The sequence below is a fragment of the Cupriavidus sp. SHE genome (assembly GCF_000812445.1).
GTDB lineage: Bacteria > Pseudomonadota > Gammaproteobacteria > Burkholderiales > Burkholderiaceae > Cupriavidus > Cupriavidus metallidurans.
In genome coordinates, this window is sequence record NZ_JWMB01000025.1 from 1 (window position 1) to 115,343 (window position 115,343).

Below are 115,343 nucleotides of genomic sequence, written 5' to 3' on the forward strand. Positions count from 1 at the left end.
GGCGAATGCTCAGGGCTGACGCGGCAGCCGGCGCTGAATTGTCGGCCGTGGCGGGGTGGTGTGCGACAAATCGACGAGCCGGTACATGCGGAAGCGCTCGTCACGGTCGGCGGGTCGGCGACCTTCCCAGATCAGGCGCCATTCGAAATGGGAGATGCTGCTCGGGGCGCCGTAGTCCACGGCATCATGCCGCAGCAGTATGTCGCAGCCGTCATCGGGGCCGCCGAAACGGATATGACCGAAATAGGCAAACGAGGCAAGCTGCGCATCGCCCATGCGGATGGGCTGCACGCAGGTATAGGTGGACGGCAGCGCCAGTTGGGCGGCCTGTGCCACGTCTCGATAGGTCTTGCCGTAGTTGATCGACGGCAGCCACAGCGTCATCGCCATGACCCACATCAGTGTCGTGCCGGCGGCGGAAATGACCACGGGTCGCCAGATCTGTTTCGGTGCGCGTGACAGGCGCCAGCGCACGATCAGCACCCATGCCACCGTCACCGCCAGCGCGATGATGACGGCGCTGATCGTGAACGTATGCTGGAATCCGGGCAACTGACGGAATACGTTGCTGGCGATGCGTGGCGGCCAACCCGTGGTCTTCGCGACCCAGAGGAACCAGATCGTGCCGCCCAGGATCGTGAAGAACAGCAGCGAGAACCAGTCGATCGCGTTGATCGCCGCGCGCGGCAGCGTCGGAAGCGCGAAGGCAGCCAGAACGGCCATCGGCGGCAGCAACAGGATGAACTGCACGTCCCCCGGGCTGCGCAGCAGCACCAGCAGCACGAACAGCACGGTCAGGAACGACAGCGGCAGCGTCACATGGGGTGCCCGGCGCATGCCGCGCCACGACAGCCATGCAAAGGCGGCAATCGGCCAGACCGGCCACGAGAACAGGAAGAAGTTGCGTGCGATGAAGCCGGCGGCTGCCAGCGAAGGCGGGCCGTAGGTGTGGCGGTCGTAGCGAGCCCACTCGCGAATATAGGTCACGGCATCGTCCGTGACGGTGGCGCCGAAATATACCGTGGCCATCCATACGGCAATGATGAGAACGCCAAGCGGCGCCCCGATCGTCAGTAGCCGCATCAGCGGCAGCGGTCGGCAGATCAGTCCGGCAATGAGTGTCGCGGCAAGCAATACCAGCGGCAGGATTGGCCCGCTGGCCAGGCACAGGGCACCAAGCCCGACGCCGAACCAGAGGCTGCCCTGTACCGGCTTGTCAAGGCTGCGCACGAGGCCGTACAAGGTGAAGGCGATGAAGCAGACCTGGCCGACCTGCGCGGTGGTTTCGTGGCCGCGCAACGCCAGGCCAACGCAGGCCAGGAAGATCAGCAGGGCCCCATCGGCGAGCGCGCGCCCGTAGGACCGCGCGTCAGGCTGACCGCCGAAGGCAAAGGCGAAGGGCTGCACCTCGTCGCGGCGGCCCAGCAGGTAGGTCGAGTACCAGATCAGCGCGCAGGTGGCGAAGTAGAACAGCGCGGTGGCGAGCCTTGCCGCATCCGGCGCGCCGAGCCAGCCGCCAAGCAGGCGGATCATGCCGCCGCCGATCCAGAATACGAGTGGGCCGTCGTCGCTGTAGGGGCGGCCGACGATGTTCGGCATGAGCCAGTCCTGCAGGCTGCCGCTGCCGAGTTGCCACATCACGCCGAATCCGGCGGCATCCTCGTTTTTCCAGGGGTCGCGGCCGAACAGGCCAGCCAGTCCATAGATGATGCAGATCGCCAGCAGCAGTGCACGCGGGAGGGCACCGGTAGCAGCGGCAGTCAGATGGACGGGAGAAGTCTTGGCTTGGCTCATCGGCAGATGGTAAGGCATGTGACCCCGGCGCATGAAAATCGTCTTGTGGGGGCACAAATGCAAAGAGGCAGCCGATGCTGCCTCTTTGTCAGGTCGCGCGCCGCGGGAGCATCTGTCCTCTGGGCGCGGCGCTTGCTCGCATAAAGCGGGGCAATTACTTCTTGGCGGCGCCCAGCTTGCTGCCGAACTTCTGGCGGAACTTTTCGACGCGGCCGGCCGTGTCCATGATCTTTTGCGTGCCGGTGTAGAACGGATGCGATTCCGACGACACTTCGATCTTGGCCAGCGGGTAGGTCTTGCCTTCGTGTTCGATCGTGTCCCTGGTCTGGATCGTCGAGCGGGTCACGAACTTGAAGTCGTTCGACACGTCGTGGAACAGGACTTCACGGTAATTCGGGTGAATGCCTTCTTTCATGGTGCTTCCTTTCAGGTTGGGTAGCCAGTCCGCTCGTCGTGCCGCAGGTCAGAAAGCTTGCGGCGAGCGAACCACTTGCCGATAACGGGCAAACCGGGATTATGGCAGAAAATCAAGTGCAGGTGCAACAAACGAAATGGCGTCGTAGCTGGGCAACTGGCGATGTCTTAAGTGTCGCTTGCTGCATTTACGGCTGGATTCTGCCGATAAAACTGGGCCAAGGCGTCATAAAGAGTAGGCCACTGCCGTCGCAAACCAACAGGTTCTACAAAAAATGCTTCGGACGCCACTGCAAAGAACTCGCTCGGCGCCTCACAGCCATACGGATCGATCACCTGCAGGCGGGGAGGGAGTCGATTGGGGTCGTCCCAGATATGGTCGGGCAAGGCGTCACAGGCCTCCGCGAACGTATCGTATTCGCTCAGGAAGGTCTCCGCCCACTGCTCGGCGTCGACGCCCGGGTGCAGAACGCGCGAGAACGGCGGCACACCGTCGGCCTCGCCATTGAGCATGTCGAGCTTGTGGGCGAACTCGTGGATGACGACGTTGTACGTGTCTACCGGTAGTTCGTGTTCGCCATGGTGGGCGTCCAGCCCGGCGCCGGGCGAGGCCACATCCGGCCATGACAGGATTACCGGGCCGTGTTCCCATGCCTCGCCGCTGGCCTCTTCCTCGACGCCATGTACGAGACCGATGTCCTCGAAGCCGACGTCCTCCTGGATGGTCTTGCGAATCACGAACTCGCCCGGGTAGAGCACGATGCCGTGCCAGCCGCGATACCACTCGATGCCGAGCTTGAGGATGGGTACGCAAGCCTGCGCCGCCACGCTGACCACCATTTCATCGGTCAGCTCCATGTCGTGCGCGGTCGAGTATTCCTTGTTGGCGATGAACAGTGTGGCCAGCTCGCGTAATGCGGTCAGGTCAGCTTCGCCGTAGCGCTGCACGAAGGGCAGGGCAGCCACGGTTTGCCCCCAGAGATCGTCGGGAATCGCGTAATGGGCGAGCTTGCGCGCCTTCGAGCGGGCGCGCAGGAAACTGGTCAGCTTTCCGAACATGGTTCTCGCGAGGGGGCGAAAGTAAAAAAGGCGCACCCAAGGGTACGCCTTTTTAACAGGATGGACTACCAGCGTGGCATCAGCCGCCGCGGCGCATCAGGTCGAAGAATTCCGCGTTGTTCTTCGTCGGCTTCATCTTGTCCAGGATGAATTCCATCGCCTGCACTTCGTCCATGTCGGAGATGAACTTGCGCAGGATCCAGATCTTCTGGAGGATGTCCGGCTTGATCAGCAGTTCCTCGCGGCGCGTGCCCGACTTGTTCAGGTTGATGGCTGGGTAGACGCGCTTCTCGGCCAGGCGGCGCTCGAGGTGCACTTCCATGTTGCCGGTGCCCTTGAACTCTTCGTAGATCACGTCGTCCATGCGGCTGCCGGTTTCGATCAGCGCCGTGGCGATGATGGTCAGCGAACCGCCTTCTTCCAGGTTACGCGCGGCGCCGAAGAAACGCTTCGGACGCTGCAGCGCGTTGGCATCCACGCCACCGGTCAGCACCTTGCCCGATGCCGGCACCACGGTGTTGTAGGCGCGGGCCAGACGCGTGATCGAGTCCAGCAGGATCACCACGTCGCGCTTCAGTTCCACCAGACGCTTGGCTTTCTCGATGACCATTTCGGCCACCTGCACGTGACGGATCGCAGGTTCGTCGAACGTCGACGCCACCACTTCGCCGCGCACCGAGCGCTGCATTTCGGTCACTTCTTCCGGGCGCTCATCGATCAGCAGCACGAACAAGTCGGCTTCCGGATGGTTGTTCGCAATCGCGTGGGCGATGTGCTGCAGCATCACGGTCTTGCCGGACTTCGGCGATGCCACCAGCAGCGCGCGCTGGCCACGGCCAATCGGCGCGATGATGTCAACGATGCGGCCGGTGATGTTTTCCTCGGCGCGGATATCGCGTTCAAGCGTGAGCGGCCGGTTCGGATGCAGCGGCGTCAGGTTCTCGAACATGATGCGGTTCTTCACCGCTTCGGGAGGCTGCCCGTTGACCTTGTCCACCTTCACCAGCGCGAAATAGCGCTCGCCGTCCTTCGGCGTACGCACTTCGCCTTCGATCGAATCACCGGTGTGCAGGTTGAAACGGCGGATCTGCGAGGGGCTGATGTAGATGTCGTCCGTGCTGGCCAGGTACGAAGTTTCCGGCGAGCGCAGGAAACCGAAACCATCGGGAAGAACTTCCAGCGTGCCGTCTCCGTAGATGGTTTCGCCCATCTTGGCGCGCTTCTTGAGGATCGCAAACATCAGTTCCTGTTTGCGCATCCGCTGTGCATTGTCGATCTCGAGCGTTGCCGCCATTTCGAGAAGCGCAGACACGTGAAGCGATTTGAGTTCTGTCAGGTGCATAGACGAGGGGTACAGAAGTGCCCGGACGGGCAAGAACAAGGAGAAGGGGGAAAAGAATGAGCGAACGCTCGGGGAAGTTGTTGGGTGGCATCATAGCACAATCCGGCCGGTGCGCCAGAGCTGACGCACGCATGACCGGGTAGTGCATTCCCGGAGCCGTTCGGCTCCGGGCGGGTACAGATTACAGCTGGCTGTCCAGGAACGCGGTCAGTTGCGACTTCGACAGTGCGCCAACCTTCTGCGCGGCCACTTGGCCGTTCTTGAACAGGATCAGCGTCGGGATGCCGCGAATGCCGAACTTGGCCGGCACTTGCTGGTTTTCATCCACGTTGATCTTGGCGACCTGCACCTTGTCGCCGTAGTCCTTCGCGACTTCGTCCAGGATCGGGGCGATCATCTTGCAAGGACCGCACCATTCGGCCCAGAAGTCGAGCAGCACGGGCTTGTCGGACTTGAGCACGTCGGCATCGAACGAAGCGTCGCTCACATATTTGATTTGTTCGCTCATGGCGGGGAACCTCAGGTATCGCTCAGTTTATGTTGAAGGCGGACAACGGCTGTCGGCGCGATCCGCTACCTTACACGACATTGCGCGGACTCGCAGCGCGACGGCGCGCGGCAGCAGGCGCCGCTGACGCCGATATGTTACCAGCTTGGCGAAAATCAAGTCCTCGCCAGAATCGGGATTTAGCCGGGGGCGGCAACAGTGGATATTGTGCCGTGTTGTGAATCGTTTTGCCGATGATAGTGTCAATCGCCGCAAGAGTTTCCCGCTATTGGCATCCCTTATTTGAGTTAATCTGCCGCGCCTTCGCGGAGGCGCCAAGCGATGCCTGCTCGTTGGCATGATCTAGAATGCACTTCGCGTATCCGAGTAATCCACGCGTAATCCATTCAGACAGACGTGACGCGCGAGTAGAATGGAATCGTGCGCATGTGACGCACAAACCGATTCACAACGCTATTGATCATGACGCCAGACTCCCGCAAGCCCACTCCGTCCGATGAAAGCCAGGCGGACCACCTGAGCGATGCGCTGCAGCATCTCAGCAGCGCCGTCGAGTCCGAGAGCATCGCCACCGGCGCCGCCAAAGGGCTGGTCTACAGTGTGATGGAAACGCTCGGCACGCTGATCGGCGACCCCGACTTGCCCGAGCACGCCCGCTCGGGCTATGAAGGCCTGCTGGAGACGGCGCGCGAACTGCGCGCCCGTCTGGAGGGCGGCAGCGCAGGCGACGACAACTAATCAAGATGTCCGTTCCGGGGGTCACGGGTTGCCCTCGGCCACGACTCCGTCCCCGTTATCCATGACCCGACTCTCGTTTCCTCCCGGGCCGTCCTTTCTCGATCAGGCTGCCACGGCGACTTGGTATTTCCTGGATCACTGCGGCCCGGTAGCCGCTGGCGCGCATATCGTCGTGCCGACGGCTGCGCAGATTCCTGGCGTGCGCCAGGCGCTGGATGCCGCTGCGCGCGCCGCCGGGCAGCCCCGTTTGCTACCGCGCGTGCTGACGCTCGGGCACTGGCTGCTGGACCTTCCCCCCGATCTTGCCGCCGATCCGACCCCCACGCGTGGCCATGCCGCGCGCCTGTTGGCGGTGCAACAGGCGATTCGCTCGCAGGATTGGCTGCGGACCGCCTTTGGCGCCCAGACAGAGGGGGCGGCATGGGGACTGGCGCAGACGCTGCTATCGATCAGTGACGAACTGAGCGCGCGCTGGCTGGAGGACGCTGCGATCCGCGGAGACGATGATCTCAGGGGCGACGGTAGCGACGATAGCGATGAACGGGCGGCGCTCCTGCAAGGCGCGCTGCAACGTACTTATGCGCACCTGTCCGAACGCTTTCTCGGGCAGGAGGCGCAGATCGTGCTGGCCTTCTGGCAAATGCTGTCGGGGCCGGACGATCCCCTTCCGGCGCGGCGCCGGGCGCTGCAGCGCCTGGCGCAGCAGGTTGCGGGGCCAGTGGTCTGGATTGGCCCGACACCGCCGGAACCGGTTGAAGCCAGATTCCTCGAGCAGGCCGGCGAACTCGTGCCGACGCTCGAGGTCGGCTACGACTGGACCGGCGCATCGGAAGCGGGGGGCGAGCCCGACTGGTATCGGACGCTGCTTGCGCTGTGGCCCGAGGCCCGGCGCGACGGGGGCAGTAGTGCCGACAGCGAACCGTCCGCGGCACCGCTGGCCTTGCCCGTTGCGTTGCCGGCCGAATTGCCGGCCGAACGTCCGCGTGTCCGCGTTATCGGCAGCGCGCGCTTCGAGGATGAAGCCGCCGCCGCAGCGGACCAGCTCGTGCAATGGCTCAACGAAGGCCGCAGGCATGTGGCGCTCGTGGCCCACGACCGCGTGGTGGCCCGCCGCGCCCGCGCGTTGCTGGCGCGTGCCGGAGCGCCTGTCCGCGATGAAACCGGCTGGAAGTTGTCGACCACGCGTGCTGCCGCCGCGCTGATGCGCTGGTTTGACGTGCTGGCGCGCGATGGCGATAGCGCGGCACTGCTCGACCTGCTCAAGAGCCCGTTTTGCCTGCCTGCATTCGAGCATCGCGGCGCGGCGATCGCGCTGATGGAGCGCCGCATCCGTCGCGCTGTCGTTACCGGAGGCTGGACCAGACTGGCGCATCTGTTTGCAGAGCGCGAGCGAGCGGCAGGCGCGCTGGTCGACGCGGAGACGATGGAGGCCAGCGATGCCGAACTGCAGATTCGCGCTGCGGCTCGCACGCTGATCGCCACGCTGGCCGACGAGGCCGCGCAGTGGCCACGGGGCCTCGCGCAACAGCCGCTCCATGTCTGGCTGGGCCGCCTCGACGCCATGCTTGACACGCTCGATATGCGTGCCGCGCTGGCTGCCGACGATGCCGGGCGGCAACTGCTGGATGCGCTGGCGAAGCTGGGCGACTTGCCCGACGACGAGACCGGCAGCCACGCCACGCTGAACCAACAGGAGTTTCGCGCGATGCTTTCGGCATTGCTCGAATCGGTGGCTTACAAGGAGCCCTCGGCGCAGAGCCAGTCGCGCATCACGATCCTGCCGCTCAACGGCGCCCGGATGCGACGGTTCGACGGCGTGGTGGTAGTCGGATGCGATGACGCGCAGTTGCCGTCCAGCGCGGCCGAGCTGATGTTTTTCTCGAACCAGATGCGACGCGAGCTTGGGCTCGAAGACCGCGAGGCCCGCTTTGCCCAGCAGGCCCGGGACCTGGCCGAAGTGCTGCTCAACAACAGCGACGTCGTGCTGACGTGGCAACGCTTCGGCGGCCGGGGCGAGCCGCATCATGTCTCCGGCTGGATCGAGCGGTTGTCCGCATGCTGCGCGCGCGCGGGCATGCCGATCGAAGCCAGCGCCACGCCCGCTCTGCACGATACCTTCGCGCAGCCCGCCGGAATGCCTGCGCCGGTGGCGCCCGAGCGCGTGCCAGAGCGCTGGAGCGCGCAGGCGTACAACACGTTGCGCCGTTGCCCCTATCAGTTCTTCGCCAGCCGGATGCTGGGCCTTTCCGGGCTCGACACGCTCAGCGACGACCTCGAGAAGCGCGATATCGGCAACCTGCTGCATCGCGTGCTGCTGCAATACCACGAGGAGATTCACGCCTCTGGCGAGCGTGACAGCGACCGGCGTCTGGCGCGTCTGCGGGAAATCTCGGATACCTCGTTCGGCAAGCAGATTGCCGAGGACGGCAATGCCATCAGCTATTACCGCCGATGGATGGAAGTCCTGCCGTCGTACGTGGCATGGCAGGCTGAGCGTGAGGAAGCGGGCTGGCACTGGCGCGGTGGCGAATTCGATGCCGGCGTGGATGTGGCGATGCCCGATGGCGTGCCGCTGCGGCTGGCCGGCCGGATCGACCGGCTCGACAAGGGACCGGATGGCGCTCATGCGGTGCTCGATTACAAGACCCAGCCAGCCAGCCGCCTGCGGCGCAAGGCTGGTGATGCCGAGGAAGACTGCCAGTTGGCGTTCTACGGTCTGCTTCGGGCCGATGCCGTGGCGGGAAGCTGGGTGGCGCTGGAAGGTGTGAAGCAGGGCGGCCGCGACAGTTCGCCCGGTGCCCAGCGGGAAGTCGATCTGCCGGAATTTCAGGCGGCGGTGACCTGGCTCGAGCGCCAGTTGCGGCACGACGTCGTGCGTTTGCGGCAAGGCGCGAAGCTGCCCGCGATCGGCGATGCCGCCGCCTGTACTTATTGCGATGCCCGCGGCCTGTGCCGCAAGGGCTTCTGGGAGTCCACCGCGTTGCCGGATCTGCAGTCATGACCGAAGTTCACGCCTATTTGCGCGATGGCCAATCCGTGGGCGAGGCCGATTTCACGCGCGCCGCCTGCGACCCCGGCCGCTCCGTGGTGGTGGAGGCCTGCGCGGGCAGCGGCAAGACGTGGCTGCTGGTGGCGCGTCTGGTCCGTCTGCTGCTGGCCGGCGCCGCGCCGCATGAGATCCTGGCTATCACCTTCACGCGCAAGGCCGCCGAGGAAATGCGCGAGCGCCTGCTCGAAGTGCTGTCGCAGCTTGCCGGCGGAACCGATGAGGCGGTGTTGACGCAGCTGGAAATGCGCGGACTGTCTCCAGACGCCGCGCGCGCGGCATTGCCCCGCGCGCGGACGCTACATGCGCAAGTGCTGGCGTCTCCGGGCCGCATGGCGATCGACACGTTCCACGGCTGGTTCGGCACGTTGTTGCGGGGGGCGCCGCTGTCGTCGGGCATCGTGCCCGGCGCGTCGCTGCGCGAGGACGCCTTGCGCATGAAGCGCGAGGCCTGGGCGCCGTTCTGGCGCGCGCTGGCGCAGCCGCAATACGCTGATCTGCGCGAAGCCTATGAAGCGCTGGTCGATGCGATCGGCGACTTCCAGGCACGGGGTCTGCTTGATCGGATGTTCCACGCACGCAACGAGTGGTTTGCGTTCAAGGAGTCGGGCGATCCCGCCACGAAGCTGGCGCAGGATCTTGGTGACGACGCCACCTCCGACATTTTGGTCGACGCGCTCTGCGACGACGATTGGCTCGAGGAATGCGCGCAGATGGCACTGCTGCTCGGTCGTGGCGGGAAGACCGAGCAGGGGCACGCGTCGAAGGTCATCGACGGACTGCGTGCGATCCGTGCATGGCGCGACGCGGGCGCCGCGCCGGGCGAGGCCGCCGCCAACGCATTCCAGTTGCTGCGTGCCGCGTTTTTCACCGATGGGGGCAAGCCGCGCTCGCTGCGTCGTACCACGGCATTGGCCAAGGTGTGCGGTAGCGAAGGTGCCGTTGACGAATTGCTGGATCAGCACGCAGAGCACTGCGCACGGCTGGACGAGATCGCGGCGCGCCGCTGCGAGGCCATGGTGCTCGCGATCAACCTGGCGCTGTACCGTCTGGGCGATGCACTGCTTGAACGTTATCAGCGCTACAAGGGCGACCAGCGTGCGATGGACTTCGCGGACCTCGAATGGCTGGCGGCGAAGCTGATGGCCGACGAGGAGACCGCCACGTACCTGCAGGTGCGTCTCGACGCGCGATATCGTCACCTGCTGCTTGACGAGTTCCAGGACACGAACCCGCTCCAATGGCGCATCCTGCAGGGCTGGCTGGCCGGTTATCAGGGGCTGGGAGAGAAGCCCACCGTGTTTCTGGTTGGCGATCCCAAACAGTCGATTTACCGTTTCCGTCGCGCGGACGCGCGCCTGTTCGATGCCGCGCGGGTCATGCTTCAGGACGGATTCGGCGCCACCGTGCTGCGTACCAACCGCACGCGCCGCAATCGCCCCGAGGTGCTCGACTGGGTCAACGCTGTTTTCGATCACGCACGCGCGGAGGGGCGCTATCCACTCTACGAAACGCAAACCACGGCGCTCGGCGGTCCGGCCGGACCGGTCTGGCTGCTGCCGCTCGTCGAGCCAGAGGAAGCAGAGGATGACGAAGCATCCGAGGGCGATGGCCATCGCGATACGCTGACCCAGCCACGCACGCAGAAAGGCGACTCCCTGCGCTACGAGGAAGGTCGCCGCGTGGCAGCCTGGCTGCACTATCTGCGCGACCAGGTGCCCGTGAGGGAAGGCGATAGCACTCGCCCGGCGGGCTGGCGCGACATGCATCTGCTGGTGCGACGCAAGACCTTTCTGGCCGATTACGAACGAGCGATGCGCGAGGCCGGCATCCCGTGTCTGAGCCCGCGCCGTGGCGGCTTGCTGACGACGCTGGAAGCGCTCGATCTCTCGGCGCTCCTGGCGTTCCTGATGACGCCGGAATCGGATCTCGACCTCGCGCATGTTCTCAAGAGCCCGCTCGTGGGCGCGACTGACGACGATCTGGTGCTGCTGGCCATGATGGAGGGCGAGGGTGGATGGTGGGCGCGCATCGAGGCGCTGGGGCTGCCCGAGCGCGTTTCCGATTCGCTGCGAACGGGTGTCGCGCGCTTGCGCGGCTGGCTGGCGCTCGCGCCACACAAGCCCGTGCATGATCTGGTCGACCAGATCTATCACCAGGGAGAGGTGCGTCGCCGTTATGCCGAGGCCGCGCCCGCGGCCATTCGCGAGCAGGTGCTGGCCAATCTCGATGCCTTCCTGAAGCTGTCCCTCGACCTTGATGGCGGACGCTATCCGAGCCTGCCCAAGTTCATCGATGAGCTGCAGGAAATTCGGCGTGGTGACGAGGATGAAAGCCCTGACGAGGGCGGCATGGGCGAAGGTGTCGAGGATACCGAGGCGGAGCCAGACGACGCCGCAGACAATCAGCTCGATGCCGTTCATATTCTGACGGTGCACGCGGCAAAGGGCCTCGAGGCGCCGTTCGTGATTCTGCTCGATGCGAATCACAGCGATCCGGCGGCGGATCGTGGTGGCATTCTGGTTGACTGGCCGCCGACATCGGCGGTGCCACGGCATTTTTCCGCCTACGGCAAGCGCGATGAGCGCGGCATGGCTCGCACGCCGCTGTTCGAGGCCGAAGCGGCGCTGGCCGATCGCGAAAACTGGAATCTGCTCTACGTGGCGATGACGCGCGCGCAGCAAGGCCTGCTGGTCAGCGGCGTCAAGGGGCGCGCGAGCAAAGCGGAGAAGGAAGACGCGCCAGGGGCGGAGATCGCCGGAAGCTGGTACGTGCGTCTGGCTGCGGCGGGTGTCGGTGACGAGATCACGGCTTATCCCGAGACCGACGTCGCGGCAGTCGATACCCTGACCGCGGCCAGCGAGCGCATCCGCTATACCGATTTCCGGCTGCGCTATCGCGATGCGGCTGACGACCGCTTGCCGATCGACGATGCGGACGACGAGGCCGAGGGCATCGTGTTCGATGCCGATGCCGCTGCACATGGCGAACTGGTGCACGCGCTGCTCGAACGTGTCTCGCGCTATCCCGATGCGCATGGCAGCCTGCCCGACGTGGAAACGGTCTTGCGCTGGTTCCCGCTGACTGGCGCGGGTGCGCCGAACGCGCGCGAGCGCTGGCGGCAGCAGGCCGAGGCGGCCGTCGCGGACCTGCGCGCAATGCTTGAGGCCCCGGCACTGCGCGAACTGATGTTCCCGGTGGATGCCGTGTCGGCACGCAATGAGGTGGAGCTTTATGACGGCCGCGGCCGGTTGCTGCGAATCGACCGGCTGGTGGAATTCGACGAGCGGGTCGTCATCATCGACTACAAGCTCAGGCTGTTGCCGCAGGAACATGCGGGCTATCGCGCGCAGCTCTTGCGCTACGCAGCGGCGGTGGCGCCGATGTTTCCGGGCAAGCGGATCGAGGCTGGCGTGGCGACGGCGGCCGGAGAGTGGATCGATGTGGAGCTTCTGCGCGCCTCGGTGTCACAGGCGGTGCCTATCGCCACGACGCAGCAGGGGTCATTGTTCTGAGCGCACCCGGCCTGTGCCCGATTCGCGAAACAGGCGCACAATAAGACGTTTCTGGCGCGCGAAAACGGGCGGGCGCCAGAGATTAATCAGGGAAATGCCGGGAGATAAAAGCAGAAAGGGGAATTAAGGGGACGAGCCTGACCCTCGGCACTGGTGGAAAACGGCTGTGGCTGCTTCGTTCCCGACCTGACCAGGTTGACCGCGCCGCCATGCGAGGAGGCCCGTCCGACCGGCATTGTAACGCAACCTTGAGAGGGTTTCCAATTTTGTATTCTTGCCAGGGGCTTTGGCGGGTTGTTTGATCTGAAGCGGGGTTGGCGTCCTGCCGTGCTGGCAGCATGGCGGACGGCAAATTCGGGCCGGAAAGCTCTCATCTGACAGGCTGGGGACATGAACGCAAACGACCAGATCCTCCGCGGCGCGCTTGCGCCGCAAGACATCTCCATCGAAGTACTCCAGGAAAAATACGCCAAGGGCGAGGAGCAGACCATTGACGATGTGCGCCGCCGTGTGGCGCGCGCGCTCGCGGAGGTGGAACCCGCCGACAAACGCGAGGCTTGGGCCTCGCGCTTTCTTTGGGCGCTGGAAGGCGGCTTCGTGCCGGCCGGGCGTATCAACTCGGCGGCTGGCACAGGCATTCAAGCTACGCTGATCAACTGTTTCGTCCAGCCCGTGGGCGACTCGGTTTCCCAGGTGCGTGGCGGCAAGCCGAGCATCTATACCGCCGTGGCCCAGGCCGCCGAGACGATGCGGCGCGGCGGCGGTGTCGGCTATGACTTCTCCTCGATCCGGCCGGGTGGCGCGCTGGTGCGTGCCACGCACTCGCGCGCATCGGGGCCGGTGTCGTTCATGAAGGTGTTCGATGCATCGTGTGCCACCGTGGAGTCGGCCGGCGCACGGCGCGGCGCGCAGATGGGCGTGCTGCGCTGCGACCACCCCGATATCGAGAGCTTTATCCACGCCAAGGACCGTGGCGACCTGACCAACTTCAATATCTCGATTGGCGTCACCGACGAGTTCATGCAGGCGGTGGCGGCTGATGGGGAAATCGAACTGATCCACGAGGCCGAGCCTGGCGCGGACGATATCGCGGCGGGTGCCTATCGCCGCGATGACGGCCAGTGGGTGTATCGGCGTGTGCCGGCCCGTCGGCTGTGGGACCAGGTCATGCAGGCCACCTATGACCACGCGGAGCCTGGCATCCTGTTCCTGTCGCGCATCAACGCCGACAACAATCTCTATTACTGCGAGACGATCGAGGCCACCAACCCGTGCGCCGAGCAGCCGTTGCCGTCGTATGGCTGCTGCTGCCTGGGTTCGATCAACCTGACGCGCTTCGTGCGCCGCCCGTTTACCGATCAGGCCAGCTTCGATTTCGAGGCGTTTGCCGAGGTCGTGCGCGTTTCGACGCGGATGCTCGACAACGTGCTCGACATCACCTACTGGCCATTGCCGGAACAGCAGGCCGAGGCGCAGGCCAAGCGTCGTATCGGCCTGGGGTTCCTGGGGCTTGGCAGCGCACTGGTGATGCTGGGTCATCGCTATGACACCGATGCGGCGCGCGCGCTCGCGGGTCGGATCTCCGAGACCATGCGCGATCACGCCTATCTGGCATCGGTCGAGCTTGCCGAGGAGAAGGGCCGCTTCCCGTTATTCGATGCCGACGCCTATCTGAGTGGCGGCTTCGTGAGCCGCCTGCCCGAGCCCATCCGCGATGCCATCCGCGAACACGGCCTGCGCAACTCGCACCTGCTTTCGATCGCGCCAACCGGCACGATCACGCTGGCCTTTGCCGATAACGCGTCGAATGGCATCGAGCCGGCCTTCTCGTGGACCTACAACCGGCGCAAGCGGATGCCCGACGACAGCTATCGCACGTTCGAGGTGGCCGACCATGCATGGCGGCTCTATCGCCATATGGGCGGCGACGTCGAGCAGTTGCCGGAGAGCTTCGTCACGGCGCTCCAGATGTCTGCCATTGACCATATGCGGATGCTGGAGGCGGTCCAGCCCTATATCGACACGAGCATCAGCAAGACCGTGAACGTGCCGGAGGACTATCCGTACGAAGCCTTCCGCAATCTCTACCTCGAAGCGTGGAAGGCCGGGCTCAAGGGGCTCGCCACGTATCGGCCGAACCAGGTGCTTGGCGCGGTGCTGTCGGTCACCCCGGCCGCCACGGCCACCACGGCGCCAGCGCCCGCCACGCTGAGCGAGGACGATCCGTTGACGCGGCCGTTCGGTAGCCGGCCACTCGGCGATCTGGAAGGCGTGACGTCGAAGGTCGAGTATTTGACCTATGAGGGTCACAAGACGGTCTACCTGACCGTCAACTTCATGCAGGTGTCAGGCACGGTCGGCGGTCAGCCGGTGACGATCGAGCGGCCAATCGAGTTTTTCATGCCAGCGGGGCAGCGCTCCGAGGGCCAGCAGTGGATCACGTCGACGATGCGGCTATTGTCGATGGTGGCCCGCTCGGGCGGCCCGATCGCCAAGGCGCTGGCCGATATGCGGAACGTGGTCTGGGACAAGGGCACGGTCCGCTACGGCTCCCTGATTCGCCAGGACGGCACCGAGGTGCCGCGCTTCCATGATTCGGAGGTGGCGGCGCTGAGTTACGCGATTCAACGCATCCTGATCAAGCGTGGTTTCCTGGACGAGGAGGGTAGCCAGGTACCGGTGGTGGCGCTGGCTGCCCGTCTGGCCCGGCGCGAAGGCGGCGAGGCGGCTGTGGCGCTGGCTTCGCCGGCCGAAGCGGCGCCCGCCGCCAAGCTGGCTGCCGGGATTGGCACCGGCAAGCCGTGCCCCGAGTGTGGCGCTCACGCCCTGCACAAGGTGGACGGCTGCGCCAAGTGCGCCAATTGCGGTTACGTGGGCGAGTGTGGCTAGCCGGCGACCCTTCACGGATGGCGGCGGCGTGCGATAGCATCTGGCAACTCCAAATCCAGGTCTGACCCAGGTCCGCCTTTTGCTACAATCGCCGCCATGAGTTATCAAGTTCTAGCGCGCAAATGGCGCCCCAGGGATTTCACCACGCTGGTCGGCCAGGAGCACGTGGTCCGCGCGCTCACGCACGCGCTGGAACAGCAGCGGCTGCATCACGCCTACCTGTTCACCGGCACGCGCGGCGTCGGCAAGACCACGCTGTCCCGGATTCTGGCCAAGGCCCTCAATTGCACCGGCCCTGACGGCAACGGCGGCATCACCGCCCAGCCTTGCGGCCAGTGCAAGGCCTGCACGGAAATCGACAGCGGGCGCTTCGTCGACTACATCGAGATGGACGCGGCGTCGAACCGCGGCGTCGACGAGATGGCGCAGCTGCTCGACAAGGCGATCTACGCCCCGACGGCCGGCCGCTTCAAGGTCTACATGATCGACGAAGTGCACATGCTGACCAACCACGCCTTCAACGCCATGCTGAAGACGCTGGAGGAGCCGCCCGAGCACGTCAAGTTCATCCTGGCCACGACCGATCCGCAGAAGATTCCGGTCACGGTGCTGTCACGCTGCCTGCAGTTCAATCTGAAGCAGATGCCGCCGGGTCACATCGTCTCGCACCTCGACCACATCCTGGCCCAGGAAGGGATCGGCCACGACGGTAGCGCGCTGCGCCTGCTGGCGCAGGCCGCCCACGGGTCGATGCGCGATGCGCTGTCGCTGACCGATCAGGCCATTGCCTACAGTGCCGGCCAGGTGTCGGAAGAGGCAGTGCGCGGCATGTTGGGGGCGATCGACCAGAGCTACCTCGTGCAACTGCTCGACGCGCTGGCTGCCGAAGACGGCGCCACGATGCTCGGCATCGCCGATTCCATGGCCGACCGCAGCCTGTCGTTTGCCGGGGCGCTGCAGGATCTTGGCTCGCTGCTGCACAAGGTCGCGCTGGCGCAGGCCGTGCCGGCTTCCGTGCAGGACGAATGGCCCGAAGCCGAGGACGTGCGCCGCCTGGCCGGGCAGTTCGACGCGCAGGAAACCCAGCTTTTCTACCAGATTGCCAACCTTGGCCGCAGCGAACTGGCGCTGGCGCCGGACGAATACGCCGGCTTCACGATGACGTTGCTGCGAATGCTGGCGTTCCGGCCGTCCACTGCTCCCGCTTCGCCGGTGGGCGGACAGGGCGGTGGCGGACAGCAGATGGCACGCCCGCGCCCGGCTGGCACGACGAGTGCCGCACCGTCGCCCCGGGCCATGGCATCGGCTGTTGCCGAACCTGTGGCGGCCGAGCCGGTCAAGGCTGCGCCAGTGGTCGCGCCGGCAGCGCCGACAGCGCCGATTACGGCCGCTGCTCCGGCCGCATCTGCAACACCCTCCATGCCCGCTGCGCCAGCGAAGTCAGCCGAACCCGCGCCGCCCCAGGCTGACGTGGATACGTCGATGTCGCCAGCCCGTGCGGCGTTGGCCGCCGCGCGTCAAGCTTCCGCCGGTCGTGCTGGCCGTCCGATGTCGGCTGCGCCAAACGCAGGTGCTGCCGCTGCGGCCAGTTCGCGTCCGGCTGCGCAGCCGCTGCGTCCGCCTTCCGCCTCACGGCCGGCTACCACTGCCGCGTTGGCTCCGGCTCCGGCAGTTTCGCCTGCCGTTGCACCAGTAGTGACGCCGACAGTGACGCCGGCTGTCGCTCCGAGCAAGGCTGCTGCCGCCCCTGTCGCGGCCGCGCGCCCGGCACCGGTCGCCAAGCCTGCGCCGCAACCCGAAGCCAAGTCCGTCCCGCCGTGGGAAGCCGCGGGTGCAAGTGACGTGCCGCCGTGGGAAGAGATGCCGCCCGATCTGCCTGTGATCGGTCCGTACGACAGCGATCCGGGCTATGACCCGAGCTTCGGTGGTTTCGACAACGGCTTTGAACCCGACAGTGCCGATCGCGCGCCGCGCGCTGCTCGCAAGCCCGCACCGACGCAGTCGGCAGCCAAGCCAGTCAGCAAGCCGGTCAACAAGCCGGAACCGGAACCGGCAGTGCAACTGGCACCTGCCGTCCCGCAAGTGGCGCCAAGCGCCGGCGAGGATGGCACGCCGCCGGTTTTCACTGGCGACTGGCCCGAGTTCGCCGCCACCCTGCCGCTCAAGGGGCTGGCCCAGCAGCTTGCACTTCAAAGCGAACTGCATCGCGTGGTCGGCCGTACGCTGCATCTGCGCGTGCCGGTTGCGGCGATTGCCGAGGCTAACGTCGCGGAGCGGCTTCAGGCCGCGCTGATCGAGCATTTCCGCGTCGACGTGCGCGTGCAATGCGTCGTTGGCGGCGTGACGCATACCGCGGCGGCTGTCGATGCCGCGGCGCGTGCGGAACGCCAGCGCGAAGCCGAAGCCGAGATCGACCGCGACCCGTTTGTGCAAGGTCTGTTGCGGGAGTTCGGCGGCCAGATCGTGCCAGGGTCGATCCAGCCGCGCGCAGCCTGAATTTCAAGTTTCAAGTGGCGGCCGCCTGACTAACGGTCGCGCCGCCCGCCCCCATCCACACGTATTCAAGGAGTGATCCCATGATGAAAGGTCAACTGGCCGGGCTGATGAAGCAAGCCCAGCAGATGCAGGAAAACATGAAGAAGATGCAGGAGCAGCTTGCCCAGATCGAGGTCGAGGGCCAGTCCGGCGCCGGCCTTGTGAAGGTGGTGATGACCTGCAAGAACGACGTCAAGCGCGTCACGATCGATCCGAGCCTGCTGGCCGATGACAAGGACCTGCTGGAAGACCTGGTAGCCGCCGCGTTCAACGACGCCGTGCGCAAGGCCGAGGCCACCACGCAAGAAAAGATGGGTTCGATGACGTCGGGTCTGCCGCTGCCTCCGGGCTTCAAGCTGCCATTCTGATGACACGTTCCGACCAGGCGGCTCTGTCATGAGAGCGGCGCCGCCCACCTCGCTGCAGGCGCTGATCGAGGCGCTCAAGGTGCTGCCCGGCGTTGGACCGAAGTCGGCCCAACGCATGGCGTATCACCTGCTGCAGCACGACCGCGAAGGCGCGCGCAAGCTTGGCGACGCGCTGCGCGGGGCCGTCGATGGCATCCGCCATTGCACGCGCTGCAATACATTCACCGAACTCGAAATCTGCGGAACCTGCAGCGATCCAGAGCGCGACGCGACGCTGCTCTGCGTGGTCGAAACGCCGGCCGATCAGGTCATGATCGAGCAGACGCTGACCTATCGCGGCCAGTATTTCGTGCTGATGGGGCGGCTCTCGCCGCTTGACGGCATCGGTCCGAAGGAGATTCATCTCGACCGCCTGCTGGCACGTGCTACTGACCCCGAACTCGGCGGCCCGGCCAGCGAGGTGATCGTCGCCACCAACTTCACCAGCGAGGGCGAGGCCACCGCGCACTACATCGGCGAAATGCTGAAGGCGCGCGGGCTCAAGGTCTCGCGTCTGGCGCGAGGGGTGCCGGTGGGTGGCGAACTGGAATACGTGGATGCGGGCACCATCGCCCGCGCCGTGATGGACCGTCGCACCCTGTAACGGACCATGAATCTGGCGCGCTTCGATCTCGTCACGCTGGGGCTGTTTGTGGCTGTGGCACGGCAGGGCAGTATCTCGGCCGGCGCGCGGCAATCGCATCTGGCCGTGGCGGCTGCCAGTAAGCGGATCTCCGACCTGGAGACCGCGGTCGGGGCGCCGCTGTTTTTCCGCCATGCCGCTGGCGTGCAGCTTACCGAGGCGGGGCAGGCCTGCTTCCACCACGCGCTGACCATCCTGCAGGACGTGGAGCGCATGGCCGGGGTGATGTCCGACTACGCCTCGGGTGTGCGCGGGCAGGTGCGCGTCTGTGCCAATACCTCGGCCATCACGCAGTTTCTTCCCGATGATCTGGCGCAGTTCATGCGCCAGCATCCCACCATCCGCATCGAACTCGAAGAACACAACAGCAGCGACATCGTTGCCGCTGTCATGGAAAATCGGGCCGATGTGGGCATCTTCGCCGACCGCACGCCGTGCGCGGGACTGGTGACGGTCGAGTATCGGCAGGACGAACTCGTCATCATCACGCCTCCGGGGCATCCGCTGGCGCAAAACGGCCCGGTCCACTATGCCGATGCGCTCGAATACGACTTCGTCAGCTTGCCGCAGGTGACTTCGCTGGCGGCACGGCTGCTGGAAGAAAGTAGTCGGCTCGAGCGGCAGTTTCGGCTGCGCATCCAGGTGCGGAGCTTCGACGCGATGTGTCGCATGGTCATGGCCGGTCTGGGCGTGGGGGTGCTGCCGCGGATCGCCGCGGAGCCGCACGTCAAGTCGATGGGGCTCTCGCTGGTCGGTCTGCAGGACGCCTGGGCGCGCCGCTCGCTGCTGATCGGCATGCGGGACCCGGCCGGGCTCACTGTCTCGGCGCGGCTGCTGATCAGCCATCTCTGCGGCGACCGCGCACCATTCTGAGTTCCCGAGCCCGCTTCTGAACCCTCTAGGGTTCTCCCTGATCTTTCGCATTCCGAGAAAGCCCGCTTTCCGGAATGCCGATTCCGCATCACCCCGCCACTGGGGCACACTCCGTCGAAACTACGCCAATCCACCCCAATCGGGGTCAGTTTCTCGGAGACACTCATGGCGCGACAGATTCTCGACGGCATCCGCGTTCTCGAACTGGGCCAGCTGATTGCAGGCCCCTTTGCCGCCAAGACACTTGCCGATTTCGGCGCACACGTGGTCAAGGTAGAGCCGCCCGGGCAGGGCGATCCACTGCGAAAGTGGCGCATGTTGCACGAAGATACCTCGGTCTGGTGGGAAGCCCAGTCGCGCAACAAGCAGTCGATTGCCATCGACCTGCGCCAGCCGGAGGGCCAGGCTCTGGTGCGCAAGCTGGCCAGCGAGGCCGACGTCCTGATCGAGAACTTCCGCCCGGGAACGATGGAGAAATGGGGGCTCGGCTGGGATGTGCTTCATGCCGACAATCCGAAGCTGATCATGGTGCGGGTCTCGGGCTACGGCCAGAGCGGCCCGAAGCGGGATGAGCCCGGCTTTGCGGCGGTGGCCGAGGCGATGAGCGGGCTACGCTACCTGACCGGCGAGCCCGGACGCCCGCCCGTGCGCGCAGGCTTGTCGCTGGGTGACACGATCGCCGGCCTGCATGGCGCGCTTGGCGTGCTGCTGGCGCTGTACGAACGCGATGCGCGCGGTGGCGAAGGCCAGGTCATCGACGTGGCGCTGTACGAGTCGCTGTTCAATCTGAGCGAAAGCCTGTTGCCCGAGTACTCCGCGTTCGGCGCTGTGCGCCAGCCGGCCGGGGGTGCCTTGCCGGGAATCGCGCCGTCGAATGCCTACCTGTGCGGCTGCGGCGAGTATGTGCTGATCGCCGCCAACGGCGACGCGATCTTCCGACGCCTGATGGCCGCGATGGGTCGCAACGACCTGGGCGAAGACCCGGCGCTGGCACGCAATGATGGCCGCGTGAAGCGTGTTGACGAGATCGACGCCGCGATTACCGCCTGGACGAAGACACAAACCGTGGCCTCCGCGCTGGAAGTGCTGCGCACCGCCGACGTGCCGTCTGGCCGCATCTACACCGTCAAGGACATTGCCGAAGACCCGCACTACCGGGCGCGCGGCGTAATCGAGACGGTGACATCCGCGAAGGGCCTGCAGGTGGAGGTGCCGGGCATCATGCCGAAGCTGTCGGGCAATCCCGGCGGCATCCACGATCGCGCGCCGACGCTGGGCGAGCATACCGATTCCGTGCTGGCCGATGCCGGCTTCGACGCAGCGGCCATTGCCGACCTGCGTACGCGTGGAGTGATTGCATGAGTGCCAAGATGAGTGCTGCTACGTATCCGCTGTCAGGCCCGGCGAAGGTCGAGATCAACGAAGTCGCCCCGCGCGACGGGCTGCAGATCGAACCGTTCATCGTCCCCACCGAGGGCAAGGTCGCCTTCGTCAATGCGCTGGCCCGCTGTGGTTTCGCGCGTATCGAAGCTACGTCGTTCACGTCGGCCCGCGCCATTCCCGCGCTGGCAGATGCGGAAGCCGTGATGCATCAGGTCGAGCGCGTCCCCGGTGTTGGGCTGACCGTGCTGGTGCCGAATCTGCGCGGGCTGGAGCGCGCGCTGTCGTGCCGCCCCGACGAAGTCAATCTGGTGATGTCGTCCAGCGAGACGCACAACCGCGCCAATCTGCGCATGACGCGCGAGCAGTCGCAGGCCCAGTTGCTGGCGATGATCGCGGAAGCGGGCAAGGCCGGCGTGCCTGTCAACGTGTCGCTGTCGACCGTGTTCGGCTGCCCGTTCGAGGGCGACGTCGGCGAAGCCGAGGTCATGCGCCTGGCGAGGGCGTTTGCCGATGCCGGCGCGGCGGGTATCACCCTGTGCGATACCACGGGCATGGCCTATCCCAACCAGGTGGCCGCGCTCTGCGAGACGTTCCAGCGCGCCTTGCCGAAGACTGGCCTGACGATTCACCTGCACAACACCCGAGGCATGGGTCTGGCGAACGCGATCGCCGCGTGGCAGACCGGCGTGACGCGGTTCGACGCCGCGGCCGGTGGGCTGGGTGGGTGCCCGTACGCGCCCGGCGCGAGCGGCAACGTCAGCACCGAGGAACTTGTGCACATGTTCGCGTCGATGGGCGTGGATACGGGCGTCGATCTGGACGCGCTGCTCGACGTGGTCGCGGGCGTCTCCGGTCTGGTGCAGCGCGACGTGTCCAGCCAACTCCTGCGCGCCGGCCCGCGCCTGCGCACGCATCAGCCGCCTGCGTGGATGGAAGAGTTTTTCGCCAAGGCTTGATGGCAGGCATCAACCGACAGATTTTTTGAGTCCCCCAATAAAACATACGGAGACAACCATGAAACGCACACTGATTGGTGCCGGCACACTGCTGGCTGCCGCCGGTCTGGCCATGTCCGCCACCGCGCACGCCCAGGAAGGCACGTACCCCAATCGCCCGATCATGCTCGTGGTGTCGGCCGCTGCCGGTGGCACGACCGATCTGGCCGCCCGCATGATTTCAGAGCCGCTGTCGAAGGCGCTCGGACAATCGGTGGTGGTGGACAACAAGCCCGGTGGCAATGGCACGATTGCCGCGCAGGCTGTGCAACGGGCCAAGCCGGATGGCTACACGCTGCTGGTGCAGTACTCGGGCTATCACGTGATCACGCCGCTGCTGACCAAGACTTCGTGGGACCCGGTCAAGGACTTCGCGCCGGTGGCCAACCTGCTGTCGGCGCCGCAGGTGTTGGTGGTGCGTTCCAGCCTGCCGGTGAAGTCGCTGAAGGAGCTGGTGGCCTACGCCAAGGCCAATCCGAACAAGCTCAACTACGCATCGTCGGGCAATGGGTCGCTGCAGCACGTCTCGACCGAATTGCTCAACGAGATGGCGGGTATCCAGATCACGCACGTGCCCTATAAGGGCACGGGTCCAGCGATGACCGACCTGCTCGGCGGCAATGTCGACATGACGATCACCACGCCGCCGCCCCTGATGGGCCATATCGCCGCCGGCAAGCTGCGCCCGCTCGTGGTCACGAGCAAGACCCGGCTGCCCAGCCTGAAGGACGTGCCGTCGGCGCCGGAGGCCGGTTATCCCGATCTCGACGTTTCGTCCTGGTTCGCGATGTACGCGCCCGTGGGCACGCCCAAGCCTGTGATCGACCGGCTGACCACCGAGATCGAGAAGATCATGAAGTCGGAGGCGTTCCGCAAGAAGGCCGAGGAGCTTGGCGCAGAGGCGCGCTACATGAATCCGCAACAGCTCGACCAGTACCAGCGCGCCGAGTTGCAGCGCTGGACCAAGGTGATCAAGGCCGCCGATATCCACGCGGAATGACGGGTTGGCAAGCTGCCTGAAAGGGGCGGCGTGTAGCATGGCCGCCGCCGCGTTTGCCGGGATTAGGTGTTGATCCCGATGCGCATGGCGCTTGCGTCCGCTAGCATCGCAGCAAGCCGCCATGCGGCGCGCCCCTCGATCAAACAGAAATAGAAAAGGCAGGAGAGCCATATGTACAACAAGAAGTTCTGGAAACAGGTGCTGATCGCGCTGGCGCTGTTCCTGGCTGGCTGGTTCACATTCGGCAGCGCGCAGGCGCAGGGCAAGCCGGAGAAGAGCAAGGTCACCATCGCCGTGGGGGGCAAGAACCTGTTCTACTACCTGCCGCTGACGATCGCCGAGCGCCTGGGTTACTTCAAGGAAGAAGGGCTCGACGTCGAGATCGTCGACTTTGCCGGTGGCGCCAAGGCGCTGCAGGCCGTGGTCGGCGGCAGTGCCGACGTGGTGTCGGGCGCGTACGAACACACGATCAACCTGCAGGCCAAGGGCCAGCAGTACCAGGAGTTTGTGCTCCAGGGCCGCGCGCCGCAGATCGTGCTGGTGGTGTCGAACAAGACCATGCCGAACTTCAAATCGATCGCCGACCTGAAGGGCAAGAAGATCGGTGTGACCGCGCCGGGTTCGTCGACCAACATGATGGCTAACTTCGTGCTGGCCAAGGCCGGGCTGAAGCCGTCCGACGTGTCGTTCATCGGTGTGGGCGCCAGCGCCGGCGCGGTGGCCGCGATGCGTTCGGGCCAGATCGACGCCATGGCCAACCTTGATCCGGTGATCTCGATGCTGACGCAGAAGAACGAGGTCAAGATCGCGTCGGACACGCGCACGATCAAGGAAACGCAGACCGTGTTCGGCGGCAATATGCCGTCGGGCTGTCTCTACGCGTCGGTGTCGTTCATCCAGCAGAACCCGAACACCACCCAGGCAATGACCAACGCCATGGTGCGCGCGCTGAAGTGGCTGCAAAAGGCCGGCCCGTCGGACATCGTCAAGACCGTGCCGGAAAGCTACCTGCTGGGTGATCGCGCGCTGTACCTGGCCGCGTGGGACAAGGTCAAGGAAGCGATTTCGCCGGACGGCATGATGCCGGCCGATGGCCCGCACACGGCACTGAACACGCTGCAGCAGTTCGATCCGGAGCTCAAGGGCAAGGCGATCAAGCTCGAGAACACGTTCACGAACAACTTCGTGCAGAAGGCCAACGCCAAGTACAAGTAAGACAAGCCAGTATCCGATCCGGCTCCCTCAAGGAGCCGTCTCCCAGTCGCCCGCCGCGCGCCAGCCGTCCGGCGGGCGAAAGCTTCCCAGAGTCATGCCGTCATGAGCACGCCTGCACTTTCCCTCGAAAACGTGACCTGCACCTTCGTCTCGCGCGAAGACCGCGCGCAGCGCTATACCGCTGTGCGCGACGTCACGCTATCCATCCAACCCGGCGAGTTTGTCTCTGTCGTGGGCCCCACCGGCTGTGGCAAATCGACGCTGCTGAACGTATCGGCCGGCCTGCTCGAACCCTCGACCGGGACCGTGCACGTCTTTGGCGAGCCGCTCAAGGGCATCAACGCGCGTGCCGGCTACATGTTCCAGGCCGAGGCGCTGATGCCGTGGCGCAGCGCGCTCGACAACGTGATCGCCGGCCTGGAGTTCCGCGGAGTGCCGCGCGATGAAGCGGTGAAGCAGGGCGAGGAATGGCTGCGGCGCGTGGGGCTGGGCGGGTTTGGCGATCGCTATCCGCACCAGCTATCCGGCGGCATGCGCAAGCGCGTGAGCCTGGCGCAGACGCTGGTGATGGACCCGGACATCATCCTGATGGACGAGCCGTTCTCGGCGCTGGACATCCAGACGCGCCAGCTCATGGAGAACGAGGTGCTCGACCTGTGGGCGGCCAAGCGCAAGGCCGTGCTGTTCATTACGCACGACCTTGACGAGGCCATCGCGATGAGTGACCGCGTGGTGGTGCTGTCCGCTGGGCCGGGCACGCACCCGATCGGCGAGTTCTCCATCGACCTGCCGCGGCCGCGCGATGTGGCCGAGATCCGCAACCATCCGCGCTTCGTGGAGCTGCACGCCGCCATCTGGGACGTGCTGCGCGAAGAAGTGCTCAAGGGCTACGCGCAGCAGCGCAAGGCGGCCTGAGTTTCCCCGATCGGACAACAATCGAACATGGCTTTTCGTCCCGACTCAAAAGGTATGCTGCGCGTCTGGCAGCTTCTGCTTCTTGCGGTGGTACTGATCGTGTGGCACATGGCCACGCGTTCCCAGCAAGTGGCGTTCTTCTTCGGTGAGCCGCTGATGGTGGCGCAGCGCATCTGGAGCTGGTTCATCGTCGAGCGTGATATCTACCTGCACCTGGGCGTCACGCTGCTCGAAACGGTGCTGGCATTCGGCATTGGTACCGTGTCCGGGCTGGGCGTGGGCCTGTGGCTGGCGCTGAGCCCGCTCACTTCGGCGGTGCTCGATCCCTACGTCAAGGCTGCCAACTCGATGCCACGCGTGATCCTGGCGCCGATCTTCGCGGTCTGGTTCGGTCTCGGCATCTGGTCGAAGGTGGCGCTGGCGGTGACGCTGGTGTTCTTCATCGTCTTTTTCAACGTCTATCAGGGCGTCAAGGAAGTAAGCCCGGTGGTGCTGGCCAACGCGCGCATGCTCGGCGCCAACAAGCGGCAACTGCTGCGCCATGTCTATCTGCCGAGTGCCACGAGCTGGGTGTTTTCCTCGCTGCATACCTCGGTGGGCCTGGCGTTTGTCGGGGCGGTAGTGGGCGAATACCTGGGGTCGGCGCGCGGCGTTGGCTACCTGATCCTGCAGGCGGAAGGCACCTTCGACATCAACACGGTGTTCGCGGGTATCGTGGTGCTGACTGCATTCGCGCTGGTGCTCGACTGGATGGTGACGGTGGGGGAGAAGCGCCTGATGCGGTGGCAGCCGAAGTCGGGGGAGACGGAGAAGCTCTGACGCTTGAAGCTGCGGTCTGATTTCGCCCCTCTCCCGCGAGCGGGAGAGGGGCAAACAAAAGTCCGACTCAAGGCGTGATGACGATCTTCCCGGTCACCTTGCGGGCTTCCATGTCCTTGAGTGCCTGCGGCGCCTGCTCCAGCGGATACCGCGCCGAGATATGCGGGCGGATCTTGCCTTCCTTCATCCAGCCGAGCATCTGGGCCATGTTGGCCTGGTTGGCCTTCGGTTCGCGGCGCGCGAACTCACCCCAGAACACGCCCACCAACGATGCGCCCTTGAGCAGCGCCAGGTTCAGCGGCATCTTGGGGATCTCGCCGTTGGCGAAACCCACCACCAGATAGCGGCCGCGCCAGGCGATCGAGCGGAACGCCGGTTCTGCATAGACGCCGCCCACCGGGTCATAGATGACATCCGGGCCCTTGCCGTCGGTCAGCGCCTTGACGCGCTCGCGCAGGTCCTCGGTGCTGTAGTTGATCAGCGCATCCGCGCCGTGTTCCTTGCAGACTGCCAGCTTTTCATCGGTGGAAGCCGCGGCGATCACACGCGCGCCGATGGCCTTGCCGATCTCGATGGCTGCCAGGCCCACGCCACCCGCCGCGCCCAGTACCAGCATCGTTTCACCGGCCTTGAGCTCACCACGGTCCACCACGGCATGGTGGGATGTGCCGTAGGTCAGCGTGAACGCCGCCGCCACGTCGAAGTCGATGCCCGGAGGCATCGGGACCACGGCCTTGGCGGGCGCCTTGGCCTGGCTGGCGAACGCGCCGTTGCCGAGGTAGGCGATGACCTTGTCGCCGGGCTTGACGTGCGTGACCCCCGCGCCAACGGCATTGACCACGCCGGCCAGCTCGGAGCCCGGCGAGAACGGCAGCTCCGGCTTGGCCTGGTACTTGTTCTGAATGATCAGGACATCGGGAAAGTTGACGCCGGCTGCCTTGACGTCGATGACGACCTCGCCGTCACCCGGCACGAGATCGGGCAGCGTTTCCAGGGTCAGGGAGTCGGGCGGGCCCCAGGCTTTGCACAGTACGGCTTTCATTGTGTCTCCAGTTGGAATGGGGCATGCGCGGGGGTACGCATGCGCTGCGGGCAAGTGTAGCGCAGGAAAAGCACGGTCGTTCTGTTCGAAAAATCGCTGCATGACGTCCATTCGGGCGCCGCATGTCCGGGCGCACGATGACGCTCCCGCGCCGCTTTGCTCGGGTACAATCGCGGCCATGCATATCCTCCTCGCCAACGATGACGGCTACCTCGCGCCGGGACTCGCCGTCCTCCACGCCGCGCTCGCCCCCTTGGCGCGCGTGACCGTGATCGCACCCGAACAGAACCATAGCGGGGCATCGAATTCGCTGACGTTGCAGCGGCCGCTGTCTGTCTACGAAGCTCGGGAGGGCGTGCAGAAGGGTTTTCGCTTCATCAATGGCACGCCGACCGATTGCGTGCACGTGGCGCTGACCGGCCTGCTCGATGACATGCCCGATCTGGTGGTCTCCGGGATCAACCAGGGGCAGAACATGGGCGAGGACGTCCTGTACTCGGGCACGGTGGCCGCAGCCATCGAGGGCTATCTGTTCGGGATTCCGTCGATCGCGTTCTCGCAGGTCAATCACGGCTGGGAGCATCTGGACGCCGCGGCGCGCGTGGCGCGCGAGATCGTCGAGCATGTGATCGCCCACCCGCCGACCGAGCCGCTGCTGCTCAACGTCAATATCCCGAACCTGCCGTACGAACATATCCGCGGGCACCGCGCCACGCGTCTCGGCAAGCGGCATCCGTCACAACCGGTGGTGGTGCAGGTGAATCCGCGCGGGGAAACCAATTACTGGATCGGGCCGGCCGGCGACGCGCGCGACGCGAGCGAAGGCACCGATTTTCACGCGACCGCCAATGGCTACGTCTCGCTGACACCGTTGCAGCTGGACCTGACTCATCGCGGCCAGCTCGAAAAAATCGAACAGTGGTTGGGGTGAGCGTGTCATCGCCACGCAGCTTTCAGTCGTTCACACCGAATCCCCGCGCCTGCCTGCGCGTATCCGTCAGATTGCCGTACCAGTTCAAATGAGTTCCACGCCGCGCCGATCCCGCTTTCCACTTCCGCTCGATGCGGTGGTTGAGCGCAAGCCCGCGCCAGCACGAACCGCCGGAATGCCTGCGGTCGGCAAGCGCGCGGCGTCCCCGGCGCCGGCGCCGACGGCTGTCAAGCCGCGCAAGCCGGCGGCTCCGCCGGTTGCACCGCCGCCGCCGGGCAGCGCCGTGGAAGCTCGGGCGTCCGCAGCGGTGGCTGGCGGGGGTGGGATGGCATCGGATCGGGCTCGGGCGGCATTGGCAGCACGCCTGCGCGCCGGCGGCATTCGCGACGAGCGGGTGCTTGGCGCCATTGCCACGGTGCCGCGCCACCTGTTCATGGAGCCGGGCCTGGCTTCCCAGGCGTATGAAGACGCCGCGTTGCCGATCGGACATCAGCAAACCATCTCGAAGCCGTCCGTGGTGGCGCGCATGATCGAGCTGCTGCGCGAAGGGATGTCATCCGATCACGCGCTGGCGCGCGTGCTGGAGATCGGCACCGGCTGCGGTTATCAGGCGGCCGTGCTGAGCCTGGTGGCGCAGGAAGTGTTCTCCATAGAGCGGATTCGTCCGCTGCACGAACAAGCCAAGGCGAACCTGCGGCCGCTACGCGTGCCAAACATCCGGTTGCATTACGGCGACGGGATGCTTGGCCTGCCGCAGGCCGCGCCGTTTTCGTCGATCATCCTGGCCGCCGCTGGCATGGAGGTTCCGCAAGCGTTGCTGGAACAACTGGCCATCGGCGGGCGGCTGATCGCTCCGGTGGTCGCGCCCAGTTCTGGCGCGCCCGGGCAGACCGTGACGCAGCAGTTGCTGCTGATCGAGCGCCTCAACCGGCATCGTTTTCACAGAACTGCGCTTGAAGCGGTTTTCTTTGTGCCCTTAAAATCGGGCACCATCTGAGTCGAACTATGCACAACATCGTGAAATCGGATTCTTTCGCGCGAGTCGGACAACGTTTGAGCGTCGTGGCGATCGCAGCCGTCCTGGCCGCCTGCGCCAACTCCCCCATGCCCGCCCCTGTGGTGGATCGCACCTCCACGGCCGGCGCCCAGCAGGCAGCCTCCACCGAGCCGGCGCCGCCCGGATACTATCGGGTCAAGCGAGGCGATACGCTTTACCGTATCGCGCTCGAAAATGGCCAGTCGTATCGGGATGTGGCGAGCTGGAACAATATGGCCAATGCGAACCAGATAGAGGTTGGCCAACTGTTGCGCGTGGTGCCGCCGGGTGCCGACGTGAATGCCGCGCCTGGCGTGGCAACCGCGCCGGTGGCTTCGGGTGTCGTCCAGTCCCAGCCGATCGATTCGGCCCGTCCGGTAGGCGCGCCTGTCGGCGCGACGACCAGCACGCCAGCCGCTGTAGCGGCGGCGCCTGCATCGGCCGCGGCAGCCCAGGCAGCAACGCCTTCGGCATCGGCTTCCGCGCCGGCGTCCGATATTCGCCTGGCTTGGCCGGCCAGCGGCCAATTGATCGGCAAATTTGACGAGAAGAGCAACAAAGGCATTGATATTGCGGGCAAAAAGGGCGATGCAGTCCTGGCCGCCGATGAGGGGCGAGTGATTCACGTTGGCCCCTTGCGCGGCTACGGGAATCTTGTCATCATCAAACACAATGACACGTACTTGACGGCCTACGGGCACAACGACAAGGTGCTGGTCACAGAGCAATCTACGGTCCGCAAGGGCCAAAAGATTGCCGAAATGGGTAACAGTGATTCTGACAGGGTCAAGCTGCACTTCGAGGTCCGCAAAAACGGGAAACCGGTCGATCCGATGCGGTATCTGCCGCCACAGTGAGGTTTCATGCCACGCCAGAAAACTGTCTCATCCGGAGTTGTCAGCAGGACCCGTCGTCCCAAGCAGCCGGAAGGAAAGGCTGGAGTGGCAAGACCTGACGGCGGGATCGACACGGAAATGTTCGGCGACGATCCGGCCGCCGAACTGGTACCCGTCACCGATGAGCCGATCGCGCCAGTTTCGCGTGTCGGCCTGCGCAACACGGACTTGAATGCGGACGACGCCGATCACGACGACGGCGACGAGGAAGAATCCGAAGAGGATGAGGAAGAAGCCAGCAGTGAGACCACTGCCGAGCCCGATGACTTCCGTACCGTGTTGCACACGGAACTCGCCGCCGACACGGTCCAGCATTATCTCAATCGCATCAGCATCAAGCCGCTGCTGTCCGCGCCGGAGGAACTCCATTTCTCCACGCTGGCCAAGGGCGGCGATTTTTCCGCGCGTCAGGTGATGATCGAGCGCAACCTGCGTCTCGTGGTCAGCATCGCCAAGGGCTATCTGAATCGGGGCGTGCCGCTGCTCGACTTGATCGAGGAAGGCAACCTGGGCCTGATGCACGCGATCGAGAAATTCGATCCTTCGCGCGGATTCCGCTTTTCGACGTATGCGACCTGGTGGATTCGCCAGAGCATCGAGCGCGCGATCATGAACCAGGCACGCACCGTGCGCTTGCCTGTGCACGTGATTCGCGAACTCAACCAGGTTCTGCGCGCCAAGCGCCATCTTGAAAAAGGTGGCACCGATGGCCGCGACGCCAGCCTCGAGGACATCGCTCACCTGCTCGGCAAGACGCCGGACGAGGTGCAGGACGTGCTGGCACTCAATGAACATACCACCTCGCTCGACACGCCGTTCGATCTCGACCCGGGCTCCAGCCTGCTCGATTTCCTTTCCGACGAGCATAACGCCGCACCCGATCAGGAGGTGGCCCACCGCGAGCTGGAAAACCTGATGAAACTCTGGCTGGCGCGCCTGTCGGAGAAGCATCGCTATGTGGTGGAGCGCCGTTTCGGCCTCAATCACATCGAGCCGGCCACGCTCGAGGAGCTGGCCGAGGAAATGGGTCTCACGCGCGAGCGCGTGCGTCAGATCCAGCAGGAAGCGCTGGTCAAGCTCAAACGGCATTTCGCTTCGCAAGGTGTACGCAAGGACGCCGTTCTATGACTCCTGTGCTGGTATTCGACATCGAGACGATTCCCGATGTCGACGGCCTGCGCCGTTTGCATGACCATCCCGCATCGATGAGCGACGCCGAAGTCGCCGAGCATGCGTTTGCCGCCCGCCGGGAGAAGACCGGCTCCGATTTCCTGCCGCACTACCTGCAGCGCGTGGCCGCCATTTCGTGCGTGCTGCGTCGGACGCAACGCGACGGATCGGCGGTGTTTCATGTCGGCTCGCTGGGCACGCTCGAGGATGGCGAGGCAACGCTGATCCAGAAGTTCTACGAATTGATTGCGCGCTATAGCCCGCAACTCGTGTCCTGGAATGGTGGCGGCTTCGATCTGCCCGTGCTGCACTACCGTGGTCTGGTTCACGGCGTCTCTGCGCCGCGCTACTGGGAAATGGGCGAGGGCCGTGACGACGATAGCCGCGACTTCAAGTGGAACAACTACATTAGCCGCTATCACATGCGGCACCTCGACCTGATGGACCTGCTGGCGATGTACCAGCCGCGCGCGAGCGCGCCACTCGACGATCTGGCGAAGCTGTGCGGATTCCCCGGCAAGATGGGGATGGACGGCAGCAAGGTCTGGGAAGCCTATCAGGCGGGAAAGCTGAAAGAGATCCGCGACTACTGCGAGACCGATGTCGTCAACACGTACCTGATGTACTGCCGCTTTCAGCTCATGCGCGGTGGCCTGACGCCGCGCGAGTTCGATATGGAGGTGGCACTGGCCCAGGAGACGCTGGCAGAGCTTCCCGGGGAACAGTGGATGGAATACCTGCGGGCGTTCCGACTCCAGCCGATGAGCCCGGAGAGCGAGGACGACGACTGATCTACAGACCGATCGTCAGGTGGATCGGTTGATGGTCCGATGCATCGGTCTGGCCATTGACCTCGCACCGGCGCACGTTCCCGAGCAGATCGTCCGTCACGAATACGAAGTCACAGGCGAAGGGTGGCTCCGGCCATTGTTCCTTGTCGAACAGTGCGCAGGTGGGCGCGTGCGGTTGCCCAGGATGCATATGGATCCATGCGTCGTGCCAATCCGGCGTGACGCCGCCATAGGTTTCGACCATGCGCAGATAGGCCCCATCTTCCGGCCGGCTGTTGAAGTCGCCGCACAGGATCGCCTCGCTCGGCCGGGGTTCCGGTGTGAACGGGCCCGGCCGGTTTTCCGATCGACCCGGGTGGCGCGCGTGGTCGCAAGCCTGCACATGCCAGTCGCGTAACGCTTCGGTCTGCGCCGCGCGCTGCGATGTCGAGTAATACTCCAGGTGCGTGCAAATGATGCGCAGCAGTCGACTGCCGGCCTGCACCGTGACTTCCAGTGCCACGCGGGGCATCGATGCGACATCGGGATCGGCGGGCCAGGGCAGGGCATGGCGGAAGATCTCGCGCACTGGTAGGCGAGTGGCGATTACGTTACCGAATTGGCGCGGGCTGCCGTCACGGTGGGTCCGGTCGACGCCGGGGGCGAAGATCACTTGGTAGTCCGGCAGCAGGGCGGAGAGTTCGGCCACCTGATCGGGGCCGGGGTGGCCGGCAAGGTCGCTGAAGCCGCGCGTGATTTCCTGCAGGCAGAGCACGTCGACATCGGCCATTCCACGCAGGGTGTCGATAATGCGGGCGAGATCGACCTTGCCGTCGGCCCCGCGACCCCACTGGATATTCCACGAAATCAGTTCCATAGCTTGCCCCCTTCGATGTCGGGCACCGCGACTGGACTACAATCGCGCTTCTGCAAAACAATACGACAGGTCCCACTGGTGTCTCAAGCCGTGTCTTCTCAGTCCAATCCGACAAGCCGCCCGGACGCGGCATCTGCCGCTTCCGCCGCTTCCAATGATCCCGTCGTCAAGATCGACAGCCTCGACATGGAGGCGCGTGGCGTAGGCCGTCTGGAGAACGAGGACGGCACGCCAGGCAAGGTGATTTTCGTCGAGGGCGCGCTGCCCGGCGAGACGGTGGCGTATCGCAGCTATCGCCGCAAGCCTAGCTACGAACAGGCCCATCTCGTCGAGGTGAAGCAGGCTTCCGTCATGCGGGTGGAGCCGGGTTGCCAGCATTTTGGCGTGTGCGGCGGCTGCTCGATGCAGCACCTGGATTCGCGCGCGCAACTGGCAATCAAGCAGCGTGTGCTCGAAGACAATCTCTGGCACCTGTCGAAGGTGAAGCCCGACGTCGTGTTCCGCCCGATCGCGGGCCCGGATTGGGGCTATCGCTACCGCGCCCGTCTGACGGTGCGGCACGTTGTCAAGAAGGGTGGAGTGCTGGTGGGCTTCCATGAGCGCAAGAGCAGCTATGTGGCGGACATGACGCGCTGCGAGATCCTGCCGCCGCATGTGTCGGCAATGCTGGTGCCGCTGCGCGAGTTGGTGGGCGGCCTGTCGATCCATGATCGGATGCCGCAGATCGAACTGGCCGTTGGTGCGGAGGTGACCGCACTTGTGTTGCGCGTCCTGGAGCCGCTCAACGACGCCGACAAGGACTTGCTGCGGGCCTTCGCCGATCAGCATCAGGTGCAGTTCTGGCTCCAGCCGAAGGGGCCGGACACGGTCTATCCGTTTTATCCGGCCGAGCAGGAACTGGCCTATACGCTGCCCGAATTCGGCATCCGGATGCCGTTCAAGCCGACTGACTTCACGCAGGTCAATCACCAGATCAATCGCGTGCTGATTGGTCGCGCGCTACGTCTGCTGGATGCGAAGCCGACTGACCGCCTGCTCGACCTGTTCTGCGGCATCGGCAATTTCACGCTGCCGCTGGCGACGCAGGGTGCGTCCGTCATGGGGATCGAGGGAAGCGAGGCGCTGACCACGCGTGCGCTGGCCAATGCCGAGTACAACGGGCTGGCAGCCAAGACGTCCTTCGCCTGCCGCAATCTGTTCGAGGTGACCGCCGAGGACATCGCGGCGCTGGGCCGCTTCGACCGCTGGCTGGTAGACCCGCCGCGCGAGGGTGCGCTGGCTGTCTGCAAGGCGCTCGCTGAACTGAGTCAGGCCGATAGCGACGTGCTGCCGAAGCGTATCGTCTACGTGTCGTGCAGTCCGGCGACGCTGGCGCGCGACGCGGGCTTGCTGGTGCACGAGGCCGGCTACCGCCTGGCCGGCGCGGGCGTGGTCAATATGTTCCCGCATACGTCGCACGTGGAGTCGATCGCGGTGTTCGAGCGCGACTGAATCTACGTGGCGCACCCATGAAAAAAGCCGCCCGAGGGCGGCTTTTTCGTTGGCAGATGCGGGTCAGTCGCGGCTGCCGCCTGCGATGCCGAGCAAGGCCAGCAGGTTCACAAACACGTTGTACACGTCCAGGTAGATCGCGAGCGTGGCGGTCACGTAGTTGGTTTCACCGCCGTTCACCACGCGCTGCACGTCCACCAGGATGAACGCCGAGAAGATGCCGATGGCGATCACCGACAGCGTGATCATCAGCGCCGGCAGTTGCAGCCAGATGTTGGCCAGGCTGGCCAGGATCAGCAGGATCACGCCGACGAACAGGAACTTGGCCAGGCCGGAGAAATCGCGCTTGCTCACGCTGGCAACGGTGGCCATCACGCCAAAAACGGCTGCGGTACCGCCAAAGGCGTACATGATCAGCGCGGGGCCGTTCGAGAACGACAGCGTGAAGCTGAGGATGCGTGCCAGCATCAGACCCATGAAGAAGGTGAAGGCCAGCAGCAGGACCACGCCCATGCTGCTGTTCTTGGTCTTCTCGATGGCGAACATGAAACCGAAGGCGACCGCGAGGAACAGCACGGCCGACATCATTGGGCTGCCAGCGATCATCGCGGTGAATCCAGTGACTACGCCGATCCAGGCGCCGATCACGGTTGGAATCATCGAAATGGCCAGCAGCCAGTAAGTATTACGAAGGACCCGGTTGCGGACGGCTACATCAGTGACGCTCGCAGCACTATTGCCGAACCCATAGGTATTCAGCTTGTTGTTCATGGTGACTCCTGTCATCAGATATCAGTGAGGCGCCGGGGCAACCCGGCCAGCACAGCGCCAATGTGGCATCGCGCCCGCGGATTTGCAAGGGGGCTTTGTATGGACAATATCCCCGTTCAATAGTTGTTTTCCGAAAACGCAAACATTTGACGGGGTCTACGCGCTTCCGTTCCCGTGATTTCCGGCCAATAAGTTACTCGTAGATATCTTTTTGCTTCGCGGTCTGCAGCGTTGGGCACGCCTGGAAATGCATTGGCAGGCATGTTCGAAACCGCCATGCGGTCGTGCTAGAATTGCACGTTTAATCCATTTGTAACCCCTTCATTTTTCGGAGTTTTTCATGGCGATCGAACGCACCCTGTCGATTATCAAGCCGGATGCCGTGGCCAAGAACGTTATCGGCCAGATCTACGCCCGTTTCGAGGCCGCTGGCCTGAAAGTCGTTGCAGCCAAGATGGTTCACCTGTCGCGCGGTGAAGCCGAGCAGTTCTACGCTGTTCACAAGGCGCGCCCGTTCTTCAAGGACCTGGTGGACTTCATGGTTTCGGGCCCGGTCATGATCCAGGCTCTGGAAGGCGAAAGCGCTATCGCCAAGAACCGCGACCTGATGGGCGCCACCGACCCGAAGAAGGCTGAAAAGGGCACGATCCGCGCCGATTTCGCTGACAGCATCGACGCTAACGCCGTGCACGGTTCGGACGCTCCGGAAACGGCTGCCGTGGAAGTGGCTTTCTTCTTCCCGGGCATGAACGTTTACAGCCGCTGATTGTCTCTGACATCACGACTGAACCTGTAGTCAAGTTGGAACTGCCGTCATGAATAATCTCGTCAACCTGCTCGATCTCGACGCGGACGCGCTCACTGCCTATTGCGGCGAGCTCGGCGAGAAGCCATTCCGTGCGCGGCAGTTGCAGCGCTGGATCCACCAGTTTGGAGCCAGCCACTTCGACGCCATGACGGATCTCGCCAAGTCGCTGCGCGAAAAGCTCGCGACGCGTGCCGAGATCCGCTCGCCGGCTGCCATTTCGGACAATACGTCGTCCGATGGCACGCGCAAATGGCTGCTCGATGTGGGGGCCGGCAACGCGGTGGAGACGGTGTACATCCCCGAGGACACACGCGGCACGCTGTGTGTGTCATCGCAGGCGGGGTGCGCCGTCAATTGCCGGTTCTGTTCGACCGGCAAGCAAGGTTTTTCGCGCAATCTCTCCACCGGTGAGATTATCGGCCAGCTCTGGATGGCCGAGTTCGCGATGCGTGCCCAGCTGGGTCGCGGCCCCAAGGACGAGCGTGTCATCTCCAATGTGGTGATGATGGGCATGGGCGAGCCGCTGCTCAACTATGACGCGGTCGTGCCGGCCATGCGGCTGATGCTCGATGACAATGCGTATGGCCTGTCGCGTCGGCGCGTGACGTTGTCCACGTCCGGCGTAGTGCCGATGATGGACCGTCTGTCGAAGGACTTGCCCGTGGCGCTGGCGGTTTCGCTGCACGCCTCGAACGATGCGCTGCGCGACGTGCTCGTGCCGCTCAACCGCAAGTACCCGCTGGCGGAGCTGATGGCGGCTTGTCGCCGCTACCTGGAATTCGCGCCGCGCGATTTCATTACTTTCGAATACTGCATGCTCGATGGCGTCAACGATGGCGTCGAACATGCGCGGGAACTGCTGAAGCTTGTGGCCGACGTGCCTTGCAAGTTCAACCTGATTCCGTTCAACCCGTTCCCGGAATCGGGGCTGAAGCGCTCGAACAACGAGCAGATTCGCCGCTTCGCCCAGGTATTGATGGATGCGGGGATTGTCACGACGATCCGCAAAACACGTGGCGACGACATCGACGCCGCGTGTGGCCAGCTTGCTGGCGAAGTCATGGATCGTACCCGTCTGGCCGAGCGCGGCAAGTTCGGCAAGATCACGCCACTGGTGCCGGTGGCTGACGCCGGCGCCCCCCGGGAGGCCCGTCCTGCATGACCCGTCTGATCGTTGCTGCCCTGTTCGGGCTGATGCTGTCCGCCTGTTCGTTGCCGCCTGCACCCGCCCAGGACATCAAGACCGCTTCCGATCAGACTCCGGCCGACAAGCGCGCCAGTATCAGGCTGCGCCTGGCCACGCAGTACCTCGAGGCGCGCCAGTATTCGGTGGCGCTTGACGAGGTCAAGCAGGCCATTAATATCGATCCGACGCTGGTCGACGCTTATCACGTTCGCGCGCTGATCTACATGGGCATGAACGAAACAGCCCTGGCCGAAGACAGTTTCCGCACCGCGCTGAGCATGCGTGACAGCGACCCGGATGTGTTGAACAACTACGGCTGGTTCCTGTGCCAGAACAACCGCTACGCAGAGGCGAAGGCGATGCTGCAGCGCGCGGTGCAGGCGCCGTCCATGAATGGCCCCGTCAAGCCGCTGACGAACCTGGGCGCCTGCGAGATGCGCAATGGCGACCTGATTTCGGCGCAGAAGAGTCTCCAGACGGCCTATGGCTACGACCGCAATGATCCGGCGTTGCTGACGAACCTCGCGCAGCTCAGTTTCCAACGCGGGGAGATGCCGCAGGCCAAGGACTACGTTGGTCGCGTCAACAGCAGCCGCTTTGCCAGCGCGCAATCCCTCTGGCTGGGTGCGCGCATCGCCCGCCGACAGGGCGATACCGATACACAGAACGCACTCACGGCACAACTGCGCAGCCGGTTCCCCGACTCGCGTGAGCTGACCGCATACGAGAGAGGAGCTTGGGATGAGTGAACAAGAGCGCGCCGAGAGCCAGGCCGCGACGACGGGTCACGTCGGCGGTGGCGCGACAGACTCCGACCGCGAGGCTGTTGCCCGCGAGATCGGGGCGAAATTGAAAGACGCTCGCGAGGCGCAGCGGCTTTCTCTGGAAGATATCAGTGCACGACTGAAGGTGGCAGCGTCGAAGCTCGTCGCCATTGAGTCGGGCAATGTATCGAGCCTGCCCGATGTGACGTTCGCGAAGGGTGTGATGCGTGCTTACGCGCGGACGCTCCAGGTGAATATCGATGGGTTGCTGGGGCGCTATCACGCGCAGGCTCAGGCCACGCCGGTTGCCGGGATCACGCAGCGTCATGAGGGCGCACTCAATCAGGCTTTCGACGATCGCAAGCGCTTCGGTTCGAAGGGTACTGGCGGTGGTGCCGGCGGGCGCTGGGTCTGGCTGGTTTGCGTGCTGGCCTTGATCGGCGTTGGTGGATATTTCGGCTTTGATCATGCCAAGGCGTGGGTCGAAGCCCGCAGCAAGGCCGCGGCCGAGGCGCCCAAACCGGCTGTTGTCGAGGAGCGGGCCCAGGAGCAGAGCAATAACGATGGCACGGTGAGCGCAGCGTTGCCGCCGGTGATGACCGGCAACGACTCGCCAGCACCGTCCGAGACTGCTTCGGCATCGGCTGCGCAGTCCGTGGCAGTCACGCCGGCTCCGGCTACCACGTCGGCGGGTTTGCCGATGGTCACGGGTGGAGAGGCTTCCGCTGAGGCGGCAAAGACGCCAGCTGCTACGCCGACAGCCACGGTTCCCGCTGTGCAGGGCGACAGTGCGGGTGCTGTGCAGATCCGTTTCTCGGCCGATAGCTGGTATGAAGTACGAGACCGCACCGGCAAGGTCATTCTTGGCGGTACCGCCAAGGCTGGCGATACCGTGTCGGGTGGTGGCGCGGGCGGGCCCTACAAGGTCATTCTCGGGAATGTGAAGGGCGTTGAGTCACTGACGCACAATGGTGCTGCAGTGAACTTCCAGGCGTCCAACCGGAATAATGTGGCCCGCCTGACCCTGCAGTAATGCGCTGCGGGTGGCGCGGCCAGCCATGCAAGAAAAGGTGGTAATGCAATGAACCAGAACGCTTTCCAGCCCGTGATCCCGGGCCCGCTGCCGCGTCGCGTTTCGCGCCAGGCCAGTGTTGTGTGGGGCGACAACATCGTTACGATCGGCGGCGGCGCGCCAGTGCGCGTGCAGTCGATGACCAACACCGATACGGTGGACGCCATCGGCACCGCAATCCAGATCAAGGAACTGGCACGCGCCGGTTCGGAGATCGTCCGTATCACGGTGAACACGCCGGAAGCCGCCGCGGCCGTGCCGGCGATTCGCGAGCAGCTCGACCGCATGGGCGTGGATGTGCCGCTGGTGGGCGACTTCCACTACAACGGCCATACGCTGTTGCATGACTACCCCGAGTGCGCGCAGGCGCTCTCGAAGTACCGGATCAACCCCGGCAATGTGGGCAAGGGTGCCAAGCGCGACAAGCAGTTCGCCGAGATGATCGAGATGGCGTGCCGCTACAACAAGCCGGTGCGTATCGGCGTGAACTGGGGCAGCCTGGATCAGGATCTGCTGGCACGCATCATGGACGAGAATGCCCAGCGCGCCGAGCCGTGGCCCGCGCAAAGCGTGATGGTGGAGGCGCTGATCACGTCGGCGATCGAGTCGGCCCAGAAGGCTGAAGAGATCGGTTTGCCGGCCAATCAAATCATTCTGTCGTGCAAGGTGTCGCAGGTGCAGGAACTGGTCGCGGTGTACCGCGAACTGGCGCGCCGCTGCGACTATGCGCTGCATCTGGGTCTGACTGAAGCCGGCATGGGCAGCAAGGGTATCGTTGCGTCGACGGCTGCGCTGTCGGTGCTGCTGCAGGAAGGTATCGGCGACACGATCCGGATCTCGCTGACGCCGGAACCCGGCGCGCCGCGCGAGAAGGAAGTCTACGTCGGCCAGGAAATCCTGCAGACGATGGGGCTGCGCAACTTCACGCCGATGGTGATCGCGTGCCCGGGATGCGGCCGCACCACCAGCACAACGTTCCAGGAACTGGCGGCAAGCATCCAGTCGTATCTGCGCGAGCAGATGCCGGTCTGGAAGACGGCCTACCCGGGCGTGGAAGAAATGGATGTGGCCGTGATGGGCTGCATCGTCAACGGCCCTGGCGAAAGCAAGCACGCCAATATCGGTATTTCGCTGCCGGGTTCGGGCGAATCGCCTGCGGCGCCGGTGTTCGTGGACGGCGTCAAGGTGAAGACCCTGCGCGGCGAGAACATCGCGCAAGAGTTCCAGGCGATCGTCGACGAGTATGTGCGTTCGCACTACGGTCCGGGCGCGAAACAGGCTTCACAAGAAGCGGTGGCCTGATCGATTCGGCGCCATGGCGCACGGATCGGGCATCACCGTAACAACAAATCAGACATGAGCGAAGACAAGACGAAGGCCGTCAAGGCACTGCAGGGCGTGAAGGGCATGAACGACATGCTGCCCACTGACGCCCCGCTGTGGGATATGTTCGAAAGCGCGGCGCGCAGCATGTTGCGCGCCTATGGCTACCAGCAGATCCGCACGCCGATCGTCGAGCATACCCAGCTGTTCGTGCGCGGTATCGGCGAGGTCACCGACATCGTCGAGAAGGAGATGTACTCCTTCACCGATTCCCTGAACGGCGAGAATCTGACGCTGCGTCCGGAAGGTACTGCGGCGGCCGTGCGTTCGACGATCGAGCATAACCTGTTGTATGACGGCCCCAAGCGTCTCTGGTACATCGGCCCGATGTTCCGTCACGAACGCCCGCAGCGTGGTCGCTATCGTCAGTTCCACCAGCTCGGCGCGGAAGCGCTCGGCTTTGCCGGCCCGGACGTCGACGCGGAAATCATCCTGATGTGCCAGCGTCTGTGGGACGACCTCGGGCTGACCAACGTCCGTCTCGAACTGAACTCGCTGGGCCAGGCGCACGAGCGCGCCGCGCATCGCGAGCAGCTCATCAAGTACCTGGAAGGCTTCCAGGACATCCTCGATGAGGACAGCAAGCGTCGTCTGTACACGAACCCGCTGCGGGTGCTGGACACGAAGAATCCGGCGCTGCAGGAGATGGCCGCTAATGCGCCGAAGCTGATCGACTTCCTCGGGGAGGAGTCGCTCGCTCACTTCGAGGGCGTTCAGCGGATCCTGCTGGCCAACAATATTCCGTTCAAGATCAACCCGCGTCTGGTGCGCGGCCTGGACTACTACAACCTGACCGTGTTTGAGTGGATCACGGACAAGCTGGGTGCCCAGGGCACGATCGCCGGCGGTGGCCGCTATGACCCGCTGATCCAGCAGATGGGCGGCAAGCCTGCGCCGGCCTGCGGCTGGGCAATGGGCATCGAGCGGATCATCGAACTGATCCGCGAAGAGAACCTGGTGCCGGATGTGCAGGGTTGTGACGTCTACATGGTTCACCAGGGTGAACTGGCGAACCAGCAGGCAATGATCGCCGCCGAACGCCTGCGTGACGCCGGGCTGGACGTGGTCCTCCATGCCACGCCGGACGGCAAGAGCGGGAGCTTCAAATCGCAGATGAAGCGTGCCGATGCAAGTGGCGCATCCTTTGCAGTTATCATTGGCGACGACGAAATCGCCGCGGGCACGGTGCAGGTCAAGCAACTGCGCGGCGGCAATGCGGCCGAAGGTGGTCAGCAAACCAGCGTGCCGGCCGAGCAGGTTGTCGAATTCATCATCGACGCGATGGTCGATGAGATCGAAGGCGACGACGAGCAATAATCTGCCGTTCCCTATCGCAGCACCCGGTCGTTGTCCCTGACGGCGGCCGGCTATATTCAACCTAAGCAGATAACTGCCTCGACATGGCTTACGATCTAGAAGAACAGGAACAGCTTGAGAGTCTCAAGGCCTGGTGGAAACAGTATGGCAACGCTGTCACCTGGGCGTTGATTGTCATCTTGCTCGGGTTGGCTGCCTGGAGTGGTTGGGGTTACTGGCAGCGCGTGCAGGCGCGCGATGCGTCGCTGCTGTATGAGCAGGTCACCAAGGCTGCGGAAAGCCGCGACGCCGACCGCGTGAAGCGCGCCGCTACCGACCTCGAAGAGAAGTTTGGTCGTACCGCCTATGGACCGATGAGTGCGTTGGTCGCGGCCAAGGTGCTGTACGAAGCCGGTGATCTGGCTGGCGCCAAGACCCAGCTCCAGTGGGCAATCGACCATGGCGGTGACGACTACGCGCCGCTGGCCCGTGTGCGCATGGCTGGCGTGCTGCTGGACGAGAAGGCCTATGACCAGGGTCTGGCGCTGCTCAAGGACGAGCCAGCCGCGCCTTACGCTGCGCTGTTCGCAGACCGTCGTGGCGATCTGTTGGCCGCCCAGGACAAGCGCGAGGAAGCGCGTACCGCCTATCGCAGCGCGCTCGACAAGATCGGCAGCGGTGAGGCGGCCATGCGCCAGATCATCCAGTTCAAACTCGATGCGCTGGGCGCGGCCTGAGCGGCCCCAGTTCCTCACTAAGGATTGCACCGTATGACGTCATTGCTTCGCGTAGCCGCCACCCGCACGATCGTTGCCGGCACCTGCCTCGGCCTGCTGGCAGGCTGCTCGTTGTTCAGCAAGGAAAACAAGCATCCGCCCACGGAGCTGAAGCCGATTGCCGCGACGCTGTCGGTCAAGCAGGCCTGGAAGGCCGACGTGGGCAAGGGTGGCCCGTACGTGATGTCGCCGGTGGCGTCGGGCAATACGGTTTATGTGTCGTCGAATGGCGGCACCGTGCTGGCGCTCGATGGCGCAACCGGTCAGACGCGCTGGAAGGCGAAGACCGATCTGGACTTGACGTCCGGCCCCGGCACCGACGGTACGGTGACGGCCGTGGCGGGTGAGAAGGGCGCGATCTACGCGTTCGACGCCAGCGGCAAGCAGATCTGGAAGAAACAGGTCAACGGCGAGGTGCTGTCGGCCCCGCTGGTTGGCAACGGTCTGGTGATCGTTCGTACCACCGATACGCGCCTGATCGGCATGGACGCCACGACGGGCGAGCGACGCTGGATCTATCAGCGCACGCAGACCCCGCTGAACCTGCGTGCGGCCATGGGCATGGTGTTTGCCGGCGACGGGATCGTCACCGGCTTCCCGGGCGGCAAGCTCGGCGTGCTCGCCCCGGGCAATGGCGCGCTGCGGTGGGAAAGCACCGTGTCGTACCCGAAGGGCGTCTCGGAGATCGAGCGTCTGAACGATGTGACCGGCGTGCCGGCCGTCAATGGCCGCCAGGTGTGCGCGACGACGTTCCAGGGGCGCGTGTCGTGCCTGGAGCTCGCCAACGGCCAGCCGCAATGGGGCAAGGATTTCTCGTCGCCAAGCGGGCTGGCACAGGACGATACTTCGCTGTATGCGAGTGACGAGACGTCGGCGGTGTACGCGTTCGATCGCCAGAACGGCAATGAACGCTGGAAGAACACTGAACTGCGGTACCGTAGTCTCGGCGCGCCCGTGGCCGTGGGCCGCTCGGTGGTGGTGGGCGACTTCGAGGGCTTCGTCCACTTCCTGTCGCGCGAAGACGGCAAGATCCTGGCCCGTATGAAGACCGACGGCAGCGCGGTTACCGCGGCGCCGGTCATGGCCGGTCAGACCCTGGTGGTCCAGACCCGCGATGGCGATATTTACGGCTTCGTGCCGGACTGATCGCCAGCGCACGTAACGCACCCAACGCCGCCCGTGCCCCTGTCGCACGGGCGGCGCCAATCCGGTAGCATGATCCCTGGTCGTGCCAAAAACTGCGGAATCGGGCTCAAGGCTCCGGTTCCGCCGACAGGAAAAGCGGCCAGACGTGCATAGGCACGATGGTTGTCGGATCAACATGACTCCGGAATAGCTGGGGGACGGCGCGAGCCGCCCCCTGTTTCCGTTTATTGAATGAAACCAGTTATCGCACTCGTCGGCCGTCCCAATGTAGGGAAGTCGACGCTATTCAATCGCATGACCCGCTCGCGCGACGCGCTCGTCGCCGATTTGCCGGGCCTGACACGGGACCGCCATTACGGCGAGGGCCGTATCGGCGATCGCCCCTTCATCGTGATCGATACCGGAGGCTTCGAGCCGGTGGCCAAGGAAGGCATCGTTGCCGAAATGGCCAAGCAGACGCGCCAGGCCGTGGTGGAAGCGGATGTCGTCATCTTCCTCGTCGATGGTCGCCTGGGGCTGGCGCCGCAGGACCGTGTCATCGCGGATTACCTCCGCAAGACAGGTCGCCGCGTGATGCTGGCGATCAACAAGGCCGAGGGCATGAAGTACACCTCGGTGGCTGCGGATTTCTATGAACTGGGCATGGGTGACCCGTACGCGATCTCGTCGACGCATGGCGACGGCGTGCGCGAGCTGGTCGATGAAGCCCTTGACCTGGCCGTTCAGGAGCGTCCGGAACTGGCAGATCAGGAGGATGCCGGCCAGCACGGCGTCAAGATCGCCATTGTTGGTCGCCCGAACGTTGGCAAGTCCACGCTCGTGAACACCCTGATCGGCGAAGAGCGTGTGATTGCCTTCGACATGCCGGGTACCACGCGCGACGCCATCTATGTGGAGTTCGAGCGTGGCGGCAAGCCTTACACGCTGATTGACACGGCTGGCCTGCGCAAGCGCGGCAAGGTGTTCGAAGCGATCGAGAAGTTCTCGGTGGTCAAGACGCTGCAGTCGATCGCGGACGCCAACGTGGTGGTGCTGCTGCTCGATGCCCAGCAGGATATCTCCGAGCAGGACGCGCATATCGCCGGGTTCATCGTGGAGTCGGGCAGGGCGTTGGTGGTAGGCGTGAACAAGTGGGACGGCCTGGACGGCCATCAGCGCGACCGGGTCAAGCACGACCTGGAGCGCAAGTTGCAGTTCCTGAGTTTCGCGAACATCCACTTCGTATCCGCCCGCGAGCGCACCGGCATTGGCGCGCTTTTGCGCTCGGTGGACGACGCGTACGCCGCAGCGATGATCAAGCTTCCGACGCCGCAGATCACGCGGGTGCTCCAGGAAGCGGTGGAGTTCCAGCAGCCGAAGCGCGTGGGCGTGTCCCGCCCGAAACTGCGCTACGCGCACCAGGGTGGTTCGAATCCGCCGATCATTGTTGTGCACGGGAACGCGCTGTCCGGCGTGACCGACGCGTACCGGCGCTACCTCGAGAACCGCTTCCGCACGGCGTTCAAACTCAAGGGAACACCGCTTCGGATCGAATTTCGTACGAACAAAAACCCGTACGCCGAATCGAAGGATTGACCAGGAAAAGTGACAGGTTTTGCCGCCAAGTTTCGTTTGCGTTCGTTTGGAACTGCGGCTAAATTCACGGTAGCGGGGAAACCCTGCTCGTAGATGCCAGCCTGGTACCGTTTTTGATCTTTTTTTGGCGCATCTTGCGCCAACTGGCTTGAACCGGGGATTTTCGTCCCCATGATCCATCACTAAATCTATAAATTTGGAGTGTGCCATGAGCAACAAAGGGCAATTGCTACAAGACCCGTTTCTGAATGCGCTGCGCAAAGAGCACGTGCCAGTTTCCATCTACCTCGTCAATGGCATCAAGCTGCAAGGCAATATCGAGTCGTTCGACCAGTACGTCGTCCTGCTGCGCAACACTGTGACGCAGATGGTTTACAAGCATGCGATTTCCACTGTCGTGCCGGCGCGCGCCGTCAATTTCCGCGTGGATGATTCTTCCGAGAGCTGATTTTTCCTCTCCCATGGGCGGCCGCATCTCAGTGCGGCCGTCGCATCGCGTGCCTCGGCTTATCAGCCGTCTTTTCCGCCCGGAACGGGCGAGCCCTTCCGCCGCTTCCCGCTTGCAACCTGAACCTGTCCCGAGCCTTACGGCGTCCGGGGGCGGCAGGCTGCGCCAACGCGGCCAGATTTTGTCTTAACAACGATCCCTTCGGCGCACTGCCTCCATCCGCTTGCAACCCAGAGCTACCTCCCAGACCGAACCGACCCGCGCCATCCTGGTTGGCGTCGACTTCGGCAAGCATGACTTCCAGGAAAGCCTTTCCGAACTGGCGCTGTTGACGACCACGGCCGGCTCGGTGCCTGTGCACACGCTGACCGGCAAGCGTTCGCGCCCCGATCCGGCGCTCTTCATCGGTTCCGGCAAGGCCGAGGAACTGCGGCAGGCCGCTGACGCGCTGGATGCCGATGTGGTGGTGTTCAACCACGCCTTGAGTCCCGCCCAGCAGCGCAACCTGGAGCGATTCCTGGGGCGCCATGTGATCGACCGAACGGGTCTGATCCTGGATATCTTTGGTCAGCGCGCACAGAGCCACGTCGGCAAGGTGCAGGTGGAACTGGCGCAGGTGCAGTACCAGGCGTCGCGTCTGGTTCGCGCGTGGAGCCACCTGGAGCGGCAGAAGGGTGGTATCGGGATGCGCGGCGGCCCTGGTGAGCGACAGATCGAACTGGACCGGCGGATGCTCGATGATCGCGCCAAACGGCTCAAGTCCGATCTGGCGCGCCTGCAGCGCCAGCACCATACGCAGCGCCGCGCCCGGGCCCGTAATGACACGCTCAGTATCTCGCTGGTCGGATATACGAACGCCGGCAAATCGACGCTGTTCAATGCGCTGACCAAGGCGCGGGCCTATGCGGCCGATCAGCTTTTTGCCACGCTCGATACGACCTCGCGCCGCCTGTTTCTCGACGGATTCGGCAATGTGGTGCTGTCCGACACCGTCGGGTTCATCCGGGATCTGCCGACACAGCTCGTAGCGGCGTTCCGCGCCACGCTCGACGAGACCGTGCATGCCGACCTGCTCCTGCATGTGGTCGATGCATCGAGTCCGGTGCGCCACGAGCAAATCGAACAGGTCAATCGTGTGCTCGCCGAGATCGACGCCTCGGACATTCCGCAGATCGTGGTCATGAACAAGATCGATGCGGCGCCAGAGCTGCTCGAACTCGGCCCCCGTGTCGAGCGAGACGAAGACGGTGTTCCAACGAAAGTGTTTGTCTCCGCCCGGGATGGCCTGGGGCTGGACGGCCTCCGCGAGGCCATCGTCGAGATGGCACAGTGGCTGTCGTCGCGGCCGGAGGCCCCGGCCCCCTATGATCCAAGGCTGGAAGGGCTGCAGCCCGCCCAGGATGGGGAGCCGTGGGACGTCGATGACGAACCAGATACCCGCCAGCAAGGTGCCAATTGATCGTTTTTGAACGAGAATCCCCGCCCGATTGGGGATTCTGGGCAAAAGTGATCAAGATGGCTGCTAGAATCCCTCTGATCCAAACTTCCCGGACCCGTGCTCTTCATGCCCCTGTTCCCTCGGAATCCTGACCCGCACATCGTGCCAGGCAGCCGCGCCCTGCGGTTTGCGCGCTGGCCGCGCCTGCGCGCCATCTTCTCGCTGAACGACCCCCGCTGGGGCCGCAACGGACAGGACGATGAAGACAAGGACAATAGCCGCCAGCAAAATCAGCGCCCGCAGGACGGCCCGCCCGATCTCGACGAGCTCTGGCGCGACTTCAATCGCCGCCTGAACGGCCTGCTGGGCCGCAAGGACAACGGCGGTGGTGGCCAGGGTTTCGGCAGTGGCTCGCGCCCGTCAGGCAAGGGTTCGAATGTCGGTATCGGCGTGATCATCGCCGCCGTGATCGGTATCTGGCTGGCCAGCGGTTTCTTCATGGTGCAGGAAGGGCAGACCGCCGTGATCCTGCAGTTCGGCAAGTTCAAGTACTCCACCGGTCCCGGTATCAACTGGCGTGCGCCATGGCCGATCCAGTCGGCCGAGGTGGTAAACCTGTCGGCTGTGCGTTCGGTGGAGGTCGGTCGTGCCACGTCGATCAAGGACAGCAACCTGAAGGACTCGTCGATGCTGACGCAGGACGAGAACATCATCGACGTCCGGTTCACGGTGCAATACGACATCCAGGACGCCAGCGAATTCCTGTTCTTCAACAAGACCGATCGCGGTGGCGACGAAGAACTCGTGACGCAGGCCGCGGAAACGTCGGTGCGTGAGATCGTCGGCCGCAACAAGATGGATGCGGTGCTCTACGAGAATCGCGAGCAGATTGCGCAATCGCTGGCCAAGTCGATTCAGTCGATCCTCACCGCCTACAAGACTGGTATCCGCGTGATTTCCGTCAACGTTCAGAGCGTGCAGCCGCCCGAGCAGGTGCAGGCCGCATTCGACGACGTCAACAAGGCGAGCCAGGATCGTGAGCGTGCGATCAGCGAAGGCCAGGCCTATGCGAACGACATCATTCCGCGCGCCAAGGGCGCGGCGGCTCGCCTGAAGGAAGAATCGGAGGCCTATCGTTCCCGCGTGGTGGCGCAGGCCGAAGGTGACGCGGCGCGCTTCCGCTCGGTGCAGTCCGAGTATGCCAAGGCACCGCAGGTCACGCGTGACCGTATTTATCTGGAGACCATGCAGCAGATCTACGCCAATTCGAACAAGATTCTTGTCGATGCCAAGTCGGGCAACAACCTGCTGTATCTGCCGCTGGACAAGCTGATGACGCAGGTGCCGGGCTCGTCCGCCGCGCCGTCCTCGGCAGCGGCGGGCACGAATGCGCCGGCGGTACCGGATGCGACCACGCCGGATATCCGGTCACGTGAGTCGATGCGCAATCGCGACCGCGATATTCGCTAAGGAGACCCGTCATGAATCGACTGATTTCCTTTGTCATTGGCCTGTTTGTACTGCTGGCCGTCGCTTCGTCGATGCTGTTCGTGGTCGACCAGCGCCAGTACGCCGTCGTCTTCGCTTTCGGCGAAATCAAGCAGGTCGTGCGTGAGCCCGGTCTGCATTTCAAGCTGCCGCCACCGTTGCAGAACGTAGTGTTCATGGATCGTCGTCTGCAGACGATCGATGTCGCAGCCAGCGAGCGTTTCCTGACCGCCGAGAAGAAGTCGATGGTGGTGGACTGGTTCGTGAAGTGGCGCATCACCGATCCGCGCAAATTCTTCGTGGCGTTTGGTGGCAACCTGCGCGGCGCGCAGGACCGCATGACGCAGCGTATCGACGCCGTGGCGCGTGAAGAGTTCGGCAAGCGCACCGTGGCGGATGTGGTGGCGGGCCAGCGCGAGCAGGTCATGCAGAACATCCGGGGCGGCATGGCGGAGTACGCGCAGTCGGTGGGCGTCGAGATCATCGATGTGCGCCTGAAGCGTGTGGATCTGCTGCCGGCCATCAGCGAGTCGGTCTATCGACGCATGGAGGCCGAGCGCAAGCGCGTGGCCAACGAACTGCGTTCGACTGGCGCCGCGGAAGGTGAGAAAATCCGGGCCGATGCTGATCGCCAGCGTGAGGTGGTGTTGGCCGAGGCTTATCGTGATGCGCAGGTGGTCAAGGGTGAGGGCGATGCCAAGGCTTCGCAGATCTATGCCGATGCATTCGGCAAGGATCCGAGCTTCGCCCAGTTCTGGCGCAGTATGGAGGCCTACCGCAACACGTTCCGCGACAAGGGCAACGTGATGGTGCTGGAGCCCAATTCGGACTTCTTCCGCTATATGCGTTCGCCGGGTGGCAACACCGCACCGGCCCCTTCAGGCGGCAAGAAGTAGCGTGGATGGCGCACCAGGCGCCTGATCGCGTGATTCGACAGAACCCCGGATCTTCCGGGGTTTTGTCCGGCTGGAGGGCATGAACCTTTCCCGCCTGTGTTTTTGATAGAAGAGATTCCCCATGTCCAACCGCTGGCTCCTGCCCGAAAACATTGCCGATGTCCTGCCGTCGGAAGCGCGCAAGATTGAAGAACTGCGTCGCCGAATGCTGGACCTGTTCCGCACCTATGGCTATGAGTTGGTCATGCCACCGATGCTTGAGTACCTGGAGTCGTTGCTGACCGGTACCGGGCACGACTTGGATCTGCGCACGCTGAAGCTGGTGGACCAGCTTTCCGGCCGCACGCTGGGCCTTCGCGCGGATATCACGCCGCAAGTGGCCCGCATCGATGCGCACCTGTTGAACCGCCCGGGCGTGACGCGCCTGTGCTATGCGGGCAATGTGCTTCACGCGCGGCCGGCGGGTTTCAATGCGACGCGCGAGCCGATTCAGATCGGCGCCGAGATCTACGGCCACGCCGGGTTGGAAGCCGACGTCGAGATCCAGGAGTTGATGCTGGCCGCATTGCAGGTGGCTGGTCTGTCGGATATTCGTCTGGACCTGTGCCATGCCGGTATTCTCGAGGCGCTGCTGGCGGCGTTGCCGTCGATTCGCCAGATCGAAGAGGCGATGTTTGCGGCGCTCGAAACCAAGGATGTGCCGGCCCTGCGCGAATTGACCCAAGGCCTGCCCGACACCGAGCGGAACGCGCTGCTGGCGCTGCCGACGCTGTACGGCGGTGTCGAAGTCATTGAGCGCGCCCGCGCCACGCTGCCTGCCAGCCCGGCCATCGGCCGTGCGCTGGACGAACTCGCGGCGCTTGCCGCGCAGGTGAGCAATGCGAGCGTGAACATCGATCTGTCCGATTTGCGCGGTTACCACTATCACAGCGGCGTGATGTTCACGGCCTATGTTTCTGGTTTGCCCAACTATGTGGCGCGTGGCGGCCGCTATGACAAGGTGGGCGAGGCCTTTGGTCGCGCTCGTCCGGCCACGGGCTTTTCGCTGGATCTGCGTGAAGTGGCGGCGTTGTCGCCTGTCGAGGTGCGCGCCCAGGCGATCTTCGCGCCGTGGGATGCCGATCCGGCGCTGCGTTCCGCCATTACCACGCTGCGTGCCAATGGGGAGATCGTGATCCAGTCGTTGCCGGGCCACACGCATGAACTCGACGAGTTCAATTGCGACCGGCAGTTGCAGCGCCAGGGCGCAAACTGGGTGGTGGTGCCTCGCTGAATTTCCTGGCCGGACATGCGAGCCGGCCGTTTTTGCTGCTCTCAGATGACGTTTGATGCCCGTGGTGGACTGTAATCGCCCGCATTGGACAACAATCGTCTGTCATACGCGTGCCCGAAAACCGGGAACCGTAGAACAACGAGAGTAGAATACGTTTTTAACCTTCTGACCAATTCAACATGTCCGCATCCGCAGTAGGCCAGGGACGCAATGTCGTCGTGATCGGAACCCAATGGGGTGACGAAGGCAAAGGGAAAATCGTCGATTGGCTTACCGATCATGCTAAAGGTGTGGTGCGGTTCCAGGGCGGCCACAACGCTGGCCATACGCTCATCATCGGCGGCAAGAAGACCATTCTGCGACTGATCCCGTCGGGGATCATGCGCGAAAGCACCGTCTGCTATATCGGCAACGGTGTGGTGCTGTCGCCTGAGGCGCTGTTCCGCGAAATCGAAGAGCTCGAGTCTGCCGGCCTGCAGGTGCAGAATCGCCTGCGCATTTCCGAAGCCGCTACGCTGATCCTGCCGTACCACGTGGCCATCGACAAGGCACGTGAAGCCCGCCGCGGCGCCGCCAAGATCGGCACGACGGGACGCGGCATCGGCCCGGCATACGAAGACAAGGTGGCTCGCCGCGCGCTGCGCGTGCAGGACCTGTTCGATCCGAAGCACTTCGCTGAGCGTCTGCGCGAGAACGTCGAATTCCATAACTTCATGCTGACCCAGTACCTCGGCGCCGAAGCCGTCGACTATCAGCAGATCCTGGACGAATCGCTGGCATTCGCGCCGCGCCTGAAGCCGATGGTGGCGGATGTGTCGGCCGAGTTGTACGCCGTGAATGCGGCAGGCAACAACCTGATGTTCGAAGGCGCGCAAGGCACGCTGCTCGACGTGGATCACGGCACCTATCCGTTCGTGACCTCGAGCAACTGCGTGGCCGGCGCCGCAGCGGCTGGCGCGGGCGTGGGCCCGGGTCGCCTTAACTACATCCTCGGCATCACCAAGGCGTACTGCACGCGCGTTGGCGCTGGTCCGTTCCCGAGCGAACTGTACGACAACGACAACCCTGCCCGTCAGGATGCCGTGGGCGTGCGCCTGGCCAACGTCGGCAAGGAATTCGGTTCCGTGACCGGTCGTCCGCGCCGTACCGGCTGGCTCGATGCCGCCGCGCTGAAGCGCTCGGTGCAGATCAACGGTGTGTCCGGCCTGTGCATGACCAAGCTGGACGTGCTCGATGGTCTGGAAACGATCAAGCTGTGCGTAGGCTACGAGCTCGACGGCAAGCGCGTCGATATCCTGCCGCGTGGCTCGGATGCCGTGGCCGCTTGCGTGCCAGTGTATGAAGAGTTTCCGGGCTGGAACGAATCGACCTTTGGCGTGAAGACCTGGGATGCGCTGCCCGAAGCGGCGCGCGTTTACCTGAAGCGAATCGAGGAAGTGGTCGGCATTCCGATCGACATGGTGTCGACCGGTCCGGACCGCGACGAGACGATTCTGCTGCGTCATCCGTACCAGGTCGCCTGACCCGCCTGCATTACCCCGTGAGCATGATCGTGGCGCCACGAGCGCCACGGCCTCACAGATAGTCCTCGGCCCGCGATATGCGGGCCGATGCTTTATCCATTGGCCATCGATACAAGAAAAGACGCCATGAACCTGCCAATCAATGATGACGAGAACCTGTGGGTCTCGTGGGACGAATATCATCGCCTGATCGCGCGTCTGGCGCTGAACGTGCACGAGTCGGGCTGGAAGTTCGACCAGATCCTGTGTCTGGCGCGCGGCGGCCTGCGCGTGGGCGATCAGATGTCGCGCATCTTCGATGTGCCGCTGGCGATCCTGGCCACGAGCTCGTACCGCGAGGCGGCGGGCACGCAGCAGGGCGAACTCGATATCGCGCAGTACATCACGATGACGCGTGGAAATCTGTCCGGCAGGATCCTGCTGGTCGACGACCTCGTCGACTCGGGTGTCACGCTGGAACGCGTGGGACGCCACCTGAAGGAGCGCTATCCCGAGGTGACGGATGTGCGTTCGGCCGTGCTCTGGTACAAGGCTTGTTCCAAGGTGACGCCCGATTACCACGTGACGTTCCTGCCTTCGAACCCCTGGATTCACCAGCCGTTCGAAGAGTACGACACGCTGCGTCCGCATAACCTTGCTGCCTGGCTCAAGCGCGGCAAGCGCGCCAGCCTGCAGGAAGACGATTCGGCGGCCTGAAGGCCGCCGTCCCTCCTCCCGCAAGTGCGGGAGGGTAGGGGCTCGGGGAGCGTCGGGGTTCGATTTGGTCGACCCGTGCTCCCATCCTGTCTCTCATGAATGGGAGGCGGGTGATTGTCGCGGGTGAATTCAATACCCAACCGTGAATCGCTCCCGCACATGCTTTGGCTGCTCGATCTCATCGAGCATCGCGATGGCATAGTCCTCCATCGAAATCCAGCTCTTGCCGTCAGCGGCGACAAGCAGATCATCCTTGCCAAGGCGGAACTTGCCCGTGCGCTCGCCGGGCGTGAACAGTGCCGACGGCGACAGGAACGTCCATTCGAGCTGAGATTCGCCGCGCAGGGCGTTCAGGAAATCGCGACCTGCGGATGCCTCCGCCTTGTACAGGTCCGGAAACTCCGGCGTATCGATGAGTTGCACGCCTGGCGCCACGTAGAGGCTTCCCGCGCCGCCCACTACCAGCAGGCGCTTGATGCCGGCCGTCTTGGTCGCATCTGTGATCTGTGCCGCCGTGGCTTGCAGAAACCGGACGGTGCTGATGACGACGTCGTTGCCGCGCACGGCATCAGCCAGTGCCTTGGCGTCGGCGACATCGGCGTCGCGGGTGGTGACGCCGTCACGTGTTGGCAGTTTCGATGCTTGGCGGGCGATTGCGGTGACAGCATGGCCGCGGCGGAGTGCTTCGTCGGTCAGGCGCGTACCTACGTTGCCGGTAGCGCCGATGATGGCGATCTTCATGGTCGTATCCTCTCGGAAGTGGTTGATATGAAACCAATGTGGTTACATATCCGGGCAAAAAAATCAGCGCTTGCGGCGCCGGGCGGCATGTTCGACTTCGCCGAGCATGCTGGCAATCGTGATTTCCGCGAGCGTGGCATCCATGGCGGCTTGCGCCCGATCGGCGACCACCTGCAGGGCGCCAGTGATCTCGCGACCCACCAGGCAAGCAGGATTCGGCGCGCTTTGGTGCAGCGTGATCAGCGCAGTGGTCTCCGTAGCCTGAAACACCTCGAGCAATGTGATCTGGCTGGCGGGTCGCGCAAGCATTGCGCCGCCGGTGCTGCCCATTGTCGTGGTGACGAAGCCCGCCTCCGTGAGCGCGCCGATCATGCGCCGGATGAGTGCGGGGTTGGTTCCCACACTGCCGGCGATCATCGACGACGGCACCGGTCCTTCGGCCTGCGCGAGCAGGGTGAGGATGTGAACGGCGACGGCAAACCGGCTACTAGTGCTCATACGGAAATCTCAATGTGAAACTATGGTAGTTACATATCGCCGGCGCGTCAAGCGACGAGTTGGCGTGGCAATACCGCGTGTTTTTCGTGATGGATGCTACGAGAGTGGCGAGATAATGCCGGAATCGGCACTGAAGCTGATACACTCATCCACGGCTTTGCGCCATAGAGAGAGTGAACAAAAGAGAGGAACGAGATTTGAAGGATTCGGCGACGCAAAAACAAAAAACCCGCAACGTGTGTTGCGGGTTTCTCGCCAAATCTTGGTGCCCAGGAGAGGACTCGAACCTCCACAGTGTTGCCACCGCTAGGACCTGAACCTAGTGCGTCTACCAATTCCGCCACCTGGGCAGGTGTCGAAACAACCGAAGCGGCCATTATAGCGACCGTAAAACGTTTGTCAAACAGTTTCGAGAAAAATTGAATCAGAACAACTATCCGATCCCCAGCCGGGAAGAAATCCTTGGCGTACTGAGAACTTCGGGGTCGCCCCTGTCGGCCGGCGATATCGCCAAGGCCCTGGCTGTCACGCGTAAAGAGCATGACGGCTTTCAGAAACGGCTCGCCGCGATGGAACGCGACGGCCAGATCGAACTCAATCGCAAGGGCCGCTATGAGCTGGCCCATCAACCCAATTTCGTGCTTGGCCGCGTGCAGGGCCATCGCGACGGCTTCGGCTTCCTGATTCGCGACGACGGCGAGGACGATATCTTCCTGCCCGAGCGCGAGCTGCAGAAGGCGATGCACAACGATCGCGCGCAGGTGCGCGTGGTTGGCTATGACCGCCGCGGCCGTCCGGAAGGGCAGATCGTTGAGATCGTGGAGCGTGCAAATCGCTTCGTGATCGGCCGACTGCTATCTGAAAATGGCGTGCTTGTGGTGGCGCCGGAAGACAAGCGCATTGGCCAGGACATCCTGATTCCGCCCAAGGCCCAAGGCAAGGCGCGCGTGGGGCAGGTAGTCAGCGTCGAACTGATGGAATGGCCTGATCGCTACGTGCAGCCGGTGGGCCGCGTGGTCGAGGTGATTGGCGATATCGACGATCCCGGCATGGAGATCGAGATTGCCGTGCGCAAGTACGGCGTGCCGCATCAGTTCTCGCCCGCTGCCGTCAAGGAAGCACAGGGGTTGCCCGATGAGGTGCGTCAGGCCGACCTCGATCATCGCATCGACCTGCGCGACATTCCGCTGGTCACGATCGATGGCGAGGATGCGCGCGACTTCGACGATGCCGTCTATTGCGAGCAGGTCAAGATCGGCCGTGCAAAGGGCTGGCGTCTGATCGTGGCGATCGCCGACGTGTCGCACTACGTGCGGCCGGGTACGCCGCTCGATGCCGATGCGCTGGATCGCGCCACGTCGGTTTACTTCCCGCGCCGCGTGATTCCGATGCTGCCGGAGAAGCTGTCGAACGGGCTCTGCTCGCTGAACCCGAACGTCGACCGTCTGTGCATGGTTTGCGACGCGGTGATCACGGCCAAGGGCGAACTCAAGGGCTACCAGTTCTATCCGGCGGTGATGCACTCCGCGGCACGCCTGACCTACAACGAGGTCTGGTCGGTACTGTCGAACACCAAGGGGCCCGAGGCCCACAAGCGCGCGGAGCTGGTGCCGCACCTGCAGAACCTGTATGAGCTGTTCCAGGTTCTGCTCAAGGCTCGCCGTGCCCGTGGCGCGATCGACTTCGACACCACCGAAACCTATATCGTCTGCAACGCGCAGGGCAAGATCGAGCAGATCTTGCCGCGCACGCGCAACGATGCGCACCGTCTGATCGAAGAATGCATGTTGACGGCCAACGTCTGCGCGGCCGACTTCCTCGAGCGATTCAAGCATCCGGCGCTGTACCGGATTCACGCGGGTCCGAGCGAAGAGAAGCTCAAGAATCTGCGCGAGTTCCTGAAGACCGCCGGGCTGTCGCTTGGCGGTGGCGACAAGCCGCAGGCCTCGGACTATGCCGAGGTCATGGACAAGATCAAGTCGCGTCCCGATGCGCCGATGTTGCAGACGATGCTGCTGCGTTCGATGCAGCAGGCGGTCTACAGCCCGGACAATATCGGCCACTTCGGCTTGGCCTACGAGGCGTACGCGCACTTCACGAGCCCGATCCGCCGCTATCCGGACTTGCTCGTGCATCGTTCGATCAAGGCGATCCTCGCGCATACGAAGTATCGGCCGGCCTTTATCCAGGGGACGGAGCTCAATACGCAGATCTCGCCGAAAGCGCGCCGGATGCAGGCCGCCGATGCCGAGAAGCGTGCCGAGAACGTTGCCGCGCGCGCGAAGCGCGACGAGGGCGTCTGGGACGAACTGGGGTTGCACTGCTCGGCCAACGAGCGTCGTGCCGACGAGGCATCGCGCGACGTGGAGGCCTGGCTCAAGTGCTACTTCATGCGCGACAAGCTGGGCAGCGATTTCGCTGGCACGATCAGCGCGGTGACGTCGTTCGGCATCTTCGTGCAGCTCGACGAGCTGTATGTGGAAGGCCTTGTGCACGTGACGGAACTGGGCAGTGACTATTTCCAGTACGACGAGGCGCGCAATGAACTGCGTGGCGAGCGGACTGGCATCCGCTACCGGCTCACCGATCGCGTGCGCGTGCAGGTGTCGCGCGTCGACCTCGATGCCCGCAAGATCGACTTCCGTCTGGTGCAGGAGCCGTCGGCCAAGACGCTGCGCGCCCGGGCCGGCGTGCCCGAGCAGCCGCGGGTGCCGGCCGCCCATGCGGTTCCCGCGCGCAAGAAGGGACGCCAGCTTGCCGCGTTGCTCGGTGGCACTTCGAAGCCGGAAGAATCGTTCGACGAAACGCTCGACCGCGTGATCGAAGAGCAACCGGTGTTCGAGGCGGTCATCACGCCGCTCAAGCCGCGCGACGCCCATGTCGGGCATACGCCGCATGGCCGTGGGTCGGCGAAGAAGGCGCAGTCAGGCAAGCCCGCAAAGCGAGCGGCCAAGCCAAAGCCGGCGCATCTGAAGACCGAACGGCAGCCGACGACCAAGCGCGCGCCCAAGCCCGCTGGCAAGAGCACGCGGCCGGCCCGCAAGCGCTAATCTGGCGCGTTTGAAGTTGGCCATGGCGGGTACAATGCGCGCCATGGCCAAACACAAACTCCTGATCGGCTTTCACGCCGTCAACGCACGCCTGCGCCAGAACGCGCAGAGCGTGTCCGATATCTACATCGAAGCGAATCGTCGTGACCGGCGCATGCAGGACTTCATCCGCCTGGCGGAGAGTCTTGGCGTGACGCTGCATCCGGTCGATGCCGAGCGCCTGCGCGGCATGGCCGGCACGGATCGCCACCAGGGCGTGGTGGCGCGGGCCGACGATGTTTCGCTTGCGCTCAACCTCGACGAACTCCTGGATGGTATCGAAGGCACGCCGCTGTTGCTCGTGCTCGATGGCGTCACCGATCCGCACAACCTCGGCGCATGCCTGCGCGTGGCCGATGGCGCTGGCGCTCACGCGGTGATCGCGCCGAAGGACCGTAGTGTGGGTCTGAACGCCACGGTGGCGAAGGTTGCCAGCGGCGCGGCCGAAACCGTGCCGTACATCACGGTGACGAACCTTGCGCGCACGCTGCGCGAACTGCAGGAACGTGGCATCTGGGTGATCGGCACGGCTGACGGCACTGAGAAGGCGCTGTACGACGTCGAGCTGAAGGGACCGACCGCCATCGTCATGGGCGCGGAAGGCGAGGGTATGCGCCGCCTGACGCGCGAGACTTGCGATGAGCTGGTGGCAATTCCGATGGCGGGGGGCGTCGAGAGCCTGAACGTGTCGGTGGCCAGCGGCGTGTGCCTGTATGAAGCGGTGCGTCAGCGCCGTCTGCCGCGCTGATCATGGATAGCCTCGCCCTTGAGCAGGCGCGTGGCTGGGTTGCCGAGGCCCGTCAGATCTTTGTGCTGACGGGTGCCGGGATTTCCGCGGAGTCGGGTGTGCCGACGTTCCGCGATGCGCTGACCGGCCTATGGGAGCGCTTCGATCCCGAGGAACTGGCGACGGAAGAAGCGTACCGGCGTCAACCTGCGCTGGTGTGGCAGTGGTATCAGCATCGGCGCGAGCTGGTGGCGGCGGCCCGGCCGAATCCAGCCCACCATGCGCTTGCGGTGCTGGCCCGGCTGAAGCCGATGACGCTAGTGACGCAGAATATCGATGGCCTGCACCAGAAGGCTGGCAGCGAGCAGGTGGTGGAGTTGCACGGCAACCTCTTCGCCAACAAATGGCTCGATGGCTGTGGTCGTTGCGACACCGTGCCGCCGATTCCGGGCGATCCTCCGCGATGCGCGATATGTGGTGCGATGATGCGACCTGGCGTGGTGTGGTTCGGCGAGGACCTGCCGCGAGTGGCCCGTTTCCGCGCCGACCATGCGGCCGAGTCCTGTGACCTCTGCTTGGTTGTCGGCACGTCTGGGCTGGTGTATCCGGCGGCGGCGCTGCCGGGGGTGGCGAAGGAGAACGGCGCGCGCGTGATCGTGGTGAATCCGCAGCCGTCAGCACTGGACGAGACGGCGGATATCGTACTGGCCGCGCCGGCGGGTGAATGCCTGCCGTTGCTCTGGCCGCAGGCAGTCTGAGCGACTGTTCGACTGCGGATCCGCGGCTCCCTCCAAGGTGTTGGATAGCGCCGCGATCCCGACTCAACCGGCCAGTTCGCCGACGAGTTTCTCCAATTTCACCGCATCGGCCGCAAACAGGCGGATACCTTCGGAGAGTTTCTCCGTTGCCATCGCATCTTCGTTGAGTTGCCAGCGGAAGGCGGGTTCATCTGCGGCGATTCGCGCGACGTTGCCGGCCTGTGCCTGTTCCACGGACAGCTTGCGCGCAACGGCACTCTGTCCGCCTGCAAGCTGCTCGAGCAGTTCCGGACTGATCGTCAGCAGGTCGCAGCCTGCCAGCGACAGGATCTGATCGGTGCCGCGGAAGCTGGCGCCCATGACCTCGGTCGCGTAGCCGAACTTCTTGTAATAGTCATAGATCTGGCGCACGGAACGCACGCCAGGATCGTTTTCGCCGCCGTTCGCCACGGGGTCCCATTTCTCGCCAGCCTGCTTCTTGTACCAGTCGAGGATGCGGCCCACGAACGGGGAGATCAGCTGCGCGCCGGCCTCGGCACAAGCCACTGCCTGCGCCAGCGAGAACAGCAGCGTCATGTTGCAGCGGATGTTCTCGCGTTGCAGGACCTCGGCAGCGCGGATGCCTTCCCATGTCGAGGCAATCTTGATCAGCACGCGCTCGCGTGCCACGCCACGTTGCTCGTACAGGCCGATCAGGTGGCGCGCCTTGGCAACGGTGGCCTCGGTATCGAACGACAGACGGGCGTCGACCTCGGTCGACACGCGGCCGGGCACGATGGCCAGGATCTCGCAGCCGAATGCGATCAGGAGCTGATCCATGACGCCATCGAGCCCCGAATTGCCGTGGTGATCGCGCACAGCCTGTTCCAGCAGCGGGCGGTATTCCGGCTTCTGTACTGCCTTGAAAATCAGCGACGGATTGGTGGTCGCGTCCTGTGGCTTGTATTGCTTCATCAACTGGAAGTCGCCGGTGTCGGCCACTACCGTGGTGAACTGCCTCAGTTGTTCAAGCTCGTTCATGATTGGGTTCCGTCGGAGGGAGAGGCCATTGTAACGGCGTGGCGCGTGGCGTAAACGTCGGAGATGGGGAACCAATCCGCTACACTACGCGTTTCCCAACGCTTTTCTGGCTGTAGTCATGACTCAGGATGAACTCAAGGCGCTGGTCGCGCAAGCTGCCGCTGACTATGTGAAGCAGGAAGTGCCCGAAGGCGCCGTTCTTGGCGTGGGCACCGGCTCCACCGCCAATCTCTTCATCGACGCCGTGGCGGCGTTCAAGGAGCGCTTTTCGGGCGCGGTGTCGAGTTCCGAGGCCTCCACACGCCGCTTGCAACAGCACGGTTTCAATGTGCTCGATCTGAACGAGGTCGACAGCATTCCCGTCTATGTCGACGGCGCTGACGAGATCGACAACTCCGGCGCGATGATCAAGGGCGGCGGCGGTGCGCTGACGCGCGAGAAGATCGTTGCCTCGGTGGCGGACCGATTCGTCTGCATTGCCGACGGCAGCAAGCTCGTGCCGACGATGGGCGCGTTTCCGCTGCCGGTCGAGGTGATCCCGATGGCACGCGCGGCGGTGGCCCGTAGCCTGGCGGCACTAGGCGGTCAGCCGCGTCTGCGAATGACCAAGGAAGGCGGCATCTACAAGACCGACAACGGCAACGTCATTCTGGATGTCTCGGGCCTGAAGATCGAGAGCCCGAAGGCGCTGGAGCAGCAAATCAACCAGCTACCTGGCGTGGTGACCGTTGGTCTGTTCGCCCTGCGCGGAGCAAATGTGCTGTTGCTGGGTACCGAACAGGGCGTGCAGCGCTCGGATTACTGAATCGCATGAGCGTCGTATGAGTGGAAGGCCGGGCGGCCATGGTCCCCGGCTTCGACTGCCTCACGCGGTGAGCCCATGCTCCACCGCGTAGACGGCCACTTGCACGCGGCTGGCCAGATTGAGCTTCTTCAGAATGTTCTGCACGTGAATCTTGACCGTGCTCTCCGCCACGCCCAGCTCGCGCGCGATCATCTTGTTGCTTTCGCCGCGTACCAGTCCGCGCACAATGTCCCGCTCACGCGCCGTCAGAGGGGTCGCGTCGCCACGCTCTAGCAGGGCAGGTGCGGCCGCCGGAGCCTTGAATTGCTGCACGAGCTTGGCGGTCATCGTGTCGGAGATCACCGGTTCCCCTGCGGCAGCCCGCCGGATCGCGCTCGTCAGCGCTTCGGTCTCGATGTTCTTGATCAGGTAGCCCCGCGCGCCGCTGCGCAGGGCGCTGGCCAGTTCTTCTCCTTCCTCGGATACCGTCAGCACGATCACCGCGCATTCCGGCAGATCCTCCGTCAGCAGTTGCAGGGCTTCGAGTCCCGACAGGCCCGGCATATTCAGATCGAGCAGAATCACGTCCGGTCGATGCTGCTTGGCCCGCTTGATGCCTTCCACGCCATCGGCGGCTTCGTCGACCACTTCGAAATCGCTCTGCCGCTGCAGCAGCGCACGGACACCCGAGCGGAACAATGTGTGATCGTCGATCAGTAGGATACGGATGGTCATTGGGAAGACTCCTGCGCCGCCAGCAATTCGTCTGGATGCGGCATGGTTTCGCCGCGCGGCAATGATAGTGCGACGCGGACGCCAGCCCCTGGGCGGGCGTCGATCGTCAGGGTCGCGCCAAGCCGCGATGCCCGTTCCTGCATGATGTGCAGACCGACGTGCGCGCTGTCCTGGCCGTCGAATTCGGAAGGATCGAATCCTTCGCCATCGTCCTGGACGACGAGTTGGAAGTCGCGCCCCTGCGTGAGCGAGATCGTGACATGCTCGGCCATCGCATGTTTGCGCACGTTCGACAACGCCTCCTGCAGGATGAACAGCACCTGTAGCTGCTGCTCCGGCTGCAGCGGCGGTCCGCTTCCTTCGATGGTCAACCTCGCGTCCGTACGGCATTGACGGCGGAAGCGCGCGACGGTGTCCTCCACCGCTGGGCGCATGTCGCCCGTCGTCAGCCGGGAGCGGAAGTTGTGCAGCAGTTCGCGCACGTCCTGGTAGCTTTCTTCCACGCCGTGTCGCAGCAGCGGCACGATCTCGCGCGTTTCCGCATTGTCGTTCCGTTCCACCGCATCGCCGAGCAGTTGTACCTGAAGGTTCAGGAAGTTCAGGCCCTGCGCGATGCTGTCGTGCAATCCTTGCGCCACGAGATTGCGCTCTTCGACGACCGCAAGCTGGCGCGCGCTGGCGGCAAGCCGCAGATGCTCCAGCGCCGTGCCAAGGTGGCGGGCGAGGGTTTGGAGCAGTTGACGATCGGAAGGTGGCAGTTCGCGCGGATTGCGGAAATGCAGGGTGAATGTGCCGAGCGTGCCGCGTGGAGAGTCGAGCCGGAACGCCGCCATGCCCCTGAAGCCTTCGCGGCCACAGGGAGATTCCTGTGTTTCGGAGCCCTGACGCACGAACTGGCGCAGGTCCGCCACAGTGATCATGCCCGCTTCAGCTGCGGCCCCGCAGTGGCAGTCATGAATCGCGCTACAGCGGCTGCTCTCCGCAAGTGCGTCCGAAAGTCCCACCGAGGCAAGTCGGTGGAGCTTCCCGTGCGCAGCATCGATTACACGAATGGTCCCGCCATCGGCCTCGAACTGGCGCATCACACGCTCCAGGAATCCGCGTGCCATCGCCTCTGCATCACTGGCCCGATTCAGGAAGGCGGTCATATCGTAGAGGGATTCCAGATCCCGATTCTGCCGCGCCAACTCAGCAGTCTTGCTGTCCACGCGTGCCGCCAGGTCCTGATAGAGCTCCTGCAGCTCGTCGGCCATGCGGTTGAAGCCGGCGTTGAGTGTGCCGAATTCATCACGTGTGGCGATGGGTAAGCGCAGCGAGAACTCGCGGGCAGCCATGCGCTGCAGGCCATCCTGCAGACGCAGCACGGGCAGAATGATCCAGAGATAGAGCAGATAGATCACGGCGACCGTGCCAACGCACGCGATGATCGCAAGGCTTGCCTGAGAGAGTCGCAGTAGATCGGTTTTGCTCGCGTTATCGCGTTCGATCAGTTTTACCAGGCTGTCGGCCTCATTGACGAATACCGGCAGGGCATCGATGTAGGCCGTTGCAGGCGTGGTGCTGACGGTGGCAATCGCAAGCGGCTTCAGGCGCTGCTGCCAGTCCGCGACGACGAGGTCGAGTTTGGCCCGGATCGCGGGTTCGTCGGGCAAGAATAGCGGCCGGGCCGGATTGCCACGGCGCAACTGCGCGAGCGTGGTGTCTAGCGCCGCGACTTGCCCTGCCAGATCGTTGGGACTGCCGCTCTGGGCACGGGTCAGTTCAATGGCGACCCGGTTCGCGCGCATCCGCAGGCTCCCGGCGTCGTTGATGGCTGCACCGGCTCCTTCCAGCTTCCAGGAGAGATACAGCGTGCCTGAGATCATCCCCAGCACCACCATCAGCGACGCGAACGACAACAGAATGATCCGGGTGGACAGCCGGTGGCGCAGTGGTGTCAGCCGGACCGCTTCCGGCACGTGGCCGTTGTCAGGCAGGGGGGCGGTGGTATCTGGAGTCGTAGGGGCTAGCATTGGGAAGGTGCGGCCCGGCGGGTGATATTGCAGGGTGATACTGCAGTATGAGTGGGGACGGGCAGCCCTGCCGCGGATTGTGCCAGCGTGTGATGGTGGCTCTACTGAGCTAGATCAAGGGAGTCTTTGGTTCCAATAGGCTCAACGGGGCACGTGGTATGTCAGCGAGTTTTGGTCCCGATCAAATCCATGCCGTTAACGTGCCCCTAGCATCGTTGCCATATCAAACCATGAGATCGAGAGAACGACATGTCCACGACCATCACCACGCTGGTGCGGCAACACCGTGATTGCGACGAAGCCATCGAGCAGGTTGAAGCCTGCGTGCGCGCGAAAGACTGGGATGCCGCAGCCGGTGCGTTTGCGCGCTTGGAATCCGCCCTGCAGGGCAATTTCAGTACCGAAGAACAGCGCTTGTTTCCGGCGTTCGAACAAGCCGTGGGGTTCAGCAATGGCCCCACCGCGGTGATGCGTCATGAACACGATGAGGTGCGTGGCCTGCTGGACAACGCGCGGGAATGGCTGGAACTGAAGGATGTTGCCGCGCTGGCGGCCGAACTCGATACCCTGGTTGTTCTTCTGCAGCAGCACAACGTCAAGGAAGAAAATGTACTGTTTCCGATGTGTCAGGCCCAGGTGAAGGGGCTGGACACGCTGTTGGCGGATTTCGCGTCGGGACCAGCCGCTCACCCTTGAGACCTCGAATCGCGCCATGGTGAAAGCCGTCAACCTTGACTACGCGAGTGCACCGCGTCCCGGCCTGGTGTTTGGCTGCCTGATGCCTGCGCCCTGGCTTGGCGTGGTAGCTGGCTTGCTGCTGCTACTCGGGCCGGTCGACGCGCTGCCGGACCGCTTTGCGCCATTGGCATTGGCGGCCGTCCACGCACTGGCGCTAGGGATGTTGTTGCCGGTCATGCTCGGCGCCTTGTTCCAGATGATGCCGGTCGTTGCCGGGGTATCCGTTCCGTTCGCGGGCTTGGTGTCACCATTCGTCGCCGCAGCGGGCGCCGGGACCGCCGCCGCGCTCGCGGCCGGATTCCTTGGTAGCGGCGTCACGGCATTTCGCTGGGCCGTCGCGACCGGTGGGACGTTCCTGACGCTCGCAGGCCTCTTGTTGCTGGCGGCGGGCCTCAGGGTCGCCGCAGTCGATGCAACCACGCGAACGTTGGCATGGATCGGCGCTCCGTTGATCGTTACGGCACTGGGCGGTGCGGCGCTGGCTGGCCTGTTCGGCGGCATGTGGGCGGTGGCCCCCGAACAGGTGCTGGCGCTGCATGTCGCCTGGGGGCTCGGCGGCTGGCTGGCGGCGCTGGTGAGCGGCGTAGCCACCACCGTACTACCGATGTTCTGGCAGACGGAGCGTCTGCCGTCCTGGCTCGAACGCTGTTTGCCTTATGGGCATTGGCTACTGCTGCTGGTCTTCAGCATTGTCGTGATTGCACGGCCGGGCGGTGCGGTTGAGCGCTTCGCGCTCGTGCCCTGGCTGCTGTTTGCCATGGTGCTTGGCACCTGCGCATTGAAGGCCGCATGGCGAGCGAGGCGGCGACATGACCCACAGTGGGTGCTTTGGCCAGTGTCCGCCCTGAGCCTGCTGCTGGCTGCGTTGCTAACGACTGCCAGCGCTCTGATGCCGAATCAGATGCCGGCTGCGGCGCAGTGGTGCATCGGCGTGCTGGCGCTGGTTGGCGGTGGGGTGCTGCCCGTGAACGCGATGCTGGGCAAGATCGTGCCATTTCTCGTCTGGTTGCATCTACGCCGGCTGTTGCCGCCACGCGCGCGCGTCCCGGCGATGCAGGTGATCATCTCGCCGGACAGTCAGAAGAGGCAGGGGTGGATGGTGCTGGCGGCATTTCTGGTGCTACTGGCCGTGCCGCTGGCGCCGGGGTTGCTGGCGAAGGTTGGCGGTGTACTGTTCGCCATCACGAACGGATGGCTGGGCGTGCAATTGCTGCGTGCCTTGCGCTGTATGCGTGTCATGCGCAAACAGGGTGGGCTGCCACCACGGGTGGCGGCAGCTGTGGCGGAACATGGTGTTCCGCCGAACTGAGCATCAAGCCATGCTGACGGCGCGGGCGGTATCTTCGGTCAGGTCCGCCGGCTTCTCGCCTGTCAGCAGATAGTGCATCAGGTCCGCAACCGGACGGATCGCCTCGCCGAAGGGTAGCGTGCCCTTGCCACGGAAGAACAGGCCACGCTCCACGTCGCCGCGCACTGCCTGCGCCAGCTTGAGATCGATGCAGAACTGGCCGATACGGGCGATACCATCTCGCAGGCCACAGGCCTGCAGGCAATCGAATCCTTCCAGACAATCGCGCGTTTTCGCACGGCGCTGCAAGCGGCTCTCTGTAGACAGGTACTTTGCCAGCCAGGGCGTCAGCACGGCACGGGCGGGCAGACCGGCTACGCTCGTGAATTCGCGCAACGTTTCTGGGCGCGCAGTGGCCAGTACGTGCTTGAAGGCTGGATGCGCGTCGGATTCCTCTGTGACGGCGAAGGCGGTGCCGACCTGCACCGCAGCGGCGCCTTTGTCGAGCCAATGCCGGATCTTGGTGTGGTTGTTCATGCCGCCGGCAAGAATCAGCGGGATGCTGCCCCACGTCAGGCCCAGCGTCTTGAACAACTCGCGGCACTCGTCCAGCACACGGTCGAACGAAAAGCGGTCGTCGCCAATATCCTCGATGGCTGACGCACCGAGGTGGCCACCCGCATGGGCGGGATGCTCGACCACGATGGCGTCCGGCAGTCGGCCTTTCTTCATCCAGCGGCGGATTACCAGCCCGATGCCACGCGATTCCGAGAGGATCGGAATCAACGCAACTTTCGGGTGGTCGGCGGCGAGATCGGGCAGGTCCAGCGGTAGGCCGGCACCCATGACGATCGCGTCGGCGCCGCTCTCGCAAGCCTGGCGAACCAGTTGCGCGTGCGAGCCGACGGCCTTCATCACGTTCACGGCGATCAGGCCACGTCCTTCCGAGAGTTCGCGCGCGGCGCGGATTTCGCGGTCCAGCGCCACCAGGTTGGCGGCCTCGATGCGTGCCTTGTCACGCGTACCGGCGGTTTGCGCCATCAGGTCGGGATGATGGTGGCGCAAGTCGATACTGGCAATGGTGCCAACGCCGTTCTGACTGGCAACGGTTCCCGCCAGCCTGTGCGCCGAAATGCCGATGCCCATGCCGCCCTGCACGATCGGCAGCAATCGCCGGCCGGCCAGCGTCAGCCAATGCTCTGTCATGTTGAGTTCACCTTGTATGCGTAGTAGTGACGGGCAAGCGTGGCACAGGCTCCGTGTCCCACTCTTGTCGAATATCAAAGTAGATGCTGGCGCGTACGATCGGCGTAGCTCTGGGGAACTACGCGTGGATCAAGCGTTGCTCGGCGATGTCGCTGAACGGTCGTTCGCGTACATTGCCGCACGTTTCATCGAGCCTGGCCGAGCCCCGATGGACGCGGCCGAGCGCATCGATCAGAAGGATGCCAGCGCCCTTGGCCTTGCTGGCGCACGCGATACGCTCGCGAATGGCCGCCAGATGGTGTGGGACGCGTGTTGAGACCCAATGCAGCAGATAGGCGCTGCTGGCCGCGTGCTGGCTGGTGACGAAGTCGCCTGCATTGCCTTTCTGCGCTCGCATCCACACATAATCGAACAGCCACTCGAGCGAAGCACGCGTCATGTCACGAAGTGATGTGTTCTGGGTGAAGTCGTGCGCGCAGTCCGCAGGGCAGGGCTGAGAGAGATGAAACCTGTCGATACGCTCGCTGTCCGCCAGGGCCACCACCGCGGGCAACTCCGCCGCGTTCATCGGGTTCAGTGCCATGCGCATCCCGACTCTCAGATGGGCGTTGCGGGCAGCGCGCAGGCCGCGCAAGGCGCGTTGGTAGGCGTGGCGGGAGCGTTGCACATGGTTGTGCGTGTACTGCAGACCATCGATCTGGATACCGACGTAGTCGAGACCATAGGCGGCCAGCTTGACGGCGTTCATGCCTGTCAGGCGGCTACCGTCGGTGGACAGCAGCACATTGAGGTCCAGCTCGCGGGCCCGGGCGATGATTTTGAAGAAATCGGAGCGTGCCATCGGATCGCTGCCGGAGAGGATCAGCGAGCGGACCCGGGCGAGATGGAGTTGCTCGAGCAACGCCAGGGCCTCGGTGGTATCGAGTTCGGTGCCGGTGCCGGCCGTGGACGGGTCGTGCGCACACGGATGCCAGATGACAACGGGGCTTTCGTCATTCCGGCGATCGCGAGGCAGTGCGGAGGTTGGCGCGCCGTCACACAGCGCTTCCATGAATCGGGACACGCGAAGCATGATCAGACGTTTCCTGTGGCTGGCAGCCGAAGACCGGTTTTCTTGAGGATCCGGGTCGACCAGAGTACGTCGTGGGCCCGGCAGGCACTACCCAACAGCGCGGCGATCCGGGCGACGAGTTCCTGTGCTTCCTCCCGCGTATGCGCGTGGACCATCGCGAACAGGTTGTACGGCCAATCCGGGGTGTGGCGCGTGCGGCGGTAGCAGTGACTCACGAACGGCAGCGCGCCAACGCGTTCGCCGAGCGTGTCGATATATGCGTCGTCAACGTCCCAAACGGTCATGCCGTTGGCCCGCCAACCCAGCAAGTAGTGATTGGGCACCGCGCCGATCCGGCGCAAGGTGCCATGCGTTTGCATGGCTTGCAGCCGCGCAATGACCTCGCTTTCGTCGATGCCGAGCGACGCGCCGATGGCGGCAAAGGGTTCAGGCACGAGTGGCAGCCCTTGTTGCGTGGCGCGAATCAGTGCGAGGTCGAGCGAATCGTGGGTCATGTCGGGAGATGGAGGTGCACGAAGTACTCGCGTTCCTTTGGAAACGGCAGGATCTTCACGCCCGCAGCCACCTCGATGCGTTCCAGGGTGGGGGTGACATCCTCCGCGCGCGCGACGGCCAGCACGAACCAAAGGTTCAGATGATGTGTGCGCTCGTAGTTGTGGGCGACTTCGGGAAAGGCATTGATGGCTTCGATCACGGCTTCCAGGCGATCGGCGGGGGCATGGCATGCGCAGAGCATGAAACGCCCCCCAACGCGCTCTACCTGGTACATCGGCCCGAACCGCGTCAGGATTCCCGCATCCAGCAGCGCCTGCAGCCGGCCAAGCAACGTGCCCTCGTCGATGCCGAGCGACTGCGCCGCATCGGCGTAGGGCCGAGGCGTAATAGGCAGTCCAAGCTGCAAGGCGTCGATGATGCGGCGGTCCAGGTCGTCCAGCGTCATGGTCACATCCCGAAGCGCTGCGCGCGCGAGGTGAAGAAGATGCCGCTCGGATGGTCCGCCGGCAGCGTGGTCAACTGCTCGTAGGTAGTCGTGTCGTAGACCACCACGCGATTGTCGTCGCGGCACGACAGCCAGACTGCCTCGCCCTTGGGCGTGAACTCCATGTGCAGCACGCCACGGCAAGGCTTGAGCGTGCGCACGACCTTCCGGGTGGCTGTGTCGATGACCTGGACGGTTTCGTTGTTCGGGAAGGCGAAGTTCACCCAGACCTGTCGTCCGTCCGGCTGCGCCATCACGAACACCGGCTGGCCCGCAACTTCGACGCGTCCGGCTTCCTGCCAGGCGTTGGCGGTATCGGCGATGAGCACTTCATGTCGCCCGATGGCAGGCAGCCAGGCCTTGCCCTGCGCCATGGCCCAGCCGCGCAGGTGCGGCATCTTGTAGACGGGCAGCGGTGCGGAGCCACGACCGTAGCCGGACAGGACATGCCGCGCGGCTGGCGGGGTTTGCCACAGGTCCACCAGCGCCAGGCCATCCTCCCCGAACAGTCCCGCCAGATACCAGCGGCCGTCGGGCGTCACCAGCCCGTCATAAGGCTGCTTGCCTGCCGGCAGCTTGGTGACCTTGGGGTGGCGAGGGTCGGCCACGTCGATGATCCAGATCTCGCCGGCCTCGAACAGGCTCGCCGCCAGCCGCTTGCCGGGCAGGTCGGCCAGACCGACAACCTTCGAGCGTCGCCCGTCAGGGCCGATGGCGGGGATGTCGGCGAGCGGTTCGAGCGTGGCGGCATCGAACAACCGGATGCCACCGGGCTCGTAATTCTGCGCGGCCACCACGCGGCCATCCTGGGTAATAGCGCCGCCGATGCTGTTGCCTGCCTGGATGGTACGGTGGGTCACCTTGGCATTCAGCAGGTCCACGCGGGTCAGGCCACCGTCACGGCCGAAGACGTAGGCGTATCGGCCGTCTCGCGCGAAGACCACGCTGGCGTGCGACAGGTCACCGAAGCCATCGATGGTGGCCAGTCGGGTCATGCCCGAGGTTTCCACGACCTGGATGCGGCCGGCTGCGCGCTCGACCACGACGCCCAGATCGCCGGTGCCACGTACTGCGGTGGCGCAGCCGGCGAGCAGCGCGCTCAGTGCCAGCACGACGGGAAGTGCGGTGCGGCGCATCATGGTTTCGGTACGGCGGGCACTTGCCCGGATTGGAGTCGATCGATCAACCATCGTGCTTCGTCCTGTGTCATGAATGGTTGCCACGGCGGCATGGCGGTTCCCGGCCTGCCCTGAAGCACCGTGGCGACGAGTCCGTCGCGTGGTTTGTCGGCTAGCGCCGCAGCCGTCAGCGGTGATCCGAGCCCTCCCTGCAGCGTCATGCCATGACAGGCGCCGCAGTCATCGCGTAACAGGCGGAAAAGCTCGGCTTGTCTGGCAGGCGCCGGGGCGGCTGCGGGTGGCTCGGCGGCGATAGCCGTGGCGGTCATACACGAAAGGATGGGAATGCAGATCCAGCGCAGGGTTGGCATGGGGTCGCCAGCAAGTGGGGCAAATGCCGACATCATTATTAAGAACCCAGTATTTCGGCTTGACCGCTGTCAATGCTGGGGCGATTCGGCGGTTGACGATGCGGGCGCGCGTCTAGTGTGAGAGGGCAGACCAGCGGCAGAAAATCGTCTGCCCGTTCCGAGTAGGCCAGCAGCGCGCCCGCCTGGAGGTCGAAGTACCAGCCGTGCAGCGTGAGCGCACCGCGCTCGCAGGCCTCGCGGACGAATGGAAAACTCTCGAGATTGCGCAGCGACACCAGGATCGCTGCTTGTTCGCATGCGCGCTGCCGTTCCGCGTGACTGGCGTTGGGCAGCGTCTGCTCGACCATGCGCCGGGCAGGACCTGCAATGCGGACCCAGGGCCCGATAAAGTCCTGCGGCGCGTTCGTATCGGCGTCTTGCGGATGGGCCAGCAACGCACGGATGCCGCCACATCCAGCGTGGCCCATGACGATGATTCGGGCCACATGCAGCTGCTCCACGGCGAACTGGATCGCCGCCGAGACACCGTGGAGCCGCCCGCTGGCGCCATCCCCGCACGGTGGCACGAGGTTGGCGACATTGCGTACCGTGAACAATTCTCCCGGGTCGCAGCCAAGCAGCAGGCCCGGGTCCACGCGCGAATCGCTACAGCCGATCAGCAGCGTCTGAGGGTTTTGGCCCGTGCGCAGGGCATCGAAGAGTTCCGGTCTGGCCTCGAAGTAGCGCCGCTGGAACCGTTCGAAGCCCTTGAGCAGACGTTCGATCTCGTGCATGGGACATGGCCTTACCGGCCCCGGACGAGTTGCCAGGCGCGTCCCAGGTAGGTCACCGAGGCAAAGCCGCTCCAGACGTGCACCAGTCGCGTGAACGGGAAGATCGCGAACAGCGAGATGCCCATGAACAGGTGCGCCTTGAAGAGCAGCGGGGCCTCGGCCACATAGCTGGCCGCATCCGCGCGCAGCGTGACGATGTGCTGTGCCCAGGTCATCAGTTGCACCATCATGTGGCCGTCCATGTGGCTGGCCGACTCGAAGATCGTCGACAGACCCAGCAGCAGCGTGACCAGCAGCCACAGCAGCAGGACCTTGTCACCGAAGCGCGTGACGGCGGACACGCGTGCGTTGGTCAGACGACGATGCAGCAGGATCAGCAGGCCGGCCAGGCACATCGTGCCCATGACGCCGCCGGCGCTCATAGCGATGGCCTGCTTGAGGCCATGCGACACGCCAAGCGTGTCCCACACCACGACCGGCGTCAGCAGGCCGACGAGATGGCCGAAGAACAGGCCAAGGATGCCCACGTGGAACAGGATGTTGCCCGTGCGCAGGTTACCGCGATAGAGCATCTGCGAACTGTCCGACTTCCAGGTGTACTGCTCGCGCTCGAAGCGCGCCAGGCTGCCGAACAGGAAGATGGCGGCTGCGATGTAGGGATAGATCCCGAAGATAAATTGATGGACCAGGTTCATGGTAGTGGCTCTGGTTGGTTCCTTGTAATGGACGGGCTCACGGGCGAGGGGACGGCGCGGCGCGCTTATGGAACGTGATCACGTCGACGGCTGGTTTCACGCCAAGCAGCGGTTCCACGCCATCGGCGCCGGGGCCGAACGTTTCCATGGCTTCATCCATGTCACGCACCGGAGGATCCTGCTGCGCGACGGGCTGCACATCGGTCAGCGTGCGCAGCACCCTGAAGACGGCGGCATATGGACTTTCCTTGCGGGCCAGGCGGTCGCCGATGGCAGCCAGCACGTGGATCGCGTCACCGAGCAACTGCTCCGCGCGCTCCTCCTTGCCATCGAGCGACAACGCGCCGAGGTACTCCAGGAACAGCGGCACGTAGTCGGGAAGTTCGGTCTCCAGCGGCTCGAAGCCGTCACGACGGTACTCGTCGATCAGGTCGACCATGGCCTGGCCACGGTCGCGGCTTTCGCCATGCACATGCTCGAACAGATGCAGCGAGTGGGACGGGCTGCGATCGAACGTGGCGACGTAGTTTTCCTGCAGCTCGATCAGCGGGCGGCTGCGCAGCTCGTCGAGCAGCGGCGCCAGCATGTCCCGCGCCTGCGGCCATTCGACCAGCGCGAGGTTGGCTTCCTCGAGGCTGTCGAGCCATTCCTGTTCGGGGTAGCAGAGCAGGGTGCTGAGTACCTGATGAATGGGCATGATTCGAACTCCTTCCTTTAACCGGTGATGGCCTTGCGGCGCGAGCGCGGCAAGTCGGCGTACGACACTTCTGGCTTGGGCTTCTTCGTGCCGAACAGCGAGCCGTCCGACGTGCCACCCGAGCAGCCGTTGCCGAAGCTGAAACCGCAGCTTCCCTTCTCGTCGAAGCTGTCTTCCGCCATTTCCTTGTGGGACGACGGCACGACGAAGCGGTCCTCGTAGTTGGCGATGGCCATGATCTGGTACATGTCCTCGACCTGCGCGGGCGTCAGCCCCACCTGTTCGAGCACGGCCAGGTCCTGCAGGCCGTCCACTGATTCAGAGCGCTTGTAGGCGCGCATCGCCAGCATGCGTTCCAGCGCGGACAGCACCGGATTCACATCGCCTGCGGTCAGCAGGTTTGCGAGGTACTTGACCGGAATGCGCAGGCTCTTCACCTCCGGGATCACGCCGTTCATGCCCATGAAGCCCGATTCCGCGGCCGACTGGATCGGCGAGAGCGGCGGGATGTACCAGACCATCGGCAGCGTGCGGTATTCCGGATGCAGCGGGAAGGCCACCTTCCACTCGCAGGCCATCTTGTAGACCGGCGACTTGACCGCGGCGTCCAGCCAGCTCTGCGGGATGCCCTGACGCAGCGCCTCGGCCTGGATCTTCGGATCGTGCGGATCGAGGAAGACGTCGAGTTGCGACTGGTACAGATCGCGCTCGTCGGCCACGGACGCGGCCTGTTCGATGCGGTCGGCGTCATAGAGCATCACGCCGAGATAGCGGATGCGGCCCACGCAGGTTTCCGAACAGACCGTCGGTTGCCCGGCCTCGATACGCGGATAGCAGAACACGCACTTTTCGGCCTTGCCGGTCTGCCAGTTGAAGTAGATCTTCTTGTACGGGCAGCCCGACACGCACATGCGCCAGCCGCGGCACTTGTCCTGGTCGACCAGGACGATGCCGTCTTCCTCGCGCTTGTAGACCGAGCCGGAGGGGCAGGACGCCACGCAGGTCGGGTTCAGGCAGTGCTCGCACAGGCGCGGCAAATACATCATGAAGGTGTTCTCGAACGTCGAGTACATGTCCTTCTGGATGTCTTCAAACAGCTTGTCGCGGCTGCGCTGGTCGAACTCGCCCCCGAGGTCGTCTTCCCAGTTCGGACCCCATTCGATCTTCTCCATCTTCTTGCCGGTGATTGCCGATACGGGACGCGCCGTGGGCGGCGTCTGCATCAGCGGGGCATTCTGGAGATGCTCGTAGTCGAAGGTGAACGGCTCGTAGTAATCGTCGATCTGCGGCAGGTTCGGGTTGGCGAAGATGTTCGCCAGGATCTTCGCCTTGCCGCCCTGACGGGGCGTGAGGCTGCCGTCGGCATTGCGCTTCCAGCCGCCTTGCCACTTGTCCTGGTTCTCCCATTCCTTCGGAAAGCCGACACCGGGCTTGGTCTCGACGTTGTTGAACCATGCGTACTCGACACCTTCACGGCTCGTCCATACGTTCTTGCACGTCACGGAGCAGGTATGGCAGCCGATGCACTTGTCGAGGTTCAGCACCATGGCTACCTGGGCACGAATCTTCATTACCTTGCTCCTTCCATCTTTTCTGCTGCGTTTGCAGGGGTACGTTCTTCTCGTAGCGGCTGGTCGAGCCAGTCCACCTTGTTCATCTTGCGCAGGATCACGAACTCGTCGCGGTTGCTGCCGACGGTGCCGTAGTAGTTGAAGCCGTAGGCCAGTTGCGCGTAGCCGCCGATCATGTGCGTGGGCTTGGTCACCGCGCGGGTGACCGAGTTATGGATGCCGCCGCGCATACCGCTGGTCTCGGCCCCAGGCACGTTCACGATCTTTTCCTGGGCGTGGTACATCAGGCACATCCCTTGCGGAACGCGCTGCGATACGACCACCCGCGCCGTCAGCGTGCCGTTGACGTTGAAGACCTCGACCCAGTCGTTGTCGCGAATGCCGTTGGCCTTGGCTTCCACTTCCGAGATCCACACGTGCGGGCCGCCGCGGGACAGCGTCAGCATCCGCAGGTTGTCGGAGTACGTGGAGTGGATGCCCCACTTCTGGTGCGGGGTGATCCAGTTCAGCACCAGTTCGGGGTTGCCGTTCGGCTTCTTGCCGAGCATCGGGCTGATCGTCTTGGTGTCGATCGCCGGCTTGTACACGCACGCGCCTTCGCCGAAGTCGAGCATCCAGCGGTGATCCTGGTAGAACTGCTGACGGCCCGTCAGCGTGCGCCATGGAATCAGCTCGTGCACGTTGGTATAGCCGGCGTTGTAGCTGACTTCCTCGGACTCGAGTCCTGACCACGTCGGCGCCGAGATGATCTTGCGCGGCTGGGCCTGCACGTCGCGGAAGCGGATCTTGTCGTGCTCGCGGCCGACGGCCAGGTGCGTGTGGTCGCGGCCGGTGATCTTCGACAGCGCGTCCCAGGCCTTGACGGCCACGTGGCCGTTGGTTTCGGGCGCGAACGTCAGGATCATCTCCGCGGCGTCGATCGCGGTTTCCAGGCGCGGACGGCCCTGGCTGACGCCAGGCTCGGTCACCGTCTTGCTCAGGTGGCCGATCTCGTGCACTTCGTGCTCGGTGTTCCAGTTGATGCCCTTGCCGCCGTTGCCAAGCTTGTCGAGCAGCGGGCCGATCGACGTGAACTTCTTGTAGATGTCGTGATAGTTGCGTTCCACCACGGTCATCGACGGCGCGGTCTTGCCCGGGATCAGGTCGCACTCGCCGTGCTTCCAGTCCTTCGGCTCGAACGGCTGGCCCAGCTCACCCGGGGTGTCGTGCAGCAGCGGGGTGCAGACCAGATCCTCGCGTGTGCCAAGGTACGGGCCAGCAATCTCGCTGAACGTCTTCGCGATCGCCTTGTAGATTTCCCAGTCCGTCTTGCTTTCCCAGAGCGGCTGCACGGCTTCGGAGAGCGGGTGGATGAACGGATGCATGTCGGACGTGTTCAGGTCGTCCTTTTCGTACCACGTAGCCGTTGGCAGCACGATGTCGCCGTAGAGGCAGGTGGTGCTCATGCGGAAGTCGAGCACGGTCAGCAGGTCGAGCTTGCCTTCGGCGGCTGGCCGAACCGTGACTTCGCTGGGCTTGATCGCATCGTTCTCATCGCCGAACACAGCGTTCTGTGTGCCGAGCAGGTACTTGAGGAAGTACTCGTGGCCCTTGCCGGAGCTGCCGAGAATGTTCGAGCGCCACACGAACATGTTGCGCGGGAAGTTGGCGGGATTGTCAGGGTCGTCGCAGGCGAACTGCAGCTTGCCGGACTTTAGTTGCTCCACGGTATCCGCGATCGGGTCCTTGCCGGCGGCGCGGGCCTCGGCCACCACATCGAGCGGGTTCCGGCCCAGTTGTGGGGCGGAAGGCAACCAGCCCATCCGTTCGGACTTGGCGTTGAGGTCGAGCAGCGACAGCTTGTCGTAGCGCGCGCGGTCGGCGGTCGGCGCGAGGATTTCGTCGACACCGAGCTTCTCGTGACGCCACTGGCTGGTGTGGTTGTAGAAGAACGACGTGCCATTCATATGGCGCGGCGGACGCGACCAGTCCAGCCCGAACGCCAGGGGCGCCCAGCCGAACTGCGGCCGCAGCTTTTCCTGGCCGACGTAGTGCGCCCAGCCGCCACCGCTCTTGCCGATGCAGCCGCACATCATCAACAGGTTGATGATGCCGCGGTAGATCATGTCGTTGTGGTACCAGTGATTCAGCGCGGCGCCAACGATGACCATGCTCTTGCCCTGCGTGCGGTCGGCGTTGTCGGCGAACTCGCGGGCGACCTGGATGACGAGGTTGCGCGGCACGGACGTGTGCTTTTCCTGCCAGGCAGGGGTGTAGGGCACATCGTCGTCGTACGATGTGGCGACGTTCGGGCCACCAAGGCCCTGGTCGACGCCGTAGTTGGCCATCTGCAGGTCATAGACGGTGGCCACGTGAACCGTGGTGCCGTCGGCCAGCGTCAGGCGGCGCGTGGGCACGCGGCGCTTGAGCAGGGCATCGTGCTCGCCGCCGAAGTACGGGAAGCCGACTTCGACCACTTCATCCTCATGACCGATCAGCGACAGACGCTGATCGATCTCGCGGCCACTGCCGCCATCCTTCATCTCGAGGTTCCAGCGGCCGACCTTCGCGCCGTTGTCGTGGGCGGCTTCGCCCCAGCGGAAGCCGATCGAGCCATTCGGCGCGACGATTTCGCCCGTGGCGTCGTCGATGGCAAGCGTCTTCCATTCGGGATGGTTCGCCTGGTCGAGATTGCCGTCCAGGTGCGAAGCGCGGAGGAAGTGATCGGGCACCAGCGTGCCGTCCTGCTCGCGCAGCAGCACCAGCAGCGGCATGTCGGTGTACTGCTTCACATAGTCGCGGAAGTAGGCCGACTTGCCGGTGGCGTGGAACTCCTTGAGCACCACGTGGCCCATGGCCATCGCCAGGGCGGCATCGGTACCTTGCTTCGGCGCGAGCCAGATGTCACCGAACTTGACCATTTCGCCGAAGTCCGAAGACACGGCCACGGTCTTGGTGCCCTTGTAGCGGACCTCGGTGTAGAAGTGGGCGTCCGGCGTGCGCGTCTGCGGCACGTTCGAGCCCCACACCATCAGGTAGGTGCTGTTGTACCAGTCGGCCGATTCCGGCACGTCGGTCTGCTCGCCCCAGATCTGCGGGCTGGCCGGCGGCAGATCGCAGTACCAGTCGTAGAAGGACAGGCAGGCGCCGCCGATCAGGCTCAGGTAGCGCGCGCCGGCGGCGTACGACACCATCGACATGGCCGGAATCGGCGAGAAGCCGATCACGCGGTCGGGGCCGTACTGCTTGATCGTGTAGGCATTGGCCGCCGCGATGATCTCGGTGGCAGTCTGCCAGTCCGCGCGGACGAAGCCGCCCTGGCCGCGCACGCTCTTGTAGCGGCGGGCTTTCTCCGGGTTCTGGCTGATCGATTCCCAGGCGGAAATCGGATCCATCGTCTTGCGCGCCTCGCGCCACATTTCCATCAGGTGGCCGCGAATCATGGGGTACTTCACCCGCTGCGCGGAGTAGACGTACCAGCTGTAGGACGCGCCACGCGGGCAGCCGCGCGGTTCATGGTTGGGCAGATCGGGGCGCGTGCGCGGATAGTCGGTCTGCTGGGTTTCCCAGGTAATCAGGCCGTTCTTGACGTAGACCTTCCACGAGCAGGAACCGGTGCAGTTGACGCCGTGCGTCGAGCGCACGATCTTGTCGTGCTGCCAGCGGCTGCGGTACGTGTTTTCCCACTTGCGGTCCTCGTTGACCACCGCGCCGTGTCCGTCCGAGTAGGTGGACTTCACGCGCGACAGGAACTTCAGTCGATCGAGAAAGTGACTCATTTTGTAGGGTTCTCCTGTGGGGTTCGTTCTGTCAGCACGGCATTGCGGCGTTGCGGCGGGCGTAGAACCACCACGTCACGAGCACACAGGTCACGTAGAAGACGATGAAGCAGTAGAGCGCGGCAAGGGGCGAACCAGTCAGGTCCAGCGAGGTGCCGAAGCTCTTGGGGATGAAGAAGCCGCCGTAGGCGCCGATCGCACCCGAGAAGCCGAGCACGGCGGCCGATTCCTTGCCGGCGTCCTGCACGGCCTGCCGCTGCGAGGCGGCGTCCTTGCCGGCCGCTCGCTGGCGCTCTGTCAGGAAGATCACGGGGATCATGCGGAACGTCGAACCGTTGCCGATGCCGGTCAGGGCGAATAGCACGATGAACGCGCCGAGGAAGGCGGGGAAGCTGCCCGCGCCGCCATCGGCGGGCAGGGCGGCCAGCACGGCGAAGACCGCGAGGATCATGCCGATGAAGGTCCAGAGCGTGACGCGGGCACCGCCGAGCCTGTCCGAGATCCAGCCACCAACCGGGCGGGTCAGTGCGCCGACGAGCGGTCCGAGGAAGGCGTAGGCCGTCGGGTTGACGCCGGGGAACTGCGACTTGGTCAGCAGCGCCAGGCCGGCCGAGAAGCCGATGAACGAGCCGAACGTGCCGATATAGAGCCAGCACATCAGCCAGTTGTGCTTGCGTGTGAAGATCACGGCCTGCTCGGCGAACGATGCGCGCGCGTCGGCGATGTCGTGCATGCCGAACCATGCTGCCAGCGAGGCGACGATGATGAATGGCACCCAGATGAAGCCGGCATTCTGCAGCCAGAGTTGTTGCGTGGCGTCGGCCGCCTTGTAGGTCTGGGGCTCACCGCCGAGCGCGCCGAACACGGCCACCGAAACCACCAGCGGCGTGACGAACTGCACCACGGAGACGCCCAGGTTGCCGATACCGGCGTTCAGGCCGGTGGCCAGGCCCTTCTTTTCCTTCGGAAAGAAGAAGCTGATGTTGGCCATCGACGAGCTGAAGTTCGCGCCGCCCAGGCCGCACAGTAGCGCCAGGATCAGCAGCGTGGGGTAGCTGGTCGACGGATCGCGTAGCGCGAAGCCCATGCCCACCGCCGGAATCAGCAGCAGCGCCGTGGAGATGGCCGTGAAGCGGCGGCCGCCAAAGATCGGCACCAGGAACGAGTAGAAGATACGCAGCGTGGCGCCGGACAGCGCGGGCAGCGCGGTCAGCCAGAAGAGCTGGTTCTTGGTGAACTGGAAACCGGCGCGGTCGAGGTTGACCGCCACCACGCTCCAGAGCATCCAGATCACGAACGCCAGCATCAGCGCGGGGATCGAAATCCAGAGGTTGCGGTAGGCGATTCGCTCGCCCTGGTCGCGCCAGAACGCCACGTTCTCGGGCTCCCAGCGGGTCAGTATGGAACTTGACATGATATGCAGTGGGTTGGTTTGGGAGGAGACGGAACTCAGGCGGCTTGCAGGGTTTCGGGCGTCGGCCTGGCGTTTGCCGCGCGCTGGCTGTAGTGCATCCACACCAGACTCACGCAGACCGCGCCGTACATCAGCATGAAACAGCTGGTGCGGATGCCGGTCAGGTCAGCCAGTGCGCCGAACAGGATCGGGAGGATGAATCCACCGAGGCCGCCGGCCAGACCGACCACGCCGGAGACCGCGCCGATGTTGTGTGTGAAATCGTTCGAGATGAACTTGAAGACCGAGGCCTTGCCGACCGCGAACGCGATGCCGACCACGAACATCAGGATGGTGAACACCGTTGGCGAGAGCGCGATATGGAAGCTCTCCGGGCCGTTGGCGGTGTGGATCGTGAAGTCGCTCCTCGGGTAGCTGAGCAGGAAGAACGTGACCCAGCTGACCCACATGACCCACCACGTGGTGCGGTGCGCGCCGTAGCGGTCCGAGATCCAGCCGCCGATCGCCCGGAGCACGCCACCTGGCAGCGAGAAGCAGGCAGCGAGGAACGCGGCCGTCTTCATGTCGAAGCCGTACTCACCGATGTAGTACTTGGTCATCCACAGCGAGAGGCCGACGTAGCCGCCGAACACGACCGAGTAGTACTGCGAATAGCGCCAGACACGCGGATCACGCATGACGGCAAGTTGCGCACGCCAGCTGGTGGCCGACGAAACGCGGTGCGCGGGATTGCTGCGCGAGAACAGCCAGAACACGATGGCGGTGATCAGCATCGCCACCGAGTACACCCTCGGCACGATTTCCCAGGTGCCGGCGGCCAGGATCAGAGCGGGCGCGACGAACTTGGTCAAGGCGGCGCCCGAGTTGCCGGCACCGAAGATGCCCATGGCCAGGCCCTGGCGCGAGCGCGGGAACCAGCGGGCCACGTATGGCGTGCCCACCGAGAACGAGCCGCCCGCCAGGCCGACGAACAGGCCGAGCACCAGCAGTTGCCACAGCGTATGCGCGTACGAGATCAGCCAGATGGGGATCACCGTCAGCAGCATCAGCACGAAGAACACGACGCGGCCGCCGTAGCGGTCCGTCCAGATGCCAAGCGGCACGCGGATCAGGGAGCCGCTTAGCACCGGCGTGGCTGCCAGCAGGCCGAACTCGGTGTCATTCAGGCCGAGCTCCTTCTTGAGCGGAATGCCGAGCACGGCAAACAGCATCCAGACGGCGAAACAGATCGTGAAGGCGAAAGTGCTGGACCAGAGCGTCGTCCAAGCACCGGAGGGGACGGGTTCTGGCTTGCTGGAGGGGAGGTTTGGGGTGGCCATGGCCGGGTTCCGAAGTCACTTTGGGGAGTGACGCCAGATTAGGCCTGTGGCGATTTGCCGACTATTCGCCGGGCGTAGAGGTAGGCGGGGGAGGGGCTATGCGGGACGGACTAGTCCGATCGGCATATGGACGGCGGGAAGTGATGGGGGAGTCGGCCAATTCCGGACCGTGCGGTCGGTGAATCGCGGCATGGCGGGATTCGATGTGGCGGCCGTTTCCCCCGGCTCCTCTCCCGCGTGCGGGAAAGGAGCGGGTGGGCAGTAGTGCTTAGGCCGCCGGCGGGGGCACGTAGCCCGCAGCCTGGTCGGCGCCGTCGCCGAAGAAGTACTTCTCGGTCTGCTTGATCAGGTACTGGCGCGCCCGCGGGTCGGCCATGTTCAGGCGGTTCTCGTTGATCAGCATGGTCTGATGCTTGAGCCAGCCGGCCCAGGCTTCCTTGGACACGTTTTGCCAGATCTTCTTGCCGAGATCGCCCGGCAGCGGGGGGAAGTCGAGGCCTTCGGCTTCCTTGTTCAGCTTGATGCAATGGACCATGCGGGCCATGAGGGACTCCTTGTTCGTTTGGCCGCTATTGTAGCCAAGCTGGCCGGCCGGGCGGGAGTATCCGCCCATGCCCCTGCCGACCTTGTTGTTACTGCCGCGTCAGAGCTTCTTCATCAGGACCATCGACTTGCGCTGCCAGTTGTAGAGCTTGCGCTTGTCTTCGGGCAGATCGTCGACCGTGGCGTGGACGAACCCACGCTTGAGGAACCAGTGTTCGGTACGCGTGGTGAGCACGAACAGGCGTTCCAGGCCCAGCGCGCGGGCGCGGCGCTCGATCCGCTTGAGCAGCCGTTCGCCGTCGCCGGTGCCCTGGGCTTCCTGCGATACGGTCAGGCAGGCCATCTCGCCCATGTTCTCGCGTGGAAATTCGTAGAGCGCGGCGCAGCCGAACAGCACCCCGTCGTGCTCGATCACCGAGAACTTGTCGATGTCGCGCTCGATCAGATGGCGGCCACGGGGAACCAGCGTGCCATCGGCCTCGAGCGGGGCGATGAGCTGCAGAATGCCGCCAACGTCGTCGAGCGTGGCTTCACGCAGGCTTTCCAGGTCGCTGTCGGACAGCATGGTGCCCACGCCGTCGTGCAGGAACAGCTCCAGCAGCACCGAACCGTCCAGCGAGAACGGGATCAGGTGCGCGCGCGGCACGCCGCCCTTGAGCGCCTTGACCAGATGCTGGAGGTAGTACGCGACGTCGGGCGGCAGGTGGTTGTTCTGGAGCCGTTCCACGGCGGTGCGCAGCGACATTTCCTTCATCAGCTTGCCTACCTGGTCGGGCACGCCGGGTACCTCGGTGATGAAGATCAGCTTGTCCGCCTTGAGCGCGCTGGCCGTGGCACTGGCCACGTCCTCCATTGACAGGTTGAATGCCTGACCGGTCGGCGAGAAGCCGAGCGGCGACAGCAGCACCACCTTGCCGTGCGATAGCGACATGCGCATCGAGTCGCCGTCGATTTTGCGGACCAGACCGGTGTGCTGATAGTCCACGCCATTGACGATGCCCACCGGGCGCGCGGTGATGAAGTTGCCCGACACCACGGAAAGCTGGGCGCCAGCCATCGGCGTGTTGGGCAGCCCCTGGCTGAACGCGGCCTCGATGTCGAGGCGCAGCTCGCCGGCGGCTTCCTTGGCACATTCCAGCGCGGCATTGTCGGTGATTCGGATGCCTTCCGCGTACTGCGACTGGACATTGCGCAGCGCGAGCTGTTCTTCCACCTGCGGTCGGGACCCGAACACCAGCACGATCTGCATGCCCATCGCGTGCAGCAGCGCCACGTCGTTGACCAGCCCGTCGAGCACCCCGGCCTTGACCAGTTCGCCGCTGAAGGCGATTACGAAGGTCTTGCCCCGGAAGGCATGGATATAGGGCGCGACCGATCGCAGCCAGTCGACAAACTGCTGCTGGTCCGGGCCACCGGGCTCGGCAAGCTCGGTGGTGACGGGCGGATTCTGGGTGTCGGGCGCGGCCTTTACGGGCAGCGGGAGCGGGGCGGAGGCAGGATCGGGGTCCTGCTGCGGGGAGTCGGTTCTGGCGTTCATGCGGCGGATTATAATCCCGGCCAATGTCAGCACAACGCCCCGCCAAACCTGTTCCGTCCCGGCCCGCCGAGGCCACGACTTCCCCGGTTCCTCCGAATCCCGCCAAGCGGCCCGCGGAGGCCGCCGCGCGCGCGCCTCGCCCGCCCGGTGGGCCTCGCCAGCCCCGTGCGCCGCAGCCGGCACGGCTTGCCAATCCGATACCGGAAATCGCGTTTCCGGAGGCCTTGCCCGTCTCGGCACGGCGCGAAGAGATCGCCCGGGCACTGCAGGCCAACCAGGTCATCATCGTTTCCGGCGAAACCGGCTCGGGCAAGACCACCCAGTTGCCAAAGATCGCCTTGTCGATCGGGCGGGGCCCGGCACGCGAGGGCAAGCCCGGCGGCGGGCTGATCGGCCACACCCAGCCCCGCCGGATTGCGGCCACCTCCACGGCCAAGCGGATCGCACAGGAGCTGGGCACGCCGCTGGGCGAGACGGTCGGGTATCAGGTCCGGTTCAACGACACGATGTCGGCCGGGGCGTCGGTCAAGCTGATGACCGACGGCATCCTGCTGGCCGAGACGCAGAATGATCCGCTGCTGCGCGCCTACGACACGATCATCATCGACGAGGCGCACGAGCGCAGCCTCAACATCGACTTCCTGATCGGCTACCTGCGCCAGATCCTGCCGAAGCGGCCGGATCTGAAGGTGATCATCACGTCGGCAACCATCGACGCCAAGCGCTTTGCCGAGCATTTCGCGCGCAACGGCAAGCCGGCGCCCGTGATCGAGGTCAGTGGCCGGCTCTATCCGGTGGAGGTGCGCTACCGGCCGATCCAGGCGGATGCGCCGGCCGACGGCGCCCCGCGTACCGAGAAGGCCCGGGAGCGCGATCTGTACGACGGTATCGTCGACGCCGTGGACGAACTCTGCCGGGTCGGGCCCGGCGACGTGCTGGTGTTCCTGCCGGGCGAGCGGGAGATCCGCGAGGCTGCCGAGGCGCTGCGCAAGCATCATCCGCCGCATACGGAAATCCTGCCGCTGTTCGCGCGGCTGTCCGTGCAGGAGCAGGAGCGGGTGTTCAAACCGTCGAACGCGCGGCGCATCGTGCTGGCCACCAACGTGGCGGAGACGTCGCTGACGGTGCCTGGCATCCGCTACGTGGTGGATACGGGGCTGGCGCGCGTCAAGCGCTATTCGTACCGCAACAAGGTCGAGCAACTCCAGATCGAATCGATCTCGCAGGCGGCGGCCAACCAGCGTGCCGGCCGATGTGGCCGGGTGGCGAACGGTGTCTGCATCCGCCTGTACGAGGAAAGTGATTTCCTGGGCCGCGTGCGCTTCACCGATCCGGAAATCCTGCGCTCGTCGCTGGCAGCGGTCATTTTGCGCATGAAGGCGCTGCGCCTGACCGATATCGAGGCGTTCCCGTTTATCGAGCCGCCGCTGGGCCGTGCCATCGCCGACGGCTATCAGTTGCTGCAGGAGCTGGGCGCGTTCGACGAGGCGAACCAGCTCACCGGCATTGGTCGCCAGTTGTCCAAGCTGCCGCTTGACCCGCGCGTGGCGCGGATGATCCTGGCTGCGCGCGACCAGCAATGTCTGCGCGAGGTGCTGATCATCGCCAGCGCGTTGTCCGTGCAGGACCCGCGAGACCGCCCGCAGGAGGCCCAGGAGGCCGCCGACCAGGCACATCGCAAGTTCATGGACGAGAAGTCCGAGTTTCTGGGCTGGGTCAAGCTGTGGAAGTGGTTCGAAGAAGCGGTCGCGCACAAGAAGACCAACCGGCAGTTGCAGGAGCAGTGCCGCGCCAACTTCCTGTCGCATGTTCGCCTGCGCGAATGGCGCGATGTGCATTCGCAGTTGCTGACCACGGTGACGGAACAGGGCTGGCGCCTGAACGAGAGCGAGCCGACCTTCGAGCAGGTGCACAAGGCGCTGCTGACCGGCCTGCTCGGCAACGTTGGCCTGAAGCTGGACGAGTCCGACGGCAAGGGGCGCGAGTACCTGGGCGCGCGCGGCATCAAGTTCCACCTTTGGCCGGGCTCGCTCATCGCGCGCAAGGTGGGGCGCTGGATCATCGCCGCCGAATTGGTGGAAACCAGCCGCCTGTACGCGCGCACGCTGGCTCGCATCGAGCCGGAATGGGTCGAGCAGGTGGGCAGCCATCTGCTCAAGGTGACCTGGAGCGAGCCGCACTGGGAAAAGAAGGCCGGGCAAGTGCTGGCGCTCGAGCGCGGCACGCTGTACGGCTTGCCCGTGTACCAGCATCGTCGGGTGCACTTTGGGCCGATGAACCCGGCCGAGGCGCGCGAGCTGTTCATCCGCCACGCACTAGTGGAAGGCGAGTTCGACACGCGGCTGCCGTTCTTCGCCCATAACCAGCGTCTGGTACGCGAGATCGAGAACCTCGAGCACAAGTCGCGCCGTCAGGACGTGCTGGTGGACGACGCGCTCATTTTCGCGTTCTATGATCGCGCGGTTCCCGCCGACATCCACAATCAGGTGGCGTTCGAAAAGTGGTATCAGGCGGAGTCCGCGAAGGATCGCAAACTCCTGTACCTGAATCGCGACGAGTTGATGCGGCACGAAGCGGCAGGTATCACGACGGACCTGTTCCCGAAGATCCTGCCGATCGCCGGGATCGACATGGCGCTGACGTACCACTTCGAACCGGGCAGCCATCGCGACGGCGTGACGCTGACAGTGCCGCTGTATGCGCTCAACCAGGTGCGACCCGAGCGCACCGAGTGGCTCGTGCCGGGCATGATCAAGGAGAAGGTGCATCTGCTGCTGAAATCGCTGCCACAGAAGCTGCGCCGCCATTGCGTGCCGCTGCCCGACTACGCGGCCGGGTTTGTCGATCGCCGGCCGTTCGGGGAGGGAGATCTGCTCGACGTGCTGATCGCCGACATCCGCGAGCAGACCGGCACGATGATCAAGCGTGCGGACTTCAAGTTCGAGACGCTGCCTGCCCACCACGCGATGAATTTCAAGGTGATCGACGAGCACGGTCGCCAACTGGACATGGGCCGCAACCTGGCCCAGTTGCGTGCGGAGTTCGGCGGTCAGGCGCAGCAGTCGTTCCAGAACATTGCCGCGCGCGATGTGCCTGCGGCCGAAGCCGGTCAATTCGAGAACCTGACTTCGTGGTCGTTCGGTGAGTTGCCCGAACTGCTTGAGATCCGCAAGGGCAACCAGACGCTGTTTGGCTATCCGGCGCTGGTTGACCACGGCGATCACTGCGATGTGGAAGTCTTCGACGATCCGCAGGAGGCCGCGCGCATCCACCATGCCGGGCTGCGCCGGTTGTTCGCGCTGCAACTGCGCGAGCAGGTCAAGTTCATCGAGAAGAACATCCCGAACCTGCAGCAGATGGCGATGCAGTACATGACGCTGGGCATGCAGGAGGAGTTGCGCAACCAGATCGTCATGATGGCGCTGGAACGTGCCTGCCTGCAGGCGCCCCTGCCGCGCAACGAAGCCGAGTTCAATACCCGCAAGGAGGAAGGGCGGGCGCGGCTGTCGCTGCTGGCCCAGGAAATCGCGCGGCTGGTGGGCACGATCCTCGCCGAGTTTGCGGGGCTGCCGCGCAAGATGCTCCAGGCCAAGCCGTTCGGCTCGGCCTATCAGGACCTGGAAGGCCAGCTGGCACGCCTGATGACGAAGTCTTTCGTGATCGATACGCCATATGTCCAGTTGACGCACTTTCCGCGTTACCTGAAGGGCATGGCGATGCGGGTGGACAAGCTCAAGGGCGATCCGGCCCGTGACAGCCAGCGCATCCAGGAGATGACCCCGCTGGTGCAACAGTGGCAGCGTGCGGAAAAGCAGCTACGGTCGCAGGGCCGGGGCGCCGCCGATGCCCGCCTCGACGAGTTCCGCTGGATGCTTGAGGAACTGCGGGTGGCCTTGTTCGCGCAGGAACTGCGCACGCCACAGCCAATGTCGGTCAAGCGACTTCAGAAAGTCTGGGAATCCATGCAGCGATAGGCCGGTGTCCAAGGGGGGGCTGTCCAGGTTATTTGTATCTAATTGTGATAGACGCTCAAGTTTGATGATTCACGTCATCGTACTGGTCGATTGAAACGTTAGAATGCGCGATTCGTCATGATTTAACGGTCTTATGCTCGCATTGCGTCGTGTTGTGGCTGGCGCTGTTTCGGTCGGCACCCTGGCATTGGCATTGGTGTCCGCACCCGCCCGCGCGGAAGTTGTAGTAATCCTGAATTCAGGTGACGCAAGCGTTACTTTGATCGACAAGGACACGCAGAAGGTGTTGGAGACGTTCCCGATTGGGAAGGAACCCCATCACCTGATCGCCACCCCCGACGACAAATCGCTGATTGTCGCCAACGCGGTTGGCAACGACCTCGTTTTCCTCGATCCGGTGACCGGCAAGGTGCAGCAGCGCGTGCCGAACATCGACGACCCGTACCAGATCGGCTTCTCGCCCGACCAGAAGTGGTTCATCGCCACCGGCAACCGGCTGGATCGCGTCGACGTCTATCGTTGGGATGGACGCCAGCTCAAGATCGCCAAGCAATTCCCGCTGGCCAAGACGCCGAGCCACATCGCGTTCACGGCCGACAGCAAGATTGCATTCATCACGCTGCAGGACTCGAACCAGATCGCCGCAATCGATCTGACCACGCTGACCGTGCTCTGGACCATGGAGGCTGGCTCCGCGCCGGCCGGTATCTGGGTCACGCCTGACCAGAAGTACTTGCTGGTGGGCATGACGGGGGCTGACTACGTCGCCGTGATCGACTGGCGTACCCGGACAGTGGTCAAGCAGATCCAGACTGGCAAGGGCGCGCACAACTTCCGCGCCGTGGGCGACAAGCGGCACCTGTTCCTGAGCAACCGGGTGTCTGGCTCGATAAGCATCATCGACCAGCAGACGCTGTCGAAGGTCGGCGAGATCACGGGGCTGCTGCCGGGCCCGGACGACATGGAACTGACCGCCGATGGCAAGACGCTCTGGGTGACGTTCCGCTGGGCGCGCTCGGTTGGCCTGATCGATGTGGCCAGCCGCAAGATGATCAAGACGATCCGTGTCGGCAAATCGCCGCATGGCATCTACTTCCGCACGCGCGCGCCGCTCTATTAAGAAGGTCAGCGCCATGCGCAACTGGATGATCCGGATCGGGGTGGCTGCGGCGGGGTTGCTGACGAGCGCCTCGCTTGCTCTGGCGGCCGACGCCAGCCCCGGAGCCTGCCGAGCCGGCACGCTCTATCTGACGTTTGACACTGGCAGCATGAGCCAGGCGGAACTGATCGCTCGCACGTTGCGCAAGCACCATATCCGCGCGACGTTCTTCCTGGCCAACGAGCCCACGGTCAACCACGACAATTCGCTGGATCCAACTTGGGCGGCTTACTGGAAGTCGCTGGCTGCCGACGGTCATGCCTTTGGCACCCACACGTTCGACCATGTCTACCTGCGCAGCGCGAAGGGTGGCGAGGGCGGCAAGGTCGTCATGCGGCCGCAGTTCGGGGCGCAGGGTGGCAAGGATGTGGCGATGACCGAGGAATCGTTCTGCTCGGAACTGCGCCGGAGCGCGCAGGCCTTCCAGTCGATGACCGGTCAGCCGATGGTGCCGCTGTGGCGCGCTCCGGGTGGCCATACGTCGCCGAAGACGCTGGCATGGGCCGAGCAATGCGGCTTCAAGCATGTGGGCTGGGCGCCGGCCGGTTTTCTCGGCGACGAACTGTCTTCCGAACGCTACTCTAACCAGGTGTTGCTCGAACGTGCGCTGCGCGATCTGCGCGATGGCGATATCACGATGGCCCACCTGGGTATCTGGTCGCGCAAGGACCCCTGGGCGCCGGGCGTGCTGGAGCCGCTGATCAGCGGGCTCGAGCAGAAGGGCTTCTGCTTCGCCACGCTGCGCGAGCATCCGCAGTACAAGCACTGGATCGCGCAACGTGGTCCGGTGCGAGTGGAGCAGGCGGGGGAACAACCTCAAACATCGTCAGTATCGGGAGCGAAACGGTAATGTGGGACGCGCTCGCCAACTGGCTTAACCTGTGGGTGGGCCAGATCGAAGCCACGGTCTTTCAGAACGTGGTGTTGCCCGTGGTTTATCACCTCGGCTTCGGCGGCTATGCCGAAGATGCGTTCACCGGCACGGAGTGGCTGCTGGTCGGGTTGGTCCAGATCGCCGTGATGGTCCTGATCCTCGGTCCGCTTGAGAGACTGCGGCCGGTTGAGATCGTGACTGACCGCGCGGCCATCCGCACCGATATCCTCTACACGCTGATCCATCGCCTGGGGCTGTTCCGGCTGGCGATGTTCTTCCTGCTGGCACCGTTGATGGATGGCATCGAAGGCCATCTGCGATTGCTGGGCTGGCAGCGCGTCAACGTCGAGGACTGGTGGCCCGGCGTGACGTCGATTCCGCTGATCAGCTTTTTCCTCTATCTGGCGCTGTTCGACCTGCTCGACTACTGGTATCACCGGCTGTCGCATACGTACCGCTGGTGGTGGAGCCTGCACGCCGTGCACCACAGCCAGCGCCAGATGACGCTCTGGAGCGACAACCGCAATCATCTGCTCGACGATATCCTGCGCGATTTCGTTTTCGCGGCTGTTGCGCTGGCGGTAGGGGTCGAGCCGTCGCAGTACGTCCTACTCGTAGCGCTGTCGCAACTGCTGCAGAGTCTGCAGCACGCCAATCTGCGCCTGCACTTTGGCTGGTTGGGCGAGCGCCTGCTGATTTCTCCGCGCTTCCATCGCACGCACCACGCGGTGGGACTTGGTCATGAAAAACGCGCCACGGCGGACAAGCCCGCGCGGCTCGGCGGGTGCAACTATGGCGTGATCTTCCCTTGGTGGGACATGCTTTTCGGCACCGCGGACTTCACCGACGTCTATCATCCAACCGGCATCCGCGACCAGATGCCGCCACCTACCGGGCGTGCGCGTAGCTACGGCGATGGCTTCCTGTCGCAGCAATGGCTTGGCATCAAGCGGTTGCTGCGCCTGGGGTAGGTTCCCTTCTGGTCGGCTTCAGCGCCACTTCGCGCGCATTTCCGAGGGTTTCCGGAAACACGGCCGCCGGGCTGTGCTAGGCTCCGAGGGCTTCTTTCACCTCTTTGCCGCATGAACGATATCTTCCGCTCGTTTGGCCGCGCACTGGTCAGCCAGATGCATCCACGGATGCTGATGCTGACCGTCGTGCCATTCGTTCTCGCAACCGTCCTCTGGGGCGGCCTGATCTGGTGGGGCTGGGAACCGATCATGGGGACGGCCCGCGCCATCCTCGAAGGCTCGGTGTTCACGAGCTGGATCTACTCGATGCTCGACTGGCTTGGCCTGCAGTCGCTGCGCAGCGTGGTGGCGCCGCTCTTCGTGCTGACCCTGGCGATCCCGCTGGTCATTGCGTCGATGCTGATCTTCATTAGCCTGTTCTCGGTGCCGGTGGTGGTCAGGCAGCTCGAACGCAGCTATCCGGACCTGGCCAAGTCTCACGGGGGCAGCATTGTCGGCAGCGTCTTCCAGACGCTCGGCAGCACGCTGGTCTTCCTGGTGCTGATCCTCATCACGCTGCCGTTATGGCTGATTCCGCCGTTCTTCGCGCTGATTCCGCCGGTGCTGTGGGGCTGGCTGACGTACCGCGTGATGACCTACGACGCGCTGGCGGAACATGCCACGGCCGAAGAACGCAAGACGCTCATGAAGCGCCATCGGGTGCCGCTGCTGATGATCGGTGTGGCGGTTGGCTTGCTCGGCTCCGCGCCGACGTTGCTGTGGGTCTGGTCCGCTGTCATCATCTTCCTGTTCCCGCTGGTGCTGGCCGGCACGCTGTGGCTTTACGTGCTGATCTTCATTTTCTCGGCACTGTGGTTCGGCCACTTCTGCCTGCGCGCGCTGGCGGATCTGCGGGCAGAGCGCGCGGCCGCAGCGCCGCCACCGCCCCTGGCTACCGACGTGATCGAGTTGGCGCCCTCTGACGTGCGCCGCATCGAGCCTTCCTGAAAACAATTCTGAGCGAGCGCATCATGGGTTTTGGTTTGATTGTCATCGGCGACGAGATTCTCTCCGGTCGGCGCGAGGACAAGCACATGCGCCGTGCCATCGAGCTGCTTGGCGCGCGCGGGCTGGCGCTGGACTGGGCCGAGTACATCGGGGACGACCGCGAGCGCATTACGGCCACGCTACGCCGCACGCTGGCGGGCCCGGATATCGTCTTCTGCACGGGTGGCATCGGTGCCACGCCTGACGACCACACGCGCCAATGCGTGGCCGCGGCGCTGGGCGTGGATCTGGCATTGCACCCCGAGGCGCGCGAACTGATCGCATTGCGTATTGCGGAAACGGCCAATGGCGATCCGGTCAAGGCGGATCTGAACCAGCCAGAGAACCAGCATCGTTTCAAGATGGGGGAGTTTCCGGTCGGTGCTCGGATCATTCCGAACAGCTACAACCGCATTCCGGGTTTCTCGGTGGCCGATCACCATTTCATGCCGGGCTTCCCGGTCATGGCGTGGCCGATGATGGAGTGGGTGCTGGACAACCGGTACGCGCACCTGTTCCATCAGGATACCGAGGTGTCGCGCGCCTTCTATGTGTTCGAGGCACCCGAATCGACGCTGACGCCGTTGATGGAGCAGGTGGAGGCGTCGTTCGCCGGTATTCGCGTATTCAGCCTGCCATCAGTCGGGGACGCCGCGCGTGGTGACAAATTCGTGCGGCGCCATATCGACCTCGGCGTGAAAGGGCCGGCCGACATGGTCGGGCCGGCTTACGCGATGCTGCTCGACGGGGTCCGGGCGATGGGCTTCGAGATCGTCGAGCAGTAAGCGGCGTATCAATGATTCGTGGCGCTGCTTAGGCGCCGTGCCACGGCAGGCCGCGCACGCACCAGCCCTCCACCGTCTTGCGGTGATGATGATCGTCGCGGTTGCCTTCGAAGCCTTCGAGCACATCCATCGCCAGCAGGTAACCGTTTTCCGTCGCCACGCGCGCCGCGTGTTTCGAGCGGGCGGCGCTGCGGCACAGGAACAGCACCGGCGCGTCGGCCGGTACCCGGGCCTTCAGTTCAGCCACGAAGTTGGCGTTCTGGGCGCCGCCGGGATACGACATCCATTCGATATGGGCGAACTGCTCGTCGGGCAGATCCACGCCGCCCACCCAATCCAGTTCCGCCTGCGTGCGCACGTCGACCAGCACGGCCTTCGGCTCGGCCCGCAGCAGCGCATAGGCCTCTTGCGGGGTGAGGGCGCCGTAATAGGCGAGTTCGCCTTGCTGCTTGCGCGTCTGGGCGGCCTGGAGGAGTTCGTCTCGGGTAGTCATCTTCTGTGACGGAGTCAATAAGAATGGAGGGAAAGCGGGGGCTGGCCCGCGCAAGGGCAACAAGGCCAACGCGGCACTGGGAAGCCGGTTGAATCGGCGTTATTCTAGCGCGGCCATTGTGGCAGGCCCGAAAAATGTCCACGCAAGGCGCGGTGGTGGTGCCATGGAGTTGCACCTATATGGTGCCGAATTTCGAGGTGAGCACATAAACAGTGCAAATCCTTGGATTGCGCACCGTTATGGTGTTTGATTGGGGTGGGCGGCGTGCGCGGGCAGTGCACTTCGCCATGGCATCAAGTTGATTGGCTGGATTGCATGCAATCCGGTGTTTTCGCTCCGGTGCGCGCCAATCCAAGCCAGTGCACGTTTTTCGGGAAGTCGGGAGTCTGGCAGGCGGAAAGGTGGCTTCGGCTGGCACGCTTTCTGCTAACATTCGACGTCCCTTTTGGGGCGGTCCAGGTAGATGACCGCACCAACTTTGGCTTACCCACTTTCCCAGTTACAGCCCGAATTTCCAGGAGATAGGCATGGCGCAGAGCGTTGCAGATGTGATGAAGCTCGTGAACGAAAACGACGTGAAGTTCGTCGATTTCCGTTTCACGGATACCAAGGGCAAAGAACAGCACGTCTCGGTGCCGGTGTCGCACTTCGACGAAGACAAGTTCGAGAGCGGCCACGCCTTTGATGGTTCGTCCATCGCCGGCTGGAAGGGTATCGAGGCCTCCGACATGCTGCTCATGCCGGATTCGGGTACCGCCTACATCGACCCGTTCTACGAAGAGCCGACGCTGGTGCTGAGCTGCGACGTGATCGAGCCGTCGGACGGCAAGGGCTACGACCGCGATCCGCGCTCGATCGCCAAGCGCGCTGAAGCCTACCTGAAGAGCACCGGCCTGGGCGACACCGCCTTCTTCGGTCCGGAACCCGAGTTCTTCATCTTCGACGGCGTGACCTGGAACATCGACATGCAAGGCTGCTCGGTGAAGATCCAGTCGGAAGAAGCACCGTGGTCGTCGGGCAAGGAATTCGAGCACGGCAACAGCGGTCACCGTCCGGGCAAGAAGGGCGGCTATTTCCCGGTTGCCCCGATCGACACGTTCCAGGACATGCGTTCGGAAATGTGCCTGATTCTGGAATCGCTGGGCATCCCCGTTGAAGTGCACCACCACGAAGTGGCTGGCCAGGGCCAGAACGAAATCGGCACGCGCTTCAGCACGCTGGTGCAACGCGCCGACTGGACCCAGCTGCAGAAGTACGTGATCCAGAACGTCGCGCACACCTACGGCAAGACGGCCACGTTCATGCCGAAGCCGATCGTGGGCGATAACGGTTCGGGCATGCACGTTCACCAGTCGATCTGGAAGGACGGTCAGAACCTGTTCGCGGGCAACGGCTACGCCGGCCTGTCGGAATTCGCGCTGTACTACATCGGCGGCATCATCAAGCACGCTCGCGCGCTGAACGCCATCACCAACCCGGGTACGAACTCGTACAAGCGTCTGGTGCCGGGCTTCGAGGCGCCGGTGAAGCTGGCCTACTCGGCTCGCAACCGTTCGGCTTCGATCCGTATTCCGTACGTGTCCAACCCGAAGGGTCGCCGTATCGAAACGCGCTTCCCGGATCCGCTGATGAACCCGTACCTGGGCTTCTCGGCACTGATGATGGCCGGTCTGGATGGCGTGATGAACAAGATCCACCCGGGCGAAGCTGCCGACAAGAACCTTTACGATCTGCCGCCCGAAGAAGACGCGAAGATCCCGACCGTCTGCTCGAGCCTGGATCAGGCCCTGGAGTACCTGGACAACGACCGTGAGTTCCTGACCCGCGGTGGTGTGTTCTCGAACTCGATGCTCGACGCCTACATCGAACTGAAGATGGAAGAAGTCACGCGTTTCCGCATGACGACTCACCCGATCGAGTTCGACATGTACTACTCGCTGTAAGCCGAGTGAGTTGCCGGGTTGTGGCCGGGCAACAGTTGCACCAGGAAGGGGCGGCTTCGGCTGTCCCTTTTTGTTTTGCGGCCACGTTGATCGCTAGAATGGGGCTCTTTTCCTAACCTACATGTCGATGTTCATGGAAGCGATCTCGAGCAGGGTCTTCAGCAATGCCAGCGGCGCGTTGCCGCACCAGATGCGTGTGGGCTTCCCCATTTTGGTGATGGTCGCGGCCATGGCGTTGCCATGGGCCCAGCCTGCCGCCGCGCAGTCGTCCGACGTGTACATGTGCAAGGGCGCCGATGGCGTGCCCGAGTACCGCAATGGCAATCCTGGCAACAGCAAGGACTGCAAGCGGCTGAACCTGCCAGATGTGGTCACCGTACCCGGCTCGCGCGCCGGCGGCGCGTCTTCGGGCGGCAAGTCGGCGGCAGCTACGTCGCCGACCAGCTTCCCGCGCGTGGATAGCGCTACGCAAAAGAGCCGTGACAGCGAGCGCCGCACAGTGCTGGAAACCGAGCTGCAGACCGAGGAGGCCAGGTTGGCCGGCCTGCGCGCCGAGTACAACAACGGCGAGCCGGAGCGCCAGGGCGGCGAGCGCAATTATCAGAAGTATCTGGATCGCGTCGCGCGGCTTCGTGACGACATCACCCGTAGCGAAGCCAATGTGGCATCGTTGCGCCGGGAGCTTTCCGGCTTGAAGGATTGAGTGGAATGCGCCGCCTGATTCGTGAAGTTTCCCGCAAGGTAGCCGGAACGGACCGCAAGCCGGACGCCGGCGAGCCGGCCGATCGTGATGCGGACATCCTGCCGCTGGGCGGCGCGGCCCTGCATCCGGGCCTGGATGTGGTGGCCAACCCGGTGCTGCTGGTGCGCCAGCCGGGCTTGCGGGTGATTTACGCGAATCCGGCGGCGGAGGCCAGCTTTGCCGTGTCGCGCAAGGCCATGGTGGAACTGTCCCTGCCGGACCTGTTCGGGGCGTCGGAAGAACTCGACAGCATGTTCGAGACGGTGATGGCCCGGCAGGTGGACGTGCGCAGGCAGGACCTGGTCCTGCGGCCGCCATTGCAGGAACCGATGCACGCGCACGTGGTAATCGGTGGCGTGGAAGGCTACGCGAACACAGCGGTGGTCGAGGTGCTGCTCAACGAGCAGAAGGTGCGCAGTGACCGCGAAGAGCGCATTCTTGACCTGACCTCGGCGAACAAGGAACTGATCCGCAATCTGGCTCACGAGATCAAGAACCCCCTGGGCGGGATTCGCGGCGCGGCCCAGTTGCTCGAATTCGAGCTGCCCGAGCGTGCACTCCGGGAGTACACGCAGGTCATCATCAAGGAGTCGGACCGCCTGCAAACGCTGGTGGACCGCCTGCTGGAGCCGCATCGTCATCCGCACATCGTCTCGGACCTCAATATCCACGAGGTGCTGGAGCGTGTGCGCTCGGTGGTGCTGGCCGAGTTTCCTAACGGGCTGGAAATCGTGCGCGACTACGATGCCAGCCTGCCCGAATTGCGCGGCGACATGGAGCAACTGATCCAGGCCGTGCTGAACATCGTCCATAACGCCGCCCAGGCGCTGCACGAGCGTGTTGCGCGCGGCGATGCGCAGATCATCCTGCGGACCCGGGTGGCCCGGCAGGTCACGATCGCCAAGCGGCTTTTCAAGCTGGCATTGGATTTGCATGTGATTGACAACGGCCCGGGAATCCCCGAGGACATTCGCGAGCGCATCTTCTATCCGTTGGTTTCGGGCAGGGATGGCGGTAGCGGGCTCGGTCTCACACTCGCTCAAACCTTCGTGCAGCAACACGAGGGCTTGATCGAATGCGAGAGCAAGCCGGGCTGTACCGACTTCCGTATCCTGTTGCCATTGCACTAACCGCCCGATCGGCGAGACGGTGCGAGCGGCGCGGGGCCCTGCCATCAGCAGGGAATACGGGAGACCACATGACACCGAGCAGACAAGCGACGCACATGAAGCCGATCTGGATAGTCGACGACGATCAATCAATCCGCTGGGTCCTGGAAAAGGCCCTTGCCCGTGAAAGCCTGCTCTCCCGCAGTTTTACCAACGTGCGCGACGTGCTCGCGGCGCTGGAAGAGGACGAGCCGCAGGTCCTGATTTCGGATATCCGAATGCCCGGCGGTTCCGGCCTGGATTTGCTGCAGGCCATCAAGGCGCGGCATCCGGGCCTGCCCGTTATCGTGATGACGGCCTACTCGGACCTGGATAGCGCCGTGGCCGCGTTCCAGGGGGGCGCGTTCGAGTATCTGGCCAAGCCGTTCGATGTCGACAAGGCGGTCGAGTTGATTCGCCGGGCGCTCGAGGAAAGCCTGCGCGAGGAGGAAATGGACGATCGCCTGGTCGATGCGCCGGAAATCCTCGGCCAGGCTCCGGCGATGCAGGATGTGTTCCGCGCGATCGGTCGTTTGTCGCAATCGAACGTCACCGTAATGATCACCGGCGAGTCCGGTACCGGCAAGGAACTGGTGGCGCGTGCGTTGCACAAGCACAGCCCGCGCGCAAATGGTCCGTTCATCGCACTGAATACGGCGGCGATTCCCAAGGATCTGCTCGAATCGGAACTATTTGGCCATGAGCGTGGTGCGTTCACCGGCGCGCAGACCATGCGTCGCGGTCGCTTCGAGCAGGCCGAAGGTGGCACGCTGTTCCTCGACGAAATCGGCGATATGCCATTTGATTTGCAGACGCGCCTGCTGCGTGTGCTTTCGGATGGAAACTTCTATCGGGTGGGTGGCCACAATCCGTTGCGCGCCAACGTGCGCGTCATCGCCGCCACGCACCAGAACCTCGAGACGCGCGTCAAGGAAGGGCTGTTCCGCGAGGATTTGTTTCACCGTCTCAACGTGATTCGCCTGCGCCTGCCGCCGCTGCGCGAGCGGCCGGAGGACATCACGCTGCTGGCCCGCCATTTCCTGCAGAAGAGCGCGAAGGAGCTTGGTGTCGAAACCAAGCGCATGTCCGATGACGCACTGGCCTACGTCAGCACGCTGCCGTTCCCCGGCAACGTGCGCCAGCTCGAGAACCTCTGCAACTGGCTGACCGTCATGGCGCCGGCGCAGACCATCGAAGTCAAGGATTTCCCGCGCGAGATGATCGAGGTGGGGTACGGCGAAAGCAGCGTGTCGCCGATGCGTTCGTCGGGCGAGTCGAGGTCGTCGGGGGAGCACGAGGCTGCGGACGTTTCTGATTACGGCACGCATGCCACGGGCGAGGGCGACACGATGGTCGCCACAAGACCACCCATGGCCTCTTCGGCTACGTCGTCGGCGTCGGCATTTGCGGCGAGCGCCGTCTCGGCAAGCTGGGAAACGCTGCTGGCTGGCGAGGCCAAGTCGATGCTCGAATCGGGGCAGCCCGAAGTCATGGATGCGCTGACGCGGCGATTCGAAAAGGCGGTGCTGGAAGCCGCGCTCGGTGTCACGCGCGGACGTCGCGTGGAGGCAGCGACGCGGCTCGGCATCGGTCGGAACACCATTACTCGCAAGCTGCAGGAGCTTGGGTTCGACTGATCGCAGAGTCGTTGGTTTGTGGACCTGGATCGAGAGGCCTCGCGTTCGCGTGGCCTCTTTTTTATTTGATGGTTTTCTCTCAGGGGCTAACCGGCTCTGGCACGCTGTCGACGCGCAGCGACGGTAGCCAGACATCGGGACCCGGCGGCCGCTCGATCTTCCCCCGCGCCGTTACGCGTTTGCCCGTCAGCGCGCGAGCGTCCGCGATGGCAACGCCGCTCAGCTCCCAGAAAGTCATGTCACTGGTTTCGAGCATGACGGTCGGGAAGGGATCGTTCCCCTTGACGTAGATTTCACCCACCAACGTCTGGCGGGCGTCTGCCGGCGAGTTTGTCGCACATGCCGCGATGCTGATTGCGGCAAGCAGCGCGCCGAGGCTTGCTTTCATGCGGTGTCTCCGGAAATGCGGGGCCGCTGCGCAGCCCCTGCATTCACTATTGAACCACGACAGACAGTGTGGAGCCGGCAGGAACCTTCACGGTCTCGCTGTATGTGCCGCTCACGGCGGAACGGACGACCGGCAGGTTGGCGTATGCCTCGAGCGTGGCGGGTATCGATTGCGTCAGTGTCCGGACGGGCAGGAGCACTTGCGGATCGATCAGCGGAAGCGTGAACGGGCCGTCCAGTCGGTCCGGGAATCCAAAGCCGGCAGGGCTAGGGGATTTCATCAGCGCGCCCGAAGTTGCGCCGAACCGACGTAGTTGTTCTCCGAAGCTCGATTCCGGCTGCACCGAGCGAATGGCGGAGTCGAGTACGGCCACGGAGTTACTGCTGGTGTCGGTCAGCAAGTTCTTGTAGAAGTCGAGTCCGAGTTGTCGGTTCAGGAATCCGCCGAGCGAGCCGGAGACCGAGTAGCTGTCGCATGACGCGGCGAACGGTGTCCACGTAGTCAGGGCGCAGTTGTAAGAGCCGGCCTTGTAGCCAATGTAGTCCGGGAAGCGAACGTCGCGGATTGCGTTGTAGTTAGCGTCGATCGAGAGGCTTGCGAAGTCCTCCATCATCATGGCCGAAGCCTCTTCCAGCCACTCGTCGAAGCTGTACTTCGGCCCCTTGACCACCCCGCGACGGTAGAAGTTCTGCGCGTGCACAGCCTCGTGCGCCATGGTCAGCAGCATTGTCCTTATGCCATCTTCGCCGCCCAGATAGAGCGTCTCGGCATCCAGATACAGCGATACGGATTCGTTGCTGAATGGATTGGTCTTCGCCTCCTTCTTGATGGCGTTTCGTCCATAGAAGTAGCCGATCTCACCAAGCGGCTGCTCATTGTGGTCGAAGTTCAGGATGACGATATCGATCGGCTGTCCGGTGGCGGAGATCACGTCGAAGTAGGCGTGTGGCCCCCAAAGCGGGCCGCCCACGGACTTCAGCATGTCGTAGATCTTTCCTTGCGAGGCGAAGCTGTCTGCGAGGCGGGCAACGATCGCCGAACTTACCTTGGATGCATTGTTCTCCGACTCTTCAACCCAGAAGTTGATCGTGGTGCCATCGGAGGCCTTCAGTTGACGCACAAGCATGGCCGACCGCTCGGAATCGTCGGAGTGGTACCAGGTCCTCACATCATCCACCGCTGCGGGAGTCGGCTCGCTCGTAGCGGAATAGTAGGGCGTGCTGCCGCGTTTGCCGGCGAGCGCGACCCAGCCTTCACGGTTGAAGTCGGAAATGCGGCGCTTGGTTTCCTGTGTGTCGTTGTCCCACCGCAGCGCGCTTGCGACGATGCTTGGCATTTTCGAAGTCGTCAGCGAGATGTTCGGCATGGTCCGCGGAATGCCGGTGTGGTTGGTGAAGACTAGCGTCACATCCTGGCCCTTTAATCCCGAAATGCGAATTGGCATATCCACAGTGTCTGCAGTGGCATTGATGCCTTGCCAGATGCCCACCCCGGTCCCCGCGTAGGTGTCTGCATCGACGGCTCCGCAATCACTGCAGGCCGGTGTCATGACGTTGGTTGGCTTTGGCGGAGAGGGTTCTGGAGTCGAGGGCGCGCCGGACGTGGTCACGGGCTGCGAGGATTGATCTCCGTCGCCGCCGCCGCAGGCGCTCAGGGCGGTTGCCGCGAGCAGCACCATAGCAGCGCAACTCGCGCGCGGCGAGGTGCGAGATTTGTTCGTCATTGATTGTTCTCCTGGAGTATTGGCATTCCCACGCCGTTGCGGCGCAGCAATGTTTATACGGGCGAGAATCTGGAGATAGCTACCCGCTCCAGGAGAACTTCAGCGTTGCTTGACGATCGTCAGGCCAACTACCTCAGCCCTAACAACCTTTCCGCCATTTCGGCGAAACCTTCGCCACCGGATGCGTTGGTGACGTAGGCCGGTTTGTGCGGCAGCAGATGGAGGATGTCACCCACGTTGGCAACGCCGACTGACAGCGGGAAGTGGCCGAACATCGCGACGTCGTTGGCCGAGTCGCCGATGAACAGCCATTCGTCGCGATGGGCGTCGATGTCGTCACCGAGGAGTTCCTCTACACACAGCCGGCTCATCGATAGTTTGTCGTGGTGCCCAAACCATCCATTCACATGGATCGAACTGATCGTTGCTGTCATGCCAGCCTCGCGCATCATCTCGGCGATCCGGTCGACTGCCGGTTGCGGCAGCGGCGGGACGTCCTCGGCATGGTCGATCGCGAGATCGGCGGCATGCCAGGCCTGGTCCGATGCCAGCGCGCAGCCGGGGACCTCGCGCAGGATTTCCTGGCCGAGCGCGTGGATGCGAAACAGGTTGGCATCGCGCGTTTCCGCATCGTCCAGAAAACGGGTAACCAGCTTGCCATCACGCAGATGCGAGTAAAAGGCGCCGTTTTCGCCGATGATTGCGTCAACCGGCCACAGACGAGTCAGAATCTCCGCCCACGCGATGCATCGCCCGGTTACCGGAATCACATGCAGCCCGGCGCGGGTGAGACGATCCAATGCCAGATACGTGGCTGCGGGTAGGCGGCCATCGGTGGTCAGCGTGCCGTCAATGTCGGTCAGGATGCCGCGCACGCGGCGCAGGGCGGCGTCGGGCAGGGCGGAGAAAGGTTGGGGCGAGGTCATGGCGGCGAATTGTATCTGCGTCCTTGTTGCAAGGGCGATGGTTGCGCAGTGTCAATATGCCGCAACAATCTCTTCGGCAAGGCGGGTTTGCCCTGTTTGCCGTGACATAAGAGCGGCGTAACATGCCTGTCACAAAAAATGCATACAGTCGGTCGCTTTTTCAAAAAAATTGGTCGGACCGAACACAGCCTCAGGAGAAATGCCAATGTCTTTTCCACGCACCGCGTTGAAGTTCGCCGCCGTTGCAAGCCTGGCCTTGGCCGGTACGGCCCATGCCGCTGTTGAGATCCAGTGGTGGCACGCCATGCAGGGCGCGCTGAACGACAAGGTCAACGAGATTGCCGACAAGTTCAACGCCAGCCAGTCCGACTACAAGATCGTGCCGGTCAACAAGGGCAATTACGACGAGACCATGGCAGCCGGCATTGCGGCATTCCGCGCGGGCGGCGCGCCGGCCATCCTGCAGGTATTCGAGGTGGGCACCGCGACGATGATGAGCGCCAAGGGCGCCATCAAGCCAGTGTCGCAGGTGATGAAGGACGCTGGCGAGAAGTTCGACCAAAAGGCGTACATCCCGGCAGTGGCGGGTTACTACACGTCGTCGAAGGGCGAGATGCTGTCGTTCCCGTTCAATAGCTCGACGACTGTCTTCTATTACAACAAGGATGCCTTCAAGAAGGCGGGCATTTCCGCCCCACCCAAGACCTGGCCCGAGGTGATGCAGTACTCGGCCAAGCTCAAGGCGTCGGGCCAGAACTGCGCCTATACCACCGACTGGCAGAGCTGGGTGCACCTGGAGAGCTTCTCCGCCTGGCACAACACGCTCTTCGCCACGAAGAACAACGGTTTTGGCGGCACCGACGCGCGGCTGGTCTTCAATAGCCCGCTGCACGTGAAGCACATCACGAACCTGCAGGAGATGGTGAAGAAGGGCTACTTCAGCTACGGCGGCCGCAAGGCGGAGTCGCAGGCCAAGTTCTACAACGGCGAGTGCGCGATGTTCACGGGCTCGTCCGCATCGCTGGCCAATATCCGCAAGAATGCCAAGTTCCAGTTTGGTGTGTCGCAACTGCCGTACTACCCGGACGTGCCGGGCGCGCCGCAGAACACGATCATCGGCGGTGCATCGTTGTGGGTGATGGGCGGCAAGAAGGCCGACGAGTACAAGGGCGTGGCCAAGTTCTTCACGTTCCTGTCGCGACCGGAGATCCAGTCGGACTGGCACCAGGCCACTGGCTACCTGCCGGTGACGATGGCTGCGTATGAGATGACGAGGAAGTCGGGTTACTACGACAAGAACCCGGGTGCCGATGTCTCGGTCGAGCAGATGGTCGTGAAGACCACCGACAAGTCGCGCGGCGTGCGTCTCGGCAACCTCGTGCAGATCCGTACCGTGATCGACGAGGAACTCGAAGCGGTGTGGGCTGGCAAGAAGGAGCCGAAGGCCGCGCTCGACAACGCCGTGGCACGTGGCAACGAACTGCTGGAGCGTTTCCAGAAGACCGCCAGGGAATAATCCCCTGCGGTGATGGAGCTGAAGCGGGCGGCGGCACAATCGTCGCCCGTTTGCGTTTGTTTTGGGAACCCCCTCGATGGAAAAGCGCGTCGTCTTTCGCTCTCCGTGGTTGCCGTATCTGCTGGTGCTGCCGCAGATCGCCATCACGCTGATCTTCTTCTTCTTGCCCGCCGGGCAAGCGCTGTGGCAGTCGATGCTGCAGCAGGATGCCTTCGGCATCAATCTCGAGTTCGTCGGACTCGATAACTTCGTTACGCTGTGGAAGGACCCGCAGTACATCGAGTCCTTCCAGACCACTGCGATCTTCGCCATTGGCGTGACGGTGGTGGGTCTGTCCGTGGCGCTGCTGCTGGCGTACTTCGCCGATCGCGTCATACGCGCCGCCACTGGCTACAAGACCCTGCTGATCTGGCCCTACGCGGTGGCGCCTGCCGTGGCCGGCGTGCTCTGGATGTTCATGTTCAACCCTACCCTGGGCGTGGTGTCCTACGCGCTGCGCAAGGCAGGCGTGGACTGGAACTTCCTGCTCAACGGCAACCAGGCACTCCTGCTGGTGGTGCTGGCGGCCGCATGGAAGCAGGTCAGCTACAACTTCCTGTTCTTCCTGGCCGGGCTGCAGAGCATTCCGAAATCGCTGATCGAGGCCGCTGCCATCGACGGCGCGGGCCCGTGGAAGCGCTTCTGGTCGATCGTGTTCCCGCTGCTGTCGCCCACCACCTTCTTCCTGCTCGTGATCAACATGGTCTACGCCTTCTTCGATACCTTCGCGATCATCGATGCGGTGACCCACGGCGGCCCGTTCAACTCGACGAACACGCTCGTCTACAAGGTGTTCCATGATGGCTTCCGAGGCATGGATATTGGTGGCTCGGCCGCACAGTCGGTGGTGCTGATGGTGATCGTGATCGCGCTGACCGTGGTGCAGTTCCGATTCGTGGAACGCAAGGTCCAGTATTGAGGAGCCAGCCATGGTAGAACGACGTCCCGTACTCGACTTCATTACCCACCTCGTGCTGATCGTCGGCATCGCGGTCGTGGCATTTCCGGTGTACCTGACCTTTGTCGCGTCGACGCTGACGGCCGAGCAGGTACTCGATGCACCGATGACGCTGATCCCGGGCAGCCATCTGATCGAAAACTATCGCACCGTGCTGTTTCAAGGCGTGGGCGAGGCCGCTTCGCCGGTCTCGACCATGATGAAGAACAGCCTGATCATGGCGTTGGGCATTGCGCTGGGGAAGATCGCGATTTCGATCATTTCCGCCTTCGCGATCGTCTATTTCCGCTTTCCGCTGCGCAAGACGTTCTTCTGGATGATCTTCATCACGCTGATGCTGCCGGTGGAAGTGCGTATCCTGCCGACCTACAAGGTGGTATCTGACCTCGGCATGCTGGATAGCTACTTCGGCCTGACGATTCCCATCATCGCGTCGGCCACCGCCACGTTCCTGTTCCGGCAATTCTTTCTGACGATCCCGGATGAACTGGCCGAAGCCGCTCGCATCGACGGGGCCGGACCGCTGCGATTCTTCTGGGATGTGGTGCTGCCGCTGTCGCGCACCAGCATCGCCGCGCTGTTCGTGATCCAGTTCATCTATGGCTGGAACCAGTACCTCTGGCCATTGCTGATCACCACGCAGAAGTCGATGACGCCCGTGGTGGTGGGCGTGACACAGATGATTTCCCGCTCGGGCGATGCCGCTACCGATTGGAACCTCGTGATGGCCACCGTGATGCTGGCGATGATCCCGCCGGCGGTGGTGGTGGTGCTGATGCAACGCTGGTTCGTCAAGGGCCTCGTGGAAACGGAAAAATAAGGTCATTCCATGGCAAAGCTGTCTCTTCGCAACGTTCAGAAAACCTATGCCGGGGGCACGCAGGTCGTGCACGGCATCGACATGGAAATCGCCGACGGCGAGTTCATCGTGATCGTCGGGCCGTCCGGCTGCGGCAAATCCACGCTGCTGCGCATGGTGGCCGGCCTCGAGACGATCACCGGTGGTGAGATCCATATTGGCGACAAGGTCGTCAACGATCTGGAGCCGGCCGCGCGTGATATCGCGATGGTGTTCCAGAACTACGCGCTCTATCCGCACATGAGCGTGTACGACAACATGGCGTACGGGCTGAAGATCCGCGGGATGTCGAAGAGCGAGATCGAGCAGCGCGTCAAGCATGCGGCCGGCATCCTGGAACTTGCGTCGCTGCTCGACCGCAAGCCGCGCGCATTGTCCGGCGGACAACGGCAGCGCGTGGCGATGGGCCGTGCGATCGTGCGCGAGCCATCGGTGTTCCTGTTCGACGAGCCGCTGTCGAACCTCGATGCCAAGCTGCGCGTGCAGATGCGGCTGGAGCTAAAGGATCTGCACCGCCGGCTCAAGACGACCAGCCTCTATGTGACGCACGATCAGGTGGAGGCCATGACGCTGGCGGACCGCATGATGGTGCTCAATGGCGGCCGGGTGGAGCAGATCGGCACGCCGCTGGAAGTCTATGCGCGACCGGCCAGCACGTTCGTCGCCGGCTTCATTGGCTCGCCGCCGATGAACCTGGTGCCGGTGGCGCGGAACGGAAGCGGGCAGGGCGTGGCGCAAATGCGGGTCCAGCCCAAGGACGGGCAGGCGGCGGCAACGCTGGGACATCTGCCGATGGGGCTGCATCTGCCCGAACAGGCGCTGATGGGATTGCGTCCCGAACACATCGAGCCTTGCGCCGTGCACGAGGCCATCGCAGAGCTGGATGTGAGGGTGGTGGAGGCGCTCGGCGCGGATTCGTTCGCGTACGGATCGCTCGGCGGCCAGCCCATCGTGGTCAGGCTCGACAGCCAGACGCAGGTGCGTGCCGGCGACAAGCTGCCGATTACGGCGTCGGCCGAGCATCTGCATTTCTTCGACGAGCAGTCGGGCAAGCGTATCGAGGCTCAGGCATGATGAATTGGCCCTATCCCCGCTTTATTGCCCATCGCGGCGCGGGCAAGCTGGCTCCCGAAAACACGCTGGCTGCGTTTCGGCACGGCGCGTCGTTCGGCTACCGGATGTTCGAGTTTGACGTGAAGCTGTCTGCCGACGGCAAGCCGATCCTGATGCACGATGCGACGCTGGATCGCACTACGACCGGCAAAGGGCGTGTCGATGCGCTGACGCTGGGTGAACTGGCGGCGCTGGATGCTGGCGGCTGGCACAGTCCCGCGTACGCGGGCGAGCCGGTGCCGACGCTGGCGGCCATTGCTCGCTATACGCAGGCCAACGGCTTCATGGTCAATATAGAGATCAAGCCGGTGCCAGGGATCGAGTATCGGACTGGTGCCGCAGTGGCGCTTGACGCACTTTCACTATGGAAGGGAGCTGGCACGCCGCCGCTGCTGTCCTCGTTCTCGGAAGTGGCGTTGGAGGCCGCGCATCAGGTGGCGCCAGACCTCCCGCGTGCCTTGCTGCTGGATACATTGCCTGCCGATTGGCTCGAGCGGCTGCGCCGGCTGGAATGCGTGGCGCTCGACGCCAACCACCTTGAACTCGATGCCGCTGTCATCGGCGCCGCGCATTCGGCCGGGTTCAAGGTGCTCTGCTACACGGTCAACGACCCGGCGAGGGCAGCGAACCTGCTGTCATGGGGGCTGGACGGCTTGATCACCGATGCGGTCGATCAGATCGCGCCACAGTCCTGAACAGTCCGTCTTGTTTTGCATCACGAAAAGTCCCTACGAGTCCAGGGCAAACGTGCTATGCTTCGCGAGTGAAGACTTAGGTCCTTCCCCGCACAACTTGCCCTTTCGGGTCTGGCGGCGAGACCGAAAACTAGCGGCACCTGACACGGTGCCGTTCGTTCAAGGTGGTAACCGTTGGGCCCCCAAGAGTTGTTTGCAATCCGCTAACCGGTCGAGCCGTGTCGCGGAAGGTTGATGAACCCGCTTAACTCCGGCATTCCCGGAGAATAGTGAGCGCCCCATGATGCAGCAGTATCAAAGCAATTCGTACCTCTTCGGCGGCAACGCCCCCTATGTGGAAGAGCTGTACGAGGCCTACCTCCAGAATCCCAGCTCGGTTCCCGACAACTGGCGCGCGTATTTCGACGCGATGCAGAATGTCCCGGCTGCGGATGGTTCCAACGCCCGCGATATCCCCCACGCACCGATCGTCGCCTCGTTCGCCGAGCGCGCCAAGCAGGGCCCCATCAAGACCATTGTTGCCTCGGCCGATTCCGATATGGGCCGCAAGCGCGTCGCTGCCACGCAGCTGATCGCCGCTTACCGCAACATCGGCTCGCACTGGGCTGACCTCGATCCGCTCAAGCGCCAGGAGCGTCCGCCCCTGCCTGACCTGGATCCGGCGTTCTACGGCTTCTCCGAGGCTGACCTCGATATCGTCTTCAATGCCAGCAACACGTACTTCGGCAAGGAGTCGATGAGCCTGCGCGAGCTGCTCAACAATCTGCGAGAAACGTACTGCGGCACCATCGGCGCCGAGTTCATGTACGTGAGCGACCAGGCGCAGAAGCGCTGGTGGCAGGAGCGCCTGGAAACCACGCGTTCCAAGCCCGTGTTCACGCTGGAGAAGAAGAAGCACATCCTCGACCGCCTGACCGCGGCCGAAGGCCTGGAGCGATTCCTCCACACCAAGTACGTCGGCCAGAAGCGCTTCTCGCTCGAAGGTGGCGAGAGCTTCATCGCCGCGATGGACGAACTGATCCAGCACGCCGGTACCAAGGGCGTGCAGGAAATCGTGATCGGCATGGCTCACCGTGGCCGTCTGAACGTGCTGGTCAATACGCTGGGCAAGATGCCGGCCGACCTGTTCGCTGAATTCGAAGGCAAGCACGTCGACGACCTGCCGGCCGGTGACGTGAAGTACCACAAGGGCTTCTCGAGCGATGTCTCGACGGAAGGCGGCCCGGTTCACCTGTCGCTCGCGTTCAACCCGTCGCACCTGGAAATCGTCAACCCGGTGGTCGAAGGCTCGTCCAAGGCTCGCCAGGAACGCCGCGGCGACGTCGGCCACAAGGAAGTGCTGCCGGTGCAGGTGCACGGCGACGCGGCCTTTGCAGGCCAGGGCGTGGTGATGGAAACGCTGAACCTCGCGCAGACCCGCGGCTACGGCACGGGTGGCACGATGCATCTGGTTATCAACAACCAGATCGGTTTCACCACGTCGGACCCGCGCGACGCCCGTTCGACGCTGTATTGCACGGACGTGGTCAAGATGATCGAGGCGCCGGTGCTGCACGTGAACGGCGACGATCCCGAAGCCGTGGTGTACGCCATGCAGCTGGCCGTTGATTTCCGCATGGAATTCAACAAAGACGTCGTGGTCGACATCATCTGCTTCCGCAAGCTGGGCCACAACGAGCAAGACACGCCGGCTATGACGCAGCCGCTGATGTACAAGAAGATCGGCCAGCATCCGGGTACGCGCAAGCTGTACGCTGACAAGCTGGTGGCGCAGAACCTGACCCCGACCGAGTTCGGCGACGAGCTGGTCAAGGACTACCGTGCCGCCATGGACGCTGGCAAGCACACGGTGGACCCGGTCCTGTCGAACTTCAAGAACAAGTTCGCCGTGGACTGGATGCCGTTCCTGAACCGCAAGTGGACGGACGCTGCCGACACCGCCGTGCCGATGACGGAACTGAAGCGTCTGGCCGAGCGCATCACCACGATTCCTGAGCACTTCAAGCTGCATCCGCTGGTGGAGAAGGTCGTCAAGGACCGCTCCAACATGGGCCGTGGCGAGCAGATGCTGGACTGGGGCATGGGTGAACACCTGGCCTTCGCTTCGCTGGTTGCCTCGGGCTACCCGGTGCGTATCACCGGCCAGGACGCCGGCCGCGGTACCTTCACGCACCGCCACGCCGTGCTGCATGACCAGGCTCGCGAGCGCTGGGATGCCGGCTCGTACGTGCCGCTGCAGAACGTGTCGGAAAACCAGGCACCGTTCACGGTGATCGACTCGGTGCTGTCTGAAGAGGCCGTGCTCGGCTTCGAATACGGCTACTCGACCGCCGAACCGAATGCGCTGGTGATCTGGGAAGCCCAGTTCGGCGACTTCGTCAACGGCGCTCAGGTTGTGATCGACCAGTTCATCTCGTCGGGTGAAGTGAAGTGGGGTCGCGCATCGGGCTTGACGATGATGCTGCCGCACGGCTACGAAGGCCAGGGTCCGGAACACAGCTCGGCCCGTATCGAGCGTTTCCTGCAGCTCTGCGCCGATCACAACATCCAGGTTGTCCAGCCGACCACGCCGGCCCAGATCTTCCACCTGCTGCGTCGCCAGATGATCCGTCTGTTCCGCAAGCCGCTGGTGATCATGACGCCGAAGTCGCTGCTGCGTAGCAAGGATGCCGTGTCGCCGCTGTCCGATCTGGCCAAGGGTCATTTCGAGACCGTGATCCCCGATCACGAGGAACTGAACGCCAGCAAGGTCAAGCGCGTGATCATGTGCTCGGGCAAGGTCTACTACGACCTGGTCAACACCCGCCGTGAGCGTGGTGCTACCGACACGGCGATCATCCGCATGGAACAGCTGTATCCGTTCCCGCACAAGGCTGTTGCCGCGGAACTCAAGAAGTATCCGGGCGCGACCGAAATCCTGTGGTGCCAGGACGAGCCGCAGAACCAGGGTGCCTGGTTCTTCGTGCAGCACTACATCATGGAAAACATGACGGAAGGCCAGAAGCTCGGTTATGCCGGTCGTCCCGCCTCGGCTTCGCCGGCGGTGGGCTACTACGCAAAGCACAACGAGCAACAGAAGGCGCTGCTGGACGCTGCGTTCTCCAAGCTCAAGGGCTTTGTTCTGACCAAGTAATTCGTCGGCACCCGCGGCCGCGCACCAGGGTGCGCGCCGCGGGTCAGCCTACCCGCAACGAAACACACGCATACATCGAGGAATTTTCAAACCATGGCTATTGTTGACGTCAAGGTTCCCCAATTGTCGGAATCGGTCGCCGAAGCGACCATGCTGAACTGGAAGAAGAAGCCGGGCGAAGCTGTTGCTCAGGACGAGATCCTGATCGAAATCGAAACCGACAAGGTCGTGCTGGAAGTGCCGGCACCGTCGGCTGGCGTTCTGTCGCAGATCATCAAGAACGACGGCGATACCGTCGTGGCCGATGAAGTGATCGCCAAGATCGACACGGCTGCCACCGCAGGCGCTGTTGCACCGGCCGCCGCCGCTCCGGCTCCTGCCGCAGCAGCACCGGCCCCGGCAGCTGCTGCCCCCGCAGCCGCTGCCAGCGCTGGCGCCATCGCCATGCCGTCGGCTGCCAAGCTGATGGCCGAAGGTGGCCTGTCGGCTTCGCAAGTGGCTGGCACCGGCAAGGACGGCCGCATCACCAAGGGTGACGTGCTGGCCGCTGGCTCGGCTCCTGCTCCGGCCGCCAAGGCTGCTCCGGCTCCGGCCGCCGCCAAGCCGGCCCTGCCGCAAGTGTCGGCCCAGGTTGACTTCGCCGCGCTGGGCGATCGCCCGGAAGAGCGCGTGCCGATGAGCCGCCTGCGCGCCCGTATCGCCGAGCGTCTGATCCAGTCGCAATCGACCAACGCCATCCTCACCACCTTCAACGAAGTGAACATGAAGCCGGTGATGGATCTGCGCGCCAAGTACAAGGATCGCTTCGAGAAGGAACACGGTGTGAAGCTCGGCTTCATGTCGTTCTTCGTGAAGGCCGCCGTGCACGCGCTGAAGAAGTACCCGGTCATCAACGCCTCGGTGGACGGCAACGACATCGTCTACCACGGCTACTTCGACATCGGTATCGCCGTGGGCTCGCCGCGTGGTCTGGTGGTGCCGATCCTGCGCAACGCCGACCAGATGAGCCTGGCCGACATCGAGAAGAAGATCGCCGAGTTCGGCACCAAGGCGCGTGACGGCAAGCTGTCGCTGGAAGAACTGACCGGCGGTACGTTCTCGATCTCGAACGGCGGTACGTTCGGCTCGATGCTGTCGACCCCGATCATCAACCCGCCGCAGTCGGCCATCCTGGGCGTGCACGCCACCAAGGACCGTGCCGTGGTGGAAGACGGCCAGATCGTGATCCGTCCGATGAACTACCTGGCGATGTCCTACGACCACCGTATCATCGACGGCCGCGAAGCCGTTCTGGGTCTGGTGGCCATGAAGGAAGCGCTGGAAGATCCGGCTCGTCTGCTGCTGGACCTGTAATTCAGGCCAGACCTCCGTCTATCGTTTGTCGTCGTCCCCGCGCTCCGCGCGCGGGGACCCGGCCGCCACATCGCCGCCGGACGCCCGCCCTTGCGCGGGCATGACGCACCAGAGAGAAATTTCCCATGAGCAAACAATTCGACGTGCTGGTGATCGGCGCCGGCCCCGGCGGCTATATCGCCGCCATCCGCGCTGCCCAGCTGGGCCTGAACGTGGCTTGCCTGGAAGGCAATGCCTATGACGATCCGAAGGGCGAAGCACGCCTGGGCGGTACCTGCCTGAACGTGGGCTGCATTCCGTCCAAGGCACTGCTGGCTTCCTCGGAAGAGTTCGAGAACGCCTCGCATCACCTGGCCGATCATGGCATCACCGTGGGCGACGTCAAGGTCGACGTGGCCAAGATGCTCAAGCGCAAGGACGACATCGTCAGCAAGATGACGAAGGGCATCGAGTTCCTGTTCCGCAAGAACAAGGTGACCCTGTTCAAGGGCTACGGCAAGTTCACCGGCAAGGCTGCAGAAGGCTTCCAGGTGGAAGTGAACGGCGAAACGCTGACCGCCAAGCAGGTCATCATCGCCACGGGCTCGAAGGCTCGCCATCTGCCGGGCGTCGCTGTCGACAACAACCTGATCAGCGATAACGAAGGCGCTCTGAAGTTCGGTACCGTGCCGAAGAAGCTGGGCGTGATCGGCGCCGGCGTGATCGGCCTGGAGCTGGGCTCGGTGTGGCGCCGTCTGGGTGCCGACGTGACCGTGCTGGAAGCGCTGCCCGCATTCCTGGGCGCCGCCGACGAAGGCGTGGCCAAGGAAGCGCAGAAGCTGCTGACCAAGCAGGGGCTGCAGTTCCATCTGAGCGTCAAGGTCGACGAAGTGAAGACCGGCAAGGACAACGTCACGGTCAACTACACCGACAAGGACGGCAAGGCGCAGACGCTGGAAGTCGATCGCCTGATCGTGTCGGTGGGCCGCGTGCCGAACACCGACAACCTCGGCCTGGACGCCGTGGGCCTGGGCGTGGACCAGCGTGGCTTCATCGAGGTGGACGACCACTGCCAGACCAAGGTGCCGGGCATCTGGGCAATCGGCGACGTGGTGCGTGGCCCGATGCTGGCGCACAAGGCCGAAGACGAAGGTGTGGCTGTGGCCGAGCGTATCGTTGGCCAGAAGCCGCACATCGACTTCAACACGGTTCCCTGGGTTATCTACACATTCCCGGAAATCGCGTGGGTCGGCAAGACCGAGCAGCAACTCAAGGCCGAAGGCCGCGAGTACAAGTCGGGCCAATTCCCGTTCATGGCCAATGGCCGTGCGCTGGGCATGGGTGCTTCGGACGGTTTCGTGAAGATGCTGGCCGATGCCAAGACCGACGAGATCCTGGGCGTGCACATCGTGGCCGCGAATGCTTCGGACCTGATCGCCGAAGCCGTGGTGGCGATGGAGTTCAAGGCTGCGAGCGAAGATATCGGTCGCGTCTGCCACCCGCACCCGTCGATGTCGGAAGTCATGCGCGAAGCCGCGCTGGCCGTCGACAAGCGTCAGCTCAACATGTAAGGCATTTGCCTCGCAAAGTGTGAGCACCGGCGCGCCGCCATTCGCGGCGCGCCGTTTTCACTTGCAGCCCCCGGTTGAACCCACATGAACGTCACCGAGTTTTACGAACACGAACTCAAGCAGCGCGGCTATCAGTCAGATGAGGCGCAGCGTCGCGCCGTGGAGCGACTCCAGCAATGCTATGACGAGTGGGTGGCCTACAAGGGCCGTCGAAACAGCACGCTGAAGAAGCTGCTGGTACACCCCGAGGTGCCGAAGGGCGTCTACATGTGGGGTGGGGTGGGGCGCGGCAAGTCGTTCCTGATGGACAGTTTCTATTCCTGCGTGCCGGTGGTGCGCAAGACGCGGCTCCACTTCCACGAGTTCATGCGCGAGGTGCATCGGGAACTCGAGGAACTGCGCGGCCGGGCAGACCCGCTGGACGAACTGGCGAAACGCATTGCGCGCCGCTTCCGGCTGATCTGTTTCGACGAGTTCCACGTCAATGATGTGGCGGATGCGATGATCCTGCATCGTCTGCTGCAGCAGTTGTTCGAAAACGGTGTGCAGTTCGTGATGACGTCGAACTATCGCCCGGATTTGCTTTACCCGGATGGCCTTCACCGTGATCGGGTGCTGCCGGCTATTGCGCTGTTGCAGCAAAAGCTCGATGTGCTCAATGTCGATGCCGGCATCGACTACCGCAAGCGGGCACTGGAACAAGTACAGGCCTACCATACGCCGCTGAACCGGGAAGCCAGCGCCGCGCTGCGCGATGCGTTCGTGTCCATCGCGGGCACGGCGGACGAGTCTCCGATCCTGCATATCGAACATCGCGAGATCAAGGCGCTGCGAAAGGCCAATGGCGTGGTCTGGTTCGATTTCGCGACCTTGTGCGGCGGCCCCCGCTCCCAGAACGACTATCTGGAGATTGCGTCACAGTTTCATACGGTGATCCTGTCGGATGTGCCGAAGATGACGCCGCGGATGTCCTCGGAGGCGCGCCGCTTCACCTGGCTGATCGATGTTTTCTACGATCACAAGGTCAAGCTGCTGATGTCCGCCGAGGTACCAGCCGACGAACTCTATACCGAAGGCCAGATGGCGAACGAGTTTCACCGGACGGTGTCGCGGATCATCGAGATGCAGTCGAGGGAGTACATCGAGTCCGAACGTCGTACCGTCGACACCTCGTTGACCTGACAGGCTGGCAGGGGAGTCTGAGAGTCGTTCGAATCGGCTCCCCTGTCTGCACGGCCAGACTCTGACTCCATTTTTGGAAGTTTGATCTTTATCAAGGCATATGGCGCGCTGGTTACCTAGTATTCGCTGGGTACTAAAAGCGCACTATGCCGTCCCTGCACGCTAGCCCCCTCGCGCCCGATGGAACGTCCGTTCCGTCCAATCCGAGCGCACAACTTGGTTCCGCCGCAGCCCTTGCCTCGGGCACACGGCCTGGGTCGGCGTCTCTATCTACATCCACTACTCATTGTTTTCATTGCGGCCAGCCTCTCGGGCGCGATGTCACGCCGCTCGTCGCTGATATCGGCGGGCAGCGCCGCACATTCTGCTGTGGCGGCTGCCAGGCGCTGGCGCAGACACTCTATTCAGCCGGCTTCGGGCATCTATATAGCGATGTCACGCGGTTCGCGCGGCCGATAGATGCCCAGGCGCGACGCGAGGCAGAGCCTGTGTGGGCCGCCTACGATACCCCCGAGCTGCGCAACCAGTTCGTTCGAGAACTGGGCGACGGCCGGGCGGAGATCACGCTGGCGCCGGAAAACATCCGCTGCGCGGCTTGTGCCTGGCTGATCGAGCAGCACCTCGGGCAACTGGATGGGGTCGAGTCGGCCGTGGCGAACGTGGCCACGCGCCGCGTAGTGGTGCGCTGGCAAGAGAACAAGCAGGGCGTGGCGGGGCTGCTGTCCACGCTGGCCGACATCGGCTACCAGGCATGGCCGTTTGAGGTCTCGCGTGGCGACCAGCACGATCGCCGCGAGCGGCGCGGTCTGCTGATGCGCATGGCCGTGGCGATGCTCGGCATGATGCAGGTGATGATGTATGCGTGGCCGCTCTATACGCACGAAGCTACGATCGACCCTGGTCAGCTTCAGTTGATGCGCTGGGCGAGCTTTGCACTGACGATCCCGGTGGTTCTTTACTCTGCCTCGCCGATTTTCGCTGGCGCATGGCGTTCATTGCGGCAACGGCATATGGGCATGGACGTGCCTGTTGCGATCGGCGTGCTGGCTGGCTTCGTCGCGAGCGCTGTTGCAACCGTGCGGGGCGTCGGGGAGGTCTACTTCGATTCAGTGACGATGTTCGTCGCGTTCCTTCTGTTGGCCCGCTATCTGGAGTTGCGTGTCCGGCAAGCCTCGCGCAGTGGCGCCGAGATGCTGGCGCGCCAGCTGCCCGCGACCTGCGAGCGGCTGGTGGAGGCGAGCGGCGTCGGCGAGCGGATCCCGGTTGCGCGACTGAATGCCGGTGACCGGATTCGCGTGAAGGCGGGCGAGATCATGCCGGCCGACGGTGTGGTGGTGGCCGGTGTCAGCGAGATCGACGAGTCGATGCTGACAGGGGAAGCGCGGCCGGTGAAGCGCGCCATTGGCGACACGGTGCTGGCGGGTTGCTTCAATGCTGCCAGTCCGCTCGAGGTGAGCGTGCGCCGGATCGGCGCGCAGACCCGTCTCGCCGAGATCGTCGCCGTGCTGGATCGCGCGCTGGCGGACAAGCCCCGTCTGGCCCAATTGGCAGATCGCGTGGCCGGCTGGTTTGTCGCCACCCTCTTGATCCTGGCCGCAATCACCGGGCTGGTCTGGGCGATCTGGATCGATCCATCACGCGCGCTGCTGGTGACAGTCGCGGTGCTCGTTGTGAGCTGTCCTTGCGCGTTGTCGCTGGCTACTCCGGCGGCGCTGGCCGCCGCTGGCGCGGCGTTGTCGCGGCGCGGCGTGCTGCTGACCCGCGCGCATACGCTCGAAGCGCTTTCGGGTGTCACGGACGTCATGCTCGACAAGACGGGTACGTTGACCGAGGGGCGCTTTGCGCTCGTGTCGACGGAGATCGTGGGCAATCTGGATACGCCGACTTGCCAGAGTCTCGCCGCCGCCATGGAGCGTGGTGGGGAACATCCGATTGCCAGGGCCCTGGTTGACGCCGCCGCGGACCATGCCGAACGGCTGGTGGCTGAGCTGCACAACGTTCCCGGGCAAGGGTTGCAGGCAAATGTCGACGGCCGGTTGATGCGGCTGGGGCGTAGAGAGTTCGTCGCGGAGTTGGCACCGGCAGCGGCCGATATCCGCCGCAGTGGCGACCGTTATCCTGGCGCTACCGAGGTCTGGCTTGGTGACGCAAGCGGACCGCTGGCGTGTTTTCAGTTGGCCGATGTCGAACGGCCCCAGACTGCCGAGCTTCTGGCTTCGCTGACCCGACTCGGTGTGCGCTGTCATCTGGTTTCGGGCGATCAGCCGGCAGCGGTGCGCTGGTGGGCGGACCGCTTCGGCATCGAGACCGCCGTTGGCGCGGTCACGCCTGAAGGCAAGCGCGACTATGTAGCCAATCTTCAACAGCAGGGCGCCGTCGTTCTGGCGGTGGGCGACGGCATCAACGATGCGCCGGTGCTGGCCCAGGCCCAGGTTTCGATAGCGATCGGCAGCGGTGCGCCATTGGCGCAGGCCGGTGCCGATGCCGTGCTGACACACGGTGGCGTGGGCGAAATCGCCAATGCCATCGCCGTGGCCCGCAAGACGCGCCGTGTGGTACGCCAGAACCTGGGTTGGGCCTTTTTCTACAACGTCGTGGCGATCCCCCTGGCAGCTACCGGGCTCGTTACGGCATGGATGGCAGGCATCGGAATGTCCGTGTCGTCGTTACTGGTTGTCGGCAATGCATGGCGCCTGTTGCGCGCCGCGGCGGCGCCGGCCAGGGAGTCCTGAATATGGAAACACTCTATCTATTGGTGCCGATGAGCCTGGTGCTGGTGGCCGTGATTGCCGGGGCGCTGTGGTGGGCGTTGCACGCGGGGCAGTACGACGACCTTGATCGCCCGGCGGAAGCAATTTTGCTCGACAACGA

General features: G+C 63.9%; 95 protein-coding genes, 1 tRNA gene and 1 other RNA gene (1 of these 97 running past the window's edge). 63 read left to right on the forward strand and 34 right to left on the reverse strand.

The window, feature by feature from the left end; genetic code table 11:
• Nucleotides 1–9 precede the first annotated feature (9 nt).
• The 5 genes from RN01_RS13635 to trxA all read right to left on the reverse strand — a co-directional run bounded on the left by RN01_RS13635 (nt 10) and on the right by trxA (nt 5,117).
• Nucleotides 10–1,794: a glycosyltransferase family 39 protein gene (locus tag RN01_RS13635; RefSeq protein WP_024570116.1), complete on the reverse strand. Its 1,785-nt coding sequence runs from the start codon at nt 1,792–1,794 to the stop codon at nt 10–12.
• Nucleotides 1,795–1,948: 154 nt separating this feature from the next.
• Nucleotides 1,949–2,209: a type B 50S ribosomal protein L31 gene (locus tag RN01_RS13640; RefSeq protein WP_017515782.1), complete on the reverse strand. Its 261-nt coding sequence runs from the start codon at nt 2,207–2,209 to the stop codon at nt 1,949–1,951.
• Nucleotides 2,210–2,376: 167 nt separating this feature from the next.
• Nucleotides 2,377–3,267, reverse strand: coding sequence for a M90 family metallopeptidase (locus tag RN01_RS13645; protein ID WP_017515781.1), 891 nt, complete (start codon nt 3,265–3,267; stop codon nt 2,377–2,379).
• 79 nt (nt 3,268–3,346) lie between these two features.
• Nucleotides 3,347–4,609: a transcription termination factor Rho gene (gene rho, locus RN01_RS13650; protein WP_008647942.1), complete on the reverse strand. Its 1,263-nt coding sequence runs from the start codon at nt 4,607–4,609 to the stop codon at nt 3,347–3,349.
• Nucleotides 4,610–4,790: 181 nt separating this feature from the next.
• Nucleotides 4,791–5,117: a thioredoxin TrxA gene (trxA, locus tag RN01_RS13655; protein WP_008647939.1), complete on the reverse strand. Its 327-nt coding sequence runs from the start codon at nt 5,115–5,117 to the stop codon at nt 4,791–4,793.
• A gap of 462 nt (nt 5,118–5,579) precedes the next feature.
• Between trxA and RN01_RS13660 the strand changes: the two genes are divergently transcribed.
• From RN01_RS13660 to RN01_RS13670, 3 genes are all read left to right on the forward strand, one after another.
• Nucleotides 5,580–5,855 (forward strand): hypothetical protein, encoded by a 276-nt coding sequence (locus RN01_RS13660; protein WP_011516844.1) that lies wholly within the window; start codon nt 5,580–5,582, stop codon nt 5,853–5,855.
• A 61-nt stretch (nt 5,856–5,916) separates the two neighbouring features.
• The gene (locus tag RN01_RS13665) at nt 5,917–8,856 is read left to right on the forward strand and encodes a PD-(D/E)XK nuclease family protein (protein ID WP_024570117.1); all 2,940 of its coding nucleotides are present in this window, start codon (nt 5,917–5,919) and stop codon (nt 8,854–8,856) included.
• Entirely contained in the window at nt 8,853–12,416 is a 3,564-nt protein-coding gene (locus RN01_RS13670) for an exodeoxyribonuclease V subunit beta (protein ID WP_024570118.1), read from the forward strand. Before RN01_RS13665 ends, RN01_RS13670 begins: the two co-directional genes overlap by 4 nt.
• Nucleotides 12,417–12,543: 127 nt before the next feature.
• Here the strand turns inward: RN01_RS13670 and ffs are convergent.
• Nucleotides 12,544–12,642, reverse strand: an RNA gene (gene ffs, locus RN01_RS33020) — signal recognition particle sRNA small type.
• 164 nt (nt 12,643–12,806) lie between these two features.
• On the opposite strand from ffs, the gene RN01_RS13675 reads away from it, so the two are divergent.
• The 11 genes from RN01_RS13675 (at nt 12,807) to RN01_RS13725 (ending at nt 26,090) form a co-directional block, all read left to right on the forward strand.
• A complete protein-coding gene (locus RN01_RS13675; protein ID WP_024570119.1) occupies nt 12,807–15,305 on the forward strand; it encodes an adenosylcobalamin-dependent ribonucleoside-diphosphate reductase in 2,499 nt (832 codons plus the stop codon).
• A gap of 96 nt (nt 15,306–15,401) precedes the next feature.
• Entirely contained in the window at nt 15,402–17,801 is a 2,400-nt protein-coding gene (locus RN01_RS13680; protein ID WP_024570120.1) for a DNA polymerase III subunit gamma/tau, read from the forward strand.
• Between the two features lie 80 nt (nt 17,802–17,881).
• Nucleotides 17,882–18,208, forward strand: a complete 327-nt coding sequence (locus RN01_RS13685) for a YbaB/EbfC family nucleoid-associated protein (RefSeq protein ID WP_008647477.1) — start codon at nt 17,882–17,884, stop codon at nt 18,206–18,208.
• Nucleotides 18,209–18,236: 28 nt separating this feature from the next.
• Nucleotides 18,237–18,851 carry a recombination mediator RecR gene (gene recR / locus RN01_RS13690; RefSeq protein WP_008647479.1) on the forward strand — a complete coding sequence of 205 codons (615 nt, stop codon included), beginning with the start codon at nt 18,237–18,239 and terminating at the stop codon, nt 18,849–18,851.
• Between the two features lie 6 nt (nt 18,852–18,857).
• The gene (locus RN01_RS13695) at nt 18,858–19,763 is read left to right on the forward strand and encodes a LysR family transcriptional regulator (protein WP_008647482.1); all 906 of its coding nucleotides are present in this window, start codon (nt 18,858–18,860) and stop codon (nt 19,761–19,763) included.
• Nucleotides 19,764–19,928: 165 nt separating this feature from the next.
• The gene (locus tag RN01_RS13700) at nt 19,929–21,125 is read left to right on the forward strand and encodes a CaiB/BaiF CoA-transferase family protein (RefSeq protein ID WP_008647484.1); all 1,197 of its coding nucleotides are present in this window, start codon (nt 19,929–19,931) and stop codon (nt 21,123–21,125) included.
• Nucleotides 21,126–21,133: 8 nt separating this feature from the next.
• Nucleotides 21,134–22,102, forward strand: coding sequence for a hydroxymethylglutaryl-CoA lyase (locus tag RN01_RS13705; RefSeq protein WP_024570121.1), 969 nt, complete (start codon nt 21,134–21,136; stop codon nt 22,100–22,102).
• Between the two features lie 58 nt (nt 22,103–22,160).
• On the forward strand, nt 22,161–23,141 hold the full coding sequence (locus RN01_RS13710) for a tripartite tricarboxylate transporter substrate binding protein (RefSeq protein WP_017511468.1): 981 nt from the start codon (nt 22,161–22,163) through the stop codon (nt 23,139–23,141).
• A gap of 171 nt (nt 23,142–23,312) precedes the next feature.
• Entirely contained in the window at nt 23,313–24,356 is a 1,044-nt protein-coding gene (locus tag RN01_RS13715) for an ABC transporter substrate-binding protein (RefSeq protein WP_017511469.1), read from the forward strand.
• 102 nt (nt 24,357–24,458) lie between these two features.
• Nucleotides 24,459–25,271 carry an ABC transporter ATP-binding protein gene (locus RN01_RS13720; protein ID WP_017511470.1) on the forward strand — a complete coding sequence of 271 codons (813 nt, stop codon included), beginning with the start codon at nt 24,459–24,461 and terminating at the stop codon, nt 25,269–25,271.
• Nucleotides 25,272–25,298: 27 nt separating this feature from the next.
• Entirely contained in the window at nt 25,299–26,090 is a 792-nt protein-coding gene (locus RN01_RS13725) for an ABC transporter permease (RefSeq protein ID WP_024570122.1), read from the forward strand.
• Between the two features lie 67 nt (nt 26,091–26,157).
• On the opposite strand, the gene RN01_RS13730 is transcribed toward RN01_RS13725, so the two are convergent.
• Nucleotides 26,158–27,132 carry an NADPH:quinone oxidoreductase family protein gene (locus RN01_RS13730; RefSeq protein ID WP_008647506.1) on the reverse strand — a complete coding sequence of 325 codons (975 nt, stop codon included), beginning with the start codon at nt 27,130–27,132 and terminating at the stop codon, nt 26,158–26,160.
• A gap of 178 nt (nt 27,133–27,310) precedes the next feature.
• On the opposite strand from RN01_RS13730, the gene surE reads away from it, so the two are divergent.
• The 5 genes from surE to RN01_RS13755 all read left to right on the forward strand — a co-directional run bounded on the left by surE (nt 27,311) and on the right by RN01_RS13755 (nt 31,956).
• The gene (gene surE, locus RN01_RS13735) at nt 27,311–28,063 is read left to right on the forward strand and encodes a 5'/3'-nucleotidase SurE (protein WP_008647507.1); all 753 of its coding nucleotides are present in this window, start codon (nt 27,311–27,313) and stop codon (nt 28,061–28,063) included.
• Between the two features lie 88 nt (nt 28,064–28,151).
• On the forward strand, nt 28,152–29,060 hold the full coding sequence (locus RN01_RS13740; RefSeq protein WP_024570123.1) for a protein-L-isoaspartate(D-aspartate) O-methyltransferase: 909 nt from the start codon (nt 28,152–28,154) through the stop codon (nt 29,058–29,060).
• 8 nt (nt 29,061–29,068) lie between these two features.
• Nucleotides 29,069–29,956, forward strand: coding sequence for a peptidoglycan DD-metalloendopeptidase family protein (locus RN01_RS13745; RefSeq protein WP_017511474.1), 888 nt, complete (start codon nt 29,069–29,071; stop codon nt 29,954–29,956).
• Between the two features lie 6 nt (nt 29,957–29,962).
• Nucleotides 29,963–31,123, forward strand: coding sequence for an RNA polymerase sigma factor RpoS (rpoS, locus tag RN01_RS13750; protein ID WP_024570124.1), 1,161 nt, complete (start codon nt 29,963–29,965; stop codon nt 31,121–31,123).
• Complete coding sequence (locus RN01_RS13755; protein ID WP_017511476.1) at nt 31,120–31,956, forward strand: 3'-5' exonuclease; 837 nt, start codon at nt 31,120–31,122, stop codon at nt 31,954–31,956. The genes rpoS and RN01_RS13755 overlap by 4 nt, the downstream gene beginning before the upstream one ends.
• A gap of 1 nt (nt 31,957) precedes the next feature.
• On the opposite strand, the gene RN01_RS13760 is transcribed toward RN01_RS13755, so the two are convergent.
• Nucleotides 31,958–32,812 carry an endonuclease/exonuclease/phosphatase family protein gene (locus tag RN01_RS13760; protein WP_017511477.1) on the reverse strand — a complete coding sequence of 285 codons (855 nt, stop codon included), beginning with the start codon at nt 32,810–32,812 and terminating at the stop codon, nt 31,958–31,960.
• A 15-nt stretch (nt 32,813–32,827) separates the two neighbouring features.
• Between RN01_RS13760 and rlmD the strand changes: the two genes are divergently transcribed.
• Nucleotides 32,828–34,303 (forward strand): 23S rRNA (uracil(1939)-C(5))-methyltransferase RlmD, encoded by a 1,476-nt coding sequence (gene rlmD / locus RN01_RS13765; RefSeq protein ID WP_080672823.1) that lies wholly within the window; start codon nt 32,828–32,830, stop codon nt 34,301–34,303.
• Between the two features lie 63 nt (nt 34,304–34,366).
• Here rlmD and RN01_RS13770 read toward each other — a convergent pair whose 3' ends face one another.
• Nucleotides 34,367–35,074, reverse strand: coding sequence for a Bax inhibitor-1/YccA family protein (locus RN01_RS13770; RefSeq protein ID WP_017511479.1), 708 nt, complete (start codon nt 35,072–35,074; stop codon nt 34,367–34,369).
• 340 nt (nt 35,075–35,414) lie between these two features.
• Here RN01_RS13770 and ndk point away from each other — a divergent pair, with 340 nt between their 5' ends.
• From ndk to RN01_RS13850, 16 genes are all read left to right on the forward strand, one after another.
• Complete coding sequence (gene ndk, locus RN01_RS13775) at nt 35,415–35,840, forward strand: nucleoside-diphosphate kinase (protein ID WP_011516823.1); 426 nt, start codon at nt 35,415–35,417, stop codon at nt 35,838–35,840.
• Between the two features lie 49 nt (nt 35,841–35,889).
• A complete protein-coding gene (rlmN, locus tag RN01_RS13780) occupies nt 35,890–37,044 on the forward strand; it encodes a 23S rRNA (adenine(2503)-C(2))-methyltransferase RlmN (protein WP_024570125.1) in 1,155 nt (384 codons plus the stop codon).
• The gene (pilW, locus tag RN01_RS13785) at nt 37,041–37,817 is read left to right on the forward strand and encodes a type IV pilus biogenesis/stability protein PilW (protein WP_017511482.1); all 777 of its coding nucleotides are present in this window, start codon (nt 37,041–37,043) and stop codon (nt 37,815–37,817) included. Before rlmN ends, pilW begins: the two co-directional genes overlap by 4 nt.
• Nucleotides 37,810–38,865, forward strand: coding sequence for a RodZ domain-containing protein (locus RN01_RS13790; protein WP_017511483.1), 1,056 nt, complete (start codon nt 37,810–37,812; stop codon nt 38,863–38,865). Before pilW ends, RN01_RS13790 begins: the two co-directional genes overlap by 8 nt.
• A gap of 48 nt (nt 38,866–38,913) precedes the next feature.
• Nucleotides 38,914–40,206, forward strand: coding sequence for a flavodoxin-dependent (E)-4-hydroxy-3-methylbut-2-enyl-diphosphate synthase (gene ispG, locus RN01_RS13795; protein ID WP_017511484.1), 1,293 nt, complete (start codon nt 38,914–38,916; stop codon nt 40,204–40,206).
• A gap of 54 nt (nt 40,207–40,260) precedes the next feature.
• The gene (gene hisS / locus RN01_RS13800) at nt 40,261–41,604 is read left to right on the forward strand and encodes a histidine--tRNA ligase (protein WP_024570126.1); all 1,344 of its coding nucleotides are present in this window, start codon (nt 40,261–40,263) and stop codon (nt 41,602–41,604) included.
• A gap of 83 nt (nt 41,605–41,687) precedes the next feature.
• Nucleotides 41,688–42,320 (forward strand): tetratricopeptide repeat protein, encoded by a 633-nt coding sequence (locus RN01_RS13805; protein ID WP_017512189.1) that lies wholly within the window; start codon nt 41,688–41,690, stop codon nt 42,318–42,320.
• 33 nt (nt 42,321–42,353) lie between these two features.
• Nucleotides 42,354–43,505: an outer membrane protein assembly factor BamB gene (gene bamB, locus RN01_RS13810; protein ID WP_017512188.1), complete on the forward strand. Its 1,152-nt coding sequence runs from the start codon at nt 42,354–42,356 to the stop codon at nt 43,503–43,505.
• Nucleotides 43,506–43,736: 231 nt separating this feature from the next.
• Nucleotides 43,737–45,080: a ribosome biogenesis GTPase Der gene (der, locus tag RN01_RS13815; protein WP_011516815.1), complete on the forward strand. Its 1,344-nt coding sequence runs from the start codon at nt 43,737–43,739 to the stop codon at nt 45,078–45,080.
• Nucleotides 45,081–45,288: 208 nt separating this feature from the next.
• Nucleotides 45,289–45,528: an RNA chaperone Hfq gene (gene hfq, locus RN01_RS13820; protein ID WP_011516814.1), complete on the forward strand. Its 240-nt coding sequence runs from the start codon at nt 45,289–45,291 to the stop codon at nt 45,526–45,528.
• Between the two features lie 223 nt (nt 45,529–45,751).
• On the forward strand, nt 45,752–46,987 hold the full coding sequence (gene hflX / locus RN01_RS13825; RefSeq protein ID WP_017512185.1) for a GTPase HflX: 1,236 nt from the start codon (nt 45,752–45,754) through the stop codon (nt 46,985–46,987).
• Between the two features lie 105 nt (nt 46,988–47,092).
• Nucleotides 47,093–48,436, forward strand: a complete 1,344-nt coding sequence (gene hflK, locus RN01_RS13830; RefSeq protein ID WP_024570127.1) for an FtsH protease activity modulator HflK — start codon at nt 47,093–47,095, stop codon at nt 48,434–48,436.
• Nucleotides 48,437–48,447: 11 nt separating this feature from the next.
• Nucleotides 48,448–49,350 carry a protease modulator HflC gene (gene hflC / locus RN01_RS13835; RefSeq protein ID WP_008643774.1) on the forward strand — a complete coding sequence of 301 codons (903 nt, stop codon included), beginning with the start codon at nt 48,448–48,450 and terminating at the stop codon, nt 49,348–49,350.
• A 121-nt stretch (nt 49,351–49,471) separates the two neighbouring features.
• Complete coding sequence (locus RN01_RS13840) at nt 49,472–50,623, forward strand: ATP phosphoribosyltransferase regulatory subunit (protein ID WP_024570128.1); 1,152 nt, start codon at nt 49,472–49,474, stop codon at nt 50,621–50,623.
• 179 nt (nt 50,624–50,802) lie between these two features.
• Nucleotides 50,803–52,146 carry an adenylosuccinate synthase gene (locus RN01_RS13845; protein ID WP_011516809.1) on the forward strand — a complete coding sequence of 448 codons (1,344 nt, stop codon included), beginning with the start codon at nt 50,803–50,805 and terminating at the stop codon, nt 52,144–52,146.
• A gap of 126 nt (nt 52,147–52,272) precedes the next feature.
• Nucleotides 52,273–52,842 carry a phosphoribosyltransferase gene (locus tag RN01_RS13850; protein ID WP_008643777.1) on the forward strand — a complete coding sequence of 190 codons (570 nt, stop codon included), beginning with the start codon at nt 52,273–52,275 and terminating at the stop codon, nt 52,840–52,842.
• A gap of 129 nt (nt 52,843–52,971) precedes the next feature.
• On the opposite strand, the gene RN01_RS13855 is transcribed toward RN01_RS13850, so the two are convergent.
• From RN01_RS13855 to RN01_RS13865, 3 genes are all read right to left on the reverse strand, one after another.
• Nucleotides 52,972–53,583 carry an NAD(P)-dependent oxidoreductase gene (locus RN01_RS13855; RefSeq protein ID WP_024570129.1) on the reverse strand — a complete coding sequence of 204 codons (612 nt, stop codon included), beginning with the start codon at nt 53,581–53,583 and terminating at the stop codon, nt 52,972–52,974.
• A gap of 63 nt (nt 53,584–53,646) precedes the next feature.
• A complete protein-coding gene (locus RN01_RS13860; RefSeq protein ID WP_008643779.1) occupies nt 53,647–54,081 on the reverse strand; it encodes an Rrf2 family transcriptional regulator in 435 nt (144 codons plus the stop codon).
• Between the two features lie 263 nt (nt 54,082–54,344).
• A tRNA-Leu gene (locus RN01_RS13865) sits at nt 54,345–54,431 on the reverse strand.
• Between the two features lie 69 nt (nt 54,432–54,500).
• On the opposite strand from RN01_RS13865, the gene rnr reads away from it, so the two are divergent.
• From rnr to RN01_RS13880, 3 genes are read left to right on the forward strand one after another with little or no spacing between them, the layout of a single operon-like run.
• Nucleotides 54,501–57,131 (forward strand): ribonuclease R, encoded by a 2,631-nt coding sequence (gene rnr / locus RN01_RS13870; RefSeq protein ID WP_024570130.1) that lies wholly within the window; start codon nt 54,501–54,503, stop codon nt 57,129–57,131.
• 43 nt (nt 57,132–57,174) lie between these two features.
• On the forward strand, nt 57,175–57,918 hold the full coding sequence (rlmB, locus tag RN01_RS13875) for a 23S rRNA (guanosine(2251)-2'-O)-methyltransferase RlmB (protein WP_024570131.1): 744 nt from the start codon (nt 57,175–57,177) through the stop codon (nt 57,916–57,918).
• 2 nt (nt 57,919–57,920) lie between these two features.
• Nucleotides 57,921–58,655 carry an NAD-dependent deacylase gene (locus RN01_RS13880; RefSeq protein WP_008643783.1) on the forward strand — a complete coding sequence of 245 codons (735 nt, stop codon included), beginning with the start codon at nt 57,921–57,923 and terminating at the stop codon, nt 58,653–58,655.
• 63 nt (nt 58,656–58,718) lie between these two features.
• Here the strand turns inward: RN01_RS13880 and tal are convergent, their stop codons facing one another.
• Nucleotides 58,719–59,675: a transaldolase gene (gene tal / locus RN01_RS13885; RefSeq protein WP_024570132.1), complete on the reverse strand. Its 957-nt coding sequence runs from the start codon at nt 59,673–59,675 to the stop codon at nt 58,719–58,721.
• A 118-nt stretch (nt 59,676–59,793) separates the two neighbouring features.
• Here tal and rpiA point away from each other — a divergent pair, with 118 nt between their 5' ends.
• Nucleotides 59,794–60,480, forward strand: coding sequence for a ribose-5-phosphate isomerase RpiA (rpiA, locus tag RN01_RS13890; RefSeq protein ID WP_017511906.1), 687 nt, complete (start codon nt 59,794–59,796; stop codon nt 60,478–60,480).
• Between the two features lie 60 nt (nt 60,481–60,540).
• On the opposite strand, the gene RN01_RS13895 is transcribed toward rpiA, so the two are convergent.
• Both RN01_RS13895 and RN01_RS13900 read right to left on the reverse strand, forming a co-directional pair.
• Complete coding sequence (locus tag RN01_RS13895) at nt 60,541–61,194, reverse strand: response regulator (protein WP_017511907.1); 654 nt, start codon at nt 61,192–61,194, stop codon at nt 60,541–60,543.
• A complete protein-coding gene (locus tag RN01_RS13900; protein ID WP_029700305.1) occupies nt 61,191–63,206 on the reverse strand; it encodes a type IV pili methyl-accepting chemotaxis transducer N-terminal domain-containing protein in 2,016 nt (671 codons plus the stop codon). The genes RN01_RS13895 and RN01_RS13900 overlap by 4 nt, the downstream gene beginning before the upstream one ends.
• Before the next feature lie 249 nt (nt 63,207–63,455).
• On the opposite strand from RN01_RS13900, the gene RN01_RS13905 reads away from it, so the two are divergent.
• Both RN01_RS13905 and RN01_RS13910 read left to right on the forward strand, forming a co-directional pair.
• Complete coding sequence (locus tag RN01_RS13905) at nt 63,456–63,902, forward strand: hemerythrin domain-containing protein (protein ID WP_017511909.1); 447 nt, start codon at nt 63,456–63,458, stop codon at nt 63,900–63,902.
• Between the two features lie 16 nt (nt 63,903–63,918).
• On the forward strand, nt 63,919–65,253 hold the full coding sequence (locus RN01_RS13910; protein WP_017511910.1) for a hypothetical protein: 1,335 nt from the start codon (nt 63,919–63,921) through the stop codon (nt 65,251–65,253).
• A 3-nt stretch (nt 65,254–65,256) separates the two neighbouring features.
• On the opposite strand, the gene RN01_RS13915 is transcribed toward RN01_RS13910, so the two are convergent.
• The 15 genes from RN01_RS13915 to argA all read right to left on the reverse strand — a co-directional run bounded on the left by RN01_RS13915 (nt 65,257) and on the right by argA (nt 82,285).
• A complete protein-coding gene (locus RN01_RS13915) occupies nt 65,257–66,438 on the reverse strand; it encodes a nitronate monooxygenase family protein (RefSeq protein ID WP_008643802.1) in 1,182 nt (393 codons plus the stop codon).
• A 118-nt stretch (nt 66,439–66,556) separates the two neighbouring features.
• Nucleotides 66,557–67,510, reverse strand: a complete 954-nt coding sequence (locus RN01_RS13920; RefSeq protein ID WP_017511911.1) for a radical SAM protein — start codon at nt 67,508–67,510, stop codon at nt 66,557–66,559.
• Between the two features lie 2 nt (nt 67,511–67,512).
• Nucleotides 67,513–68,004 (reverse strand): AsnC family transcriptional regulator, encoded by a 492-nt coding sequence (locus RN01_RS13925; protein WP_017511912.1) that lies wholly within the window; start codon nt 68,002–68,004, stop codon nt 67,513–67,515.
• Entirely contained in the window at nt 68,001–68,450 is a 450-nt protein-coding gene (locus tag RN01_RS13930; RefSeq protein WP_017511913.1) for an AsnC family transcriptional regulator, read from the reverse strand. The genes RN01_RS13925 and RN01_RS13930 overlap by 4 nt, the downstream gene beginning before the upstream one ends.
• Before the next feature lie 2 nt (nt 68,451–68,452).
• Nucleotides 68,453–69,625, reverse strand: a complete 1,173-nt coding sequence (locus tag RN01_RS13935; RefSeq protein ID WP_017511914.1) for a cytochrome D1 domain-containing protein — start codon at nt 69,623–69,625, stop codon at nt 68,453–68,455.
• The gene (locus tag RN01_RS13940; RefSeq protein ID WP_017511915.1) at nt 69,625–69,978 is read right to left on the reverse strand and encodes a cytochrome c; all 354 of its coding nucleotides are present in this window, start codon (nt 69,976–69,978) and stop codon (nt 69,625–69,627) included. Before RN01_RS13940 ends, RN01_RS13935 begins: the two co-directional genes overlap by 1 nt.
• Nucleotides 69,979–70,016: 38 nt before the next feature.
• Entirely contained in the window at nt 70,017–70,751 is a 735-nt protein-coding gene (locus tag RN01_RS13945) for a carbonic anhydrase (RefSeq protein WP_024570134.1), read from the reverse strand.
• Nucleotides 70,752–70,762: 11 nt separating this feature from the next.
• Nucleotides 70,763–71,446: a respiratory nitrate reductase subunit gamma gene (gene narI, locus RN01_RS13950; RefSeq protein WP_024570135.1), complete on the reverse strand. Its 684-nt coding sequence runs from the start codon at nt 71,444–71,446 to the stop codon at nt 70,763–70,765.
• A 37-nt stretch (nt 71,447–71,483) separates the two neighbouring features.
• The gene (narJ, locus tag RN01_RS13955; RefSeq protein ID WP_011516789.1) at nt 71,484–72,143 is read right to left on the reverse strand and encodes a nitrate reductase molybdenum cofactor assembly chaperone; all 660 of its coding nucleotides are present in this window, start codon (nt 72,141–72,143) and stop codon (nt 71,484–71,486) included.
• A 17-nt stretch (nt 72,144–72,160) separates the two neighbouring features.
• On the reverse strand, nt 72,161–73,714 hold the full coding sequence (narH, locus tag RN01_RS13960) for a nitrate reductase subunit beta (RefSeq protein ID WP_017511918.1): 1,554 nt from the start codon (nt 73,712–73,714) through the stop codon (nt 72,161–72,163).
• Nucleotides 73,714–77,472 carry a nitrate reductase subunit alpha gene (locus RN01_RS13965; protein ID WP_024570136.1) on the reverse strand — a complete coding sequence of 1,253 codons (3,759 nt, stop codon included), beginning with the start codon at nt 77,470–77,472 and terminating at the stop codon, nt 73,714–73,716. The genes narH and RN01_RS13965 overlap by 1 nt, the downstream gene beginning before the upstream one ends.
• Nucleotides 77,473–77,503: 31 nt before the next feature.
• Entirely contained in the window at nt 77,504–78,886 is a 1,383-nt protein-coding gene (locus tag RN01_RS13970; RefSeq protein WP_011516786.1) for a NarK family nitrate/nitrite MFS transporter, read from the reverse strand.
• Nucleotides 78,887–78,921: 35 nt separating this feature from the next.
• A complete protein-coding gene (locus RN01_RS13975) occupies nt 78,922–80,205 on the reverse strand; it encodes a nitrate/nitrite transporter (protein WP_017514178.1) in 1,284 nt (427 codons plus the stop codon).
• 268 nt (nt 80,206–80,473) lie between these two features.
• Nucleotides 80,474–80,749 (reverse strand): oxidative damage protection protein, encoded by a 276-nt coding sequence (locus RN01_RS13980; protein WP_024570137.1) that lies wholly within the window; start codon nt 80,747–80,749, stop codon nt 80,474–80,476.
• Between the two features lie 99 nt (nt 80,750–80,848).
• Nucleotides 80,849–82,285 (reverse strand): amino-acid N-acetyltransferase, encoded by a 1,437-nt coding sequence (argA, locus tag RN01_RS13985; protein WP_017514177.1) that lies wholly within the window; start codon nt 82,283–82,285, stop codon nt 80,849–80,851.
• A 23-nt stretch (nt 82,286–82,308) separates the two neighbouring features.
• Between argA and hrpA the strand changes: the two genes are divergently transcribed.
• The 6 genes from hrpA (at nt 82,309) to RN01_RS14015 (ending at nt 91,074) form a co-directional block, all read left to right on the forward strand.
• Nucleotides 82,309–86,259 carry an ATP-dependent RNA helicase HrpA gene (gene hrpA / locus RN01_RS13990; protein WP_024570138.1) on the forward strand — a complete coding sequence of 1,317 codons (3,951 nt, stop codon included), beginning with the start codon at nt 82,309–82,311 and terminating at the stop codon, nt 86,257–86,259.
• Nucleotides 86,260–86,392: 133 nt separating this feature from the next.
• A complete protein-coding gene (locus RN01_RS13995; protein ID WP_024570139.1) occupies nt 86,393–87,379 on the forward strand; it encodes a cytochrome D1 domain-containing protein in 987 nt (328 codons plus the stop codon).
• A 13-nt stretch (nt 87,380–87,392) separates the two neighbouring features.
• Entirely contained in the window at nt 87,393–88,268 is an 876-nt protein-coding gene (locus RN01_RS14000; RefSeq protein ID WP_017515017.1) for a polysaccharide deacetylase family protein, read from the forward strand.
• A complete protein-coding gene (locus RN01_RS14005; protein WP_017515016.1) occupies nt 88,268–89,263 on the forward strand; it encodes a sterol desaturase family protein in 996 nt (331 codons plus the stop codon). The genes RN01_RS14000 and RN01_RS14005 overlap by 1 nt, the downstream gene beginning before the upstream one ends.
• 111 nt (nt 89,264–89,374) lie before the next feature.
• A complete protein-coding gene (locus RN01_RS14010; RefSeq protein ID WP_024570140.1) occupies nt 89,375–90,250 on the forward strand; it encodes an EI24 domain-containing protein in 876 nt (291 codons plus the stop codon).
• A gap of 23 nt (nt 90,251–90,273) precedes the next feature.
• The gene (locus RN01_RS14015; protein WP_011516777.1) at nt 90,274–91,074 is read left to right on the forward strand and encodes a molybdopterin-binding protein; all 801 of its coding nucleotides are present in this window, start codon (nt 90,274–90,276) and stop codon (nt 91,072–91,074) included.
• A gap of 28 nt (nt 91,075–91,102) precedes the next feature.
• On the opposite strand, the gene RN01_RS14020 is transcribed toward RN01_RS14015, so the two are convergent.
• Nucleotides 91,103–91,567: a rhodanese-like domain-containing protein gene (locus RN01_RS14020; RefSeq protein ID WP_017511816.1), complete on the reverse strand. Its 465-nt coding sequence runs from the start codon at nt 91,565–91,567 to the stop codon at nt 91,103–91,105.
• 527 nt (nt 91,568–92,094) lie between these two features.
• On the opposite strand from RN01_RS14020, the gene RN01_RS14025 reads away from it, so the two are divergent.
• From RN01_RS14025 to ntrC, 4 genes are all read left to right on the forward strand, one after another.
• Nucleotides 92,095–93,510: a 3-hydroxylaminophenol mutase gene (locus RN01_RS14025; protein ID WP_011516773.1), complete on the forward strand. Its 1,416-nt coding sequence runs from the start codon at nt 92,095–92,097 to the stop codon at nt 93,508–93,510.
• Between the two features lie 229 nt (nt 93,511–93,739).
• On the forward strand, nt 93,740–94,213 hold the full coding sequence (locus tag RN01_RS14030) for a DUF4124 domain-containing protein (protein ID WP_223277353.1): 474 nt from the start codon (nt 93,740–93,742) through the stop codon (nt 94,211–94,213).
• Between the two features lie 5 nt (nt 94,214–94,218).
• A complete protein-coding gene (gene glnL, locus RN01_RS14035) occupies nt 94,219–95,382 on the forward strand; it encodes a nitrogen regulation protein NR(II) (protein ID WP_011516771.1) in 1,164 nt (387 codons plus the stop codon).
• Between the two features lie 95 nt (nt 95,383–95,477).
• Complete coding sequence (ntrC, locus tag RN01_RS14040) at nt 95,478–97,037, forward strand: nitrogen regulation protein NR(I) (RefSeq protein WP_017511813.1); 1,560 nt, start codon at nt 95,478–95,480, stop codon at nt 97,035–97,037.
• A 79-nt stretch (nt 97,038–97,116) separates the two neighbouring features.
• Here ntrC and RN01_RS14045 read toward each other — a convergent pair whose 3' ends face one another.
• From RN01_RS14045 to RN01_RS14055, 3 genes are all read right to left on the reverse strand, one after another.
• Nucleotides 97,117–97,425 carry a hypothetical protein gene (locus tag RN01_RS14045; RefSeq protein ID WP_017511812.1) on the reverse strand — a complete coding sequence of 103 codons (309 nt, stop codon included), beginning with the start codon at nt 97,423–97,425 and terminating at the stop codon, nt 97,117–97,119.
• Between the two features lie 46 nt (nt 97,426–97,471).
• The gene (locus RN01_RS14050) at nt 97,472–99,148 is read right to left on the reverse strand and encodes a hemagglutinin (RefSeq protein WP_024570142.1); all 1,677 of its coding nucleotides are present in this window, start codon (nt 99,146–99,148) and stop codon (nt 97,472–97,474) included.
• Between the two features lie 128 nt (nt 99,149–99,276).
• Nucleotides 99,277–100,074, reverse strand: coding sequence for an HAD-IIB family hydrolase (locus RN01_RS14055; protein WP_017511810.1), 798 nt, complete (start codon nt 100,072–100,074; stop codon nt 99,277–99,279).
• 205 nt (nt 100,075–100,279) lie between these two features.
• On the opposite strand from RN01_RS14055, the gene ugpB reads away from it, so the two are divergent.
• The 11 genes from ugpB to ccoS form a co-directional block, all read left to right on the forward strand.
• Nucleotides 100,280–101,590 (forward strand): sn-glycerol-3-phosphate ABC transporter substrate-binding protein UgpB, encoded by a 1,311-nt coding sequence (gene ugpB / locus RN01_RS14060; protein ID WP_011516766.1) that lies wholly within the window; start codon nt 100,280–100,282, stop codon nt 101,588–101,590.
• A gap of 76 nt (nt 101,591–101,666) precedes the next feature.
• Entirely contained in the window at nt 101,667–102,548 is an 882-nt protein-coding gene (gene ugpA / locus RN01_RS14065) for a sn-glycerol-3-phosphate ABC transporter permease UgpA (RefSeq protein WP_011516765.1), read from the forward strand.
• Nucleotides 102,549–102,558: 10 nt separating this feature from the next.
• Nucleotides 102,559–103,407 carry a sn-glycerol-3-phosphate ABC transporter permease UgpE gene (gene ugpE, locus RN01_RS14070; RefSeq protein WP_008644254.1) on the forward strand — a complete coding sequence of 283 codons (849 nt, stop codon included), beginning with the start codon at nt 102,559–102,561 and terminating at the stop codon, nt 103,405–103,407.
• Nucleotides 103,408–103,416: 9 nt separating this feature from the next.
• Nucleotides 103,417–104,520 (forward strand): sn-glycerol-3-phosphate import ATP-binding protein UgpC, encoded by a 1,104-nt coding sequence (locus RN01_RS14075; protein WP_017511809.1) that lies wholly within the window; start codon nt 103,417–103,419, stop codon nt 104,518–104,520.
• Entirely contained in the window at nt 104,517–105,254 is a 738-nt protein-coding gene (gene ugpQ / locus RN01_RS14080; protein ID WP_024570143.1) for a glycerophosphodiester phosphodiesterase, read from the forward strand. The genes RN01_RS14075 and ugpQ overlap by 4 nt, the downstream gene beginning before the upstream one ends.
• A 280-nt stretch (nt 105,255–105,534) precedes the next feature.
• Nucleotides 105,535–108,387: a 2-oxoglutarate dehydrogenase E1 component gene (locus RN01_RS14085; RefSeq protein ID WP_024570144.1), complete on the forward strand. Its 2,853-nt coding sequence runs from the start codon at nt 105,535–105,537 to the stop codon at nt 108,385–108,387.
• Between the two features lie 93 nt (nt 108,388–108,480).
• Complete coding sequence (gene odhB, locus RN01_RS14090) at nt 108,481–109,740, forward strand: 2-oxoglutarate dehydrogenase complex dihydrolipoyllysine-residue succinyltransferase (RefSeq protein WP_011516760.1); 1,260 nt, start codon at nt 108,481–108,483, stop codon at nt 109,738–109,740.
• Between the two features lie 125 nt (nt 109,741–109,865).
• Nucleotides 109,866–111,290, forward strand: a complete 1,425-nt coding sequence (gene lpdA / locus RN01_RS14095; RefSeq protein ID WP_017514112.1) for a dihydrolipoyl dehydrogenase — start codon at nt 109,866–109,868, stop codon at nt 111,288–111,290.
• A gap of 84 nt (nt 111,291–111,374) precedes the next feature.
• Nucleotides 111,375–112,472, forward strand: a complete 1,098-nt coding sequence (gene zapE / locus RN01_RS14100) for a cell division protein ZapE (protein WP_008647467.1) — start codon at nt 111,375–111,377, stop codon at nt 112,470–112,472.
• 146 nt (nt 112,473–112,618) lie between these two features.
• Nucleotides 112,619–115,204: a heavy metal translocating P-type ATPase gene (locus RN01_RS14105; RefSeq protein WP_024570145.1), complete on the forward strand. Its 2,586-nt coding sequence runs from the start codon at nt 112,619–112,621 to the stop codon at nt 115,202–115,204.
• 2 nt (nt 115,205–115,206) lie between these two features.
• Nucleotides 115,207–115,343 carry the 5' portion of a cbb3-type cytochrome oxidase assembly protein CcoS gene (ccoS, locus tag RN01_RS14110; protein ID WP_008647465.1) on the forward strand. It continues 10 nt past the right edge of the window, so 137 of the gene's 147 nt are visible here — the first part of the coding sequence; the start codon lies at nt 115,207–115,209; its stop codon lies beyond the right edge, outside the window.

What these genes read in the sequence shown, in the direction of transcription:
- RN01_RS13840 (WP_024570128.1), top strand. Translation starts at nt 49,472, where the DNA reads ATGTCCAACCGCTGGCTCCTGCCCGAAAACATTGCCGATGTCCTGCCG.
- RN01_RS13760 (WP_017511477.1), bottom strand. Translation starts at nt 32,812, where the DNA reads ATGGAACTGATTTCGTGGAATATCCAGTGGGGTCGCGGGGCCGACGGC.
- ugpQ (WP_024570143.1), top strand. Translation starts at nt 104,517, where the DNA reads ATGATGAATTGGCCCTATCCCCGCTTTATTGCCCATCGCGGCGCGGGC.
- zapE (WP_008647467.1), top strand. Translation starts at nt 111,375, where the DNA reads ATGAACGTCACCGAGTTTTACGAACACGAACTCAAGCAGCGCGGCTAT.
- rpoS (WP_024570124.1), top strand. Translation starts at nt 29,963, where the DNA reads ATGCCACGCCAGAAAACTGTCTCATCCGGAGTTGTCAGCAGGACCCGT.
- RN01_RS13975 (WP_017514178.1), bottom strand. Translation starts at nt 80,205, where the DNA reads ATGGCCACCCCAAACCTCCCCTCCAGCAAGCCAGAACCCGTCCCCTCC.
- RN01_RS13935 (WP_017511914.1), bottom strand. Translation starts at nt 69,625, where the DNA reads ATGCGCCGCACCGCACTTCCCGTCGTGCTGGCACTGAGCGCGCTGCTC.
- RN01_RS14010 (WP_024570140.1), top strand. Translation starts at nt 89,375, where the DNA reads ATGAACGATATCTTCCGCTCGTTTGGCCGCGCACTGGTCAGCCAGATG.
- RN01_RS13755 (WP_017511476.1), top strand. Translation starts at nt 31,120, where the DNA reads ATGACTCCTGTGCTGGTATTCGACATCGAGACGATTCCCGATGTCGAC.
- RN01_RS13725 (WP_024570122.1), top strand. Translation starts at nt 25,299, where the DNA reads ATGGCTTTTCGTCCCGACTCAAAAGGTATGCTGCGCGTCTGGCAGCTT.
- RN01_RS13930 (WP_017511913.1), bottom strand. Translation starts at nt 68,450, where the DNA reads ATGACGCTGGACGACCTGGACCGCCGCATCATCGACGCCTTGCAGCTT.
- ugpA (WP_011516765.1), top strand. Translation starts at nt 101,667, where the DNA reads ATGGAAAAGCGCGTCGTCTTTCGCTCTCCGTGGTTGCCGTATCTGCTG.
- RN01_RS13900 (WP_029700305.1), bottom strand. Translation starts at nt 63,206, where the DNA reads ATGCTAGCCCCTACGACTCCAGATACCACCGCCCCCCTGCCTGACAAC.
- RN01_RS13680 (WP_024570120.1), top strand. Translation starts at nt 15,402, where the DNA reads ATGAGTTATCAAGTTCTAGCGCGCAAATGGCGCCCCAGGGATTTCACC.
- RN01_RS14000 (WP_017515017.1), top strand. Translation starts at nt 87,393, where the DNA reads ATGCGCAACTGGATGATCCGGATCGGGGTGGCTGCGGCGGGGTTGCTG.
- RN01_RS13920 (WP_017511911.1), bottom strand. Translation starts at nt 67,510, where the DNA reads ATGCTTCGCGTGTCCCGATTCATGGAAGCGCTGTGTGACGGCGCGCCA.
- RN01_RS14075 (WP_017511809.1), top strand. Translation starts at nt 103,417, where the DNA reads ATGGCAAAGCTGTCTCTTCGCAACGTTCAGAAAACCTATGCCGGGGGC.
- RN01_RS13855 (WP_024570129.1), bottom strand. Translation starts at nt 53,583, where the DNA reads ATGAAGATCGCCATCATCGGCGCTACCGGCAACGTAGGTACGCGCCTG.
- ugpE (WP_008644254.1), top strand. Translation starts at nt 102,559, where the DNA reads ATGGTAGAACGACGTCCCGTACTCGACTTCATTACCCACCTCGTGCTG.
- RN01_RS14025 (WP_011516773.1), top strand. Translation starts at nt 92,095, where the DNA reads ATGGCGCAGAGCGTTGCAGATGTGATGAAGCTCGTGAACGAAAACGAC.
- RN01_RS13695 (WP_008647482.1), top strand. Translation starts at nt 18,858, where the DNA reads ATGAATCTGGCGCGCTTCGATCTCGTCACGCTGGGGCTGTTTGTGGCT.
- RN01_RS13710 (WP_017511468.1), top strand. Translation starts at nt 22,161, where the DNA reads ATGAAACGCACACTGATTGGTGCCGGCACACTGCTGGCTGCCGCCGGT.
- RN01_RS13700 (WP_008647484.1), top strand. Translation starts at nt 19,929, where the DNA reads ATGGCGCGACAGATTCTCGACGGCATCCGCGTTCTCGAACTGGGCCAG.
- RN01_RS13740 (WP_024570123.1), top strand. Translation starts at nt 28,152, where the DNA reads ATGAGTTCCACGCCGCGCCGATCCCGCTTTCCACTTCCGCTCGATGCG.
- RN01_RS14050 (WP_024570142.1), bottom strand. Translation starts at nt 99,148, where the DNA reads ATGACGAACAAATCTCGCACCTCGCCGCGCGCGAGTTGCGCTGCTATG.
- rlmB (WP_024570131.1), top strand. Translation starts at nt 57,175, where the DNA reads ATGGCCAAACACAAACTCCTGATCGGCTTTCACGCCGTCAACGCACGC.
- RN01_RS14055 (WP_017511810.1), bottom strand. Translation starts at nt 100,074, where the DNA reads ATGACCTCGCCCCAACCTTTCTCCGCCCTGCCCGACGCCGCCCTGCGC.
- RN01_RS13645 (WP_017515781.1), bottom strand. Translation starts at nt 3,267, where the DNA reads ATGTTCGGAAAGCTGACCAGTTTCCTGCGCGCCCGCTCGAAGGCGCGC.
- der (WP_011516815.1), top strand. Translation starts at nt 43,737, where the DNA reads ATGAAACCAGTTATCGCACTCGTCGGCCGTCCCAATGTAGGGAAGTCG.
- RN01_RS13665 (WP_024570117.1), top strand. Translation starts at nt 5,917, where the DNA reads ATGACCCGACTCTCGTTTCCTCCCGGGCCGTCCTTTCTCGATCAGGCT.
- RN01_RS13945 (WP_024570134.1), bottom strand. Translation starts at nt 70,751, where the DNA reads ATGCACGAGATCGAACGTCTGCTCAAGGGCTTCGAACGGTTCCAGCGG.
- bamB (WP_017512188.1), top strand. Translation starts at nt 42,354, where the DNA reads ATGACGTCATTGCTTCGCGTAGCCGCCACCCGCACGATCGTTGCCGGC.
- RN01_RS13745 (WP_017511474.1), top strand. Translation starts at nt 29,069, where the DNA reads ATGCACAACATCGTGAAATCGGATTCTTTCGCGCGAGTCGGACAACGT.
- hrpA (WP_024570138.1), top strand. Translation starts at nt 82,309, where the DNA reads ATGTCAGCACAACGCCCCGCCAAACCTGTTCCGTCCCGGCCCGCCGAG.
- RN01_RS13660 (WP_011516844.1), top strand. Translation starts at nt 5,580, where the DNA reads ATGACGCCAGACTCCCGCAAGCCCACTCCGTCCGATGAAAGCCAGGCG.
- rlmN (WP_024570125.1), top strand. Translation starts at nt 35,890, where the DNA reads ATGAATAATCTCGTCAACCTGCTCGATCTCGACGCGGACGCGCTCACT.
- ndk (WP_011516823.1), top strand. Translation starts at nt 35,415, where the DNA reads ATGGCGATCGAACGCACCCTGTCGATTATCAAGCCGGATGCCGTGGCC.
- RN01_RS13940 (WP_017511915.1), bottom strand. Translation starts at nt 69,978, where the DNA reads ATGCCAACCCTGCGCTGGATCTGCATTCCCATCCTTTCGTGTATGACC.
- RN01_RS13980 (WP_024570137.1), bottom strand. Translation starts at nt 80,749, where the DNA reads ATGGCCCGCATGGTCCATTGCATCAAGCTGAACAAGGAAGCCGAAGGC.
- RN01_RS14085 (WP_024570144.1), top strand. Translation starts at nt 105,535, where the DNA reads ATGATGCAGCAGTATCAAAGCAATTCGTACCTCTTCGGCGGCAACGCC.
- RN01_RS13925 (WP_017511912.1), bottom strand. Translation starts at nt 68,004, where the DNA reads ATGACCCACGATTCGCTCGACCTCGCACTGATTCGCGCCACGCAACAA.
- ispG (WP_017511484.1), top strand. Translation starts at nt 38,914, where the DNA reads ATGAACCAGAACGCTTTCCAGCCCGTGATCCCGGGCCCGCTGCCGCGT.
- hflC (WP_008643774.1), top strand. Translation starts at nt 48,448, where the DNA reads ATGAATCGACTGATTTCCTTTGTCATTGGCCTGTTTGTACTGCTGGCC.
- RN01_RS13790 (WP_017511483.1), top strand. Translation starts at nt 37,810, where the DNA reads ATGAGTGAACAAGAGCGCGCCGAGAGCCAGGCCGCGACGACGGGTCAC.
- RN01_RS13720 (WP_017511470.1), top strand. Translation starts at nt 24,459, where the DNA reads ATGAGCACGCCTGCACTTTCCCTCGAAAACGTGACCTGCACCTTCGTC.
- RN01_RS13675 (WP_024570119.1), top strand. Translation starts at nt 12,807, where the DNA reads ATGAACGCAAACGACCAGATCCTCCGCGGCGCGCTTGCGCCGCAAGAC.
- recR (WP_008647479.1), top strand. Translation starts at nt 18,237, where the DNA reads ATGAGAGCGGCGCCGCCCACCTCGCTGCAGGCGCTGATCGAGGCGCTC.
- rlmD (WP_080672823.1), top strand. Translation starts at nt 32,828, where the DNA reads ATGTCGGGCACCGCGACTGGACTACAATCGCGCTTCTGCAAAACAATA.
- narI (WP_024570135.1), bottom strand. Translation starts at nt 71,446, where the DNA reads ATGAACCTGGTCCATCAATTTATCTTCGGGATCTATCCCTACATCGCA.
- lpdA (WP_017514112.1), top strand. Translation starts at nt 109,866, where the DNA reads ATGAGCAAACAATTCGACGTGCTGGTGATCGGCGCCGGCCCCGGCGGC.
- hflK (WP_024570127.1), top strand. Translation starts at nt 47,093, where the DNA reads ATGCCCCTGTTCCCTCGGAATCCTGACCCGCACATCGTGCCAGGCAGC.
- RN01_RS13845 (WP_011516809.1), top strand. Translation starts at nt 50,803, where the DNA reads ATGTCCGCATCCGCAGTAGGCCAGGGACGCAATGTCGTCGTGATCGGA.
- narJ (WP_011516789.1), bottom strand. Translation starts at nt 72,143, where the DNA reads ATGCCCATTCATCAGGTACTCAGCACCCTGCTCTGCTACCCCGAACAG.
- surE (WP_008647507.1), top strand. Translation starts at nt 27,311, where the DNA reads ATGCATATCCTCCTCGCCAACGATGACGGCTACCTCGCGCCGGGACTC.
- RN01_RS13715 (WP_017511469.1), top strand. Translation starts at nt 23,313, where the DNA reads ATGTACAACAAGAAGTTCTGGAAACAGGTGCTGATCGCGCTGGCGCTG.
- RN01_RS13670 (WP_024570118.1), top strand. Translation starts at nt 8,853, where the DNA reads ATGACCGAAGTTCACGCCTATTTGCGCGATGGCCAATCCGTGGGCGAG.
- RN01_RS13850 (WP_008643777.1), top strand. Translation starts at nt 52,273, where the DNA reads ATGAACCTGCCAATCAATGATGACGAGAACCTGTGGGTCTCGTGGGAC.
- RN01_RS14015 (WP_011516777.1), top strand. Translation starts at nt 90,274, where the DNA reads ATGGGTTTTGGTTTGATTGTCATCGGCGACGAGATTCTCTCCGGTCGG.
- RN01_RS14105 (WP_024570145.1), top strand. Translation starts at nt 112,619, where the DNA reads ATGCCGTCCCTGCACGCTAGCCCCCTCGCGCCCGATGGAACGTCCGTT.
- hfq (WP_011516814.1), top strand. Translation starts at nt 45,289, where the DNA reads ATGAGCAACAAAGGGCAATTGCTACAAGACCCGTTTCTGAATGCGCTG.
- odhB (WP_011516760.1), top strand. Translation starts at nt 108,481, where the DNA reads ATGGCTATTGTTGACGTCAAGGTTCCCCAATTGTCGGAATCGGTCGCC.
- argA (WP_017514177.1), bottom strand. Translation starts at nt 82,285, where the DNA reads ATGAACGCCAGAACCGACTCCCCGCAGCAGGACCCCGATCCTGCCTCC.
- hisS (WP_024570126.1), top strand. Translation starts at nt 40,261, where the DNA reads ATGAGCGAAGACAAGACGAAGGCCGTCAAGGCACTGCAGGGCGTGAAG.
- RN01_RS13705 (WP_024570121.1), top strand. Translation starts at nt 21,134, where the DNA reads ATGAGTGCTGCTACGTATCCGCTGTCAGGCCCGGCGAAGGTCGAGATC.
- RN01_RS14045 (WP_017511812.1), bottom strand. Translation starts at nt 97,425, where the DNA reads ATGAAAGCAAGCCTCGGCGCGCTGCTTGCCGCAATCAGCATCGCGGCA.
- RN01_RS13880 (WP_008643783.1), top strand. Translation starts at nt 57,921, where the DNA reads ATGGATAGCCTCGCCCTTGAGCAGGCGCGTGGCTGGGTTGCCGAGGCC.
- narH (WP_017511918.1), bottom strand. Translation starts at nt 73,714, where the DNA reads ATGAAGATTCGTGCCCAGGTAGCCATGGTGCTGAACCTCGACAAGTGC.
- ugpB (WP_011516766.1), top strand. Translation starts at nt 100,280, where the DNA reads ATGTCTTTTCCACGCACCGCGTTGAAGTTCGCCGCCGTTGCAAGCCTG.
- trxA (WP_008647939.1), bottom strand. Translation starts at nt 5,117, where the DNA reads ATGAGCGAACAAATCAAATATGTGAGCGACGCTTCGTTCGATGCCGAC.
- ntrC (WP_017511813.1), top strand. Translation starts at nt 95,478, where the DNA reads ATGAAGCCGATCTGGATAGTCGACGACGATCAATCAATCCGCTGGGTC.
- RN01_RS13970 (WP_011516786.1), bottom strand. Translation starts at nt 78,886, where the DNA reads ATGTCAAGTTCCATACTGACCCGCTGGGAGCCCGAGAACGTGGCGTTC.
- RN01_RS13635 (WP_024570116.1), bottom strand. Translation starts at nt 1,794, where the DNA reads ATGAGCCAAGCCAAGACTTCTCCCGTCCATCTGACTGCCGCTGCTACC.
- RN01_RS13770 (WP_017511479.1), bottom strand. Translation starts at nt 35,074, where the DNA reads ATGAACAACAAGCTGAATACCTATGGGTTCGGCAATAGTGCTGCGAGC.
- RN01_RS13805 (WP_017512189.1), top strand. Translation starts at nt 41,688, where the DNA reads ATGGCTTACGATCTAGAAGAACAGGAACAGCTTGAGAGTCTCAAGGCC.
- glnL (WP_011516771.1), top strand. Translation starts at nt 94,219, where the DNA reads ATGCGCCGCCTGATTCGTGAAGTTTCCCGCAAGGTAGCCGGAACGGAC.
- RN01_RS13995 (WP_024570139.1), top strand. Translation starts at nt 86,393, where the DNA reads ATGCTCGCATTGCGTCGTGTTGTGGCTGGCGCTGTTTCGGTCGGCACC.
- RN01_RS14005 (WP_017515016.1), top strand. Translation starts at nt 88,268, where the DNA reads ATGTGGGACGCGCTCGCCAACTGGCTTAACCTGTGGGTGGGCCAGATC.
- tal (WP_024570132.1), bottom strand. Translation starts at nt 59,675, where the DNA reads ATGAACGAGCTTGAACAACTGAGGCAGTTCACCACGGTAGTGGCCGAC.
- RN01_RS13965 (WP_024570136.1), bottom strand. Translation starts at nt 77,472, where the DNA reads ATGAGTCACTTTCTCGATCGACTGAAGTTCCTGTCGCGCGTGAAGTCC.
- RN01_RS13730 (WP_008647506.1), bottom strand. Translation starts at nt 27,132, where the DNA reads ATGAAAGCCGTACTGTGCAAAGCCTGGGGCCCGCCCGACTCCCTGACC.
- RN01_RS13860 (WP_008643779.1), bottom strand. Translation starts at nt 54,081, where the DNA reads ATGAGCACTAGTAGCCGGTTTGCCGTCGCCGTTCACATCCTCACCCTG.
- RN01_RS13685 (WP_008647477.1), top strand. Translation starts at nt 17,882, where the DNA reads ATGATGAAAGGTCAACTGGCCGGGCTGATGAAGCAAGCCCAGCAGATG.
- RN01_RS14030 (WP_223277353.1), top strand. Translation starts at nt 93,740, where the DNA reads ATGGCGTTGCCATGGGCCCAGCCTGCCGCCGCGCAGTCGTCCGACGTG.
- rpiA (WP_017511906.1), top strand. Translation starts at nt 59,794, where the DNA reads ATGACTCAGGATGAACTCAAGGCGCTGGTCGCGCAAGCTGCCGCTGAC.
- pilW (WP_017511482.1), top strand. Translation starts at nt 37,041, where the DNA reads ATGACCCGTCTGATCGTTGCTGCCCTGTTCGGGCTGATGCTGTCCGCC.
- RN01_RS13915 (WP_008643802.1), bottom strand. Translation starts at nt 66,438, where the DNA reads ATGACAGAGCATTGGCTGACGCTGGCCGGCCGGCGATTGCTGCCGATC.
- RN01_RS14020 (WP_017511816.1), bottom strand. Translation starts at nt 91,567, where the DNA reads ATGACTACCCGAGACGAACTCCTCCAGGCCGCCCAGACGCGCAAGCAG.
- RN01_RS13895 (WP_017511907.1), bottom strand. Translation starts at nt 61,194, where the DNA reads ATGACCATCCGTATCCTACTGATCGACGATCACACATTGTTCCGCTCG.
- RN01_RS13905 (WP_017511909.1), top strand. Translation starts at nt 63,456, where the DNA reads ATGTCCACGACCATCACCACGCTGGTGCGGCAACACCGTGATTGCGAC.
- RN01_RS13910 (WP_017511910.1), top strand. Translation starts at nt 63,919, where the DNA reads ATGGTGAAAGCCGTCAACCTTGACTACGCGAGTGCACCGCGTCCCGGC.
- rho (WP_008647942.1), bottom strand. Translation starts at nt 4,609, where the DNA reads ATGCACCTGACAGAACTCAAATCGCTTCACGTGTCTGCGCTTCTCGAA.
- RN01_RS13640 (WP_017515782.1), bottom strand. Translation starts at nt 2,209, where the DNA reads ATGAAAGAAGGCATTCACCCGAATTACCGTGAAGTCCTGTTCCACGAC.